At 41.7% G+C, this 115343-nt stretch carries 106 protein-coding genes, 3 tRNA genes and 2 pseudogenes (2 of these 111 cut by a window edge); 72 read left to right on the forward strand and 39 right to left on the reverse strand.

The genetic code is table 11. The annotated features are described in order from the left end of the window. The 4 genes from V6259_RS08120 to V6259_RS08135 all read right to left on the reverse strand — a co-directional run. Window positions 1-454, reverse strand: partial view of an MOSC domain-containing protein gene (locus tag V6259_RS08120; RefSeq protein ID WP_341584135.1) — the 5' portion only. The gene continues 401 nt to the left of window position 1, outside the view; only the first 454 of its 855 coding nucleotides appear in the window; the start codon lies at window positions 452-454; its stop codon lies beyond the left edge, outside the window. Window positions 455-618: 164 nt separating this feature from the next. Next, complete coding sequence (locus V6259_RS08125) at window positions 619-1785, reverse strand: type III PLP-dependent enzyme (RefSeq protein ID WP_341584136.1); 1167 nt, start codon at window positions 1783-1785, stop codon at window positions 619-621. A gap of 266 nt (window positions 1786-2051) precedes the next feature. Then, window positions 2052-2459 (reverse strand): DUF6691 family protein, encoded by a 408-nt coding sequence (locus V6259_RS08130; RefSeq protein ID WP_341584137.1) that lies wholly within the window; start codon window positions 2457-2459, stop codon window positions 2052-2054. A gap of 10 nt (window positions 2460-2469) precedes the next feature. Continuing rightward, window positions 2470-2868, reverse strand: coding sequence for a YeeE/YedE family protein (locus tag V6259_RS08135; protein WP_341584138.1), 399 nt, complete (start codon window positions 2866-2868; stop codon window positions 2470-2472). A gap of 238 nt (window positions 2869-3106) precedes the next feature. On the opposite strand from V6259_RS08135, the gene V6259_RS08140 reads away from it, so the two are divergent. After that, entirely contained in the window at window positions 3107-3613 is a 507-nt protein-coding gene (locus tag V6259_RS08140) for a DUF6942 family protein (protein WP_341584139.1), read from the forward strand. After that, window positions 3598-4041 (forward strand): tellurite resistance TerB family protein, encoded by a 444-nt coding sequence (locus V6259_RS08145; protein ID WP_133012464.1) that lies wholly within the window; start codon window positions 3598-3600, stop codon window positions 4039-4041. Before V6259_RS08140 ends, V6259_RS08145 begins: the two co-directional genes overlap by 16 nt. A gap of 62 nt (window positions 4042-4103) precedes the next feature. Here V6259_RS08145 and V6259_RS08150 read toward each other — a convergent pair whose 3' ends face one another. Further along, the gene (locus V6259_RS08150) at window positions 4104-4688 is read right to left on the reverse strand and encodes a superoxide dismutase (protein WP_341584140.1); all 585 of its coding nucleotides are present in this window, start codon (window positions 4686-4688) and stop codon (window positions 4104-4106) included. Between the two features lie 156 nt (window positions 4689-4844). On the opposite strand from V6259_RS08150, the gene V6259_RS08155 reads away from it, so the two are divergent. From V6259_RS08155 to cysN, 4 genes are all read left to right on the forward strand, one after another. Then, on the forward strand, window positions 4845-5774 hold the full coding sequence (locus V6259_RS08155) for a hypothetical protein (RefSeq protein ID WP_341584141.1): 930 nt from the start codon (window positions 4845-4847) through the stop codon (window positions 5772-5774). 116 nt (window positions 5775-5890) lie between these two features. Next, window positions 5891-7237, forward strand: a complete 1347-nt coding sequence (trhP, locus tag V6259_RS08160; RefSeq protein ID WP_341584244.1) for a prephenate-dependent tRNA uridine(34) hydroxylase TrhP — start codon at window positions 5891-5893, stop codon at window positions 7235-7237. 164 nt (window positions 7238-7401) lie between these two features. After that, the gene (gene cysD, locus V6259_RS08165) at window positions 7402-8307 is read left to right on the forward strand and encodes a sulfate adenylyltransferase subunit CysD (protein WP_341584142.1); all 906 of its coding nucleotides are present in this window, start codon (window positions 7402-7404) and stop codon (window positions 8305-8307) included. 25 nt (window positions 8308-8332) lie between these two features. Then, window positions 8333-9946 (forward strand): sulfate adenylyltransferase subunit CysN, encoded by a 1614-nt coding sequence (gene cysN / locus V6259_RS08170; RefSeq protein WP_341584143.1) that lies wholly within the window; start codon window positions 8333-8335, stop codon window positions 9944-9946. A gap of 126 nt (window positions 9947-10072) precedes the next feature. Here cysN and V6259_RS08175 read toward each other — a convergent pair whose 3' ends face one another. Further along, window positions 10073-10807 (reverse strand): siderophore-interacting protein, encoded by a 735-nt coding sequence (locus V6259_RS08175; protein ID WP_341584144.1) that lies wholly within the window; start codon window positions 10805-10807, stop codon window positions 10073-10075. 23 nt (window positions 10808-10830) lie between these two features. Next, window positions 10831-11253 (reverse strand): MarR family winged helix-turn-helix transcriptional regulator, encoded by a 423-nt coding sequence (locus V6259_RS08180; RefSeq protein ID WP_341584145.1) that lies wholly within the window; start codon window positions 11251-11253, stop codon window positions 10831-10833. 184 nt (window positions 11254-11437) lie between these two features. Here V6259_RS08180 and V6259_RS08185 point away from each other — a divergent pair, with 184 nt between their 5' ends. The 22 genes and pseudogenes from V6259_RS08185 (at window position 11438) to V6259_RS08290 (ending at window position 32614) form a co-directional block, all read left to right on the forward strand. Next, window positions 11438-11932, forward strand: coding sequence for a transcription elongation factor GreAB (locus tag V6259_RS08185; RefSeq protein ID WP_341584146.1), 495 nt, complete (start codon window positions 11438-11440; stop codon window positions 11930-11932). Window positions 11933-12130: 198 nt separating this feature from the next. Further along, the gene (gene aspS / locus V6259_RS08190) at window positions 12131-13900 is read left to right on the forward strand and encodes an aspartate--tRNA ligase (protein ID WP_341584147.1); all 1770 of its coding nucleotides are present in this window, start codon (window positions 12131-12133) and stop codon (window positions 13898-13900) included. A 164-nt stretch (window positions 13901-14064) separates the two neighbouring features. Beyond that, complete coding sequence (gene ruvC, locus V6259_RS08195; RefSeq protein ID WP_133012455.1) at window positions 14065-14622, forward strand: crossover junction endodeoxyribonuclease RuvC; 558 nt, start codon at window positions 14065-14067, stop codon at window positions 14620-14622. Continuing rightward, complete coding sequence (gene ruvA / locus V6259_RS08200; protein ID WP_341584148.1) at window positions 14619-15221, forward strand: Holliday junction branch migration protein RuvA; 603 nt, start codon at window positions 14619-14621, stop codon at window positions 15219-15221. The genes ruvC and ruvA overlap by 4 nt, the downstream gene beginning before the upstream one ends. A gap of 3 nt (window positions 15222-15224) precedes the next feature. Then, window positions 15225-16238: a Holliday junction branch migration DNA helicase RuvB gene (gene ruvB, locus V6259_RS08205; protein WP_133012453.1), complete on the forward strand. Its 1014-nt coding sequence runs from the start codon at window positions 15225-15227 to the stop codon at window positions 16236-16238. A gap of 9 nt (window positions 16239-16247) precedes the next feature. After that, window positions 16248-16928 carry a protein TolQ gene (tolQ, locus tag V6259_RS08210; protein ID WP_133012452.1) on the forward strand — a complete coding sequence of 227 codons (681 nt, stop codon included), beginning with the start codon at window positions 16248-16250 and terminating at the stop codon, window positions 16926-16928. Further along, entirely contained in the window at window positions 16928-17356 is a 429-nt protein-coding gene (tolR, locus tag V6259_RS08215; protein ID WP_133012451.1) for a protein TolR, read from the forward strand. The genes tolQ and tolR overlap by 1 nt, the downstream gene beginning before the upstream one ends. Next, window positions 17356-18306: a cell envelope integrity protein TolA gene (gene tolA, locus V6259_RS08220; protein ID WP_341584149.1), complete on the forward strand. Its 951-nt coding sequence runs from the start codon at window positions 17356-17358 to the stop codon at window positions 18304-18306. Before tolR ends, tolA begins: the two co-directional genes overlap by 1 nt. A gap of 2 nt (window positions 18307-18308) precedes the next feature. Further along, window positions 18309-19604: a Tol-Pal system beta propeller repeat protein TolB gene (gene tolB, locus V6259_RS08225; RefSeq protein WP_133012516.1), complete on the forward strand. Its 1296-nt coding sequence runs from the start codon at window positions 18309-18311 to the stop codon at window positions 19602-19604. 19 nt (window positions 19605-19623) lie between these two features. Further along, entirely contained in the window at window positions 19624-20211 is a 588-nt protein-coding gene (pal, locus tag V6259_RS08230; RefSeq protein WP_341584150.1) for a peptidoglycan-associated lipoprotein Pal, read from the forward strand. Between the two features lie 2 nt (window positions 20212-20213). After that, window positions 20214-20996, forward strand: coding sequence for a tol-pal system protein YbgF (gene ybgF / locus V6259_RS08235; RefSeq protein WP_240537089.1), 783 nt, complete (start codon window positions 20214-20216; stop codon window positions 20994-20996). 41 nt (window positions 20997-21037) lie between these two features. After that, window positions 21038-21113 (forward strand) — tRNA-Lys (locus tag V6259_RS08240). Window positions 21114-21139: 26 nt separating this feature from the next. Further along, window positions 21140-21215: transfer RNA gene (locus V6259_RS08245), tRNA-Lys, on the forward strand. Between the two features lie 38 nt (window positions 21216-21253). Then, window positions 21254-22300, forward strand: coding sequence for a quinolinate synthase NadA (nadA, locus tag V6259_RS08250; RefSeq protein WP_341584151.1), 1047 nt, complete (start codon window positions 21254-21256; stop codon window positions 22298-22300). 204 nt (window positions 22301-22504) lie between these two features. Continuing rightward, window positions 22505-23071 (forward strand): nitroreductase family protein, encoded by a 567-nt coding sequence (locus V6259_RS08255; protein WP_341584152.1) that lies wholly within the window; start codon window positions 22505-22507, stop codon window positions 23069-23071. 94 nt (window positions 23072-23165) lie between these two features. After that, a tRNA-Ser gene (locus tag V6259_RS08260) sits at window positions 23166-23253 on the forward strand. A gap of 509 nt (window positions 23254-23762) precedes the next feature. After that, window positions 23763-26237: an EcoAI/FtnUII family type I restriction enzme subunit R gene (hsdR, locus tag V6259_RS08265; RefSeq protein ID WP_341584153.1), complete on the forward strand. Its 2475-nt coding sequence runs from the start codon at window positions 23763-23765 to the stop codon at window positions 26235-26237. Between the two features lie 105 nt (window positions 26238-26342). After that, window positions 26343-27815 (forward strand): N-6 DNA methylase, encoded by a 1473-nt coding sequence (locus V6259_RS08270; protein ID WP_341584154.1) that lies wholly within the window; start codon window positions 26343-26345, stop codon window positions 27813-27815. 2 nt (window positions 27816-27817) lie between these two features. Next, a complete protein-coding gene (locus tag V6259_RS08275; protein ID WP_341584155.1) occupies window positions 27818-29596 on the forward strand; it encodes a restriction endonuclease subunit S in 1779 nt (592 codons plus the stop codon). Window positions 29597-29684: 88 nt separating this feature from the next. Beyond that, window positions 29685-30556 (forward strand): annotated as a pseudogene (locus tag V6259_RS08280) (Abi family protein). A gap of 663 nt (window positions 30557-31219) precedes the next feature. Then, window positions 31220-32326, forward strand: coding sequence for a Fic family protein (locus V6259_RS08285; protein WP_341584245.1), 1107 nt, complete (start codon window positions 31220-31222; stop codon window positions 32324-32326). Between the two features lie 132 nt (window positions 32327-32458). Beyond that, window positions 32459-32614: a Fic family protein gene (locus V6259_RS08290; protein WP_341584156.1), complete on the forward strand. Its 156-nt coding sequence runs from the start codon at window positions 32459-32461 to the stop codon at window positions 32612-32614. A 290-nt stretch (window positions 32615-32904) separates the two neighbouring features. Here V6259_RS08290 and gcvA read toward each other — a convergent pair whose 3' ends face one another. Continuing rightward, a complete protein-coding gene (gene gcvA / locus V6259_RS08295) occupies window positions 32905-33828 on the reverse strand; it encodes a transcriptional regulator GcvA (protein ID WP_341584157.1) in 924 nt (307 codons plus the stop codon). Between the two features lie 142 nt (window positions 33829-33970). Here gcvA and V6259_RS08300 point away from each other — a divergent pair, with 142 nt between their 5' ends. After that, window positions 33971-34651, forward strand: coding sequence for a cupin domain-containing protein (locus tag V6259_RS08300; RefSeq protein WP_341584158.1), 681 nt, complete (start codon window positions 33971-33973; stop codon window positions 34649-34651). Further along, complete coding sequence (locus V6259_RS08305) at window positions 34648-35778, forward strand: flavin monoamine oxidase family protein (protein ID WP_341584159.1); 1131 nt, start codon at window positions 34648-34650, stop codon at window positions 35776-35778. The genes V6259_RS08300 and V6259_RS08305 overlap by 4 nt, the downstream gene beginning before the upstream one ends. A 100-nt stretch (window positions 35779-35878) precedes the next feature. Here V6259_RS08305 and V6259_RS08310 read toward each other — a convergent pair whose 3' ends face one another. Then, on the reverse strand, window positions 35879-36829 hold the full coding sequence (locus V6259_RS08310) for a LysR family transcriptional regulator (protein ID WP_341584160.1): 951 nt from the start codon (window positions 36827-36829) through the stop codon (window positions 35879-35881). A 287-nt stretch (window positions 36830-37116) separates the two neighbouring features. Here V6259_RS08310 and V6259_RS08315 point away from each other — a divergent pair, with 287 nt between their 5' ends. Next, window positions 37117-37272, forward strand: a complete 156-nt coding sequence (locus V6259_RS08315) for a hypothetical protein (RefSeq protein WP_341584161.1) — start codon at window positions 37117-37119, stop codon at window positions 37270-37272. Window positions 37273-37443: 171 nt separating this feature from the next. Here the strand turns inward: V6259_RS08315 and V6259_RS08320 are convergent, their stop codons facing one another. Then, on the reverse strand, window positions 37444-38340 hold the full coding sequence (locus tag V6259_RS08320) for a LysR family transcriptional regulator (RefSeq protein ID WP_341584162.1): 897 nt from the start codon (window positions 38338-38340) through the stop codon (window positions 37444-37446). A 235-nt stretch (window positions 38341-38575) separates the two neighbouring features. On the opposite strand from V6259_RS08320, the gene V6259_RS08325 reads away from it, so the two are divergent. Beyond that, the gene (locus V6259_RS08325; protein WP_341584163.1) at window positions 38576-39922 is read left to right on the forward strand and encodes an MATE family efflux transporter; all 1347 of its coding nucleotides are present in this window, start codon (window positions 38576-38578) and stop codon (window positions 39920-39922) included. A gap of 622 nt (window positions 39923-40544) precedes the next feature. Here V6259_RS08325 and V6259_RS08330 read toward each other — a convergent pair. Further along, window positions 40545-41456, reverse strand: coding sequence for a 2OG-Fe(II) oxygenase (locus tag V6259_RS08330; RefSeq protein WP_341584164.1), 912 nt, complete (start codon window positions 41454-41456; stop codon window positions 40545-40547). A 383-nt stretch (window positions 41457-41839) separates the two neighbouring features. Here V6259_RS08330 and V6259_RS08335 point away from each other — a divergent pair, with 383 nt between their 5' ends. Further along, a complete protein-coding gene (locus V6259_RS08335) occupies window positions 41840-42670 on the forward strand; it encodes a DUF4437 domain-containing protein (protein ID WP_341584165.1) in 831 nt (276 codons plus the stop codon). Window positions 42671-42768: 98 nt separating this feature from the next. Here V6259_RS08335 and V6259_RS08340 read toward each other — a convergent pair whose 3' ends face one another. Further along, window positions 42769-43566 carry a substrate-binding periplasmic protein gene (locus V6259_RS08340; RefSeq protein WP_341584166.1) on the reverse strand — a complete coding sequence of 266 codons (798 nt, stop codon included), beginning with the start codon at window positions 43564-43566 and terminating at the stop codon, window positions 42769-42771. A gap of 180 nt (window positions 43567-43746) precedes the next feature. Between V6259_RS08340 and V6259_RS08345 the strand changes: the two genes are divergently transcribed. Then, window positions 43747-46671 (forward strand): HD domain-containing phosphohydrolase, encoded by a 2925-nt coding sequence (locus tag V6259_RS08345; RefSeq protein WP_341584167.1) that lies wholly within the window; start codon window positions 43747-43749, stop codon window positions 46669-46671. Window positions 46672-47133: 462 nt separating this feature from the next. Next, window positions 47134-52416, forward strand: a complete 5283-nt coding sequence (locus tag V6259_RS08350; protein WP_341584168.1) for a DUF4011 domain-containing protein — start codon at window positions 47134-47136, stop codon at window positions 52414-52416. Between the two features lie 768 nt (window positions 52417-53184). Here the strand turns inward: V6259_RS08350 and V6259_RS08355 are convergent. The 4 genes from V6259_RS08355 to V6259_RS08370 all read right to left on the reverse strand — a co-directional run bounded on the left by V6259_RS08355 (window position 53185) and on the right by V6259_RS08370 (window position 57229). Beyond that, on the reverse strand, window positions 53185-54174 hold the full coding sequence (locus V6259_RS08355; protein ID WP_341584169.1) for a zinc-dependent alcohol dehydrogenase family protein: 990 nt from the start codon (window positions 54172-54174) through the stop codon (window positions 53185-53187). Window positions 54175-54595: 421 nt separating this feature from the next. Then, window positions 54596-54931 carry a YdcH family protein gene (locus V6259_RS08360; protein ID WP_341584170.1) on the reverse strand — a complete coding sequence of 112 codons (336 nt, stop codon included), beginning with the start codon at window positions 54929-54931 and terminating at the stop codon, window positions 54596-54598. Between the two features lie 32 nt (window positions 54932-54963). Further along, complete coding sequence (locus tag V6259_RS08365) at window positions 54964-55764, reverse strand: SDR family NAD(P)-dependent oxidoreductase (protein ID WP_341584171.1); 801 nt, start codon at window positions 55762-55764, stop codon at window positions 54964-54966. Window positions 55765-56068: 304 nt separating this feature from the next. Further along, window positions 56069-57229, reverse strand: coding sequence for an iron-containing alcohol dehydrogenase (locus V6259_RS08370; protein ID WP_341584172.1), 1161 nt, complete (start codon window positions 57227-57229; stop codon window positions 56069-56071). A gap of 223 nt (window positions 57230-57452) precedes the next feature. On the opposite strand from V6259_RS08370, the gene V6259_RS08375 reads away from it, so the two are divergent. Together V6259_RS08375 and V6259_RS08380 are read left to right on the forward strand one after the other, a co-directional pair. Beyond that, complete coding sequence (locus V6259_RS08375; RefSeq protein ID WP_341584173.1) at window positions 57453-58346, forward strand: AraC family transcriptional regulator; 894 nt, start codon at window positions 57453-57455, stop codon at window positions 58344-58346. Window positions 58347-58480: 134 nt separating this feature from the next. Continuing rightward, a complete protein-coding gene (locus V6259_RS08380) occupies window positions 58481-59584 on the forward strand; it encodes a transposase (protein ID WP_341584174.1) in 1104 nt (367 codons plus the stop codon). A 382-nt stretch (window positions 59585-59966) separates the two neighbouring features. On the opposite strand, the gene V6259_RS08385 is transcribed toward V6259_RS08380, so the two are convergent. From V6259_RS08385 to V6259_RS08405, 5 genes are all read right to left on the reverse strand, one after another. Next, window positions 59967-60566 (reverse strand): hypothetical protein, encoded by a 600-nt coding sequence (locus V6259_RS08385; protein ID WP_341584175.1) that lies wholly within the window; start codon window positions 60564-60566, stop codon window positions 59967-59969. A 233-nt stretch (window positions 60567-60799) separates the two neighbouring features. Continuing rightward, window positions 60800-62011, reverse strand: coding sequence for a hypothetical protein (locus V6259_RS08390; protein ID WP_341584176.1), 1212 nt, complete (start codon window positions 62009-62011; stop codon window positions 60800-60802). After that, window positions 61998-62948, reverse strand: coding sequence for a hypothetical protein (locus tag V6259_RS08395; protein WP_341584177.1), 951 nt, complete (start codon window positions 62946-62948; stop codon window positions 61998-62000). Before V6259_RS08395 ends, V6259_RS08390 begins: the two co-directional genes overlap by 14 nt. After that, window positions 62938-63216 (reverse strand): hypothetical protein, encoded by a 279-nt coding sequence (locus V6259_RS08400; RefSeq protein ID WP_341584178.1) that lies wholly within the window; start codon window positions 63214-63216, stop codon window positions 62938-62940. Before V6259_RS08400 ends, V6259_RS08395 begins: the two co-directional genes overlap by 11 nt. 17 nt (window positions 63217-63233) lie before the next feature. Next, the gene (locus V6259_RS08405; protein ID WP_341584179.1) at window positions 63234-64415 is read right to left on the reverse strand and encodes a class I adenylate-forming enzyme family protein; all 1182 of its coding nucleotides are present in this window, start codon (window positions 64413-64415) and stop codon (window positions 63234-63236) included. 180 nt (window positions 64416-64595) lie between these two features. On the opposite strand from V6259_RS08405, the gene V6259_RS08410 reads away from it, so the two are divergent. From V6259_RS08410 to V6259_RS08420, 3 genes and pseudogenes are all read left to right on the forward strand, one after another. Further along, entirely contained in the window at window positions 64596-64982 is a 387-nt protein-coding gene (locus V6259_RS08410) for an ectoine synthase (protein ID WP_341584180.1), read from the forward strand. Window positions 64983-64999: 17 nt separating this feature from the next. Further along, a complete protein-coding gene (locus tag V6259_RS08415) occupies window positions 65000-66205 on the forward strand; it encodes an MFS transporter (protein ID WP_341584181.1) in 1206 nt (401 codons plus the stop codon). Window positions 66206-66354: 149 nt separating this feature from the next. Beyond that, window positions 66355-66501: pseudogene (locus tag V6259_RS08420) on the forward strand (MYG1 family protein); the annotation flags it as partial. Window positions 66502-66654: 153 nt separating this feature from the next. Here V6259_RS08420 and V6259_RS08425 read toward each other — a convergent pair. After that, a complete protein-coding gene (locus tag V6259_RS08425; protein ID WP_341584182.1) occupies window positions 66655-67677 on the reverse strand; it encodes a sodium:calcium antiporter in 1023 nt (340 codons plus the stop codon). A gap of 423 nt (window positions 67678-68100) precedes the next feature. Here V6259_RS08425 and gloA point away from each other — a divergent pair, with 423 nt between their 5' ends. After that, window positions 68101-68625 (forward strand): lactoylglutathione lyase, encoded by a 525-nt coding sequence (gene gloA, locus V6259_RS08430; protein WP_341584183.1) that lies wholly within the window; start codon window positions 68101-68103, stop codon window positions 68623-68625. Between the two features lie 122 nt (window positions 68626-68747). Here gloA and V6259_RS08435 read toward each other — a convergent pair whose 3' ends face one another. After that, window positions 68748-68900, reverse strand: coding sequence for a hypothetical protein (locus tag V6259_RS08435; RefSeq protein ID WP_341584184.1), 153 nt, complete (start codon window positions 68898-68900; stop codon window positions 68748-68750). Between the two features lie 881 nt (window positions 68901-69781). On the opposite strand from V6259_RS08435, the gene ltrA reads away from it, so the two are divergent. After that, window positions 69782-71131: a group II intron reverse transcriptase/maturase gene (gene ltrA, locus V6259_RS08440; RefSeq protein ID WP_341584185.1), complete on the forward strand. Its 1350-nt coding sequence runs from the start codon at window positions 69782-69784 to the stop codon at window positions 71129-71131. 46 nt (window positions 71132-71177) lie between these two features. Here the strand turns inward: ltrA and V6259_RS08445 are convergent, their stop codons facing one another. Continuing rightward, window positions 71178-71822, reverse strand: coding sequence for a hypothetical protein (locus V6259_RS08445; RefSeq protein ID WP_341584186.1), 645 nt, complete (start codon window positions 71820-71822; stop codon window positions 71178-71180). Between the two features lie 22 nt (window positions 71823-71844). Between V6259_RS08445 and V6259_RS08450 the strand changes: the two genes are divergently transcribed. The 7 genes from V6259_RS08450 to umuD all read left to right on the forward strand — a co-directional run bounded on the left by V6259_RS08450 (window position 71845) and on the right by umuD (window position 79175). Beyond that, window positions 71845-72948 carry a transposase gene (locus V6259_RS08450; protein ID WP_341584187.1) on the forward strand — a complete coding sequence of 368 codons (1104 nt, stop codon included), beginning with the start codon at window positions 71845-71847 and terminating at the stop codon, window positions 72946-72948. A gap of 821 nt (window positions 72949-73769) precedes the next feature. Further along, complete coding sequence (locus V6259_RS08455; RefSeq protein ID WP_341584188.1) at window positions 73770-74498, forward strand: IclR family transcriptional regulator; 729 nt, start codon at window positions 73770-73772, stop codon at window positions 74496-74498. 78 nt (window positions 74499-74576) lie between these two features. Beyond that, entirely contained in the window at window positions 74577-75464 is an 888-nt protein-coding gene (locus V6259_RS08460; RefSeq protein ID WP_341584189.1) for a 2-dehydro-3-deoxygalactonokinase, read from the forward strand. 133 nt (window positions 75465-75597) lie between these two features. Continuing rightward, window positions 75598-76545 (forward strand): Bug family tripartite tricarboxylate transporter substrate binding protein, encoded by a 948-nt coding sequence (locus V6259_RS08465; RefSeq protein WP_341584190.1) that lies wholly within the window; start codon window positions 75598-75600, stop codon window positions 76543-76545. 52 nt (window positions 76546-76597) lie between these two features. Then, window positions 76598-77050, forward strand: coding sequence for a tripartite tricarboxylate transporter TctB family protein (locus V6259_RS08470; protein WP_341584191.1), 453 nt, complete (start codon window positions 76598-76600; stop codon window positions 77048-77050). Window positions 77051-77058: 8 nt separating this feature from the next. Further along, entirely contained in the window at window positions 77059-78525 is a 1467-nt protein-coding gene (locus V6259_RS08475; RefSeq protein WP_341584192.1) for a tripartite tricarboxylate transporter permease, read from the forward strand. 200 nt (window positions 78526-78725) lie between these two features. Beyond that, the gene (umuD, locus tag V6259_RS08480) at window positions 78726-79175 is read left to right on the forward strand and encodes a translesion error-prone DNA polymerase V autoproteolytic subunit (protein WP_341584193.1); all 450 of its coding nucleotides are present in this window, start codon (window positions 78726-78728) and stop codon (window positions 79173-79175) included. Window positions 79176-79395: 220 nt separating this feature from the next. On the opposite strand, the gene V6259_RS08485 is transcribed toward umuD, so the two are convergent. From V6259_RS08485 to yciH, 4 genes are all read right to left on the reverse strand, one after another. Then, window positions 79396-80397: an ABC transporter substrate-binding protein gene (locus V6259_RS08485; RefSeq protein WP_341584194.1), complete on the reverse strand. Its 1002-nt coding sequence runs from the start codon at window positions 80395-80397 to the stop codon at window positions 79396-79398. A gap of 263 nt (window positions 80398-80660) precedes the next feature. Continuing rightward, the gene (locus V6259_RS08490; RefSeq protein ID WP_341584195.1) at window positions 80661-81062 is read right to left on the reverse strand and encodes an acyl-CoA thioesterase; all 402 of its coding nucleotides are present in this window, start codon (window positions 81060-81062) and stop codon (window positions 80661-80663) included. Window positions 81063-81079: 17 nt separating this feature from the next. Continuing rightward, on the reverse strand, window positions 81080-82087 hold the full coding sequence (locus V6259_RS08495) for a GGDEF domain-containing protein (RefSeq protein ID WP_341584196.1): 1008 nt from the start codon (window positions 82085-82087) through the stop codon (window positions 81080-81082). Window positions 82088-82280: 193 nt separating this feature from the next. Further along, the gene (gene yciH / locus V6259_RS08500) at window positions 82281-82631 is read right to left on the reverse strand and encodes a stress response translation initiation inhibitor YciH (protein ID WP_133012959.1); all 351 of its coding nucleotides are present in this window, start codon (window positions 82629-82631) and stop codon (window positions 82281-82283) included. Between the two features lie 132 nt (window positions 82632-82763). Between yciH and V6259_RS08505 the strand changes: the two genes are divergently transcribed. Beyond that, window positions 82764-83294 (forward strand): GNAT family N-acetyltransferase, encoded by a 531-nt coding sequence (locus V6259_RS08505; RefSeq protein ID WP_341584197.1) that lies wholly within the window; start codon window positions 82764-82766, stop codon window positions 83292-83294. Here V6259_RS08505 and V6259_RS08510 read toward each other — a convergent pair. From V6259_RS08510 to V6259_RS08520, 3 genes are read right to left on the reverse strand one after another with little or no spacing between them, the layout of a single operon-like run. After that, window positions 83287-84015, reverse strand: a complete 729-nt coding sequence (locus V6259_RS08510; RefSeq protein ID WP_341584198.1) for a pseudouridine synthase — start codon at window positions 84013-84015, stop codon at window positions 83287-83289. The two genes, V6259_RS08505 and V6259_RS08510, sit on opposite strands and share 8 nt — an antisense overlap. Further along, the gene (locus V6259_RS08515; RefSeq protein ID WP_341584199.1) at window positions 84012-84950 is read right to left on the reverse strand and encodes a D-2-hydroxyacid dehydrogenase; all 939 of its coding nucleotides are present in this window, start codon (window positions 84948-84950) and stop codon (window positions 84012-84014) included. The genes V6259_RS08510 and V6259_RS08515 overlap by 4 nt, the downstream gene beginning before the upstream one ends. Next, window positions 84947-85585, reverse strand: a complete 639-nt coding sequence (locus tag V6259_RS08520; protein WP_341584200.1) for an arylesterase — start codon at window positions 85583-85585, stop codon at window positions 84947-84949. Before V6259_RS08520 ends, V6259_RS08515 begins: the two co-directional genes overlap by 4 nt. 28 nt (window positions 85586-85613) lie before the next feature. On the opposite strand from V6259_RS08520, the gene V6259_RS08525 reads away from it, so the two are divergent. The 3 genes from V6259_RS08525 (at window position 85614) to V6259_RS08535 (ending at window position 91189) form a co-directional block, all read left to right on the forward strand. Beyond that, window positions 85614-86297 (forward strand): ABC transporter ATP-binding protein, encoded by a 684-nt coding sequence (locus V6259_RS08525; RefSeq protein ID WP_133012954.1) that lies wholly within the window; start codon window positions 85614-85616, stop codon window positions 86295-86297. Beyond that, a complete protein-coding gene (locus V6259_RS08530; protein ID WP_341584201.1) occupies window positions 86294-88753 on the forward strand; it encodes an ABC transporter permease in 2460 nt (819 codons plus the stop codon). Before V6259_RS08525 ends, V6259_RS08530 begins: the two co-directional genes overlap by 4 nt. A gap of 72 nt (window positions 88754-88825) precedes the next feature. Continuing rightward, window positions 88826-91189 (forward strand): DNA polymerase II, encoded by a 2364-nt coding sequence (locus tag V6259_RS08535; RefSeq protein WP_341584202.1) that lies wholly within the window; start codon window positions 88826-88828, stop codon window positions 91187-91189. A 79-nt stretch (window positions 91190-91268) separates the two neighbouring features. Here the strand turns inward: V6259_RS08535 and V6259_RS08540 are convergent, their stop codons facing one another. Both V6259_RS08540 and V6259_RS08545 read right to left on the reverse strand, forming a co-directional pair. Then, window positions 91269-92039 (reverse strand): TatD family hydrolase, encoded by a 771-nt coding sequence (locus V6259_RS08540; RefSeq protein WP_341584203.1) that lies wholly within the window; start codon window positions 92037-92039, stop codon window positions 91269-91271. Further along, window positions 92039-93229, reverse strand: a complete 1191-nt coding sequence (locus V6259_RS08545; protein WP_341584204.1) for an EAL and HDOD domain-containing protein — start codon at window positions 93227-93229, stop codon at window positions 92039-92041. Before V6259_RS08545 ends, V6259_RS08540 begins: the two co-directional genes overlap by 1 nt. Window positions 93230-93345: 116 nt before the next feature. Here V6259_RS08545 and V6259_RS08550 point away from each other — a divergent pair, with 116 nt between their 5' ends. The 6 genes from V6259_RS08550 to V6259_RS08575 all read left to right on the forward strand — a co-directional run bounded on the left by V6259_RS08550 (window position 93346) and on the right by V6259_RS08575 (window position 97935). Next, window positions 93346-94278 (forward strand): chemotaxis protein CheV, encoded by a 933-nt coding sequence (locus tag V6259_RS08550; RefSeq protein ID WP_133012949.1) that lies wholly within the window; start codon window positions 93346-93348, stop codon window positions 94276-94278. An 82-nt stretch (window positions 94279-94360) separates the two neighbouring features. Beyond that, window positions 94361-95185 (forward strand): sulfite exporter TauE/SafE family protein, encoded by an 825-nt coding sequence (locus tag V6259_RS08555; protein WP_341584205.1) that lies wholly within the window; start codon window positions 94361-94363, stop codon window positions 95183-95185. A gap of 149 nt (window positions 95186-95334) precedes the next feature. Beyond that, window positions 95335-96330, forward strand: a complete 996-nt coding sequence (gene hemH / locus V6259_RS08560; protein WP_341584206.1) for a ferrochelatase — start codon at window positions 95335-95337, stop codon at window positions 96328-96330. Between the two features lie 4 nt (window positions 96331-96334). Further along, window positions 96335-97051 (forward strand): HAD family hydrolase, encoded by a 717-nt coding sequence (locus V6259_RS08565; RefSeq protein WP_341584207.1) that lies wholly within the window; start codon window positions 96335-96337, stop codon window positions 97049-97051. An 11-nt stretch (window positions 97052-97062) separates the two neighbouring features. Next, window positions 97063-97377 carry a hypothetical protein gene (locus V6259_RS08570; protein WP_341584208.1) on the forward strand — a complete coding sequence of 105 codons (315 nt, stop codon included), beginning with the start codon at window positions 97063-97065 and terminating at the stop codon, window positions 97375-97377. A gap of 48 nt (window positions 97378-97425) precedes the next feature. Then, window positions 97426-97935, forward strand: a complete 510-nt coding sequence (locus tag V6259_RS08575; RefSeq protein ID WP_341584209.1) for a DNA topoisomerase family protein — start codon at window positions 97426-97428, stop codon at window positions 97933-97935. Between the two features lies 1 nt (window position 97936). On the opposite strand, the gene V6259_RS08580 is transcribed toward V6259_RS08575, so the two are convergent. Then, window positions 97937-98827 (reverse strand): TIGR01777 family oxidoreductase, encoded by an 891-nt coding sequence (locus V6259_RS08580; RefSeq protein ID WP_341584210.1) that lies wholly within the window; start codon window positions 98825-98827, stop codon window positions 97937-97939. A 196-nt stretch (window positions 98828-99023) separates the two neighbouring features. Here V6259_RS08580 and V6259_RS08585 point away from each other — a divergent pair, with 196 nt between their 5' ends. From V6259_RS08585 to V6259_RS08615, 7 genes are read left to right on the forward strand one after another with little or no spacing between them, the layout of a single operon-like run. Then, the gene (locus V6259_RS08585) at window positions 99024-99404 is read left to right on the forward strand and encodes a sirohydrochlorin chelatase (RefSeq protein ID WP_133012942.1); all 381 of its coding nucleotides are present in this window, start codon (window positions 99024-99026) and stop codon (window positions 99402-99404) included. 36 nt (window positions 99405-99440) lie between these two features. Continuing rightward, window positions 99441-100832: a Wadjet anti-phage system protein JetA family protein gene (locus V6259_RS08590; RefSeq protein WP_133012941.1), complete on the forward strand. Its 1392-nt coding sequence runs from the start codon at window positions 99441-99443 to the stop codon at window positions 100830-100832. Then, window positions 100832-101470, forward strand: coding sequence for a DUF4194 domain-containing protein (locus V6259_RS08595; RefSeq protein WP_133012940.1), 639 nt, complete (start codon window positions 100832-100834; stop codon window positions 101468-101470). The genes V6259_RS08590 and V6259_RS08595 overlap by 1 nt, the downstream gene beginning before the upstream one ends. Window positions 101471-101481: 11 nt before the next feature. Continuing rightward, window positions 101482-104901 carry an SbcC/MukB-like Walker B domain-containing protein gene (locus V6259_RS08600; RefSeq protein ID WP_341584211.1) on the forward strand — a complete coding sequence of 1140 codons (3420 nt, stop codon included), beginning with the start codon at window positions 101482-101484 and terminating at the stop codon, window positions 104899-104901. Window positions 104902-104911: 10 nt separating this feature from the next. Continuing rightward, a complete protein-coding gene (locus tag V6259_RS08605; protein ID WP_133012938.1) occupies window positions 104912-105220 on the forward strand; it encodes a BolA/IbaG family iron-sulfur metabolism protein in 309 nt (102 codons plus the stop codon). Window positions 105221-105251: 31 nt separating this feature from the next. Next, on the forward strand, window positions 105252-105554 hold the full coding sequence (locus V6259_RS08610) for an STAS domain-containing protein (protein ID WP_133012937.1): 303 nt from the start codon (window positions 105252-105254) through the stop codon (window positions 105552-105554). 10 nt (window positions 105555-105564) lie between these two features. Further along, on the forward strand, window positions 105565-106710 hold the full coding sequence (locus V6259_RS08615; RefSeq protein ID WP_341584212.1) for a PP2C family protein-serine/threonine phosphatase: 1146 nt from the start codon (window positions 105565-105567) through the stop codon (window positions 106708-106710). A gap of 101 nt (window positions 106711-106811) precedes the next feature. Here the strand turns inward: V6259_RS08615 and V6259_RS08620 are convergent, their stop codons facing one another. Beyond that, window positions 106812-107459, reverse strand: a complete 648-nt coding sequence (locus tag V6259_RS08620; protein WP_133012935.1) for a YecA/YgfB family protein — start codon at window positions 107457-107459, stop codon at window positions 106812-106814. A 94-nt stretch (window positions 107460-107553) separates the two neighbouring features. Between V6259_RS08620 and V6259_RS08625 the strand changes: the two genes are divergently transcribed. From V6259_RS08625 to V6259_RS08640, 4 genes are all read left to right on the forward strand, one after another. Further along, the gene (locus tag V6259_RS08625; RefSeq protein ID WP_341584213.1) at window positions 107554-109320 is read left to right on the forward strand and encodes a RecQ family ATP-dependent DNA helicase; all 1767 of its coding nucleotides are present in this window, start codon (window positions 107554-107556) and stop codon (window positions 109318-109320) included. Next, on the forward strand, window positions 109310-109837 hold the full coding sequence (locus V6259_RS08630; protein ID WP_240537148.1) for a SprT family zinc-dependent metalloprotease: 528 nt from the start codon (window positions 109310-109312) through the stop codon (window positions 109835-109837). Before V6259_RS08625 ends, V6259_RS08630 begins: the two co-directional genes overlap by 11 nt. 93 nt (window positions 109838-109930) lie before the next feature. Next, entirely contained in the window at window positions 109931-110767 is an 837-nt protein-coding gene (gene ttcA / locus V6259_RS08635) for a tRNA 2-thiocytidine(32) synthetase TtcA (RefSeq protein ID WP_341584214.1), read from the forward strand. An 11-nt stretch (window positions 110768-110778) separates the two neighbouring features. Continuing rightward, entirely contained in the window at window positions 110779-111345 is a 567-nt protein-coding gene (locus V6259_RS08640) for a YfaZ family outer membrane protein (RefSeq protein ID WP_133012932.1), read from the forward strand. A gap of 86 nt (window positions 111346-111431) precedes the next feature. Here V6259_RS08640 and V6259_RS08645 read toward each other — a convergent pair whose 3' ends face one another. From V6259_RS08645 to hemN, 3 genes are read right to left on the reverse strand one after another with little or no spacing between them, the layout of a single operon-like run. Further along, complete coding sequence (locus tag V6259_RS08645; RefSeq protein ID WP_133012931.1) at window positions 111432-111974, reverse strand: adenine phosphoribosyltransferase; 543 nt, start codon at window positions 111972-111974, stop codon at window positions 111432-111434. Between the two features lie 19 nt (window positions 111975-111993). Next, entirely contained in the window at window positions 111994-112761 is a 768-nt protein-coding gene (fnr, locus tag V6259_RS08650) for a fumarate/nitrate reduction transcriptional regulator Fnr (protein ID WP_341584215.1), read from the reverse strand. 24 nt (window positions 112762-112785) lie between these two features. Next, entirely contained in the window at window positions 112786-114156 is a 1371-nt protein-coding gene (hemN, locus tag V6259_RS08655) for an oxygen-independent coproporphyrinogen III oxidase (protein WP_341584216.1), read from the reverse strand. Window positions 114157-114369: 213 nt separating this feature from the next. Here hemN and V6259_RS08660 point away from each other — a divergent pair, with 213 nt between their 5' ends. Both V6259_RS08660 and tusA read left to right on the forward strand, forming a co-directional pair. Then, window positions 114370-114981 (forward strand): alpha/beta family hydrolase, encoded by a 612-nt coding sequence (locus V6259_RS08660; RefSeq protein WP_341584217.1) that lies wholly within the window; start codon window positions 114370-114372, stop codon window positions 114979-114981. 51 nt (window positions 114982-115032) lie between these two features. Further along, complete coding sequence (tusA, locus tag V6259_RS08665) at window positions 115033-115260, forward strand: sulfurtransferase TusA (RefSeq protein ID WP_341584218.1); 228 nt, start codon at window positions 115033-115035, stop codon at window positions 115258-115260. Window positions 115261-115342: 82 nt separating this feature from the next. Here the strand turns inward: tusA and V6259_RS08670 are convergent, their stop codons facing one another. Further along, window position 115343: a 1-nt sliver of a CBS domain-containing protein gene (locus tag V6259_RS08670; RefSeq protein WP_341584219.1), read on the reverse strand. The gene runs 593 nt beyond the window's last position; just 1 of its 594 coding nucleotides falls inside the window; its start codon lies beyond the right edge, outside the window; only part of the stop codon is in view: it crosses the right edge, with 1 base visible at window position 115343.

Below are 115343 nucleotides of genomic sequence, written 5' to 3' on the forward strand. Positions count from 1 at the left end.
GTAAAAATGGGTAACCATCCGCAAAGGCGACAGGTATGTCAGGTCGACGGCTAGTAACACGGTCGGATTGATGACCAAAGTACACCAGTTTTACATCCTCGTTTAGAATCTCGCTTAACCACTGGTCTGCTTCTTTAGAGCAATATTGTGCTGCTACAGGGTTTTCCCAAATGACAACGTTTTGGTAGTCTTTGCTGAAGGTCTCTGGGTTGAGTGTTAAAGGTGATGAGGCCGCTGGGTGTGTCAATTGCCAGCGCTCTTCTCGTAACAGTGACGCTACCAGTAAAGTGAGAGTGGGATATTCTCTGCCGGTGATAAAATCGCCGTTTGGTTTAGTAATCATGTAACGACGATCTCCCCACAGACCATCTAAATTGACTGGGCTAGATGGTAGAGAAATGCCTTTAATAGACTTGATCGGGTAAATGCAGATATCACACACTGAGTAAGACAAACCATTCTCCTTATATTGATGTGAGCAATTATCCTTAACTCTGCCGTTACTGCAACACTCTTAATGCGTCTATTATTTATGTGCACTTGGCTCAAATAAAAAAAGCCCTACAGAGTGTTATCTATAGGGCTCTTCATAGTATCAATTTACATTAAGCAGCTTACTTACAGGTAGTAGGACGCCAATGGTGGGAATCCATTAAACTCAACCGCGCTGTAAGTCGTTGTGTAAGCGCCGGTCGATAACCAATACATGCGATCACCAATGGCCAAGTTTAGTGGCAAGCCGTATTTGTAATTTTCGTACATGATATCCGCACTATCACAGGTCGGTCCTGCGATAATAACTTCTTCTAGCTCGCCTTTCTTATCAACATAAATAGGGTATTTGATGGATTCGTCTAGGGTTTCAATAAGCCCTGAAAATTTACCCACATCAGTGTATACCCAGCGATTTAGAGCCGTGTTAGATTTTCTTGAAATCAACACGACTTCACTAACCAAAACGCCAGCGTTAGAAATCAAAGATCGACCTGGTTCTAAGATGATTCGTGGTAATTCAGTACCAAAATCTTCTTCTAAGAAACGCGAAATTTCTTCTGCGTAGGTCGATAGCTCATTGGTGCGAGCGATGTAATTGGCTGGAAAGCCGCCACCCATGTTAATCATTTGAAGCTCAATATCGTCTTCTTCTTTCAAACGCTCAAAAATTACCTTAACACTGGCAATGGCCGCATCCCAAGCACCAATATCACGCTGCTGAGAGCCCACGTGAAAAGAGATGCCGTAAGGAACAAGCCCAAGTTCTTTTGCTAACACTAACAAATCCATCGCCATATCAGGTCGGCAGCCAAATTTACGAGATAATGGCCAGTCGGCAGTGACGGTGCCTTCCGTCAAAATACGAACATAAATTCGTGAGCCTGGGGCTGCTTTTGCAATGTTGCGCAAATCAGCTTCAGCATCTGTCGCAAACATACGAACGCCTTTTTCATAGAAATAGCGAACGTCTTGCGCTTTTTTAATGGTATTGCCGTAACTCACTCGTTCTGGTGATATTCCACCAATGGCGAATAATTTATCCAGCTCATAACGTGAGGCCACATCAAAATTTGAGCCGCGATCACGCAACAAAGTCAGCACTTCTGGCGCAGGATTGGCCTTAATCGCGTAAAAAATATCAGCAACTGGAAAGCCTGTTGTGATTTCAGTATAGGCTTCATCAATAATGCTAGTATCGATAACAACAAATGGGGTTTCTTTGGTTTCTGCAAATTCTTTAAAGCGAGCGAAACGTTCTGGAGAGTAAAAAGAGTGGACGTCAATCGTCATGGTGTAGAGTTCCTTTTGGCTAAACATAAACCGAGTTAAAGTACGAGCGTCTTTACCTCCCCCCCATCCTACTTGTGGCTGTTACTTATCCGGCTATAGAGCCTTAAGCGACTAGCGCAGCAGTTTAAGCGGTACGGATTATGTTCAGCAATGACGCGGGCGCAATTTAAAACCCTAAAGCGTCAGCGTCAAGTTTTTTTTGTATTTTTACAACAAAAAAAAGGCCACTCAAAATATCTTAATTTTTAGAGCCACTTAAGTTCTTATTAACGTGTTTGAATATGGTAAATAGCACTGCCCAAAACAAGTGCCAGAACGAAATAAATGCCTTCAGCTGAGTTGTTCGTTAACGATGTTAAACCAGGTCCTGGGCAGTAGCCGCTTAATCCCCAGCCTATCCCAAACAGGGCGCTACCACAGACTAATTTTCTGTCAATAATTCTAGACGTAGGCAATGACCATACTTGGGAGAACAAAGGTTTTATCTGTTTTTTACTGATTAAATAGCCAATCATACTAACGAAAACGGCAGATCCCATGACGATAATGAGTGAAGGGTTCCAATCACCAAAAATATCTAAGAAGCCAATAACAACCGCAGGGTTAGTCATTTCAGACAGTGCTAGGCCGAAGCCAAAAAGTAATCCGCAAATGAGTGTTATAAAAAGAATCACAGTGGTTTCCTTATTTTGTAAAGTAGACGGTTATAATGGCAGTCGCCATAAAAATACCGGTCGCGACAATAGAGCGCGGTGATAAACGAGCAAGTCCGCAAACCCCGTGACCACTAGTGCAGCCGCTTCCTAATCGTGTGCCGTAACCAACAAGTAAGCCTGAAATGATCAATAAAAACGGGCTTCTGACATCAGGGAAAGGAACGGTTTGGTTTGTTAGTGTTCCGTAGGCGCTGCCACCGATGACTAAGCCGACTAGAAAAACCAAAGGGATGAACCTTTTTTGTTGGAACATAGCTTGGGATAGTATTCCGCTTATACCAAGTACTTTTCCGGTTGTGATAAGGTAAATGGCAGCGGCGAGCCCGATTAGGAGTCCGCCAGCCAATGGGTTAAAAATGGAAGTCATTTGTGGTGCCTCATTAATATTAGTTATTTCTAATGCTATTGTTAAATATAAGCTAAATCTAATATAAAAACTATTCCTTGTTACAATATATTCTAGAGATGATCGCCTTAGTGCACAGTCTTGACCAAAGTAACTCGGATATCCTAAATCTGGTAGACTACTTAGATTAAAATGTTCTTCAATGCAGTAATTAAGTTAACGCTCTTTTAATGATGTGGCACAGAGGTTTTGTAAGTTAATGAGTACAGAGCAAGATCCAGTTAAAAATATCGGAGTGCCATTAGGAGAAGCCGATTATGTATTTCTTTTACCAAACAAGCCTATATTGCCATTAAAGAGTATGGAAAAAGGGCTGGTAGCGGAATATGTGTCTGAGCTCATTAATCTAAATGGCAATCATTGGCGAAAAATTTTAACCATAATGTCAAAGTTAACGGTGCCAAAGCTTGAGAACTGGCGACAATGGCGTAATGAAATGTTGTCGGATAATGTCACTATCATCTTCGATGCTGAACAGCTTAAGCTGATAACAGGAACCACGTTTATCGTTGGCAATGGATTTCGAGACGAAATCGTCATTGCAGATGAGGCGATTACGTTAGGGCAGCGACATGTTGCCTTTTTGACGCCGAATTATATTTGGTGCCCATACTTAGATTATCGTCAATTTCCTAATGTATTAATCGACGAGTTGCGCCATTCAATTAATAATAATATCCCGGAGAATGCATGTTTCAAGCCTTAAAAGTTTTATTTCAAATTTCTGTAGAGCCAGAAAAACGCATTAGTTATCAAGAGGCGATCGCCGCGTTGCTGCTGGAAGTTATGATGGCGGACGATGAAATAAACGACCGTGAAGTTGAGCAGGTCAAACGTTTTTTACGTGAAGAAACGGATTTAGAAGACGAAATTGATACTTTGTATGAAGAGGCAAAAGCAGGCGTTTCAAACGCTAATGACCTTTATCAATTTACTAAAGTCATTAATGAAAGTGCATCGGTAGAGCAAAAAGTCGAGCTTGTAAAAGGCTTATGGCGAGTCGCTTTTGCAGATGGTGTTGTGGACGCTTATGAAGACCATCGCATACGTCGTATTAGTGAGTTGCTCTTTATGCCGCATTCAGAATTTATTCAGGCAAAATTGTCGGTACAAGCGGAAATAGAAGCTGAGTAGTTTTTGAGCAATAAAAAAAACGCGGCATAAGCCGCGTTTTGACTGCATATCGTAAATGTGACTTAAGCTGAGAAGTTTGCTGCTGCAAATTCCCAGTTAGCCAATGCCCAGAAACCTTTAAGGTAGTCAGGACGTACATTGCGGTAATCAATGTAGTAAGCGTGTTCCCACAAATCAACTGTGATAATTGCTGTTAGGCCATCAGTCATTGGAGTACCAGCGTTGCTAGTATTAACAATGTCTAAAGATCCGTCTGCAGTTTTCACTAGCCAAGTCCAGCTAGAACCGAAGTTGTTCACTGCTTTGTCATTGAATGCTTCTTGGAATTTAGCGAAAGAACCCCATTTTGCATTGATGGCATCAGCCAGTGCGCCAGTTGGTTCGCCGCCGCCATTAGGGCTTAAGCTATTCCAGAAGAAAGTGTGGTTCCAGATTTGAGCAGCGTTGTTAAAAACGCCACCAGCTGGTGCTGAAGTGATAATCTCTTCTAGAGATTTGTTTTCGTATTCAGTACCAGGAACCAAGCCGTTAAGTTTTACTACGTAAGTATTGTGATGTTTACCGTAGTGGTACTCAAGTGTCTCTACAGACATGTGCGGCTCTAGTGCATCTTTGGCAAAAGGAAGAGCGGGTAATTCAAAAGCCATTTCTATTCTCCTTGCTTTATATTAACGAAAAATGCTTGTTATCAAGCAGTTAATGGTGCTTATATAGTAGCATCGAACTTTGGAAGATAATATTCATTAAGTTTGTATGGTTATTAATTCCATAATTTTTATTAATAGCGAAGACATAAGATTTCCATGCCTAGAGACGAAGACGTAGATATTCCAAGCCTTAAGCTAGACCAAGATGAAGTTAGCGACAGAAGGCCATCATCAAGTACACCTAAGCGCCGGCTTAACCCTCCACCTGCAAGAGCGTCAGTACCTACGGGTAATGTCGTCTATAGAAAGCCAAAATTAACAGGCCTCTATATACTGCTCATTTTGATTTTAGCCGCTGCCGCTGGAGCGGGCTACTGGCTTTGGCAACAAAACCTGCAGCTGCGTGAGGAGTTATCGGGTACCAAAGGGAAGATTGAAAACCTTGATCATCAATTATTAGCAGCAGACGTGTCAGCCAACAAACAAGGCGAAACCGTTGAACAAACGTTAAAGAATCACGACAGTGAGATTCGTAAGCTTTGGGCCATTGCTTATGATACAAATCGCAAAACGCTTTCGGATCACTCCGATGCTATTACGGCGATGCAGAAAAAGCTGTCTATTATGAACGATGCGGTTTCAACTCAAACACAAAGAATCGCGATTCAGGGTGATGCCTTTAATGAATTAGAGGCAAATTACAATAAGTTAATCACCTCCGTTGCCGAGATTGATAAAACGGTCAAACCATTAACGAAACAGTTAGCGGCGGCATTAGATAAGCAAGCAAGCTTAGAGAAAGAGGTGGCTTTACAAAAAGGTAATGACGAGGCGCAAGCATTAAGTCTTGATCAAGCGTCGCAAGATATTGATTCATTACAGAAGAAGGTTAAGTCGCTTGCGAACAATTCTGCTGGCCTGAGTGCCGCAGAGCTGTCAAACATTAAGCAAACGCTTAAAAAGTATCAAGATGCGATAGACTCAAATGATGCCTTCCGGTCACAAATGAATGCACAAATGCTTCGCTTGAATAAACAGATTAACCAGCTATTACTGCAGCAGCAGTTGAATACAGAATCAAATTAGATTGATTTGAATCATTGAAAGGCCGACTTGTTCGGCCTTTTTTATTGCCTCAAATAGCGTCACAGAAGAGTTTGGGTAGAATGCGCGCATTCATTCCAATCAAGATTAGTGACATTATGACCGAACTACTTTCTCCTGCCGGTACGCTTAAAAACATGCGCTATGCGTTCGCCTATGGCTCCGATGCGGTTTACGCCGGACAGCCGCGCTATAGTTTGCGAGTGCGCAACAATGACTTTGATATGGCGAACTTAGCGGTTGGCATCGAAGAAGCTCATCAGCAAGGTAAACAGCTGTATGTGGCCAGCAACATTGCGCCACACAATGCCAAAATCAAAACCTACCTTAAAGACATCGAACCCGTTATTGAAATGGGGCCAGACGCACTCATTATGTCGGATCCTGGCATGATGATGCTGGTCAAAGAAAAATTTCCTGAGATGCCGATTCATTTGTCCGTACAGGCCAATGCCGTGAACTGGGCGACAGTGAAATTTTGGCGTGACTATGGCTTGAGTCGCGTGATTCTTTCGCGGGAGCTGTCATTAGAAGAAATTGGTGAAATCCGTACCATGGTGCCAGACATGGAAATAGAAACCTTTGTGCATGGCTCCTTGTGCATTGCCTATTCTGGGCGTTGTTTGTTGTCTGGTTATTTCAATCGCCGCGATCCAAACCAAGGTTCGTGTACTAATTCTTGCCGCTGGCAATACGATGTAAAAGCCGCGAGAGAAGACATCAGTGGTGACATAGTACCCGCCGATAATAGTCATTTAGGCGCTCAACTTTTTGACCCTAAAGACCAAACAACGCTGGGAATGGGCAAGCCGTTTGATGAGGTGGTGTTGTTACGAGAGCAAGGGCGTGAAGGAGAGTTCATGCCGGCTTTTGAGGATGAACACGGCACCTACATCATGAACAGTCGAGATTTACGGGCCATCCAACACGTTGAAAAGTTGATAGAAATGGGCGTGCATTCGTTAAAAATCGAAGGTCGCACAAAATCACATTTCTACGCAGCTCGTACCGCTCAGCTCTATCGTCAAGCCATTGATGATGCAACCTATGGCAAAGCGTTTGATATGGGCTTAATGGATAAATTAGAGGGGTTGGCGCATCGGGGTTACACGGAAGGTTTTTATCGTCGGCATGTGCATGACAAGTATCAGAATTATCAACATGGGAATTCCCTATCAACACAGCAACAGTTTGTTGGAGAAATGTCAGATTGGCATAACGGCTGGCTGACCGTAGAGGTAAAAAACCGTTTCCAAGTGGGTGATAGTTTAGAGCTGATGACGCCATCGGGGAGTCAATTGATCGAATTGAAGGTAATAGAAAATAGAAAAGGGGAGCGCGTGAATGTGGCTCCAGGATCTGGTCATGTGGTTCGTATCCCAGTGCCTGTAAGACCTGAAGGGATTGAATATGGTTTGATAATGAGAAATTTACCGAACGTTTAAGAGTCCTAAATTTGGTTGTATGTTGGTTTTCTATAAAGGCTCAGCTTATGAGCCTTTTTAAATATCAATATATCAATTCGGTCTAGTTGTATTGGTTTTTATAACGTAAATGCATGTTATAGTGAAAAAATAAATGCTCAGCCATACAACAGAGATGGGAAATTATGACAGAGGCAAGACTGACTCACCTAAAACAGCTAGAAGCTGAAAGCATTCACATTATTCGTGAAGTTGCTGCTGAATTTGACAATCCAGTAATGCTTTATTCCATTGGTAAAGACTCAGCGGTAATGCTGCACCTTGCCATGAAAGCATTCTATCCTGGTAAACCTCCGTTTCCACTAATGCATGTGGACACAGGTTGGAAATTCAAAGAAATGATTACCTTCCGTGACGAATTGGTCGCGAGATTAGGGTTAGAACTGATTGTTCATCAAAACCAAGAAGGGATTGAACAAGGCATTGGGCCATTCACTCACGGTAGCGCAACACACACCGATGTAATGAAGACTCAAGGTCTAAAGCAAGCATTAGACAAATATGGTTTTGATGCGGCCTTTGGTGGCGCACGCCGTGACGAAGAGAAATCTCGTGCCAAAGAGCGTGTCTATTCTTTCCGTGATAAGAAACACCGTTGGGATCCAAAAAACCAACGTCCAGAGTTGTGGAATATCTATAACGGCAAAGTCAATAAAGGCGAGAGCATTCGTGTTTTCCCATTATCTAACTGGACTGAACTGGATATCTGGCAATACATCTATTTAGAGAGTATTCCGATTGTTCCTCTTTACTTCTCTGCTAAGCGTCCGGTTGTTGAGCGTGATGGTACCTTGATCATGGTAGACGATGAACGCATGCCTTTGAATGGTGAAGTACCTGAAATGAAGTCAGTACGCTTTCGAACGCTAGGCTGTTACCCATTGACGGGTGCGGTTGAGTCAGAAGCGGATTCATTACCTGAAATTATTCAGGAAATGCTGCTAACGACCAGTTCAGAGCGCCAAGGCAGAATGATCGACCATGACTCAGCAGGGTCTATGGAAGAGAAGAAAAAGCAGGGCTACTTTTAAGTTTGAAGTAAGTTTGGAGTGAAGAATGTCTCACCAGTCAGAATTGATCAGCCAAGACATACTTGGTTATTTGAAACAACATGAAGAAAAAGACCTACTGCGCCTACTGACTTGTGGCAACGTAGATGATGGTAAAAGTACCCTTATTGGCCGCTTGCTGCATGACTCTAAATTGATTTATGAAGATCATTTAGATGCCGTAAAACGCGATAGTAAAAAATCTGGTACGCAAGGCGAAGAAATCGATTTGGCACTCTTGGTAGATGGCTTGCAAGCGGAACGCGAGCAGGGCATTACCATTGATGTGGCGTACCGTTATTTCTCAACTGAAAAACGCAAGTTCATCATCGCAGACACACCAGGGCACGAGCAATACACTCGCAACATGGCCACTGGCGCGTCGACTTGTGACTTGGCTATTATTTTGATTGATGCACGTTATGGCGTGCAAACGCAAACGCGTCGTCACTCTTATATTGCGGCGTTGTTGGGCATTAAGCACGTTGTCGTTGCCATAAATAAAATGGATCTAGTGGATTTCTCAGAGCAGAAATACAAGGAAATCCAAGCCGATTATTTGACGTTTGTTGAGCAATTAGGTGACCGTAAACCACAAGATATTCAATTTGTGCCGCTGTCGGCATTGCGTGGCGACAACGTGGTAAACGTCTCTGAGAGCACACCTTGGTACCAAGGTAAGCCGTTGATGGCTATCTTGGAAACCGTGCAAATCAATCGTGATGTGAAACGCGACGCATTCCGTCTGCCTGTGCAGTATGTTAACCGTCCAAATCTGGATTTTCGAGGCTTCTCCGGCACCATAGCCGCAGGTGTTGTGAAACCAGGGGATGAGATCGTTGCATTGCCGTCAGGCAAAAAATCCAAAGTAGCAGAAATTGTTACTTATGATGGCAACCTTGAGTCTGCGAAAGCCGGTCAAGCCGTAACCATCACGCTAGAAGACGAAATCGACATCAGCCGTGGCGACATGCTGTCTCATCTAGATCAAGAGCCGCTTATCTCTTCAGCGTTAAGAGCATCGGTTGTTTGGATGGCGGATCAGCCATTAGTGCCGGGTAAGTTGTATGACTTTAAACTGGGTACACAAACGGTACCGGGTAAAGTGCATCACTTTAATCATCGCGTCGATGTGAATACGTTGGAAACCAGTGCCATCGAATCGCTTGAGTTAAATGGTATTGGCGATTGTGTGATTCAATTTGACGCGCCAGTCGCGTTTGATGAATACACCAATAGTCGTTTTACCGGCGCTCTAATTGTGATCGATCGCCTTACCAACGTCACTGTTGGTGCCGGTATGGTTGAAGAATCGATTGCGGATTTAGACGAAGACAGGATTGTGAGTGCGGAAGACCGTGCCGCTCGTCTTGGTCAGAAGCCTGCGGTTATTGCTTTGACTGCTGGTGCGTTAGCACAAGTGGAATCCATCGAGCGACTATTGCTTCGTCAAGGTGTGGTGGCATTAGCGAAAGCCGATGCGAGCGCAACTGAAGCCGCTTTGATTCGTGAAACCGGTGTGACTTTATTGGTGTCTGACACTAATATTGCCGACATTGAAATCGCTGAAAGCAAAGTAGACGATGTGATTGAGTTGATTATTGAGCAAGTGCGTTTATAACGCTTTATGCTAAACAGTTTAGTCTGAGCGTTTCAGGCTAAACGTTTTAATCTAATAAAAAACCAGCATCATGAGCCTATCTCATGGTGCTGGTTTTTTTTTGCGTTGTTTTTTTTGCGTAGCGGATTAAGCGGCTTCGCTGTCGGCGCGTTTTACCGCTTTGTGCTGATCTTCGTTGCTGCCTTGTTTCCAGTAGCTGGAAATGTACAGATTTGTTTTTTCGACTTTCTTCTCGTCTTTAAAGAAGCGACGTAATGCTTTCATGCTGCCAAATTCACAGGCGGCCCACACGGAAACATCGTCTGATAACCACTCTAACGCTTGAACTTGTTCTAGTAACGCAAGGTCATTACTGCCAGGGTGGGTATTAACAACCCATTTAAGTTCGATTCCAGCTGGGTGTTTGAGTGGTTGAATGTCTTCTTCAGACACCACTTCGATTACCGCATAGCCTTTTGCGTCTGCCGGTAGGGTTTCAAGGTTGACGCTGATCGCTGGTAGGGCAGTCATGTCGCCAATCAGTAATTGCCATTGGGCCGATTCTTCAATCATTTTTTTAGGGCCCGGTCCGCCGACCAAAATACGGTCACCCGGTTTGGCATTTTTTGCCCATGAAGAGGCTGGGCCTGAGTCATCGTGCAACATGAAGTCAATGTCGATGGCATCGGTGCGTTGTTTACGTATGGTGTAAGTGCGCATTAAACGACTGCTTTCGCTAGGGAAAATAAGTTTCACATAGGCGCTTTCTTGGTTTTCCGGCATGGTGCTAATATTCTCACCGCCTAACGTGACTCTTAACATGTGCGGTGTCACCAAGGTCGTGCTGATGACAGTAAGTTCTCTTGGTTGTGGTCTGCTCATAAGTTTCTCCTGGATATATTGTATTATTCGCATAAATTCTTAGTGATGATTTCTGCATAATGTTTGAAATCATTTATCTGTTGTTCGGTCAGTCCTCGTGCCATTTTTTCTGATGTGGCTTCGTCAAGTGTCATCATGGTATTTAGGATGTGTTTTCCTGACTCTGTTAGCACTAGTCGTTGGCTTCTGTGATTATCAGGATTAGGGCGTTTCTCTATGTGTCCTTTGCCATGAAGTTCTTTTACCATTCTTGTCACTTGTGATTTATCAAGCCCCATTTTTTGCGAAATGCTTTGTGCATGGCAGTTTGGGATTCTTTGAACGCATTTTAATGCTCTAATATGACCAACATGGAGCGCCATATCAGAATTGTTGATGGCGCCTTTGATCTCAGACTTATAGCTATGAATGAGTCGGTGTAGTGATTCGCTTAACGTGACTGTCATAATGTCGCTCACCAGAAATGATAATGATTATCAAATATAATACCCTCAGTTGACTTTGTCAATTCAGGTTTTTGTTTTATTCGCGTTTCCTTATATTTTGCTCACTCTAATGGCAATACAAGTAACGAGACGAAACGTTGTTCTTCATAGATAAAGCTTAATTCAATAATTGTTGTGAGAGTAAATGAACAAAGTAGTGATTTATAAACTCATCGTAGAGGCACTAAAAAAGCGCTTTGACACCGCGAAATGGGCGGCAAATCAAGCCTACGAGGCGGCAACAAGCGAAGAAAGTGTGGCGGAGAATAAATACGATACTTTTGGTTTAGAAGCATCGTATCTTGCTCATGGTCAATCGCAACGTGTACTGGAGTGTGAAAAAGATTATTTAAGCTTTTTGAATCATGACGCTATGATTTTTGCTGAAGATGACGAGGTAAAAACAGGAGCATTGGTGTCGGTAGTTGAACTCAATGCGACAGTCGGTGACGTTAAGTGGTTTTACCTTTCTGCTTGCGCTGGTGGCTTGAGTGTTGACATCACTGGTGGCAAAAGTGTCTTTTTGGTAACGCCTTCTAGCCCTGTGGGGCTAACGCTGATAGGCAAAGCGGAAGGAGATGAGGTAGTTTTAAAGCAATCAGGGCGTGAAATTGCTTACGAAATAGTCAGTGTGTTATGAAGAAGGGGGCTGTTATAGACAAATTTCCCTCTTGCTCTAGAGAGTATGACGTGGTTCGCATATAATGCTTTGCCTTAAAATATTTTGGCTTTTTGTTTTAGCTGTCATATAGAAAATTTACTGTTTGTTTTCTGACCTAACAAAAAGCGATCAAAGAACACTTCACTCTCTTACTAAGACAGTAATAGGATAGAAATTATGCGCAGCCATTATTGCGGCGAATTAAATGCTTCTAATATTTCACAAGAAATCACGTTATGCGGTTGGGTTCATCGTCGTCGCGACCACGGCGGGGTTATTTTCTTAGACGTGCGTGACCGTGAAGGTATTACGCAAGTTGTTTTTGATCCAGATCGTGCAGAAAGTTTTGCAATTGCGGACAGTGTTCGTAACGAATTCGTTGTTAAGCTAAAAGGCTTGGTTCGAGCTCGTCCAGAAGGAACGGTTAACCCTAATATGAACACGGGTGAAATCGAAGTGTTGGGTTTGGATATTGAAATCCTTAATGCTGCAAAAACACCTCCTTTCCAACTTGATGAACATCAATCTGTTGGTGAAGACGTACGTTTAAAAAATCGCTTTATTGATTTACGTCGTCCTGAAATTCAACAAAAAATGCGTTTCCGTTCAAAAGTAACATCGGTATTACGTAGCTACCTAGACGATAACGGCTTCTTAGACATCGAAACACCAATTCTAACGCGTGCAACACCAGAAGGTGCGCGTGATTACTTGGTACCAAGCCGTACACAACAAGGCAGTTTCTTCGCGCTTCCACAATCACCTCAGTTGTTTAAGCAACTGTTGATGGTGTCTGGATTCGACCGTTACTACCAAATTGCAAAATGTTTCCGTGACGAAGATTTACGTGCCGATCGTCAACCTGAGTTTACTCAAGTAGACATCGAAACGTCCTTCATGAGCGAAGAACAAATCATGGGCATGACAGAAGAGATGATCACTAGCTTGTTTAAAGAGCTAATGAGCGTTGATTTGGGTACATTCCCTCGTATGCCTTACTCTGAAGCAATGGAAACTTACGGCAGCGACAAGCCTGATCTACGTATTCCATTGACGATTGTCACTGTGTCTGACTTGATGGCTGATGTGGACTTTAAAGTCTTCTCTGGCCCAGCAAAAGATCCTAAAGGTCGTGTTGCTGCCTTGAAAGTACCGGGCGGTAATTCACTGACTCGTAAGCAAATCGACGAATACACTAAATTTGTTGGTATTTACGGCGCCAAAGGCTTGGCATACATCAAGGTAAACGACAAATCTAACCTTGAAGAAGGCCTACAGTCTCCAATCGTTAAGTTCTTGCCGATGGAAGTGCGCCAAGAGTTGATGACTCGTCTTGATGCACAAGATGGCGACTTGATCTTCTTTGGCTCTGACTCTGCGAAAATAGTTAACGAAGCGTTGGGCGCATTGCGCTGCAAATTGGGTGAAGACCTTGATTTGTACACTTGCGAGTGGGCACCTTTATGGGTAGTTGACTTCCCAATGTTTGAAGAAACATCGGACGGCGGCATTACTGCCATTCACCATCCTTTCACCGCGCCTTCTTGCTCTGCAGAAGACCTAAAAGCAGATCCGCTTAATGCCTTGTCTCAAGCGTATGACATGGTTCTAAACGGCACTGAATTGGGTGGTGGTTCGATCCGTATTCACCAGTCTTCTATGCAAGAAACCGTGTTTGAATTGCTTAATATCAGCGAAGAAGAACAAGAAGAGAAATTCGGCTTCTTGTTAGACGCATTGAAATTCGGTGCGCCACCACATGGTGGTTTAGCATTTGGTCTGGATCGTCTTGTTATGTTGATGACGGGCTCGGCTTCTATCCGTGACGTAATTGCCTTCCCTAAAACGCAAAGTGCAACTTGTTTGTTGACTCAAGCGCCAGGTGAAGTAAGCGAAAAGCAGTTGAAAGAGCTGCACATCCGCGTTAGAAAGCCTGTTACAGAATAGTAACATTTGACCTTTAAACTTATTTTAAAACAGTAAGTTGTGTTAAAGGATTGCAAGAAAAATGTAAAAGGCCGCTTATTTGCGGCCTTTTTTATACATTTACATTGCATACTTATGAAAGGACTGTTGGAATATACAGTAATGATAAAGAATACGGGAACTCAATGACTGTCACGAGAATATTAGCGATTGATCCAGGCTCTCGAATTACAGGTTTTGGAATCATTGATGTTTCAAATGGCAAATCCATTTATGTCAATAGTGGTTGCATTAGATTACCGGATGAAGCGCTGTCGGTAAGGCTAAAACATATCTTTAATAATGTGTCGTCTTTGCTGGAAGAATATAATCCCCAGGAATTCGCCATCGAAGAAGTGTTTTTAGCTAAAAATGCGAACTCAGCATTGAAGCTTGGGCAAGCACGAGGTGCGGCCATTGTTGCCGCTTCATTGCGAGAACTGTTTGTGCATGAGTATGCGGCTCGACGAGTGAAACAGTCCGTCGTGGGCAACGGCAATGCAGACAAAGAACAAGTTCAGCTCATGGTTCAGTTACTTCTGAAATTATCCGCGAAGCCTCAGGCAGATGCGGCAGATGCGCTCGCGATTGCTTTGTGTCATGCTAACACTCGCACCTCTGGCGGCTTGGAATATGGCGTCGGTAAACGAGCAGGGCGCACTTCTAAACGTTGGACTGAACAAGATGTAAGGAAAGCACTTTGATCGGACGAATTGTCGGTACCTTGGTAGAAAAAACACCACCAGAGCTTTTGGTTGATGTGAACGGCATAGGCTATGAAATCAGTGCCTCTATGACGACTATTTATGACCTGCCGCAAGTGGGTGACATGGTGACTTTATATACTCACTTTCTAGTAAAAGAAGACGCCCAAACACTTTATGGGTTTATTGATAAAAATGAGCGTGCCTTGTTTCGTGTGCTGATTAAAGTCAACGGCATTGGTCCTAAAATGGCCTTGGCTGTCTTATCAAGCATGTCTGCGGAAGAGTTGGTTTCGAATGTACAAGAGTCAGATGTATCTGCCTTAACAAAAATCCCTGGTGTTGGTAAGAAAACGGCAGAACGACTTATTATCGAATTACGAGATAAGCTCGGACAGGCGGCGAAAACCGACTTGTTTTCTACGCCAGCCGTATTGCGTCAAGTCCAGACAGATCCTAGGCAGGAAGCTGAGGCAGCGCTTATTTCTCTTGGCTATAAGCCTCAAGAAGCCGCTCGTGCTATTGCTGGTGTTCCTATGGACGCCGCTAGCAGTGAAGATGTCATTAGAGCCGCACTTAAAGGTATGCTAAGGAATTAATGTATGATTGAGCAGGATCGAATTATAACGGCTGAGATAAAAGGCAGCGACAGGCAAGTAGATCGTGCTATTCGCCCTCAAGCATTAGCAGAATATATAGGGCAGCCGGTTGTCAGAGAGCAAATGGAAATATTCATCCAAGCTGCTAGACAACGAAATGAACCGCTTGATCATACTCTGATATTTGGGCCGCCAGGTTTGGGTAAAACCACATTGGCTCATATTATTGGCAATGAAATGGAGGCGGACGTAAAAACAACGTCGGGGCCGGTACTTGAAAGAGCGGGAGACTTAGCGGCATTATTAACCAATCTAAACGAAGGGGATGTGCTTTTTATTGATGAAATTCATCGATTAAGCCCAGCCATTGAGGAAATCCTGTATCCAGCCATGGAAGATTATCAGCTGGATATTATGATTGGTGAAGGGCCGGCGGCGCGTTCGATTAAAATTGAACTCCCTCCTTTTACACTTGTCGGAGCAACAACTCGAGCGGGTTTGTTAACATCACCGCTTAGAGATCGCTTTGGTATCGTGCAGCGTTTAGAGTTTTATGATGTTGAATCGTTAACGACGATTGTCGCGCGTTCAGCAGGAAAGATGGGGATGGAACTTGATCAATCTGGCAGCTTTGAAGTGGCCAGGCGATCCCGAGGAACCCCCAGAATAGCGAACAGATTATTACGCCGAGTGCGTGATGTAGCGCAGGTAAGTGGTGAAGCACTGGTAACCCAAAAGATTGCTCAACGAGCGTTGGATATGTTGAGTGTGGATAGCCAAGGTTTTGACCACCTAGACAGGCGCATGTTATTAACTATGATAGAAAAGTTTGATGGAAGACCGGTCGGACTTGATAGTGTGTCTGCCGCTCTTGGTGAAGATAAAGATACAATCGAAGATGTTATTGAACCTTTCTTAATACAACAAGGTTTTGTTATACGAACGCCTCGAGGTCGGCAAGTTACTAAGCGAGCCTACGAGCATTTTAATTACCAGTTACCTACAGATTTTAAATAGAGGTTAAAAATGTCAATTTTGGGTTTAATCGCCAGCGCCAGTTTTGTTGTGCAAATTGTTATGTTGATACTGTTGGCAGCATCCATCTTCTCTTGGGTAATTATTTTTCAGAGAATACGTGTTCTAAAACAAGCCAAGAAAATAAGATCTGAATTTGAAGACGAATTTTGGTCAGGCATAGACCTTAGTAAGCTTTATAAAAAGCTAACTCAAGAGGGTCGAAAAATTGAAGGTATTGAACATATTTTCACGGCAGGTATTAAAGAATTCACACGGTTACGTCAGAGTCATAATATAGAACCTGATGCGGTCATGGAAGGCGTGCAGAGAACAATGCGAGTGGCCTTGTATCGTGAAGAAGAGAAACTGGATAAGCATTTGGCTTTCTTAGCTACGGTTGGTTCAACAAGTCCTTATATTGGCTTGTTTGGTACTGTTTGGGGGATTATGCATTCTTTTATCGGATTGGCTGATGTTCAACAAGCCACCTTAGCAACGGTTGCACCTGGTATTGCCGAGGCGCTTATTGCTACGGCGATTGGTTTGGCCGCGGCGATCCCGGCTGTTATAGCTTACAACCGTTTTTCTACGACTGTGGAATCTTTAAGTTCTGGTTACGAAAACTTTTCTGATGAATTTACCAGTATCCTGCATCGTAAGGTCTATGTGAAAGAGGGAGGCGTCGCCTAGTGTCTCGCTCTAGAAGAAGACAAAAACGTCGTCCTATGGCAGAGATCAATGTAGTTCCCTATATTGATGTTATGCTTGTGTTGCTAGTAATATTTATGATTACAGCGCCGATGATGACGCAAGGTGTCGATGTAAAATTACCGAACGCAAGCGCTGCGCCAATTCAAGAGACTGAAACGGATGTCATGATTGCTTCAGTTGATAGCAAAGGTGAGTTTTATTTGGATTTTGGTGGTAAACAAGAGCCGATTACACTCGACGCTTTACAAGCAAGAGTTCGTAAGGTCTTGAAGCAAAATCCAAAAATACCTGTCCTTGTTAGAGGCGACAAAGATGTATCTTATGGTGCCGTAGTCGGTCTGATGGTGGCATTACAAGGGGCGGGCGTGCCGAACGTTGGTTTGGTAACGGAGCCGAGCAAAAATTAATGAAGTGGCTAAATAAAGAAAGTTACGGAGTACCGGCTTTATTAGCAGTGGGTCTTCATTTGGTTATTTTGGGGGGCTGTTTTGTCGCTGTTGATTTCAGTGATAAAGATGCGCCTGCGCCAAAGAGGACGCCAGTTGTGCAGGCGACCGTGGTTGATATTTCGCAAACTATAATTGGTAAGCGTGAAGAACAGGCCAAGAAGCTTATTCAGCAACAAGCGATAGAAAAAAAGAACAAAGAAAAAGAAGCACAACAAAAAGCTAAAAATTTAGAACGTAGAAAAGCCTTAGAAGCTCAGAAAAAAGAATTAGCTCAAGCTAAAAAGGCAAAAGACAAAGCAATTCGTCAAGCTGCTGCCGCAAAAAAGGCCGCCGCAGATAAAAAGAAAGCCGCTGATGACGCGAAGAAAAAAGCGCAGCAAGAAGCGTTGGTCGCAAAACAAAATGCAGAAAAACAAAAGCGCTTAGAGCAAGATAAAGCGGAAGAAGAGAAAAAACGCAAAGCAGAGGCCGCAAAACAGCTTGCAGAAAAAGAGAAACAACGCCAACTTGCGGCAGATAGGGAAGCAGAAAAAGAACGGTTAGCAAAAGAAGCGGCCGATGCGGCCGCGGCGAAAAAAGCCGAAGATGAAAAAAGAGCAGCCGATGAGGCGCAAGCGGTACAATCTATCAGTAGTTTGATTAATGATAGAATCACGGCGGCTTGGAATCGACCTGCTAGTGCTCGAAATGGCATGAAAACAGAACTACAGATCTCTTTTCTACCGTCGGGCGAAGTGCTTGCAGTGAACTTAATTAAGAGTAGCGGTGATGCATTGTTTGATCAGCGTGCGGTAAATGCAGCAAGAAGTATTAGAGTAGAGGAATTGTCGAAAATCGATCCCTATGTATTTGATCGAAACTTTCGTAAAGTCGTTATCATATTTAACCCACAGGACTTAAGAAACTGATGATGTTACGTAAATGGTTCTTAGTATTTTTCACCTGTATGGTGTTTATTAGTACGGCGAGAGCTCAGCTTGTTATTGAAGTAACCAGTGGTGCTGATCAGTTATTGCCGATTGCTGTTGTACCGTTTGGTTACGATGGCACTGCGCCGTTACCTGAAGACATCGCACAAATTGTTCAAGATGATCTAGTGCGAAGTGGCCTGTTTCATGCGATTCCACGATCCAGCATGTTGAGTCAGCCTTCAAAAGAAGCGGACGTTTTTTATCGGGACTGGCGCTTACTCAAAAGTGACTATGTGGTTATTGGTTCGGTTAAAAAAATCGCCACAAATCGTTACCGCATCGGGTTTGAATTATTAAACGTATTGACCCAAAAGCCAGTAGAAAAACATGCGTCCATTGATGTTAGTGGCTCAAACTTTAGAGACGCGGCGCATTACATCAGCGATAAGGTTTATAAATTATTAACAGGAATTCCTGGTGCTTTTAGCACGCGCATTCTTTATGTTACGGCAGAAGGCGATAAGCGTGCTCCAACATTTAAATTGCAAGTTGCTGACGCAGACGGTCATCGACCTCAAGTCATTGTAGAGTCGAAGGAGCCTATCCTATCTCCTGCGTGGAGTAGTAATGGTAAAAACATTGCTTATGTGATGTTTAGAAACCGTAGACCAAATATTTTTATACAAGAATTAGCGACGGGTAAAAGACAGCAAATCGCTCACTTTAGAGGCTTGAATGGTGCGCCTGCTTGGTCACCAGATGGTAAGAAGTTAGCGCTAGTACTTTCTAAAGATGGTAATCCTGAGATATATACGTTAGATATAGCAACTCAAAAGCTTGATCGCATGACAAATCATTATGCTATCGATACTGAACCAAGTTGGGAGCCAGATGGGAAAGGTATTATCTTTACCTCAGACCGAGGCGGGAACCCACAAATATATCGCTTAGACGTTAAGACAAAGCGCGTCGAGCGTGTTACTTTTGAAGGTGACTCAAATACAAAAGGTGAGATGACGCCTGATGGTCGTTATCTTGTTACCGTGCAAAAAGATGATGGTAATTACCACATTGCTTTGCAAGATATGAAAACAGGTCGAGTAAAAATACTGACTCGTACCTATTTAGATGAATCGCCGACTATTGCGCCAAATGGCAGCATGGTTATGTATGCTACTACCGAAAATGGTAAGGGTATTCTGGCAGTGGTATCTGTTGATGGGCTTGTGAAATATAAGTTGCCGTCAACTGATGGAGATGTACGTGAACCAGCCTGGTCTCCGTACTTCAAATAAAGTTATTAAGGAGTGAATAATGAGTGTAAATAAACTAGGTAAGATTGCTGTAATTGGTCTATCTGCTGCTTGGATTGCCGGCTGTAGCACAACGTCAACGGATACTGATTCTGCTACGACAGCAGAAAATGCAGCAACCACTGAACAAGCTACAGATGCAAATGGCACATCAGATCAATCTTATGGTGCTAATCAAGATAACGCTGTAAGCAGTGTTATTGTTGATGATGGTCAAGCTAAAGCGAATGACAAAAACAGCATGAGTATGCTTGACGGCGTTCAAACTGTTTTCTACTTCGACTTTGATAAGTCTGTTGTTCGTCCAGCTGCTCGCGAAGCGCTAGCTAAACACGCTCAATACCTTATCGCTAACCCAGAAGCACATGTTGTTCTTGAAGGTCACACTGATGAACGTGGTACTCGTGAATACAACATGGCACTAGGTGAGCGTCGTGCTAAAGCAGTTGCTCGTTACTTGACTATTCAAGGCGTTGCGGCTTCTCAAATCGAAACAGTTAGTTTTGGCGAAGAAGTTCCAGTTGCCTTCGGTCATGATGCTGCTTCTTGGCAATTAAATCGTCGAGTAGAAGTTCGTTACGAAAAATGATCGTGAATAAGCTTATTTCTCGCTCCTTTGCAGTGGTGCTGTTTTTTACAGCACCACTAGCAATGGCTGCCAATCAGCAGACCGGTGCTTTGTCATCGAATGCGGCAGCAGAATTACTCTCGCAATTGGATACATTGCAATCCGATGTGAGAAACCTTAGAGGTCAATTAGAAGAGCAAGGGCATGAGTTGTCTCAAATGAAAGCGCAGCAGCGTGATCGTTATATTGATTTAGACAAACGTATCTCTCTTTTAATGTCAGCTTCGGCAGCAAAACAAAATGATAATACTTCCCAAGTAAGTTCAGATGTTGCTCCAGCCTCTACCGAAGCGCCAATTGCGCTAGGTGTAAATGGCGATTCATCGGATACTTCAGTTCAAACTGCTCCCATAGCCCTCGCACCAGCATCACCAGAAGCCAAAAGTGCTTACAATGATGCTTATGCCTTGATTCGCAAGAAGCAATTTGAAACAGCTGAGGTCGCTTTTACAGAGTTTGTTAAGGATTACCCTAATAACAAACTTACTGGTAATGGCTACTATTGGCTTGGCGAGTTAAAACTCGTTCTGGGTAAACCTAAAGAAGCGTTGCAAGAATTCAATACTGTCATTAAGAAATTCCCTGGTCATAACAAAGAGCCTGATGCGTTATATAAACTAGGAATTGTCAATGATCAGTTAGGTAATACTGACGCATCTAAGTCTTATTTACGGGATGTCATTAGTCGTTTTCCTAATAGCAAAACTGCAAAGTTGGCAACAAGTTATCTAAGTAATGTTAAATAACTTGTAATTCTCAGCGGGCTCTGTACTATACGCAACCCGTTGGGTCGTTAGCTCAGTTGGTAGAGCAGTTGACTTTTAATCAATTGGTCACTGGTTCGAATCCAGTACGACCCACCAACTTTTTTTATCTTTCTGTGATTTTTGGGTCGTTAGCTCAGTTGGTAGAGCAGTTGACTTTTAATCAATTGGTCACTGGTTCGAATCCAGTACGACCCACCAAATATCACCTCGCTTCAAGTACCTAAAGAGGTAGCGATATGTCTGAGATTTTTGATAAAGTGGCATTGCGTGCGACGGTTCAAAAACACTTATCCGCAGCTGAAAAATCCCTAGAAAATCCCCCCTTAGATAATGACTCGCTTCGCGAAGAGATCAAGTCACTACTTAAGCAAAAAAATGCCGTTCTAGTTGCTCATTACTACACCGATGATGCTATTCAAGAATTGGCTGAAGAAACCGGCGGTGTCATTGCCGACTCTCTCGAAATGGCTCGATTTGGTGCCAACCATGATGCAACAACTCTCGTGGTTGCTGGCGTTAAATTCATGGGCGAAACCTCTAAAATATTAAGCCCAGAAAAAACCATTTTAATGCCAACGTTAGAAGCAACCTGTTCGTTAGACATTGGTTGTCCTGCTGATGAATTTTCTGCATTTTGTGACCAATATCCAGATCGTACTGTTGTTGTTTATGCGAATACTTCAGCGGCGGTAAAGGCGCGGGCAGATTGGGTTGTCACCTCGAGCATTGCTCTGGATGTCGTTACTTATCTTTCTGATAGGGGTGAAAAAATTATTTGGGCACCAGATCAACATCTTGGTGGTTATATTCAGCGTGAGACTGGTGCTGATATGATTCTTTGGGATGGTGCTTGTATCGTTCATGAAGAGTTTAAAGCAAAAGGTATTCTTGACCTAAAAACGGTTTATCCGAATGCCGCTGTTTTGGTGCATCCTGAATCGCCTGAATCTGTTGTTGACGTCGCTGATGTTGTTGGTTCTACCTCTCAACTGCTCAAAGCATCTAAAGAAATGAGCAACGATACCTTCATAGTGGCAACAGATAGAGGTATTTTTTATAAAATGAAGCAGGCTTCTCCTAGCAAGCGTTTCGTAGAGGCGCCTACTGGTGGATCTGGTGCGACTTGTAGAAGTTGTGCTCATTGCCCTTGGATGGCGCTGAATTCGTTAGAGCTACTTCGTAACGCCCTGAGAGATGGTACTGGCGAAATATTTGTAGACGAAGAAACAAGAGTTAGCGCTCTAATTCCCTTACAGCGTATGCTGGACTTTCAAATCAGTTAATATTAGCAGGATGGTTGCTCAAATCATCCTGCTTTCTCTTCCAAATTATTCAGGTACCGCAATTAACACCTGAACCTAAGTCTTCATTTTTTCTTTGTATTTACTATAAAAAACTAGACCACAAAAAACCTTATATGATATTAATTATCATTACTGGTATCTCCAATCTAATCTTTACGTATGTCGAAAGGAAAATAGCGCTTTATGAGTAATGACTTTATAAAATTTATGCGGAATCGAGTCTCACAACCAGCACTAGCATCCCCAGGTCCAAGTAAAGAAGAATGGTTGGAAGTGTTAGATGCAGCCAGCCGAGCAGCAGATCATCGTAACCTAAAGCCGTGGCGCTTCCGAGTTTATGAAGGGGAAGGACGCAATAGAATAGGGCAGATTTATTGGCAGCAGGCATTAAGTGAATTAGATGATCTCGATCCTTCAAAAGAGGCTTCGTTTGTTAAAAAAGCATTTCGAGCGCCGACCATTTTATTGGTATACGCCCATATACAAGAGCATTCGGCCGTACCGGATATTGAACAGATTATGGCAACAGCCGCCGCCGCTCAACAAGCGATGCTTGGCTTAAATGCACTTGGGTACGGAACAATATGGCGCAGTGGTTCGGCTTGTTTTACATCCAAAACGAAAGAACTATTAGAGCTTGATGCAGAGGACCAAATTGTTGGCTTAATTTATGTCGGTACACCAACGGCAAAACCAACAGTACCAGAAGACACAGGTATTAAAGAACGAATTGAATGGATTAGCTGCTAATAACGAGATTCTTTATTTAAAAATTGGTTGCAATTCAATGACTTCATAATTATTATACGCCCACAAATTACGCAGAGCGTGATTGGCCGGTATTGGTGAGCTGTCCGAGTGGCCGAAGGAGCACGCCTGGAAAGCGTGTATGTCGAAAGGCATCAAGAGTTCGAATCTCTTGCTCACCGCCATTATTTCTTGGTACTGAATTCATTCAGAATCAAATAAAAAAAGCCCTTAGTATTCATTTACTAAGGGCTTTTTTGCGTTTGACTAAAATATTTTTCCGCACTCTACTAAGTCGATCAATTAGTCCCAACCACATGCATCTTCCCTTGCTTATCACTTTGAACCTAACAGCAAAGAATTAGAGCCCCTGCGTCATAGGAAATAGCCAGTGCAGAGAAAAGGGCTTTAGAAGTGCTCGTATATGCCATAAGGCTTTCTTTGGTTGCGTTTGTCTGGTTATTGTCAGGGTTTATCCTTTATTCGCTCATAAAAAAAGTGCTATGTTACGGACTGTAATGTCAGAGGTGACATTTAACTCATTAATTTAGGTACAAATTGGATAAGGATTTACTTTGAAAAAGACGCTGGTAGCTAGATTGCCCATTATTAGCGCCTAACTCACAGATAAAATTATTCTAGTAACGCTTTTTGATTATTGAGTACCTAAACCGATTTGTAACGGATATACAGCATGGCTTCTGAGATTAATAAGGCAAGGTTAACCGAAACGGACATCATTACGAAGTTCATTCTACCGGCGGTAAAAAGCGTTGGTTGGGATGATATGACGCAAATTCGCCAAGAGGTAAAGTTGCGTGATGGTAAGGTGATTGTGCGTGGGCAAATGGCCGCTCGCCGAAAAGTGAAGTCGGCAGACATAGTGCTTTACCATAAACCCAGTATGCCGCTTGCTGTTATTGAAGCCAAAGCCAATAAACATGAAATTGGCAAAGGCATGCAACAAGCTTTAGATTATGCCAATTTGTTGGATGTGCCTTTCGTATTTGCTTCCAATGGTGATGGTTTTATCTTTCATGATAAAACCAATTTAACCGCCTTAGAAACCGAAATTCGCCTTGAAGATTTCCCCTCGCCAGAAACATTATGGCATAAGTTCTGTGTATGGAAAGGCTACAAAACCGAGCAATTGCCCGTTATTACGCAAAGTTACCATGACGATGGTACTGGCAAGGCGCCACGGTATTACCAACTTCAAGCGATTAATAAAACGGTAGAAGCGGTAGCGGCAGGTCAAGATCGAATTCTATTAGTAATGGCCACCGGCACTGGCAAAACCTACACCGCCTTTCAGATTATTTGGCGCTTATGGAAAGCCCGCGCGAAGAAACGCATCTTGTTTTTAGCCGATCGTAATATATTAGTAGACCAAACTCGTATCAATGATTTTCAGCCCTTTGGCACCGCCATGACGAAAATCACTGGTCGTACGGTAGATCCAGCGTTTGAAATTCATCTGGCCTTATATCAAGCCTTAACCGGTCCAGAAGAAGAGCAAAAAGCCTACAAACAGGTCGATCCTGATTTCTTTGATTTAATCGTCATCGACGAGTGCCATCGTGGCAGTGCATCAGAAGAAAGTGCGTGGCGCGAGATATTAGATTACTTCCATAGTGCGACCCAAGTGGGGTTAACCGCCACCCCAAAAGAAACCGAAGATGTATCGAACATCGAATACTTTGGCGACCCTATTTACAGTTATTCGTTAAAGCAGGGCATCGAAGATGGTTTCTTAGCGCCTTACAAAGTTGTCCGAGTCGATATAGACATCGATGTGCAAGGTTGGCGTCCAACTAAAGATCAAATCGATAAAAACGGCGAATTAATAGAAGATCGCATCTATAACCAAAAAGATTTTGACCGAACCATTGTCATTGATGAACGCACTCAACTGGTCGCGCAAACGGTAACCAACTATTTAAAGCGCATCGGTCCAATGTCGAAAACCATTGTTTTCTGTAACGACATCGACCATGCCGAGCGCATGCGTCGTGCTATAGCGAACCTTAATCCAGAGCAAATGGCGAAAAATGACAAATACGTCATGAAGATCACCGGCGATGATGATCTCGGCAAAGGCCAGCTAGACAACTTTATTAACCCGAAACGAGCCTACCCTGTCATTGCCACCACCTCGGAGCTGATGACCACAGGTGTGGATGCGAAAACCTGTAAGCTGGTAGTGTTGGATCAAGGCATTCAATCGATGACCAAGTTTAAGCAGGTAATTGGTCGTGGCACCCGCATAGACGATAAATACGGCAAGCTGTGGTTCACCATAATGGACTTTAAAAAAGCCACCGAGCTGTTTGCCGACGAGCGCTTTGATGGTGAGCCAGAGCAAGTGAAAGAAACCACACCAAAAGACTTTGAGAGCGACGAAGGCTTAGACGACATTATCGAAGGAGAAGGTGAGCTAGACGCCAGCAAGGCATTCGAAGATGAAGACATTGACCCAGCGACCATCCAAGAACCCGAAAAAACCTATGAGTTCGATAATGGCACAAGTGGCAATGAATATGTCGATAACACAGAGGGCAGTGATGACTGGAACGACGAGCAAAAAGTCCGCAAATTTCATGTAAAAGGTGTGAGCGTCAAAGCCTTGGCTGAGCGCGTTCAGTATTACGATAGCGATGGCAAATTGGTCACCGAATCCTTTAAAGATTACACCCGCAAAACCATGGCGGGCTTGTTTAGCTCGTTAGACGAATTTACCCAGAAATGGCAAGGCACAGACCGCAAACAAGCGATCATCGATGAGCTGGCAGAGCAGGGGATTATTTGGGAAGCCCTAGAGGAAGAAGTAGGAAAAGGGCTAGATCCATTCGATCTCATTTGCCATGTGGTTTATGATACGCCCCCGCTAACGCGTCGCGAGCGTGCCGACAATGTGAAGAAACGCAATTACTTCACCAAATATGGCGAAACCGCTCAACAAGTGTTGAATCAATTATTGGATAAATACGCCGATGTAGGCGTACAAGAAATCGAAAGCATCAATGTGCTCAAGGTCACGCCATTTGACCAATACGGCCGTCCTGCGGAAATTGTTAAAAAAGGCTTTGGTGGCAAACCGCAATACGACGCGGCCATCAAGGAACTGGAGTTTGAAATATACCAGCCGGATACGCCTAAAACAGCCTAACCACAAGCGGCTGGGCTTAGCTCCAGTCGCCATTACAACGGCAAACACTCTTCATTAAAAACGTGAACTAAAGCGTTATTAGTAGTAAATAATCAGAGAAAAATTATGTCTATCAGTTCTGCAATCAAATCCATCCAAGATATTATGCGCAAAGACGCCGGTGTAGATGGCGACGCTCAGCGCCTTGGCCAAATGTCATGGTTATTGTTTCTAAAAGTATTTGATGCCCAAGAAGAAGAGCTAGAGCTGGAACAAGACGATTACCGCGAGCCAATCCCCAAGGCGTTTTTATGGCGCGAATGGGCCGCTGATAATCAAGGCATGACAGGGGATGAGTTACTAGAGTTTATCAATGATGACTTATTTCCAGGGCTCAAAAACCTCATTGCCCCGATTGATAAAAACCCGCGCGGTTTCGTGGTAAAAGAAGCCTTTAGCGATGCTTTTAACTACATGAAAAACGGCACTCTGTTGCGCCAAGTGATCAACAAGTTAAACGAGATCGACTTTACCAATTCCCAAGAGCGTCATTTATTTGGCGACCTGTATGAGCAAATCTTAAAAGACTTACAAAGTGCCGGTAACGCAGGGGAGTTCTACACGCCTCGTGCCATTACCAAGTTCATTGTCGCGGTGACAGACCCAAAACTGGGTGAATCTATCATGGACCCTGCTTGTGGTACAGGTGGCTTTTTGACCTGTGCCTTTGACCATGTAAAAACGCATTATGTGAAATCGTCTGGGGATCACCAAACTCTACAAAAGCAAATTTACGGTGTAGAAAAGAAACAGCTGCCACATTTACTCTGTACCACCAATATGATGCTCCACGGTATCGAAGTGCCCGTGCAAATCAAACACGGCAATACTCTTAATAAGCCGCTTTCTAGCTGGGATGAGCAGGTAGACGTGATTATCACCAACCCTCCATTTGGTGGTACGGAAGAAGACGGCATCGAGAAAAACTTCCCTAGTGAAATGCAAACTCGCGAAACCGCCGACTTGTTTTTACAGCTGATCATTGAAGTGCTCAGCAAAACAGGCCGCGCCGCTGTGGTTTTGCCAGATGGCACCTTGTTTGGTGAAGGCGTCAAAACCAAAATCAAAAAAATGCTCACCGAAGAATGTAACCTGCACACCATAGTGCGTTTGCCCAATGGCGTGTTTAACCCGTACACAGGCATTAAAACCAATATTCTGTTTTTCACTAAAGGTCAGCCAACGCAAGAAGTGTGGTTTTACGAGCACCCCTACCCAGCAGGGGTAAAAAACTACAACAAAACCAAACCAATGAAATTTGAAGAGTTTGCAACCGAACTGAATTGGTGGGGAAAAGAAGAAGACGGTTTTGCCACGCGAGTGGAAACCGAGCAAGCGTGGAAAGTCTCCATCGACGACATTATTGCCCGTAACTTCAATCTAGACATTAAAAACCCGCACGTTGACGACGTGATCAACCACGATCCAGAAGAACTATTAGCCGAATACAATCAGCAACAAGCCGAGATTCAAGCTTTGCGTGATCAGTTAAAAGGTATTTTATCTGCGGCGCTGTCTTCTAGTGAAGAGGGTAAATAATCATGCCTTTGAACCCCAGCCCAAAGCAATTAATTACCGATAACCTAGACATCTGGACCGCCGCCATAGAGCAAAAGTCTACCGCAGGTCGTGGCAGCTCCAAGAAATATTCCCTGCATGGCATCAAGAAACTGCGCGAGCTCATTTTAGAACTCGCCGTACGCGGCAAACTCGTTCCACAAGACCCAAACGATGAACCAGCTTTTATATTACTGGATCGCATAGCCACTGAAAAAGCCCAGCTGATCAAAGACAAGAAAATCAAAAAACAGAAACCACTGCCTGAAATCAGAGAAGACGAAAAACCGTTTGAACTGCCGAATGGTTGGGAATGGTGCCGTTTAGGAGAATCTACAGATTATGGTGTTTGTGATAAAGCAGAGTCTTCAGATGTAACTTCAGAAACTTGGGTTTTAGAGTTGGAGGATGTCGAAAAAGCCACCTCCAAATTACTTAAAAAAATTCGTTATAAAGATCGAGAATTTAAAAGTTCAAAAAATCGTTTTAATGAAGGTGATGTGATTTATGGAAAACTTCGTCCATATTTAGACAAAGTTTTGATTGCTGACGAAGCTGGCGTTTGTACAACTGAGATGATTCCTATCAAGAGTTATGGTGATCTTATAGCGGAGTATTTGCGCTTAATCATGAAATCACCTTATTTTATAGTATATGCAAATGAATCTACTCACGGCATGAATCTACCTCGCATGGGAACCGATAAAGCTCGAATGGCTTTGTTGGCACTTGCTCCACTCCAAGAACAACACCGAATCGTGGCGAAAGTCGATGAGTTAATGAGCTTGTGTGACGCCTTAGAAGCACAAACCGAAAGCAGCATCAGCGCTCACCAAACCTTAGTCACCACCTTGCTGGATGCTTTGTTGTTACCAACAGGCGACAGCTCTTCTACTGGTGGTGACTTCCAAGATAACTGGCAACGCATCAGTGAGCATTTCGATACCTTATTTACCACCACTGCGAGCATAGACGCACTGAAACAAACCATCCTACAACTGGCGGTTATGGGCAAGCTTGTACCTCAAGACCCGAACGACGAGCTCGCCAGCAAACTGCTCGAGCGCATCGCCGCTGAAAAAGCCCAACTGATCAAAGATAAGAAAATCAAAAAACAGAAACCACTGCTAGAAATCACCGAAGACGAAAAACCGTTTGAACTGCCAGAAGGGTGGGAGTGGGTAAGGTTTGGCATTTTATTTAAGTCTTTTTCAAATGGTTTGTATAAACCTGCGAAATTTTATACAGATGCTGGTGTGATTTCTTTGAGAATGTATAACATCCAAAATGGATGTATAGATTTTAACGCGGCGAAGAGAGTTGAGGTAGTATCCAAAGAATTAGAGCAATTTACACTAGAAGCTGGTGACCTTTTGATTAATAGAGTGAATAGTAAGGAGCTTGTAGGTAAGACAGCGATAATCCCTAAAACAGAGGAGCCATTAGTATATGAAAGTATGAATATGCGAGCTAAACCGTTTAAAAGATTTTTATCTTCTGAATACTTGAATTTATTTATGATGACAGGAATAGCGCAGGAATCTATTTCAGCATTTGCTAAAGAGGCAATTGGGCAGGCGTCAATAAATCAAGGTCAAGTAAATTCAATTAAAACGCCTCTTCCTCCGCTTGAAGAACAACATCGCATCGTGTCGAAAATCGATGAATTAATGGCGCTCTGCGACAGTTTAAAAGCCCGCTTAACCGACGCTCAAACCACGCAGCAGCACCTAGCGGATGCGTTAGTCAAAGAGGCGTTGTAAACAACATAACCAAGGATGGTAAATTATGGCCTATGATCGCCCATGGAAGTCGCTTAATGAGCAGCTCGCCTTGCTCAAAATGCGGGGTATGTCTGTCACTGATGACGAAGCCGCTATAAACTATTTAGAGCGTGTTGGCTATTATCGACTCAGTGGCTATTGGTATCCTTTTCGACGCTTCTCCATTTATCAGGACCCGAAAACCCAAGCCTTGCAGACTAATGTCAGCGATCAGTTTCATTTGAATACGCACTTTTCTGATGCGGTTGAACTGTATTTATTTGATAAGAAACTGCGCTTGCTGGTATTGGATGCCTTAGAAAGAGTGGAGGTGGCATTGCGTGTTGATATTGCTTACCTATTGGGAAAGCGAAACACATTTGCTTACCTATTGGGAAAGCGAAACACATTTGCTTATCTAGATCGAAGCCAATTTCACCCAGGGTTTTCAAACAAAAAATTCAGAGGTGTGCCTGCATTTGAAGGGTGGCAACAAAAATATTTGGGGTTGGTTAATCGCTCAAAAAAGAAAGAAGAGTTTGTAAAACATTACCTCAGTACGCATGGCGAAAATTTACCTATTTGGGTGGCCGTAGAAGTATGGTATTTGCCAGCTGGCTGCGTTCATTAAACCATTTACGTAATATAGCGGCACATCACAGTCGTTTATGGAATCGTAATATCGTTGATCAACCAAAGTTACCCGAAGTGGGTGAGATAAGGTGGTGTGATGGCTTTATCGGTAAATCAGACTTAATTGCCAAGCCTTTTCTTCTGTTTGCTATATTGCGTCATATTGTACGAGAAATTTGTCCAAATACTCAGTGGCATCATCGATTGGCCTTTCTTTTAGATGATTTTCCAATAATACAGTCAGACAATAAGCGAACCATTGCCGACATAGGTGTTGTTGAGGGGTGGAGTGCTTGGTGGTCTGATGGGGAGGAAAGCAAGCAATAAAAACCCCCCCGCGTAATCTCAAAGAGACAAGAGGCAGGGGCCGTATTGCTAGTAATATTAAATTTGGCGACGGTAACTAGTCAAGCGATAATTTTCTTTAACATGAATCTGACAGATCTATTTATCATTGGATCTGGGATGATGTTTTCAATACCGACTGAAATGCCAATGAGGTCGCGACTTACGCCAGCTTTGTCGAGTTCGTCATCGTGCAGAAATTAAGCGCTTCTGATGCATTGATAGATAATTGTGAATGGTTCTAAAAGAAAGGAATGGTCGCCTATTGTGGACCGGACGATACGGTCACCTCTTTCTACGCAATGGTAGGTGAGCGAGTAAATGATGACGATTTATAGGGGATATATCAACTGGTTTCTTGATGAATTTCGGAATGTAAAAGCGAAAAAATTCATCGTTTCTTTCATTTTAAGAATAAGCCCTCTTTGGATCTTGGAGCGCATTTTATGTTGAGTTAAGTCTTTACGATCCATGCGCTTGAGAACGGCGGTAAGTGTTATATCTGACTTTGCTTATTCGATTTTGAGTGATGCGAAAGTTTGTCTTATTCGAATCACTGATTGATGTGATTAGGTGTTATATTCACATCAATCAGTGATTCGATTTGAATATGCGGTTGTTTAAATCAAAGGCGATAATACGTAGATCTGGGAGCAAGAGAATTGGCCTAACTTTGTTTGGGATAAAAACGTCATTGAACCTAAGTTACGTGACATTCGTTTTCGTCAAGGAATCTTGTTGGGCAAGATGTCGGGCCAGCCTAAAGACCAAAAGCAAAGTATGTTAGACACGCTATTGGCGAATATTATCCATTCGAGTGCAATTGAGGGTGAAAAACTGAATGCTTTTTCTGTTCGTTCGTCGTTGGCTAATAAGCTTGGTGTTTCTGAAGAAAAGTCCTTTCCAACCAGTGAACGCACAGATGGCCTAGCAGAAATGATGCTAGACGCAGTGGAGAATTTAGACGCGCCACTCACACTTGAAAGAATATTGAATTGGCATAAAAGACTGTTTCCTGAAGGTTATACCTTGTTCAATCCTGTGATGGGAGGACAGTTGCGCGGGGATGAGCCTATGCTGGTCGTGTCAGGTAGGATTGACAAACCAAGGGTACATTTTGAAGCGCCGAGCAGGGATGTACTTGAGACCGAACTAAAGGTGTTTATCCGCTGGTTTAATGATTCTCGTGAGGACCCAGCTTTAGACCCTTTGCTTAGAGCTGCGATAACACACCTTTGGTTTGTGACTCTTCACCCTTTGGATGATGGCAATGGTAGGAACACCAGGTTACTCACTGATTTAGCGCTGGTACAGGCCGAGCGTCAATCTGTCCGTTTTTATGCGATGTCAGTGGCGATACTAGCGAATCGTAACCGCTATTACGAAATATTAGAGCAATCACAGAAAGGTGATCTTGATATTACCGCCTGGCTTATGTGGTTTTTAAATACCTTAGGTGAAACCTTTACGAATGTGCTTGAAGGAATAGCCCCAACAATTTTAAAAACCAGCTTTTGGCTAAATGTCGATCAAACTCAATTGTCTTTAGAACAAGTAAAAGTGCTCAATCGAATGCTTGATGGGGATTTTGACCAAGGTATTAATACTTCGCAATATCATAAAGTAGCAAAAGTGAGTAAGCCAACAGCTTCTCGCCATTTGGCAACTTTAGTTGCGCTAGGTTGCTTGGTAAAAAGTGACGCTGGAGGGCGGAGTACGAGGTATAAACTGGCGCACTTTAAGCCAAAATAAGAGTATTGTGGGAATACACTAATATGGATTATGCAGGACTCTATCTGTGACTTCTCATTCTAGGCTGGGGCCAGAGTTGACAGGTTGCTCTAACTGAGTTTTGCCTCAAAACGCTATGATTCAGCTAATGGATTGGTTGAAAAAACGGATGCACATCCTCTTATCGCCTCCGCAGCATTTCACTATGAATTTATTCATCCGTGTAGTGATGGAAATGGTCGCACAGGCCGTTTCTGGCAAACACTGGTATTAAAGAGCTGGCACCCTTTACTGGCTTTTTACCGGTAGAAACCGTCATCAAAGCGTGACAAGAAGAATACTATCAAGTGCTTAGAGAAGCTGATTCTAAATCTGATTGCAGTGTTTTTATTGAGTTTCTACTGTCTGCTATTAACGAATCTCTTACTGAAGCGATTCAGTCAGAAGAAATGCGGGTATAAATGAAGGATAAAACGCGGGTATAAATGACGGTAGAAGTCTTAGGTCAAATTTTAGAAGTGTCAGTTACGATCTAAATAGCACCGATGGTTATTAAAAATCATGAATCAAATCCTCTGTCATCATAGAATAGAAAAACTTTATAGCTCGCCACTTTTTTCTATCTCACTAAAGAGCCAGTGTTTAAAAGCTTTCATTTTACTCAGTTCCGTTAGCTCTGGCCGGTATACGACGTAATAAGCCAATGGCGAGTTGAATTGTATGTTGGGGAAGAGTCGAATCAAGCGTCCTGCCGTAAGGTCATCACGCACCATAACGCTGCGAGCAAGTGCGATGCCTCTACCATCCATTGTGGACTGTAACACGGCGGCTGAGTTGTTAATCTGAATGCTGTGTGCGGTGGGTTTTTGCGTCACTCCGGCTCGGTGCAGCCATTCCCTCCAAGTGGGGAAGCCGGTAAAAGTGTCCAGTGATAGGTCGTGTATAAAGGTTTCGTGGAGCAAGTCATTAGGGTGATTAAAACCATTGTGTTGCTGTAAAAAAGCAGGAGAGCAGACCGGATAGACTTCTTCCTCCATCAGCTTTTCTGAGGTCAGTCCAGGCCAATCTCCGCGCCCATAGCGAACGCCTACATCGATCCCTTGAACAGCGAAATCGACAGGTTTAAGACTGGTGTCTAATCTAACATCGGTGTCAGGGCAACGCTCTTGAAACCGGTTCAAACGGGGCAGCAGCCATTTGGCTGCAAAAGCTGGGCTCACCGCGACCGTTAAGATGCCACTTACCGTGCTTTCTTTTAATCGCTCCAGCCCGAACGCGAGCCGGTCAAATCCCGCCTGTATGTCAGGCAGCCCTTTTTCAGCGGCTTCGGTTAGGATCAGTCGCACCTTACCACTTTTCATACGGTGGAATAGAGGCGTATCCAGCCATTCTTCTAGTGTTCGAACGAGCTGTCCGACTGCTGCGGGGGTAACATTAAGCTCTTCTGCCGCGGCCGAAAAACTCTGGTGTCTGGCGCTCGCTTCAAAGGCTCTTAATGCATTGAGATGGATAGGGTGCTTCATATCGATAAATTTTTTCTTTAGTGGGTATTTAGATTATCTAGTTTGCGATAGAAAGTAAAACAGTGAAAAATGTCGCTAACCTAAAGAGCAATGAGACAAACGATCTCATCATCGCCTTTCCCATATTGATCAGGACAAACCAATGCAAATCAATTCAGATTTCTCAGCGGTAGCCACCGTAGCTGCGAAAGATTACCACTGGGTGCCATCGACTCAATTCGGCGTCGACAGAATGATGTTAGACAGGTTAGGAGAAGAAAAGGCACGAGCCACCAGCGTTGTGCGTTATGCCCCTGAGTCCGTGTTTCCCAATCATGCCCATCCAGGTGGTGAAGAAATATTCGTATTATCAGGTACCTTTTCCGATCAATCAGGAGACTACCCTCAAGGCTGGTACTTAAGAAATCCGATTGGTACTCAACACGCGCCTTTTAGTCATCAAGGCGCGACTATTTTTGTCAAACTATGGCAAATGAATAAAGCCGATCAAAGTACGGTTCGAATCAATACTTATGACCCCGAATCTTGGGGCATAGAAAATGGTCGAGCCGTGTGTGCGCTCTTTGAAGATCAATACGAGACAACAAGTTTGCAAAAATTAACGCCCTCTGAAGCCTTGTTTCAAACCCTTCCTATGGCTGCGCCTGCTGAATTATTAGTGTTATCAGGCGACTTATTGTTTGATGGTGTGGAGTATGCCGAAGGCAGTTGGTTACGCTTGCCACTTGGAAATAATGTGTCTGTTTTAGCGGGAGAATCTGGCGCTACTGTGTATTTAAAGCAGGGTGAATTTCAAAACGTACACCACAAGGCCACCGTATGACACGCAAAAAAATTGCCATTATCGGTGGTGGTGTTAGTGGGCTCTACGCTGCGTATTTATTAGAACAAAAAGGCATCACTGACTATGTTTTGCTAGAAGCAAGAGACGATTTAGGTGGGCGGATTATGGACTATTCTATTGAGCCTAGTTCTAATCAGTCTAGTTCTAATCAGTCCACTTCGGGTAGCGCGCATTTTGACTTAGGCCCAACATGGTTCTGGCCAGATTTTCAGTTACAGCTTAATGAAGTCATGACCACTTTCGGTGTACAAAGCTTTGCGCAATACGAGCAAGGCAGCATGGTGGTTGAACGTTCGGCGACGGCCGCCCCGAGTATTATGCAAGGGTATGTGAATTCCCCAACCTCCATGCGTCTTCATGGCGGAATGGGCGCACTTGTTCGAGCCATGGCTTCTAAATTAACGAGTAAATCCATTAAGCTTGGGTCACAAGTCCAATCGCTGCGTATTAATGGGGGTGAGATTGATGTCGTTTATCGTGATCAGAAGTCTGAACACTCGCTAACGGTCGATCATGTCTTTTTTGCATTGCCGCCACGTCTTTTGATGGCTTCCATACAATTTATTCCGGCGTTACCAGAGCTATTGGTAAAGCAATGGCAAAGCACAGCCACTTGGATGGCCTCTCACGCTAAATATATTGCCGTGTACGATACGCCATTTTGGCGCGAAAAAGGCCTTTCTGGCAGTGCAAGAAGTGCCCTTGGTCCCATGGTAGAAATCCATGATGCATCTATTCCTGAGGGACAGGCGGCGTTATTTGGCTTTTTAGGAGTGCCTGCACAGCAAAGAAAAACTATCAGCGAAAATGAGATGAAAGCATACTGTAGAGCACAAATGGCACGACTTTTTGGCACAGAGGCGGCGACGCCTAGCTCAGACATCCTCAAAGATTGGTCGCAAGACCCATTGACCGCAACAGAGCTTGATCTGAGTTCGCCCAGCGATCATGGGCCAACGCCAGATGCGATTGTCAAAACAGGGCCTTGGCAGCAGCGCGTGACTGGCATTGGCAGTGAATGGTCAAGGCAATTCCCGGGCTATATTGCTGGTGCGATTGAAGCGGCTAACGAAGGCGTTGAAGCTTATTCTCGTAGTAATCCCTAGTTATTTACATGGCTTAGAGAAAGGGCATCTTTAGAGCTGGGAAGTATTAGCGCTTCTGTTGTTAGGCTTCTGTTCATTCTGCTAATGATGAGCGCAGTCACTATAGGTCTGTCCACTCTTCTTTCGTCACTAGCTGCGCAGCAATGAGCCTTTCTCTAAGGGATTGGATTTTGGCTTTAAGCGCATCACGAATTAGCCGTATGGCTGGTGAAATCATCTGTCGGCTTGGCAATACTAACCACATTTCTGTCACTGGTATTTGGTAGTTCGTCATGACTCTTTGCAGTCGCCCCGCAAGTAAGTCTTCAGCAACATCAATGAGAGATTTTTTTGCTATGCCAGTACCATCCACACACCAGCGGCGAACAATGTCTCCATCATTGACCACTCGATTACTCATAACTTTGACTTTAACTTTGTCGTTGCCTTGATAAAGCTCCCAACTGCCGTGCATTACTTCATACAGTTTATACAAAAGAGCGTTGTGTTGAGACAGTTGCTCCGGGGTTTCAGGGGCTCCATGCTCGGCAATATAGCTAGGAGAAGCGCATAAAAAATGAGGAATATTACAAATCTGAAAACCGTATAAGTTCGAGTCTTGCACGGCACTCTTGGTCATCGCTCGCAATGCGACATCAACCCCATCTCGGTAGAAATCCACACGGCTATCGCTGACATGCAAACGTAGCGTAACGGCTTTATGCTCGTCCATCACTTGATTTAATAAGACGCGCATTAGGTTGCGGCCCATTTCCGATGACACCGCCATTTTGACTTCGCCATTGATGCTTTTTTGTTCTTCATTTACCACCATCTGCCCTTGTTGCAATAGCTCTAATGCTTGCTGACATATTGGCAAATAGCGTTCCCCCTCCGGGGTCAATCGGATGCTGCGCGTAGTACGGACAAACAGCTGGGTTCCTAGTGCTTGCTCTATGCGCTTTAACGCCATACTGGCACTGGCGGAGCTCATGTCCAACTGATTGGCAGCGGCGGTAATAGACTGCAGTTCTGCAATCTTAATAAGTACTTGTAAATCAGCAATTTTCATAACGTCCTCAAATCGCAGTGTTAGGCAAGATCAGATGGGTCTCAATCAATGATTCTTGAGCTGAGGTACTAACAGCAGAGAAATGTATGAATGCTTGTATTCTATTGTTTGTGAGCATAGGAGTGTGTTTAGGCATAAGAGTAATCATAGGCGCATCTAGGAAAAACTATTATTAATAATAACTTAAAACACTATGTTCAATTCGACCAATAATAAAAAAAATCAAAAAAATTCTTTGTGAATAGTACGATTCCCCACCTTCCATTGTTAAAGAATAGTTTTATCTCGTGTTAGAGCATGATTGGGCTTATGGCTCTAAAGGCTACGCGCTAAAAGGTAAGTTTTTTCAGGTGATCAGTTCTGGTGGCGATGGAGCTAGCTATCAAAAAGAGGGCTTTAACGAGTTTTCCTTAAAAGAACTGACTGCGCCTTTCCTTGTATAAAAAGCATCACGCGCAATTGGAAGACTTAATGAAACTTGGCAATAACGAAAGTATTGAGGCAGCAAATAAAGCCTGGGCGGGAAGGAATCCAGATCATTAAGTGCCATTAAAACCAGAGGCAAGCCAGATGAAAATAAGGCCGAACGAACAATCAATCGGCCTTATTAAGGGTTATTTGCTTTCCCAATAAGGGTTGTCACCAAAACGTGTTACAAAGAAATCAATAAAGGCTCGCACTTTTGGGGCGATCAGTCGTGAGCTTGGATAAACCGCCCAGATCGCTGAATTATTAATCAACTGGTAGTCTGTTAATATTTGCACTAATTTGCCTTCTCGCAACTCTTTATCACAGCACCAAATGGAGGAAATGGTAATTCCTGCGCCGTCGACACAGGCGTCACGAGTAGACTCCCCGTTGTCTATCCTAATCGCGCTATTAGGCTTAATTCTCTGAATGCCTTCTTTACTTTCAAAATCCCAATGATCAATGCCAATCAGGTTGATGCAACTATGTTGCTGAAGTTCTTGAGGGGTCTTAGGTTCGCCAAATTTGGCTATATAGTCAGGGGAAGCGCATATAATACGGGTGTCTGAAGCTAACTTTCGAGCCACTAAACTGGAGTCATTGAGTGCCGCATTTCGGATCGCAATATCAAAGCCGCCTTCTACCATGTCGACAATGTTATCACTCTGTCTTAGGTCGACTTTTAACTGCGGGTATTCGTTAATGAAATCTTTCAAGGCAGGCACTATATGCATGCGTCCAAATGAAGAGGGCGCAGTAACGCGAATAGTGCCACGAGGGGTAAAACTGCCCGCGCCAACCGATGCTTTGGCTCTGTCTACGGCGCTGAGTACTTCCTCTGCATGGGGTAAGAACTCACGACCTTCCTCAGTTAGAGACACTTTACGTGTCGTTCGATGAATAAGCTTCACCCCGAGAGATTCCTCCAGCTTATTCAGGTGCATACTGGCAACTGGCGGCGATAAGCCCAATTCACTGCCCGCTAGGCTGATGTTCTGGGTTGAGGCTACGCGTACAAAAAGCTGTAGATGGTCGTTATTCATTGTTTAGAAATTCTTAAAACTGAATGTGCTGATTATTGTATTATCAAAAAAAAGCTTTGTAAACATACTCCCTATATCAGGAATCATGGGTACTAAAGAGCTACGACTAACACGGATTGTTAATTCCTCCTTCATTTTACTCGTCTCTCGCGTGCCTTACTCATTGTGCTGTATAGCGAGTGAGTTGGGTTCATATCCAGTTTTATAAATTATTGACTTCATAAAGGCCTAAATAATGGCGTATACAACTTCCTCTCCACTTAAATCGCTTTACCGCCAAACCTTGCCAATGTTGGTCGGCTTGTTTGCGATCATGGGAAGTCAGTTTATAGACAGTGTTTTTATTGCCCAATTAGGTCCACAGCCCCTCGCTGCACTTGGTTTCTCTGTGCCCATTTATCAACTTATTGTCGGTATTCAAGTGGGTATTGGCATCGCCGCTACTGCCTGCATATCAATTGCTATTGGCGAAAGAAGACATAGCTATGCCAAGTACTTGAGTACGATCGTGCTAGGGCTTGGCTGTCTTGTGGTTAGTTTGCTGATTTTCTTACTCTGGCTTTATCAACAAGGCATCTTCTCTGCATTAGGCGCTGAGCCGAATGTTATTCGCTTATTGCCTCAATTTTGGGCACCTTGGTTATTAAGTTGTTGGCTAGGTGCTTTTTTGTATTTTGGCTACAGTATTTGTCGTGCTTTTGGGCAAACTCTTGTTCCTGGAAAGGTCATGATACTGACGAGTGTGATCAACGTGGTACTCGATCCAGTGTTTATTTTCACTTTTAAAATGGGGCTTGCTGGTGCCGCTTGGGCGACCTGTATTGCGTTGTTTATTGGCTTGGTGGTCATTTTCAAATCCATTTTTAAGCAAGGTTATATAGCCTTACCGAAAAATACTGAGGTGGTAAGAGCGGGGGCCAGTGCCATTGCAACATTCACCGCGCCCGCGTTATTAAGCCAATTTATCCCGCCGCTTTCCGCCTTCTTTGTAACCATCATTGTTGCTTCTTATGGCATTTTAGCCGTTGGTGTATGGGGCATGGTGAGCCGAATTGAATACGTTTTGATTGTCTTGGTGTTAGCCGTCACCATGGCATTGCCGCCCATGATAGGAAAACTTAAAGGCGAGAAAAGCTACACAGATATTTTAAAACTGATCAAAACGGCTATTTTTAGCATTATTGCTTTTCAATTGGCTTTGGCCATTTTAATGATGATATTTGTCAGTCCAATCACAAGTCTGCTAAGTGGCGAGGAAGAAGTTAAAAGCTTATTAATGCAATACTTTCTTCTGATTCCAATCAGTTATGCAGGCCTTGGTGTTTGTATGATTAGTGTGTCTGCCTGTAATGCAATTGGGGCACCTAGTGCGGCATTGCATGCCTCTTTGTTGCGGTTATTTGTTTGCTACTTACCACTGGTATGGCTGGGCTCTGAAATGCATGGGCTAATGGGCTTATTTATTGGCGCATCATTGGGGAATATTCTATCAGGTGTGGTGGGTTGGAAAATGTTCATCGGACAATACAACAAACTCATAAACCCTAGGGTCTATTGCACAAGCACAAATCAAGCAAACTAGCGATAGGTGATGAATCGATAAACAATGCTTTTTCAACGCCAAAAGACATTCCTGACTAAGAACAAATGGCCAAAAAAAATAACCAAAGGCGAACCATCAAAGATAAACCCACAACAATAAACGTCATCAATTCATCGCTGGTGGCATTCTCCACAGCAAGTTATGTTTTAACTGAGCTTGCTCATTTTAGTGCTAATTTTACTGTGCTTAGTCCAAAGGCTCAGCGTCTCAATTGTTTCTTTTGTTATTCTCATGTACAGCCTTACTGGTTTTATAGTGCAGTGATGTATGGACTTCCCAGGCTTTGCTCGAACGCACCATTAGCATGGGGGTCTTGTTAAGCAATGCGTGCTAAAGCCCACGTTATGACTGACTTTTTAGGGTGGGTGTCTTGTTAAGCTGGCTTAGAAAGCAGCGAAACGGCAGGCTTCTTAACATGGGTGTCTTGTTAAACTAGCTTATCGTGTGTGATGAAAAAGGGTGTGTTTTCAGGTAAAAAAAGAGGCCGTACTAACAAGGTTAGAACGACCTTTTGTGACTGAGATTTGTACAGAAGACAGCGTAACGGCGGGCTTCTTAACATGGGTGTCTTGTTAAGTTGTTAAGCTCTTGCGATGACGTCTTAGAAAGGCGCCATGCTGTCAGGGGTTTGGTCTGGTGTTGTCCAGCGTAAGTGTGCGTCGGTCAATTGTTGTGGGGCATGATGTGATGGTGTTTGACCATGTTTACCATAAAGCCACAAAACAAAGTTTGTACGCTTACCTGAGGTGATAGGGTGCGCAGCATGTGCCACATTACCACGGTGGATAACCGCTACACCTGGTGCGAATACATAGCGATTCATTTTGCCTGTCATGGAGTCATAAAAGTCCACTTCAGAGCCAGTAAATGCTTCCCCTGGTAGATTAAGGTTTACATTTAATGTGACGGTTGAAGCATCCGTGTGCAAACGCAATGAGGTGTCGGTATCGGCACGATATTGAATCGAGAAGCCAAACGTTTGCCCGTCGTAGCCCATGGTTTCAGGGAACAATAAGCGTGCGATTGGGCGCATGTATGTATCAAGCAATTCTTGATACAAATCTTGAAATTTTGGTGCCGCCAGATAGCCTTCAGAACGGGCATCTAGCATTGCTCCACCACGATTTAAGACAATGCCATAGGGTGGTCGTAGTGGGATCTCTGCGTCCGCTACTGCGTCAAGATAATGGCGCAAGCCTGCAAGGCGTTCTGGGTCAAATAATTGAAACTGAAACACATCAGGTGCAATTTCATGCATCAAGTTAGCAACTTTTGTTTCTTGCAATGGGTCTTTCCAAGACTCAGTGATCGCATCTCGCAGTGCACTATCAATAAGAGAGTCATCAATCGGCAAAAGGCGATCTTGCTCGCTTGTTTCCCATTCTTGCCAAGCTTGTTTAAGTAATTGTCTATTTTTATCCCAAAACATTTGTGCAGAGGGTGAGCGCTGCAACATGGCTTCTCGAGAAGGGAGTTTTAAGCCCCGTGCTTGTTGTAATGAATTTAAAGACATCTTGTAACACTCCTCTAATGAAATGTGGGTTACCGTCGTAATAGGGGTAATTTATTCCATTTCATATGTTTAATAAACGAGGCTGTTAGCAAAACAGTTTTAATTTTAGAGATATAATCTCTTCCCTTGGTGCCCTTGTTAAAAATATCAAAAGAGCAGGAATGAATAGCTAATAGGGCGTGCGTCTGTAGCGCCATAAACAAGTCTGACCAACTGTTTCATTCAAGAAGCGAATTGGCTATTAGGTAGATGCCTCTGTTTGAAAAGTTCCCAGCGTATTATCAAAAAACGCTTAACAATCTTTCTCTGTTTGCCGTCTTTTTCAAACTAATCAAAACGCTAAGATGGCCGTGTTTAAATTACTTAACAGAGAGTTACCCTTTATGAAATTAGTCAAAGCCACATTAACCCTTGCTCTAATGGGCGTTTTTTCTTCCGCCTACGCTGAAGATGTACAATCACACTCTCAAGTGGTTACTGCCAATGAGGTTAATTGGGGCTATTTAAACCCATTACGTGGTGATCAAAGCCCAGGCGCGACCGACCTTTGGGGAGACCGTACCAAAGATATGGAAACTGGCATGTTAGTGAAGTTTAAAAAAGGCTTCACCTCACCACCGCACATTCATAACATTACTTACCGTGCGATTGTTATTGAGGGCTTGATGCATAACGATGACCCTACAGCTGAAGAAATGTGGATGCCAGCAGGGTCATTTTGGACTCAGCCAGCTGGTGAAACACATGTTACAGCGGCCGAAGGCCAAGATAACATGATCTATTTAGAGATCGACAGTGGTCCTTACCTCGTACAGCCTGCTGATGAGCATTTCGATAATGGTGAAAAACCATTGAACCTAGCGGAATCAAACATTGTTTGGCTGGATAAATCTGACGTTAAATCAATCCACGGTAAAAATGCAGAAATCAGCTCATTGTGGGGCAGCAATAAAGTCGGCAAGCTAGGTGGCTCTATGGTGAAATTACCCGCAGGTTATCAAGGTAACATTGACGTTAATGCCAAAGAGTTTCGTGCGGTTGTGATCAAGGGTGACGTGAGCTACCAATCGGCAGAAACAAAGCAAGAAAAAGAACTGACACCAGGCAGTTACTTCGGTTCAACAGGGAAATTTGAACATGGACTTTCAGTTTCAAGCACAGGCGCGACTATCTATATCCGCACCAATGGCAAATACGACATTACGTCAAAATAACAAAGGTGCCGATCGTTTTACTGCGCCTAAATATAAAGTCGACTTAAAGACAAATGGAACCGAGTGGTTCCATTTTTTTTGGGGAGGAAAGGTTTATTTTAGTGTGAGCCTGCTCCTAGCATCGCGGCGGCCTCATCGCTAGACACGTAATTCTCCATAATACTCTGCAGTCTTCCGTCCAAACGCAAGTTTTCAATCACACGGAGCCAGTTAGCCACTTGGGGGCTTGAGAATCGGCGCTTGCCTAACATTAACGAAACAGTTGTCGGTGTCGCTGGAGAGACATCCATAATGTTTATTGGGAAAGGTTCTTTTCCTTCTGCAAAGAAGAAGCGGTAAACTTGAGGTACGCTTAATATAGCATCTACTTCTTTGTTTAATAACGCTTTAACTGTCTCTCCATAATCCGCATAACGCCTAACCATGCCCAGTGATGCCATCTCAGACAAATGGTAATTAAAATAAGTGCCGTACCCACTTCCTTGCGCTTTTGCGATGCTCGCACCTTGGGTCTTTTTTAATTGTTCTAGATTCTCTACTAAGGGCAGTCTATTTGCATTGGTCAATAGTAAAAATTTGATCTCATAATAGGGAATAAACCAGGCAAAGGACTCACGAAGAGGCTCACGAGTAACGCTAGGAACAAGATCAATTTCGCCTCGCTCTACGAGCTTAAAGGCATCCACTCGAGAAATCGGAATTAACTGAAACTCACAATGCGTTATCTTGCTTAGCAGTGTTAGTAAATCTGGGTCTATGCCATGTCCGTCATGATACATAACCCCTGATTGAGTAACGCCAACAGAAATAACGCCACTATCACATCCAAATTGATCAGCTGATGCGGGTGATATAAATACCCAAAATAACAAGAAAATTAGAATTTTTGAACGCATGGAAAAACCTTGAAAAATGCAAGCAATAATCAATGGTAATGCACATTGTTGACGAGTTGTCAGAAATATTTAGTTTTTTTGTGCATTTCAAGTAAAAAAATGACTTAATACTAAAACTTATCTATTGCATGTGCCTTGAATACGAAAATTGCGCACGAAAATCAAAGGAATTGCTTTCTCATGCCACATCGTAAACAAAAAAAGTTTCTTGTTTCCGTACAAACCTTGCTTATTGCCGCAAGCTTGACGCTTGCGATTGCCATTACGAGTACTGTTTCAGTGCTTGGATATAAAGGCGTCAATAACGCGTTAACGGCGGCGCTCGCAGAGCAGTTTGATACTATTGGGGTGATGGTCCGTGAGCGAATTCGAAGATTAACCGAACCTGTACAATCGCAACTCAGTATATTGATCCATGATCAAATGACGGTTGCTTCCGATCTAAGTACTCGCCTGTCTAGACTGCCTGTGTTGGCTGAAGCGCTTAAAAGTAACCCTACGATTCGCAATATATACGTCGGCTACACGAATGGTGAGTTTTTTCTAGTTAGAAAAATAGATAACGATGTACTGCGCGCGTCATTTGATTTAAGTGATAGTACGAGATACCTAGTTCAAACAATTACGCTAGATGTTAATGGTAACCGGGTTGGGGAGTATCGATTGTACGATGCAAATCTCCATTTGCAGGCAGTGCAACCAAAGCCCGACTATATTTATGACCCCCGTGAACGGCCATGGTTTCAGTCTAGTGAAGATGGAAAAAACTCAGTTACCAGTGGTCCATATACCTTTTTTACCACAGGAGAAATTGGTGTCACCATCTCTCAGCGATCTGTCAGTGCTTCTTCTGTTGTCGGATTTGATGCGACTGTCGACCAGCTTGCATCCGAGGTGCAAAGCCTGCGATTGACGCCAGATTCTGAAATAGCCATAACAGAAAGTGATGGCACCTTGATCGCTTATTCTGATCTTTCTCAATTAATCGAGAAAGATTCTGCGGGAACAATAGTTCGCAAAAATATATCAAATTTAACCTCCTCCACCTTAAGTACTGCTGCTCATGAGATAGGCCTATCTGGCCCATACAGCCATGGCATAGTGAAATCAGAGGGAAGAGAGTGGGTTGTTTCCAGTAGGTCGTTAGATTTTGGGACAGGAACTGAAGTGCGCCTATTGCTTGCGGTGCCAGCAGACAACTTATTTGCCACTACACGTAAGATCATTCGAGACCAAGGTATTGTGATCTTAATAATTACTGGTCTGTTTATACCTTTTGGTATTGTGATAATCCGCCAAATTACCAAACCATTAAGCCAGTTATCGAAAGAAGTTCAAAAATTGGCTTCTTTCGATTTCACTCATCCTATTACCGTGAGCTCTAGAGTAAAAGAGGCGTCAGAATTAGCTGACACGGTTGATCGATTAAGGGTCACTGTTTCTCGCTTTCTTGATATCAATAGAACCGTTGCTGCAGAAGATGATTTCAATGCTCTTCTGGTAAAATTATTAAATGAGATCATCGCCACCACAGAAACTCAGGCAGGGGTACTTTACTTAACCGATAGCGAAGATGAGACTTTGGTGCCATTCGCATCACGTATTGCCAGCAAACAACAATTCGATATCAATATCCCAGTAGCGCAACTTTCATTAAACAACGGGTTAATCGCAAGCGCTGTCGAAAATAGAGCTGCTGAGAATATTAAGGTCACCTATGAAGAACTTGAACAAATGGGGCTTGCTGAGCTCAGTCGGGCTTTAGAGATTCCTCCATCGTACTTATTGGCCACGCCGTTATTTAACAGAACAAATGAGCTTATCGGTGTCATACTTCTTTTCGAACAGGAGAGCATAGATCCGGCTTTAATGCGCTTCACAGAGGCTTTGTCTGGTTCAGCGGCGGTGTCGGTGGAAGCACGAAGGCTGATTTCTGCTCAGCGAGACCTCTTTGAGAGTTTTATTCAGCTTATAGCGGGGGCAATCGACGCGAAAAGCCCATACACTGGTGGGCATTGCGCACGTGTCCCCGAGCTAACAAAGTTATTGGCAAAAGCCGCAAATGAGTCAGAAGAAGGGCCATTCAAACACTTCAGTTTATCTCGTGATAACTGGGAAGCGATTCACGTCGCGGCTTGGTTACATGATTGTGGCAAGATTACCACGCCTGAATTTGTGATCGATAAAGCCACAAAACTCGAAACCATTTACGATCGAATTCACGAGATTCGCATGCGTGTAGAAGTGATTAAGCGGGAGACCGAGATTCAATTTTTGCGTAACGCACTGGATCAGAATAGGGTCTTGGTTGACGACACAGCGTTGCGTGAAACGCTGGCTCAGTTGGATGATGACTTTGCATTTGTTGCCAAGTTGAATCAAGGCGGTGAATATTTAGATGAAAGTAAACAAGAGCGCATGGACAGCATTGCGCAAAAAACCTGGACTCGAACTCTAGACGATCGTATTGGCATTTCTCATGAAGAGCTAGAACGGAAGAATAGAACAGTAGCCCCCACCTTGCCGATCAAAGAACCATTACTTGCTGACCGACCGGAACACCTTTTCGAACGCCCAGATTCGGAGAAATTACCAGATGGCAATCAATGGGGATTCAAAATGGATGTGCCTGAATTTCTTTACAACCGTGGTGAACTGCACAATCTCTCAATACAGCGAGGCACGCTGACGGCAGAAGATCGTTACAAAATCAACGAACATATTGTTCAAACCATAAAAATGCTGGATAAGCTACCTTTTCCAAAACACTTAAAGTCTGTACCTGAGCTTGCTGGTGGCCATCATGAAAAAATGGATGGAACTGGATATCCGAAACGCTTAACTCGAGATGAGATGTCGCCGGTGTCCCGAATGATGGCTGTAGCTGATATATTTGAAGCACTGACGGCGGTAGATAGACCCTATAAAAAAGGAAAAAAACTGTCTGAAGCCATTAAAATTATGTCTTTTATGGTAGAAAATCAGCATATCGACCCGGATATCTTTCGTTTGTTTTTAGAATCAAAGGTCTATCTGGTTTACGCTCAAGAATACATGAATCCGGATCAGATTGATGAGGTTTCGATTACTGACTACTTGTCATAATGCAGTTAACTGCATTAAGAATGGCGCCGTTTTTATTGGATTTATAACACCGACGTATGGTACACATCAAAAGGTCTTAACTCTCAAAGAAAAACGTGAAAACAGCCTAGCTAATTACGTTTTTTATCAAAAAAATAGTGAGGTAGCAAAGGTAGCAGGAAAGCTATCTTTTTTTGTCAGTATTTATCCTTTATTCACTCACAAAAAAAGTGCTATGTTACTAAGTGTAACCTAATAGAAATCGATTAACTTATTAATTTAGGTGTAAATTGAAGAAGGATTTCCTTTGAAAATACACTAATAAGGTGTATCGGCTAACATTAGTTAGATGTCCTTAAAAATGACACTCTCATGGGCCTATGGTTAACCTAGGTACAAGTGACACCTTCTCAACAGTCTACGCGAAGCAATTTACTTAAAAATACCCCACTAACTAGAATGAAAATCATGTAAAGGATGATCATGACACTAGAACATGCTAACCAAAATCTCTGCCAACTATCCGTTCAGCTGGTAAACAAAATTAACTTTGCTTGTCACCAAAGTGCTTTTCCCCTGTTACGTGAATTATGTGTTGAGAATTTATCTGGCGACGTTATAGAGAATTTACAAATTCATTTGTCGTCTTCTCCAAGCTTTTTGAAGGGTAAAGTTTGGACAATTGATCGCTTATCGGCTGGTGGTATTTTACCTGTAAGAGATCGTGACATCGAATTGGATGGCGGTTTTCTAATGGGGTTAACCGAATCCCTATCCGGGAGTATTACGATCAAAGTGTCCCAGGATGATGATGTTCTGGTTGAAAGCGAGCATAAGATGGAGTTACTAGCCCATAATGAATGGGGTGGCGCTGAGTATATGCCGGAACTTTTAGCTGCATTTTGTACACCCAATAATGTTGCCGTAGATGGAGTGTTAAAAGAAGCCAGTCGAGTATTAAGAAAAGCTGGAAAACCAGATCAGATTGATGGGTATGTTTCTAAAAGTAGGGAACGAGTCTGGTCAATTGCTTCATCAATTTATACAGCTATCGCAAACTTACAATTAAGTTATGCACTTCCACCGTCCAGTTTTGAACGAAATGGTCAAAAGATTCGCTTCCCAGATCAAATTATAGCGTCGGGTTTAGCAACTTGTTTAGACTCGACAATGTTATTTTCTGCTGCTTTTGAACAAGCAGGTTTAAATCCCCTTGTAGTGTTAAAAGAAGGCCATGCATTCGTTGGTGTATGGCTTCAGCCTGATGAACTGTCGGCGATTACGACTGATGAGGCTGAAGTTTTGCGTAAGCGTTTACCTGACAATGAATTGATTCTTATCGAAACTACTCTAGTTACTAGCCACCCAGTTGTTTCTTTTTCTAAAGCTATTGAAAAAGGGGCCCAAGCAGTATCACTTGAAGAAGATGATAACTTCGAGTTGGCAATTGATATTCGCCGCGCACGCGCTCATAAAATTCGCCCATTAGGCTTTATACGGCAATCTTCTATTTCTTCTTCTAGCGAAGAAATAATTGAAGATGTATACGAAACGTCATTAGAAGAAGCGCCTAGCTTGCCAGATTTCACAGAACAATTGAGTTTTGAAGATGTGGCAACAACTTCGACTGGCAGGCTTGATCGTTGGCAGCGTAAACTATTGGAGCTTTCTGCTCGTAACCCATTACTTAATCACAAAGATGGCAAAGCAAGTTTATCATTCGTAGCCACGGATGCAGGGCGCCTAGAAGACTTATTGGCCGATGGCGCTAGAATTTCAGTATCGCCTTTTCCAAAACTATCTTCTACTAGTCAAGACTCTAGTATTCATGAGCAACGTACTGGTGAAAATATTGAGAAAGAGTACGCACGAGATGCACTTGAAAAAAAGCAATTATTGGTACATTTGACTGAAGATGAATTAAATAAACGCGCAGTAGAGATTTATCGAAAAGCCCAAACATCCTTGCAAGAAGGAGGTTCAAATACTCTTTATCTTGCAATTGGTTTTTTATATTGGAAACAAAATAAAAAAGACGGAAAACGCTACCGAGCGCCACTTATTTTACTTCCCGTTGCATTAGAACGTAAGTCAGTACGAAGTGGAATTAAAATCATTGCAGGTGACGATGAACCCACTTTTAATACAACGTTGCTAGAAATGTTAAAACGGGATTTTGATATTGATTTAAGTCGTTTAGCCTCTGAATTGCCAAAAGATGATTCAGGATTAGATGTAGCTAAAATCTTTAGTTGGGTTCGTGCAGCAGTAAAAGAGGCTACAGGCTTTGAATTAGTGGATCACGTTGCGTTAGGTCACTTCTCATTTGCTAAGTATCTGATGTGGAAGGATTTGGTTGATCGTGCAGATCAGTTAAAGCAGAATGCAGTGGTTAAGCATTTACTTGAAACACCAAGAGATCCTTATAAATCTACTGTTCCTTTTGTTGAGCCTGAGCAACTTGATTATCAATTTAATCCATCCGATCTTCTTACTCCTTTACCGGCAGATTCTTCACAAATGGCTGCTGTTGCTACTGCGGACCGTGGTAAGGATTTCGTAATTATAGGGCCGCCAGGTACTGGTAAGAGCCAGACAATCAGCAACCTTATTGCTCATATGTTGGGCAAAGGCAAGAAGGTATTGTTTGTATCAGAAAAAACGGCGGCACTCGAAGTGGTACATCGTCGCTTAAAAGATATCGGTCTAGGATCTTTTTGCCTTGAACTACATTCAAATAAAGCGAAAAAAGCCGATGTTTTAGCTCAGTTGAAAGACTCATGGGGGCAAAGCTCAAGTCAAACCTCAGAAGCGTGGCGAGAGAAATCAGAGCAACTAAAAAACTCTAGAGATCAGCTTAATGCATTGGTTAGTGCTCTTCATCAACAGCGTAATAATGGTCTGACGGCTCATTATGCGATGGGAGTCAAAGTACGTGATGCCCATTTGACAAATAAACTTTCGCTATCATGGCCTCATGCTGATTATCATAGTAGAGAGGATTTGAAACTAATACGAAACGTCGTTCAAAATTTAGCAGTTCAAGCTAATGCAATTGAATCCGTTAGTCAGCATCCACTGTTGTCTATTCAGGCAGACAATTGGGGCCCTGTTTGGCAAGATAGTATTGTGAATAGTGCTCAAACACTTAAAAGTACAGCAAGTGAAGCGCAATCCGCTGTAGAAAAGTTTATTGATTCATTAGGGTTCGAGTTCGGTACTGTGACGTTAAGTCAGCTGCCGATGCTCGAAGAGCTAGGGCAATTTTTGCTTGATTCATATAGAAAGCAATCAGATTTTGCCTTACAAGCGGATGGGCAAGATCTAATTGATGCCTTAGAGCAAGCGGTTACTCTATTGAAAAGTTATATCGACTTGCAAGACGAGTTAAGTTGTCATTACGAGCCATTAGCTTGGAAAGAAATTGATCCTGAATTATTAAGGGCTGACTGGTTGTCTGCTAATAATACTTGGTGGCTAAAACGTTTTTTTGCCATAAGAAAACTAATCAAATTCGTAAAAACGAAAGGTGCTCAGGGAGAGCCTGATCTTGAGAAAGACATTGCTGTTCTAGCGGAACTCAAGGAAAAAGGGGAAGCTATTTCTGAACTTGATAAACAACTCTCAAGCATTAAAGCGTGGCGAAGTCACGATACAGCTCCAGAGACAGCGACTGATTTGCAAGTTATTGGAGCTCGAGCTAGAAAAGCAGTAAGCCAATTAGCTTCAGATGCAGAGACATTAATGGCTCTACGGGGGAAAATTCGTACGCTACTACATGATGGCAACGACTTGTTAGCACCTGATGCAATAATAGGGTTAGCCATTTCTCGGATGATAGAGAAAATTTCCAAGTTTGATATCGCGCTTAAAGAGTTCCAGGCGGTATCGGCGAGCAATGCTGTAGATACATTAGTACATTTTGATGATGTCAAAATATTGGCAGAAATTATCTTAGCAAAACAAGTTGAACTTAAATCTTGGTGTACTTGGAATAAGCGTAAACATGAAGCCCAAGATGTTCAATTAGGACCATTAGTCAGTGCGCTTGAGGCAGGTACAATTTCAGCAGAGGAAGTTGAAGATGCTTTTGAGGCTGCCTATTGTGCTTGGTGGAGCAAAGCGCTGATAAATGAAGATAATGTTTTAAGAGCTTTCTCATCTCCAGAACATGAAAAAACAATTCAAAATTTTCAAACATTAGATCAGGAATTTTGCCAACTTACTGCTCAGTATATTGCTGCAAAACTGGCAGGGGAAATCCCGAGTACTGACACTGGAACCCGAGCAAGTTCTTGGGGGATGTTACGTCATGAGATGCAGAAAAAAACACGGCATAAGCCCGTTCGTAAATTGCTTGAAGAGGCTCCAGATGCAGTAATGACATTGGCGCCTTGTATGATGATGTCACCGTTATCAATTGCTCAGTTTCTAGGGACGGAGCAAGCATTATTTGATGTTGTGATTTTTGATGAGGCATCTCAGATAACTGTCTGGGATGCGGTAGGAGCTTTGGCTCGCGGCAAACAAGTGATTGTGGCTGGAGATCCAAAGCAAATGCCACCTTCAAATTTCTTTGGGCGAGCAGATAGTGATCCTGATGGAGATATAGATGGTGAAGGAGATTTAGAAAGCATTCTAGACGAGCTGTTAGGGGCGTCTATTCCACAGCGGTTATTGAACTTACACTACCGTTCACGCCGAGAAAGTCTCATCGCATTTTCTAATAGCCATTATTATGACAGTTCATTAGTCACTTTCCCTGCACCAGTTCACCCAGATAATGGTGTTAGTCTGGTGAGGCCTGATGGGTTTTATGCTCGCGGAAAAGCACGTCATAATCAAGGGGAAGCAAAATCAGTTGTGGCTGAAATTGTCCGCCGCTTAACTAGTGATGATAACAGCATAAGAAATCAATCTATTGGTGTTGTTACGTTCAATACTGAACAGCAGTCACTTATTCAAGATTTACTTGATGATGCACGAAGTAAGGATCCTAGTATTGAATGGGCATTCTCCGATGATATTTTAGAGCCTGTTTTCGTTAAAAATCTAGAGACGGTACAAGGAGATGAGCGTGATGTGATTCTATTTAGTATCACGTATGGACCTGATGAGTCTGGCCACATTGCTATGAATTTTGGACCATTGAATCGGACAGGGGGAGAGCGTCGGCTCAACGTAGCTATGACGCGTGCGCGCTCGGAAATGGTTGTTTTCTCAACGTTGAGTCCTGATCATATTGACCTTTCTCGAACTCAATCACGAGCGGTTGCGGATTTAAAGCATTTCTTGGAATATGCAGAGCGTGGCCCCGTTGTATTAGGAACACAGGATCGAGGTTCTCAAGGAGATTTCGAATCACCTTTTGAAGTAGCTGTTGCTCGTGAATTACAAGCCAAGGGATGGCAATTACACCCCCAAATAGGAGTATCAGCCTATCGTATAGATATGGGGATTATTCACCCTGATTTACCTGGACGTTACCTAGCGGGATTAGAATGTGATGGCGCTATGTATCATAGTTCGGCTTATGCTCGTGAACGAGATAAGATTCGACAAACGGTTTTAGAAAGTCTTGGTTGGACCATTGTGAGAGTTTGGTCAACAGATTGGTGGGTGAATAAGACCGCTTCTCTTGAATTGCTACATGATCGTTTAAATCAACTCTTGAGTGAAAGCCGAGCTGAAATAGCGTTAGAGAAAGCTAAAAAAGAGAAAGAAAATACGCGGCTTAAAGAAGTTGCCTCATCTGCTAAAGAATAAAATAGCTATACTAGAAAATACATTTCTCATTTCCTATAAGTCAAAGTAGAGCCCTTGTATGCAAGAGCTCTACTGACTTTTACTAATAAACTTCTCTGGTTTTCCTTAGGCATCCACAAAGATCACTTCGCCAGCAATAAAACCGTCCACTGAGCGCTCAAACGCTTTGCCAACTAATTTTCTGGTACTGGTTCAAAACCTGGCATCATTTCTCCATAGACGTCCCACGCCTCCGCTAGTACCGTTGGGTTAATGACATTTATACGTGTGTTATATGGCTGTAAGTATACTGATATCTCTAATAAGTCCGAGCACTTTCATACCAATAAAAGTACTGCAGCAAAGATCTTCGCAATGATTTGTTGGCTAAATTTGATACTAGGTAGGGTGCTTTTAGGGATGTACTTTTGAGATTGCCTAACACCATAGCCATTAGGATACAGATCACCAATGAGCTGATTTAATAGTGCTTCACAGCACCTAAACTGGCAATTTGGAAAGACGCGACGCTCAAAATGAGCATGACGATTAAATTATTTAAATACTTCATATCAACTCCTTTTAATAGGTTGTGTGTTGATATTGAAGAGAATGGTTATATGTAAATATCTTGTACTTATTAACAGGTGTTTGGTTTTTTTAACGTCAAAGGTGAGCGTTCATTGTTTGACTTTGCTCAATCAAGATAAACAAAAGGCCGAAATCACCGTTTTGGCCTTTTGTTGTCGGCAACATAGCGCTGCTTGGATCTTGATTTTAAGGAGACTGTTAGACGTCAATCACAACTTTGCCAATCACTTTTCGGCTAGCAAGGCGATCGTGGGCTTTACTAACGTCTTCTAAAGCAAAGGTTTCAGTATCAAGAATAGGCTTAAGTTTGCCTTCGTCTACGATGTTCGCCAGCTGAGTCAAAATGTGTTGATGTTGCTCGCGTTTATGGTTGTGCAGCATTGGAATCAACATAAAGACAACGTGTAGCGACAAGCCTTTAAAGTGCGCTGCTGTTAAATCAAGGTTAAGCAAAGATACGGTTGTTGCGATATTGGCATTCAGAGCCGCCGCTTCAAAAGAAGCGTTAAGGTTTTCGCCACCAACTGAGTCAAACACCAGTTCAAAACCTGCACCACCAGTGTGTTTTGCAACATAGTCAGCCACGCTTTCTTGCTTATAATTGATCGCTGTACCGCCCATTTTTTCAATGACTGAAGCTTGTTCATCGTCACTAATGGTGGCGAACACATTGCCACCGAAATAATTAGCAAGTTGTACCGCAATATGACCAACGCCGCCGGCACCACCATGTACAAGTACATTTTGACCAGGTTGAATACCCGCTCTGATCAGACCTTCATAGGCTGTAATACCGACCAGTGGTAAAGCCGCTGCTTCACGCATAGAAATGCTTTTTGGCTTGTGAGCCACAAGTTTTGCATCAGCCAATATATATTCTGCAAGGGCGCCTTGTAACTCGCCAAGTCCACCGGCACAGCCAAAAACGTCATCGCCCACTGCAAAACCCGTCACATCGGCGCCAACGACTTCCACAGTACCAGCAAAGTCCATTCCTAATACACCAGGTAATTGAGGTGCTAATGGGCCAAGGTCAGTCCCCATCTGGCGAATCATCATATCTACAGTATTTACGCTGGTAGCAACAACCTTGATCACTAGGTGACCTTTTGTTGCTTCTGGTTTTGCTAGCTCTGCTGCCTGAAAAACGCTGCTATCGCCAAATTCCTTGATTGTCATTGCTTTCATCGTAAACACCTCTTGTTAATTTATGATTAAAGTATATTTACTGAAATCATTCTTGATAATATGCTATTTCATACAATCACTTTTTAGATTCCATTGATAATGAACGTAGACCACTTAAAATTATTTGTTCGTATTTCAGCCACTCACAATACAAGAGGGTCGTTTAGTACAAATATTAAAAGATTATCCAATACTTCCAGAGGCGAATATCTGGGCGGCTTACCCCAGCTCTCGCTTATTTGCACCTAAAGTCAGGGCGTTTATTGATTATTTCACAGAGTATTTCGGCGATGTACCCTATTGGGAAAACGATCCTAAATAGTAATATTTAACCCCATCAGAAATAGAAAAAGAGCAAACATAACGTCGTCATGCTTGCTCTTTTTTATGGTTACTTTTAAGGGATCTTTTTAGAAATTAATTACGCTTGCAGACGCTGATATATTTCGTCTTTAAGAACCGCTCTATCATGTTTTAATTGATGCATGGCTTCGTCATCGATAGGCGCATTATCCAGTTCAAGAGTACGTATTTCTTGATCCAGTGCGTGGTAGCGACGAGCACTTTCAGCAAATGCAGAATCTATTTTATTAAGCTCGGATATTTTTTCTTTGTGTTCTGGAAACTCGATGACAATAGCGTGATCTTCACCTAACATAATTTTCTCCTTTTTATATTTACTGCTAGCAACACGAATCACTTTTACCATAGCTTGTGACTCATGGAATTGCGAATTACCTCCTATCAGAATCAGCAAGTTTGTGACCCTGATGGGTTAGGCGGTGCCGTTTATGCGACTTTTTTGTCTGCTAAGATTTGATCAATCGCTAGGCTAATTTCAGCATTCTTTTGAGTATCTAGTGCGTCTGGGTGTGGATCACTAAATTGGCCAATATCATTATCAAAGTAAAGGCCTGATGCGTTAGCGAACTCGTCTGATAGTGCCGCTTTTACCAGAATGTCGGCACCATCTTGTAGATTGCCTCCACTAACACCATAAGCCTCTTTCACCATTTTGCTACCTAAAAATGATTTAGGGTTTACGGCAACAATAATAGGGCCTTTTTCCCCTAGCGTGGTGGCCAAATGGCGAGACCACATGGTCAACGCCAATTTACTTTTAGCGTATACCATGCCATCAACTAGCTGACTGGATGCCGATAATTCAGCGGCCATTACAGGTACTTGTGCAGCAGATGATAAATTCACCACACGACTGCTTGGCGTTAATAAAGACAATAATTCTTTGGTTAGTAAATAAGGGGCAATGGTATTGACCATGTAGCGAACATCTAAACCGTCTTCGGATATGTCTACCGGTACCATATAAACACCTGCGTTATTAATAATCACATCAAGCTTTGTGTGCTTTTGACGGATCTGTGAAGCCAGTGAATACACATCTTCTAAGCGTGATAAATCCGCTTGATAAGTTTCTAGGTTTGGATCTGATAAATGCGCTTTGGCTGAGTCAAGCTTGCCAGCGCTGCGACCATGAAGCAGAACTGTATGGCCTTGTGCTAATAAGGATTTAGCCGTAGCAAAGCCAATTCCATCGGTAGAGCCCGTAATCAATATGGTTTTCTTCATGGTAATACTCCAAACATAAAAGTGATCTAGCGATGCAAAGTTTGAGGAGGTGATAACAGTAAGCCTTAGCTTGCCTGTTGCTCAACTGTGCCTTCAATACACATTATAGTAATAGCATGAGCGGCTTTTGATAATAGCAGTTAAAACGAAAGCTGTTTTTAGTTTTTCTTTATAATAATTCGATTTTTTATTTCAGCTTTGTCTATTGATTAATAAAAGAAATGCGGGGCTCTGGAAGAAAACAAAAAAGGTCAGCATCAGCTGACCTTTAGTTTCAGTAAGTGTGCGCTTGGATTGTGCTAAATTATTTAGCCGCTACCAAAATTTTGCGAACGATATCCAGCGTCAAATCACCGCTTTCAGACAATGCTGTCATGCCAACATTCTCAAGGTTTGCAATCACTTTATCGATTCCTGCGTCATCGATGCCGTAGTGCGTTAGGTTGGTTACTATGTCTAATGAATTGAAGAAGGCTTCTGTTTTATTAATCGCCGCTTCAATTTTTTCGTCATCAGTGCCTTCAGTAATATCCCAAACTCGTTCTGCAAATTGAACTAGTTTCGCGTGTTTCTTCTCTTTGCGCTCACGCAATAGGGATGGCAAAACAATCGTTAGGGTTCGACCGTGAGCGATACCAAACAATGCCGTTAATTCGTGGCCAATCATGTGCGTTGACCAGTCTTGTGGAACACCCGCACCAATCGCACCATTTAACGCGTTAGTTGCCGACCAGATGAAGTTTTTACGTGCGTCTAGGTCGTCATTGTCGCGGTAGGTTACTGGACCGACTTCGATCAAGGTTTTCAAGATGCCTTCACTAGTGCGATCTTGGATTCGAGCGTCGACAGGTACCGTTAGGTACTGTTCTAAAACGTGAATAAACGCATCAACCACACCATTGGCAATTTGCTCTTTTGGCAAGGTTTTCGTCAAATCAGGATCAAGCAAAGAGAAAGTAGGGAACGCCAACGTGGACATAAAAGGACGTTTTTGACCTTCTAGTGTGATTACGCCACCCATGTTCATTTCTGAACCCGTTGCAGGCAATGTAGCCACACAGCCAAGTGGTAAAATTTCCGTGACTGGAATGATAGCAAAACCGTGAGACAACAAGCCTGCGTAGTCTTCAGGTGCGGCTTTGGCAGCCAAACCGATGAATTTTGTGCCGTCCATAACAGAGCCGCCACCGACCGCAAGAAGAAAATCAACATTTCCTTGTTTTGCGATATTCGCAGCTTTAATCAAGGTGTCGAACTGTGGGTTAGCTTCGATGCCACCAAATTCAATAATGTCACGAGAACCCAAGGCCGCACGAACAGCATCGATCGTGCCGTATTTTTTAGCGCTTTGTCCGCCAAAGGTAATCATGACTTTGGCGTTTGCTGGAATTAGGTTGTCTAGTTCAGCAATACGGTTTTGTCCAAAGACGATGCGAGTTGGGTTGTAATAATCAAAATCAAGCATTAGGTTTCCTTGTATGCGGTATGTCTATTAAATTTGTCATGCACTATAATGTCATTTTAAAAATATTCATATCCACAAAACACCAAAAAACATGCATAATCGTTCATTATTTTGTGTTTTTATTATGAAATGCTTTTGTTTCTTAAATGCTCCTTGAAGTCTGCAATTTACTTGCATAATAGGAGCCTGTATTTCTGCCAATACTCACTTAGGTAGCGGAACAATGATGAAGATCTCACGATCTAATAAAATGGACAGGTTTAATCATTTGATTGAACAAAACGTTCATCAAGAAGGATTTACGCCGTTGCACTTAGAAGGTGTAGGCGTAGTGCAATGGCATAACGCACAAGAAATGTCTCCTTTTTTATATGAGCCTATTATTTGTATGATGGGTCAAGGTGAGAAAATCTGCCGTGTGGGGGATGCGTCTTTTTTGTATCAGAGCGGGGATTTTTTCATTAATTTCTTGCCGATCCCTGTATACGCTGAAGTGACAGTGGCATCGTTTGAGGCACCATTCCAGTCTGCGGTTATGAATATTAATTTAATAAAATTGGCTGATATGATCATGCGTATTGAGCACCAAGAAAAAACCGTGCGAAAAACCACGTCCGATTCATCGTCCTGTGTGGTTGTCGGGCAAGCAAATGACGATCTCATTGAGTTGTTTTCGCGTTTGCTAAGTGTCGCGTCAGACCCGTTGGAATCTGCGATTTTAGGGGAGTCGATTATTGACGAAATTTACTATCGTTTACTCACTGGCGAACATGGTCACGCATTGCGTCAGTTGTTGCATGAATATGGCAATATACAACCTGTGTCCCGAGCGGTGACTCACATTCACAACAATGTGAATAAAGTCATTAAGGTAGATGAGTTAGCGTCTATCGCTAATATGAGTAAAACATCGTTTTTTAATACCTTTAAAAAACTGATGCACGTGTCGCCCATGCAATACATTAAATCGATTAAATTACAGAAAGCTCAAACGCTGTTAATTCAAGGGATACAGGCAAACGAAGCGAGCTATCAAGTAGGTTACAATAGCTTTTCACAGTTTAGTCGGGAATATAAACGATTTTTTGGTTTCCCACCGTCACAGACAGGTCATTAAAGCTGCTATGCGAGGTAATTGCAAAACTGTCGTTATGATCGACATTTTATCGTAAAAAACGAAAAAAAGAGGAGACGTGGGCTGCCGTTTCCGGCGACGATAGAGTTACCACACAACATCGACATACCCACTTTATGAATGCTACGACGCTCCAACAAATTATGCAACGCTGGCAAATCGTTCAAGGCCAATTGATTCCTACCTTACATCAAGAAATCGGGTCGCTGACCCCAAAACTTGAAAAACTGATTCCTATCTTGGAATGGTCTCGTATCGAAGAGTTTGTGACACGTTTCTCGTATCGGACGGGCCGTCCACCCCATGAACTGGCTTGGTTAGCCAACGCCTTTGTTGCCAAGGTAGTGCTTGGGCTCACGACCACGGTGCATCTAATAGAACGCTTGAGCATAGACAAAGCATTGCGGCGAATCTGTGGATTTCCGCTTCATAAAAAACGGTCATCAGCGTCGACTTTTTCTCGTGCTTTTGAGACGTTTGCCAAAGACAAGCTGGCCGAACGTGCCCATGAGGTACTGATCAAAACGCACTTTGGAGATCGTCTTATTGGCCATATCAGCCGAGACGGGACGGCTATTGAAGTGAGAGAACGCCCACAAAAAATCGACAAAGAGGAGGCGGATAAATCCAAGCCTAAGGAGCGCCCCCGCAAGGACGAAGGCGAAGAGCGCCCGATCAAATTCACTGTGGCACGGCAACGTACTCAATGCTTGGAAGAGATACTCGAAGAGATCCCGACAGATTGCCGTCGTGGCACAAAATGCAATGCTCAAGGCTATAAAAACAGTTGGAACGGCTACAAACTTCATCTGGACATTGCAGACTGTGGCGTTCCTATCACGGCTTTATTATCCTCAGCGTCCATGCATGACAGTCGAGCTGCGATCCCGCTATCACATATCAGCGCGACGCGGGTGACCAACCTTTATGATCTGATGGACGCCGCCTACTGCAGTATTGACCTGCATGAACACAGTCGAGAGTTAGGGCATGTGCCCTTGATAGATCACAACCCCAGAGGGGGTGAGAAAGAAGAGTTTGAACCGGCCGATGCGGTGCGTTATCGGGAACGTTCGGGGGCAGAACGAGCTAATGGCCGCCTCAAAGATGAGTTCGGAGGTCGACACATCTGGGTACGTGGTGCGGTAAAAGTCATGAGTCACCTGATGTTTGGCATTTTAGTACTGAGCGTTGATCAGCTGCTTCGACTGCGGCAATAAATCGCTGAGAGAAAAAGACATATATCGAGGGTATTATGCTTCTGGAGTGGTCTCAGAACGAGCCACTATGATCAAAAAAGAGAGAAAAACCATGATGACCTAGCCAAAATAGGCAATGTGTAGAAAAACATGCTTAACGGAGCAAAAAAGAGCCTCTAATGGGGGGCGATAAGTTATCCACAAACGATCAGTTGAGAGTTTTGCAAGATGCTCAGTTCTTAGTTCAATCTTTCTGAAGATGCCGTATGATTTCCTGAAAAGGCTTAACTCAGTATTAAGGTGTGAGCAACGATACCACTTAACCTCAAGTATTATGTCATAAACATTAAAATTTACTAGAAGTGAGAGCACCAATCATTAGGAATGACTCTTATATACTTTGTTAGCCGAAGTTTGACGCTATACCTTCAGACCTTAGCACTTCGTTTATCAAATTAAACCGAAAGTTTCGAACACTATTTACCTCCCGTAAACCTTCGATCATTTCTTGTAGCGTTCGCCCGCCATAACCGATAATGGTGTTCACAGATTTTAGCTTTGATGGATATGGGGTTGAATAAGGATATTGGATTAACTGAGATTGAATGCTTGCCAAGGGGCCTCCAGGAACAATATCCCAGCAAAAGACCAACATATTAATTGCATTGTTTAACTGTTTAGCCAAAGGATCCCATTTATTAGAAGGAGGGCCACCAGATCCACCATCTCCCGTTCGACTGGTAACTAAAGGATTAAATAACGGTAAAGGGGCTAGGTTAGCAAGTGATAGAAAGTCATTAGCGGCATGAGATCCACAATAGAATGTACCTTTATCACTACAGTCAGTTCGAGATACATAATCAAAACAGTAATAACTATCTGTTAGGGTGTCACTCGTACAACTCAATTTTTCTTGCCCATTTAACAGCTTCACATGAGCTATTGGATGGATTACATAACCAGCAACAATTCGTTGACGACTCTCTGTTCTACGACATTTCATTAGATACCAACCACTTAATGTAACATACTAAAGAAGATACAATTACCAACACAACAACGTTAAAAACATAATCAACTAACATGGAGAATGTATGTTTTCGCATAGTAGCGTATCCTCATATCCTTTTGGTTGATGACGACTCGAATAAAACCACTACTTTAAACAAGATTCTCAAGGCAATTGACAACTAGTTAATAATATATGAACAGTTTATTTTCAAAAAAATACTATAGTCAATAACCCTCCGGAATAACAAGAGATTGGATATCTTTATTTTTAGATAAATGTTCGAAATCAGATAATGCCCTCTCCCATTTGACATCCATATGTGTAGACATAGCTTGCATATCGTTCCAAAAAACTCGAAAATTATTTAGCATCGAATTGCCATTCGAACCTATAGTTTGTATTATAGGGCTCATAGAATCAAGCGCCAACTTTGAAAAAAAAGACTTTTTACTTAGCATATTAAACTTATCTTCAAGACTAAAAATAGATCCATTAATTATTGATTTTTCCACACTAGAAATCAAGTCAACATATAAAATCCTCATCAAATTTAATTGTTCTTTTGCATTAAGCAACGTATGAAGGTAGTGAAACTTAGTGGAATTATTTGATTTTTTGACCAGTGACTCAATTTCACATATAGCGCTCTTGAGCCCACCCTCGAAACATCCTAGAATTGGTCCCAATATTAAAGAGGTAGTTACAGGTAAAACTTCTTTACTTTCAAATACATCATATCCTGAAAACTCATTATTATTAAAGTAGTCTGGTCTAAAAAACACTTTATCATATGAAACCTCTAAGTTATTGAATACAATACTTTTAGACCCCGTACCAGATAATCCAGATACATTCCAGTCATCCAATACTTCGAATTGGTTTTTTTTGATCAATACGAGATATTTATTCTCCCCTAAAAAATCATCATGAAATTCTAGCTTAGAAGTGACAATAACATAATCAGCATAATCAACACCCGAGCAATAGTGCCAAGTTCCGTTTAATACATAACCTTCGTGATTTTTCCTATATAATTTACCATCTCTAGTGTTAGTAACTGTAGCTACGAGCACGTTATTAGAGCCCGAGTAAATTATATCTTCTATAATTTGGAGTGGCAGACGCATTAGCATTCCAGCATGACCACTTAACAAAGATAACAACCAACCACTACTGGGACAAAAGCTTGAAGCAATCCTCCCAGCCTCCACAACCTCTTTCCAAGACAGCCCTATACCTCCTAATTCACAAGGAATTAAAGCGTTAAAAAAACCCAAATCCTTTAATTGATTAACTCTTTTAAACATTACCTCATTTGTACCTCTTAGGAATATTTCATGACTTTCCCATGTTGAAGTAACTTCAGCTATACCTTTAAGATAAAGTTTTGCTCTTAGCAAATGATCCTGATTCGATAGAGTTTCATTTGTATACATTAGCACCTCTCTTTATTAAAACTGGCATATAAAATTGAAACACTGTCTCAATATATGGATCACCTATTTCACACAAAAAACGATCGAATTTTTCAGTATCATTTGTAGCTAAGTACTCGTAGAAGTTTGTTGAATTCCAAATAAGAGCAACATTTTCAAAAAGACTACATAAAGTAATTTCAAATTCGTTTTTAGTTAATAGGCCTTTGTGCATATCTTCCAGCATGAATTTTCTTTTCCAAATTATTTCTTCTTCTGAGAAAAATCTTTTTTTGTATATCCAATCTTTTGTATCTTCTTGAAGAATAAATTCATTTTCATCAGAATTCATTAGCTTTTCTAAAAAAATTGCTATACCTCTTTTAGCCAGCCTTTTTTTCACCAAGGATACATGCTCATATCTATCCCTTCCATAGAATTGAAATGCAGCCATTTCATAAATAAAATCGAAAAACTGTTTTTTTTGAAACATCAAATCATATATCTCAAAAAAAGTCCCAAACTCAAAATAATTTTTTCCTGAAGAGTTATAGTTTATAAAATATTTTTTATTTGAAAAATTTGGAGAATTTGTTAAAATATTTATCTCTGTTTTTAATATCTTATTCAAAGCTCTCCCATTTGTCCCATCAAATGCTTCAATCTCCCAATAACTACATAAAAAATCATCAGATTCATTTAATTTTTTTAATGAAATTGAAATTCTAGATAATTCTTCCAGTATATTTGGTATACTTGCTAAGAAATGCTTAAACAAAGGCCCAGAGTCATTTATTAAGAGATCTTGATAAAGTGATAAAACTTTATCATCAATACAATTTTTAATTCGGCTATTTAATTTTCCTTTTGGTATTTGTATATTACCCTCAGCTAAATCTTTGAAATTTTCTTTCAATTTTATCATTGCAGATAAGTCATTATTTATTTCAGCTTCCATTTGATAACCTTCTTGACATAAATTCAACTTTCTTATAATCATATTTTCCAGATGGAGTTTTTGGAATATCATCAAAAAATAAAATTTCATTAACCTTTAAAAAACCAGGAATTTTTTTATTCACTTCTATTTTTAAAAAACAATGATCTTTTGGATATTCCAAAGATACTGCTATATTTAAAATCTTTTCTTCACCACTTTCTCCAAGAACAACAACACTTTCACGAACTCCATCTATTCTAGAGATATCACCCTCTAAAGAAGTCAAATCTAAATCTATGCCATTTATAGATATAACTCTAGATTTTCTTGATACGAAATAATAAAACCCATCATCATCCTTGTAAAAAAATCTCCAGTAAACAATGCTATTTCATTTGAAAACTTAAGCTTTTTTATAATTTTTTTTGTATCAAAATCATTATAAAAATAACCGCAAGTCACTTGATCACTAACTAAGCATAACTCACCTTGAGTATTTGTTTTTCTTACTTGATCTCTTTGATTATCAACTAAATAGGCTTTCACCCCAAAAATTGGTTTACCAACGGAATCAGGCTTTTCTGAAATGAATTTTGGATGAAGAGATAATGCTCTTTTACATTCTGTTAGGCCGTAACCTAAATGCAATTCACAACTAGGACTATGATTAAGTATTTTTTCTATTGTACTTTTTTTCATTCTCTGACCGCTACTACAAATATAATCCATACAAGGAAAAACATTTTTTTCAACAGCCTTTCCTTCGTATATTTTTTCAAGCAAAGGAGGAAAAGCATGAATGACATTGATTTTATAATATATAATTTTTAAAAAAATCAAATTAATAGAAGTGGATTGATCTATATATACGGCACTTGATCCTACGCAAAGAGGTAAGATAATATTATAAAAACCAAAATCACTATAAATAGAAGAGAAGGAGGCAACAACGTTACTTTCATTTATCGGAAGGTAATCTAATAACGAAAGAACAGTTGAACTAATATTTCTTTTTGTTAACTGAACGCCTTTAGATTTTCCTGAAGTGCCAGAAGTGTAAAACACTACTGAAGGCCATCTTTTTTTAAGAAGAGCTATTTTCTTATACCTAGTAAAATTTTCCGTGGGATTGAAACCAGTGTGTATTATTGTTTCTTTTTTTGGGTCAACAATGAATTCGGCAAGTGAGTTATTAATTCTCTCATCCAGATCAGTTGAATTTATTTCTGCACCTAAAAAGCAAGCTGTTGCCCCCAAACTTTGCAACGCAAGAAAAACAGATATAGTTGAATTACATAAATCTCCTACTATTGCCACAAGAGAAAATTCTATAACACCAGACTGTATAAACTCAATTTTAAATAGGTCTGTACTTGTCACTAATCTTTGAAAATCCCACCACCCATCTTCATTGATACACAAGGCATTTTTTAATGGAAACTCTTCTGCTATCGAAAAAATCTTATCACTAATCGAATCTGTCATACAGGCTCTTACCCCATGATCTATCTATCAAACTGAAAGTAGTAAAATTTCACTATTGTAGTAAAATAACAACCTTTTTCTTTTTTTTTGACGCATGTTTACAATTAAAAGAATGATTAAGCAAATTATTTAGTAATATTATTACATTTCTCAACGCCTCTTTACTTAAGGGAAAAGTCGATGTTTATAAGAACACTAAAAGATATTGAAACTACGCCAAATTTTGTCGAATGGGGATCAGGTACTAGTCATAGGCTTTTGACACAAGAAGACAACATTGGATTTACTATTTGCCACACTGTTGTCTGGCCTAAAACTGAGTCAATGCTAGAGTATAGAAACCATTTGGAAGCCTGTTACTGTATTGAAGGAGAAGGAGAGATAGAAGATTTCGAAGGAAATCGTCATACAATAAAGCCTGGGACCGTTTACGTACTGAATGAGCACGATAAGCATATTCTTAGGAACAAAGGAGATATGCCTTGTATTCTTGTTAGCGTCTTCACCCCCCCATTAGTAGGTAACGAGAAGCATAGTATTAATCAAGATGTAGCATCATCTTACTAATAGGGAGTTTAGCTTGTATGAAGCGTGGTGACCTTTTCTTTTTTAATTCTTTATTTTTATCACGCCTATCTGATCAACTTTTGTTATTTTTAGTTCCATTAGTAGTATATAAAGTTACAGGTAGTGCTAGTATTTCTGGATTAGCATTTTTTCTTGAAACATTACCACGCTTCATTTCATTTCCTATATCCGGAATACTGTGCGACTTTTTCTCTCCTCTAAAATTAATTAGATACAGCCAAAGGTTTAGGTTTATTATTATTATTGTAGGGTTATTAGGCTACCAATTCGAGAATAGTATATATTGGCTTGTAGCTATTTCATCATTTACAGGTATTGCAACTAGCTTTGGCATGATGTCAAGAGAACTCATCTTACCTCAAGTTTTCAATACTAATATTGGTAAATATGAAAAAACCCTTTCATATACATCTCTATCTGATCAAGCAGGAATGGTTTTTGGGCCATTACTTGCTTCCTACTTAATTTCAATGTTTAGTTGGCAAATATCAATATTATTCTCTGCAGCGCTATTTTTAATATCTGATTTATCTATTTACATTTGGAAAATCAGTCTTGAAATTAAAATCATCCCTAAAAACAAAGGTAAGATTAATTTTCTTAACGCTAGTAAAGTATCATTTCTTAACATCTTCAAATTACCTGGACTTTTTCCATCGATAATATTAGCAATTTGTATAAATTTTATATTAGGAACCACTTTAGCTACAATGGCTCCAATTTTTATCGGTCATTTTAACCAAACCAACTACGCATACGGTTTACTTCAGTCTCTCGGAGCAGTATCTACAATTGTCGTTTTACTATTAGTTGTTAAAAAAAGCATACCACTTATCCTATTAGGAATATTGGGGTTCTCCTTTATGTCATTAGGAGCACTACTGACTTCTTTCTCTCAAGAGTACATAATCTATAGCATTGGATTTTTATTAATTTTGGGGTTTGATAAGATGTTCAATGTATTTTTGAGATCTCTAAGAGCAAGAGTCATACCAATAAAGGATTTAGGAAAGACAACTGGTTTTATTATCTTATTAAATAATATAGCTCAGCCACTTTCTGGTCTTTTAGTAGCGGTATACTCTACTCAAACATCTCCTCAAAATATAGTTTTTATCGTTAGCATTCTATGCATAACGATAGGTTTATCTGTTTTATTTTATCTTTTCTTTAAAAATGGTAGGCAGCTTATTTCATTATAAAATGTAACTTAAATTGACTATTAAAATTAACTCAAAAGTTTTTTTAGACTACAAAAATCGATATATAGAAGAGTGTAGGATATTTTTTCGAATGTGAAATAGTTATATAACCAAGCCACCTTATCTAGGGATAGTATCCCGCGCCATGGGCTGGATTGTCTGATAAAGAACTACAAGACGTCACCGGTTTAGACGATGCCATGTTCTGTCATAACGGCTTGTTTATCGCCGGCTGTGCGTCATTTGAAAATACGATGAAAATGGCAAAAATGGCAAAAATGGCGTTAGATTATTAGAGATTCGAAATAAAAAAGACCGATGTGATTTTCATATCGGTCTTTTTTTGTTTGTTATAGCAACATTACGCACATCCCCTGTGGCACATTTTATCTGTACACCCAAAGTATCAAGCGATACTTATGACTCGCTACCTCAAGCATTAGGCACTTTCACGTCGTGACAACATAAATAGCCAATGCGTAGAGCATCAGTACCATAATGCCTTCAAAACCAATGTTGCCGATACCATTGCGCTTTCTGCGCAGCAAACCCAGTAATAAAACGCTACTCATCAGTATATTAATGGCCAATATGAACCCGGTGTCTCTTGTTGTCGCGTGGTAGATAGAACCGTCGCGATAAGCAAAGTCGGATAAAGCCAAGAAGAGCACGTCAAAGCTATTACCGCCGATAATATCACCAACAGCCAGAGCCAGTGCGCCCATCCGCACCGCAAACAAAACGGTAACCAATTCAGGCAGTGAGGTCGCGACCGAGGTAAGCAAGGTGCCAACCACTGTTTCCGACATGCCTGTAATACGAGCAATCGCGATACCGGTTTCACCAATGCCATAGCCAGCAATAGCAATGGCCGCAGCAAAGCCTGCGAATTTAAGCCAAAGAGTGGATAATTTACCGTCCGGCGTAGGAAGCTCACTCTCGGGCTTGGTGTCCTTTGTTTTAGAGGCAAACCAAAGCGGTTGATTCTGAGTATCGGAAATCAACCGCAAGCCAAAGCCGTATGCCAATAACAGCACAATAGAGACAGGATGAACGGCAAAAATACTGAACTCTGGTCCGGTCAGCCCCAGCAATGCGAGCGATAGCAGAGCAATCAGCAGCGTGCACTGCACCAAGTTCTCAAGCGAGGCAGCCGCATGTTCCAGGTTGGCACGTCGATAGATCATATCTGCAAATATAAGAAAAGTGGTTTGTACGGCGATACCTCCCACGGCATTACTGACAGCAAGGTCGGCGTAACCCTGCCAAGCCGTACTCACAGACGTGATAATTCCGGGCAATGATGTTGTACCACCTAACAGTGCGGCGCCAAATAGCGCCGAACCGATGCCGGTACGTTTGCCCAAAGCGTCGGCCAACCGAGTAATACGCACGCCTGCAAATAGAATAATGCCTGTACAGATGGCAAAGGTTATATAGGTCACTAATGGGGACACAAATAAGCCAGTCATATCTCCTCATCTACAAATACCACATGACGAAAGTGGTGTTGTTGTTCAACGTGGCTCCCAAAAAGCCAATGAATAGCATCAGCCTAGTCACAAACAGCGCCACTTGCTAATAAGTCAACGTTAGCTTACCAAGAAATTCTCATTAAAAGCAGATCATCTTCATACAAAACCACCTTCTCCAGGGATAGCCGTTCTGTTAGGAGGATAGCCTGATAAAGAACAACAAAACGTCACCGGGTTAGACGATGCTACTCTCTGTCATAACCGCTTATTTATCGTAGGCTTAGTCTCGTTTGGAAATATACTGAAAATGGCAGAAATGGCGCTGGAGTACTAATCAATTAACATCATAAAGGGGTTGGAATTTTGCAGCTAGCCCCCAGTTCTCAAGGTATACATTGGTTACAACAAGGGAGTACAAATATGAGTCGTCATTTTGAACAAGCCGAAGGCTTGTGTGAAGAAAAAGACCCAGCAACGAACGGGTTTGTATTCAACCAAACCATGTTGCGCATTGCCGATCCTGTGCGCACTCTCGATTTTTATACCCGAGTGATGGGTATGACGCTATTAAAGAAACTCGATTTTCCAGACATGAAATTCAGTTTGTATTTTCTGACTCACGGTGAAGATTTTTCCGATATGAGTAATGATGATTCGGAACGAACCGCGCAAACCTTTGGTCGCCCTGCCATGTTAGAGCTTACCCATAACTGGGACGATACCCCAGACAATACGCAATATCACAACGGTAACAGTGATCCTCGTGGTTTTGGTCACATTGGCTTTCATGTGCCCGATCTAGAAGGCGCGTGTCAGCGTTTTGAGGCCTTAGGTGTGCCATTCCAGAAGAAACTAAGCGATGGCAAGATGAATAACATTGCTTTTATTAAAGATCCTGACGGTTATTGGATTGAAATATTCAATGCTAGCCGTATGGCAAGTTAAGTAAGCAAAAGGCCCCTTTGCAACATGACAAAGGGGCCTTTTTCTGCTGTGTCATATCGCCAAAAATGTACTAAGACACAACGTCGAAACCGCGTTTTTACAAAGTGTTATATGCCGTATTGCTAGCCCTTGTTTGCGCCGCCTTTATTTGATCTTTCATTTCTCTTCTGTTTCTTACGGTTATTTTTCTCAGTGACAATTTTGATGGCTTCGTCTTTGGTTAAATGGGGATGCTTAGCAATCAGCTCTTCCACTTTTGTATCAAATGCGGTCATTTATAAATCTCATGTATTAAAGTACGAATAAGGTCGGTATTTTAGCTCAGGAAATGTTTAGAAGATAACATTTCTTAGCAGCGGCTGAGTTGCGCCCTAGGACACAACAACAGCGAACACAACGACAGCAAAACACAACTGACTGGCATTGTTAGCGAAACCTTTTACAACAGGTATAAGCTAAGTGCCTAACATTTTGCGCATCGCACCCTAACAGAGTCATTGTGTTAGAACAATACACGCCTTGGAAAACTACCGTGCATCCGTACAAAACAGGACAATAGCGCATACAAGGCGAGGTAGTTGAAACCTTAACGCCACAAACAGCGCAGAGCGTAGCGAATCCGCTGCTTTGTTTTGTGTACGCCCAGCATGGGCATGAACTTATGAGGTGAAAGTCCTCTGTAGGAAGGTCACCGTCTCTAATCTATTTCAGATTAGTAAACGATAACTACTAGTGAATGGCAAGGGCATAATCGCGAGATTTTGTCTGAAGGAAGCCGGACGCAAAACTGCGAGCTGATGAACAAGAACATCATATGAGGCGTAGGCTGAAGGCGAGTTGGCACAAGACGACGAAGCCATGTGATCTAACGGCCACCGTAAATGATGCAGCAGTGCAGTGAAAGTACATGCTCTTATCTGGGGAGATCTGCTTAACCAGCGATCAATGAAATGCCAGTGAGGCTCTGGCTAAGAAATGCCTTGGTTCCTGAGAGTTCATCGCCTTAGGAAAGCAAACAGATGAAACATTGATAGCGCTAAGAGGAGTAACCCTCAAGGTGATTAAGCAGAAGTCAGCAGACGGCATAGTAGCCAAATGCCCATCGTAATGGTTGGGACACGGTAAAGGCCTGAACATTTAGAACAAAGGAGGAGCCTTGTCAGACTTGAATACACGAATACCGTCCGGTAGCGACGTGACTCAGCGTACCGATAAGCAGCCAGCCTTTAGCGCAGATCTACTCGAACTCACCCTAAAGCCTTCTAATATATTGGAAGCGTGGAAACGAGTTCGAGCCAATAAAGGGGCTGCTGGCATCGATGGTATGACCATTGATGACTTCCCCGCTTGGGCAAAGGGTGGAAATTGGAAACGTATTACGTCTGAGCTTCGCTCAGGTCAATACCAACCTAAACCTGTTCGACGAGTGGAAATTGATAAACCCGATGGCGGTAAACGTCAGCTGGGTATACCAACCATAGTTGATCGTGTGATCCAACAAGCCATTGCTCAAGTCCTTACGCCGATTTTCGACACAACCTTCTCAGACAATAGTTTTGGGTTTAGGCCAAATCGGAATGGGCAACAAGCGGTGAAACAGGTGCAAAGCATCATTAAAACGGGTCGCCGTTTTACAGTCAATGTTGATCTGTCTAAGTTCTTTGACCGCGTTAATCATGATTTACTCATGACGCACCTTGGCTATAAAGTGAAGGATAAGCGATTGCTTAAATTGATTAAACGTTACTTGCGAGCTGGAATTCTCTGCAAAACCAAAGGGGATAACCCGCTTTACAGTGAGAGTCGAGAAGGTGTACCACAAGGTGGGCCATTGTCACCTTTGCTGGCGAACATCATGCTCGACCCTTTGGACAAAGAACTTGAGAAGCGAGGCCATCAGTTTGCTCGCTACGCGGATGACTTCACCATACTGGTGAAGAGTGCTCGTGCGGGTGAACGTGTGCTGAGTAGTATCAGCAAATTCCTGAATAACCGTTTGAAACTGATCGTTAACACGGTCAAAAGCCACGTCGTTAAAACCAGTGAAAGTAAATTCCTTGGATTCACCTTCAAGGCAGGTCGCATTCAATGGCACCCAAAGGCATTACTGAAATTTAAGCAGCAAGTCAAAAGGTTAACGAACCGTAACTGGGGCGTGTCCATGCGTTATCAACTCTTTAAAATCAGCCAATATTTACGTGGCTGGATAAACTACTTTGGTATCGCCAATTGCTATCAGCTTTGTGTCGATCTGGATCATTGGATCAGGCGTAGAGTACGAATGGCCTATTGGCGACAGTGGCGAAAGCCGCGCACTAAAGTAAGAAGTTTAATGAGATTAGGTGTGCATGTTCAGGCCGCAGTTGCGTGTGGTATCACCAGTAAAGGGCCGTGGCGCAGCGCTAAAACTCCGGGGATCAATCAAGCTTTATCGCTTGCTTACTTAAAATCCGAAGGGCTTTATTCGCTGCGTGATGGTTGGATCGCGCTTCACTATCCTAAGTGAAACGCCCTGTGCGGAGCCGCATGCAGGGTGTTGTGGGGGCTGGAGGTTAGAGACCTCCGGCTACCCGATTAGGTGTTTTAGCGCGCTCAAGGTAGGACACATGCACTTTACCATCCTGCTCACCCGACATAACTACCGCAAAGAATGAATCGTTCGTGATATCAGTCCAATGGTGATTTAGCAAAGCCACTAGTTGATTAATAGCATTCACACCCCGTTGAAGAATCTTCAATTTGGCCTCTTCTCCGCCGTACTGATAGTCTCTCTGAGAATGCAGATAATTTCCAGCCATACCATAAGCCTTAAAAATTTCTTCCGCAGTCATAAAAGGCCTCTCTTCGTAAGGGAGGTCTTTTACTTTTCTAAGACCATCTGAATCTTGTCCGTCTTCTGCTTTGGGGGTTGGAAAGAACTTCAAGTTAAACCTTTGCAGCTCGGATTTTATTTTCTGTATTTCATACCCCTTGCGAAGAGTTTTATTTAGAGTTAAACCAGCTGATTTGTTGGCAACAATACATGCAAACATAACAAGCTCAATAACTTTCCTTAACTGAAGATAGACAGTATCTATATCTGTTTCGATATAGCCTGAGGTAATTGCAAAACTGTCGTTATGATCGACTTTTTTTCGTAAAAAACGAAAAAAAGAGGAGACGTGGGCTGCCGTTTCCGGCGACGATAGAGTTACCACACAACATCGACATACCCACTCTATGAATGCTACGACGCCCCAACAAATTATGCAACGCTGGCAAATCGTTCAAGGCCAATTGATTCCTACCTTACATCAAGAAATCGGGTCGCTGACCCCAAAACTTGAAAAACTGATTCCTATCTTGGAATGGTCTCGTATCGAAGAGTTTGTGACACGTTTCTCGTATCGGACGGGCCGTCCACCCCATGAACTGGCTTGGTTAGCCAACGCCTTTGTTGCCAAGGTGGTGCTTGGGCTCACGACCACGGTGCATCTAATAGAACGCTTGAGCATAGACAAAGCATTGCGGCGAATCTGTGGATTTCCGCTTCATAAAAAACGGCCATCAGCGTCCACTTTTTCTCGTGCTTTTGAGACGTTTGCCAAAGACAAGCTGGCCGAACGTGCCCACGAGGCACTGATCAAAACGCACTTTGGAGATCGTCTTATTGGACATATCAGCCGAGACGGGACGGCTATTGAGGTGAGAGAGCGTCCACAAAAAAACGACAAAAAGGAGACGGATAAACCCAAACCTAAAGGGCGACCCCGCAAGGACGAAGGCGAAGAGCGCCCGATCAAATTCACTGTGGCACGGCAACGTACTCAATGCTTGGAAGAGATACTTGAAGAGATCCCGACAGATTGCCGTCGTGGCACAAAATGCAATGCTCAAGGCTATAAAAACAGCTGGAACGGCTACAAACTTCATCTGGACATTGCAGACTGTGGCGTTCCTATCGCGGCTTTATTATCCTCAGCGTCCATGCATGACAGTCGAGCTGCGATCCCGCTATCACATATCAGCGCGACGCGGGTGACCAACCTTTATGATCTGATGGACGCCGCCTACTGCAGTATTGACCTGCATGAACACAGTCGAGAGTTAGGGCATGTGCCCTTGATAGATCACAACCCCAGAGGGGGCGAGAAAGAAGAGTTTGAACCGGCCGATGCGGTGCGTTATCGGGAACGTTCGGGGGCAGAACGAGCCAATGGCCGCCTCAAAGATGAGTTCACAGGTCGACACATCTGGGTACGTGGTGCGGTAAAAGTCATGAGTCACCTGATGTTTGGCATTTTAGTACTGAGCGTTGATCAGCTGCTTCGACTGCGGCAATAAATCGCTGAGAGAAAAAGGCATATATCGAGGGTATTATGCTTCTGGAGTGGTCTCAGAACGAGCCACTATGATCAAAAAAGAGAGAAAAACCATGATGACCTAGCCAAAGTAGGCAATGTGTAGAAAAACATGCTTAACGGAGCAAAAAAGAGCCTTTAAGGGGGCGATAAGTTATCCACAAACGATCAGTTGAGAGTTTTGCAAGATGCTCATGCGTTACATTTTAACTGACAGTAAATCAATTAGATAAAATCCGATATTCCTAAATTAAGATAATGTTTCGCGGCTGTCTAGAATAACTTTTTCAAAATCTTTATAAATGGGATCGTAAATTGGTTGTTTTTGGCAACATATTTTAGAGCGGTCATTAAGCCAATTAAAATACCTATAAGACGCTTGTGGAATAGCTATTTTTAGTGCTTTTTTACTTTTCAGATTTCTTTCAGAAAAACTTAATTAATGCCTTTATAGAGCACGTTACTACTGTGAAATTCAGCGATCCATTACACAGAAAAATGGTTGTATCGTCCATATATGGGCTTATCCTCACAATTCCAGGGTTCAATTATCGTTTTTTCTAGCTCTAGAAAAGCAAATAAACGAATTGGATTAGAGTCTCACCAGTGTGTCCAATCTTGTTTGTAAGTTCCACTATATGGGAAAAGCTCTAGAGTTTTTAGATTTCTATAGATATCATTTCTTGGCTAGTGCAGTATCCTTTTAATGTTCATTATTTAAATAATCAAGCAAAACACATTCGACTTGATTACAAAAATTATACATTTATATTTTCCTTTATTAGGGAAATCTCCAGGTGATTTATGAACGAAGATAATAATAAAAATAGATCTTTGCAAAAAGCCTTCCATGTTATTGATGCCGTTGCGGAAGGCGATAGACAACTTAAAGATATTTGTCAACGACTTGATTTGCCTAAATCAACGGTACATAGAATTCTTCAAGGGCTTATTGCATCTCGTTATATTCGAGAAGTAAGAGGAATAGGCTTAGTGCTGGGTACAAAAGTTATTCAGCTAGGAATAAAAGCCCAAAAAGATATGCCTCTAAAAGAGCTAGCTAGACCATTTTTACGAGAGTTGTCTGCGATTACAAAAGACGCTGTTCACCTTGGAATCAAAGACGAAGATAAAATATTCTATTTGGATAAATTTCCGGGCAAAAGAGCCGTTCAGCTCCGCTCTCAGGTGGGTGACAGGTTGCCACTAGCGTCCACAGGTGTCGGTAAGTCTTTAATGCTTGATATGCCAAAAATGGAATGGATGAGGCTATTTAAAGAACAAGTCCCCGATAAAGTTGACATCATGATGGATAGAATGAACGACTATTCAGAAAACGATTACAGCTTTGATCTAGAAGATAATGATGAATTGGTTAGGTGTGTCGCCGTACCTGTAAGAAATAAGTATGGAAATATAATCGCGGCAATTTCTATTACAAGTATTAAAGAGTATATGCCTCTTGAAAGAATGAATGAGTTAATACCGATTTTAAAAAAATTCAGTGACAATATTTCAAAAAGTATTAACTAAATTGCAGATTGAATTCTTCTTATTAAATGGAATGCATATGTGTATGAAGACATGCTCGATCAATTCAGGATTAATTAAATGAAACAAGCTAGCTGGTTAATTGTTGATTGGGGCACGACTAATTTTCGTGCTTTTGCTATTGATGAACTTGGTAATGTTGTAGCTAAAATCGAAAAGCCTATGGGCTTGTTGCAAGTAAAAAATGGAGAATTTGCATCTGCCTTAGAAGCTGTTTTAAAGGTCTGGATCAGCCATTATCAAACATTGCCTATCTTTATGGCAGGCATGGTTGGGTCTGCTCAAGGTTGGGTGCCAGTACCTTATGAATATGTACCGGTTAACTTGAATGCGATAGCGAGTAAAGGCATTCAGTTTACTTTGCCGTGGGGGGCTCAAGCCACTATCGTGCCTGGTTTATGTGAGGCATTAAGTAATGGTTCTTTCGATGTGATGAGAGGAGAAGAAGTTCAGCTTTTCGGTCTTCAGAGCTTAGTCACAGAGCCAGACTTTACCGCTGTTTTACCAGGTACACACAGTAAGCATGTCAACGTAAAGAAACGAAAAATTGAGTCTTTTAAGACCTATATGACCGGTGAATTCTTTTCTATTTTGTCTAAACATTCAATCATTGGAATGGCTTTGCCTAATCAGGAATACTCACAGGCTTCATTCATCAAAGGGGTATCGAGTGATCTTGGCCCAGAATTGATGAATACCGTATTTTCAGCTAGAACCTTAAGATTATTCGACAAAATAAAAGAAACAGAAGTATTAGAGTATTTATCCGGGCTTCTTATTGGCAATGAACTTAGCAGCCTTGGTTCTGAGAAAATATATATTGTCGGCAATGCTTTGCTTTCTGATAGGTACCAATCTGCATGTCATGCTTTAAATTTGAAGTGTGAGGTTGTAGATGGTGAATTGGCCTTTTTAGAAGGTATGAAGAAAATAAAGGAGCACTTTTAAAAGGGCAGTTATGGTTTCGTATTAAGTGGAACCATATTCACCTCTGGTTATCACTAATGGGAACTAGAGGCCGAGTTAAGAAAATTGTTAAAGCGTACCAAGAACCTAAATATAAAAAACAAAGGTATTAAAAATGAAAAATAAAATAAAAACGTTGATCGTTTCTTCTTTAATTGCTGCGGGGATGTCTTCGCTAGCACACAGCGCTGAAAATTATCCTGATAGCCCGGTACGCATTATTGTGCCTTATTCTGCCGGTGGTGGTTCGGACAGCGTCAGTCGAGCTCTTGCTGAAGCGTTAAAACCTGAATTTCCAAAAGGCATTGCGGTAGAAAATAGAACCGGTGGGGCAGGTTCCGTTGGTATGTCTTACGGTATGCACGCTAAGCCAAATGGTGAAACCATCACTATGGTGGCACCAGAGCTTGTTATGCTTCCACATTCAGGTAATGGCGGTGACATTGATTATAAGAAATTCACTCCTTTAGCGATTGTAAACTCAGGTTATGCTGCGATTACCGTTCCAGCAGATTCTCCTTATAAAACACTCGACGATTTGATTAAGGCGGCGAAAAGTAAAAACCTATTATTTGGTAACTCTGGTACCGGCTCCATTTGGCATCTAGCGGGTGTGGGTATGGAAAAAGCTGCAGGCGTTCAATTTACTCATATTCCATTTAAAGGTTCTTCAGCAGCCATTACGTCATTACTTGGTAATCATTTAGACGCTGTTTCGGTTTCTTATGCCGAGGTAGCTGCACAAGTGAAAGCTGGGTTGTTGAGAACGCTTGTCGTATTAGCACCAAAAAGATTGGCGGACGCACCTAATATTCCTACAGCCAAAGAACTTGGTTTCGATGTAGCGATTGGTACGTGGCGCGGGTATTGTGTTCCGGTTGGAACACCTGCCTACATTGTCAACTACTTGACCGATGCTATTCTAAAAGCAGCAAACTCTGCAGAGTTTAAGTCATTTATGGCCGTGTCTAATAACGATGTTGATATTATTGGGCCAAAAGAGTTCCAAGAAAAACTTGATCGCGAAAATAAATTCTACAAAGAATTAATTTCTACCCTTTAACATAAACCGCACTGGTTATTAATGAATAATCAGTGCGCTTTAAGGAGATGTAATGAAGAAGGGTGATGTTTATTTAGCTTTGATGTTTGCCATTTTAGCTTTGGTTTTTGGCAAGTTAAGCCTTGATTTGTATAGTGGTGGTCATTCAGGTGTCGGAGCAAGTCAATGGCCCCTTATGATTTGTATCGTTATCCTGATTGGTTCAATTTTGGTTTTTATTAATTATTTCCGAAGTGGACAGGCTAGCGTTAAAGCGAAAGCTGTTTTAAGCCGTGATGAGAAGCGAGTGGCTATTTCGATTCTTACTCTTATTCTGTATTTTTTCAGCGTGATGTATGTTGGTTTCTTTGTTTCAAGTTTGGCTATGTTGTTTGTGCTTATAACTTATTACGGAAACTTTAAATGGTATATCAGTCTTATCTGCGCATTATTGATAGCAAGCACTGTCTATTTTGTTTTTAGCTATCTCCTTAATGTGTCATTCAAATTTGGCGTTTTGTTCTAGGTGTCCTTATGATTATTGACGCATTACTTTTGGCTCTACAACCCTCGGTTTTATTGTATATGTTCCTTGGCGTTGCCGGGGGCATTTTTATAGGCTGTCTTCCTGGGCTAACCACCACTATGGGGGTTGCGCTTGTTCTTCCACTTACATTCGGGATGGATGCAACGCACAGTATACTTTTGCTTATCGGCGTGTATGTTGGGGCAGTTTATGGCGGCTCGATCTCTGCTGTTCTGCTTAATACCCCCGGAACACCTGCTTCTGCAGCAACCGCGATAGATGGTCATGCCATGGCTGCTCGTGGCGAGGCTGGAAGGGCATTAGGGATTTCAACCATCAGTTCTTTTCTAGGTGGTATAATTAGTTGTTTTTTCCTTATCCTGATTTCGCCTTATCTGGCAAAGTTCGCCCTTAAATTCAGTGCCCCTGAGTTTTTCATGTTGGCGGTTTTCGGCTTATGCATTATTTCTAGTATATCGGGGCGGTCGGTTTTAATTGGTTTGTTATGTGGTGCTTTTGGGGTGCTCATTGCGACCATAGGCATTGATGATATTTCAGGTGTGGCGCGATTCACCTTTGGCAATATGAATTTATTCAGCGGAGTGAACTTCATTCCGGTGATGATTGGTTTGTTTGCTATGAGCCAAGCTTTTGTCTCTGTTGAAGATATGATGAAAAAACAATCTGATGCAAAAAAAATCACTCAAGCTTTGCCCCATAAGGAAGATTGGCGGGTTATTTTTAAAAACAGCGCAATTTTTGGATCCTTAGGTACTTTTATAGGCAGTGTTCCTGGTGTTGGTGCCGATATCGCTTCGTTTATTGCGTATGGCCAGTCAAAGGGACTTTCAAAAAATGGCGATAAGTATGGTACTGGTGTGCCTGAGGCGATCTCTGCACCAGAAGCTGCTAATAATGGTGTAACGGGTGGGGCGCTTATACCCATGTTGACTCTCGGTGTACCGGGAGACGCTGTTGCTGCAATTATGATAGGTGCATTAACGGTTCAGGGGTTACAGCCAGGGCCACTATTGTTTCAAAATAATACCGCTATAGTGTACGCCATCTTTATTGGTTTTTTTGTCGCTAATATCTTCATGGTTTGTATTGGTTTAAGCAGTGTTCGCTTGTTTACACGCGTGTTAAGTGTGCCTAAAGCGGTATTAACTCCCATCATTTTCTTATTGTGTTTTGTGGGTTCGTATTCATTAGCCAATAATTTCTTCGATGTGATCGTGATGTTTGTTTTTGGTGTGTTTGGGTATTTTTTGAAAAAAATAGGCGTATCTCCTTCACCCATAATTTTAGGCTTAATTTTAGGCCCAATGGCAGAGAGCAATTTCAGAAGGGCGTTACTTATGTCACGAGGAGAATATGATACTTTTTTCTCGACAGGCATCAGCTGGTTCTTCTTTGTGCTTATTGTGGCATCCCTTTTATTTCCCGTGTTTAAGAAGCTCACTAAAAAGAAATAGACTTATGCCGTAGTCAGTATAGTTACTGGCTACGGCAGGTCACTTCATCGTTAAAGTTGGCGTTGCCGGTGCACTTTTGAGTGAAAGATAGGAAGCAATGAATAAATATATACACCTCTTAACGTAAAGCAAAAATACCCATAGCCTTTCTTTTTTCCTAGCCCTATACTGTGAAAATATACAGTATAGGGCTAGGTGTTATGCGAGTTTCTTATCTTGGTGTGACTGAATCTGCAGCGTTTATTGCTGCAAACAGTGTCTGCATTCCTCTTTATAATCAATCTGTTGCCGTTGGGCTTCCATCATCAGCTCAAGACCTTGTTGAGCGAACCTTAGCCGTGAATGAATTTTGTACTGCTCACTCAGCGTCTACTTATTTTGTCCGTGCTCAAGACGATTCGATGATTGAAGCGGGGATATATTTTGGTGACGTATTGCTGGTGGATAAATCCCTAATTGCTCGTCACGGTGATATTGTTATTGCCTGTATTTTGGGTGAGATGACGGTCAAAATATTGGAACTTAAGCCTGATGTGCTGTTGAGGCCAAAGAATAAGGCATATCCTGCAATTGCGGCTTCAGAAGGCACTGAATTAGAAATGTTTGGCGTTGTGACGAGCGTTATTAAGAAAGGTGAGCGCAGTCAGTGAGGTTTTTTCTTAAGCTTTAATATCCATCGCCTATGTTTTTTCTAATCATGACGGCAATCATAAAACAGCTTGCACGTGTTATTTCTCAGCAAAATGAGGATGAGACTTACACCCAATAGATTTTGGATTGTATGCTTGAGAGTCTAAAAAAGCCCAAATCACTGGCCTATCAAAAGCAGTAATTTGGGCTTATCCGATTTACTTGGTCGCAATAGATTATTTAGGATTCAAGCGCTTTTTCTACTTTAGAGGCGGCGTCTTTAGATATCCATTTTTGCCAAATTTCTGGGTATGTGTTTAAAAAGTAATACATTGCTGTTTCTTCGTCTGCTTGATTCTCTTCCATCCAAGCAAGTATCTTGCTCATATCATGATTGGTAAAACCACGATGTTGGAAATATTGATAAGCTAGCGGCTCTTTCTTGGCAAAAGATTCTGTGGTGACGGTGTACACAGGAGCAGCCGGATACATGGTGACTTTTGGTGTCAGACAATCAGGCTGAGTTGTGCAGTTGCGATATTCTTTCTCATCGACACCACTCCCAAAGTCGACTTTAACCATATCGTATTTACCAAGCACAGGCGTTGGTGACCAGTAGTAACCAAACCAAGGCTGTTTACGGTCGTAAGCTTTAGCAAGCGTCCCAGCAAGTCCTGCACCAGAACCTGGATCAATCATTTCAAAACCATGTTGACCTAGCTTAAGCGCGTTGAAAAGATGCTCTGAAGTGATTTGGCACGTCCAACCAGCGGGGCAGCCATAAAAAGCGTATTTAGTTTCACTCTCTGGATCTACAAATAAACTAGCGTGCTTGATAACGCCTTGTATTGTCGCCATTTCAGGGTATTTTTTAACTAAATAAGCGGGAACCCAAAAGCCTTCCTCGCCACCATCTACCAAAGATTTTCCTGCATAACGTAGGCGTTTTTCAGCAACGCCTTTATCCAGTGCTTCTTTTATTCCGTTTGTCCAAAGTTCTGGGGCAATATCCGGTTGACCTTTTTCAATCATGGAGATGCCTGTTGGAACGCTATCGCCAGGGATTAACTCTGCATCACAATTGTACCCATTATTCAAAATAAATTGATCCACATGGGCCATGAGGCTTGCGGAATTCCAGTTCATATCCGCTATGGTGAATGAACCACAACTAGCTGCACTGGCATTAGCTGAGAAAGCTGATACCAATAAAACTGGTAACATTGAAGGCAATATCTTCATGAGACTGGATTCCTTAGTGATTGTCAGAATCTCTAATTATATACATAAGGAAGAATAAGAATAAATGCGCTTAATAAAATCATATTGAAAATATTCACTTAGTCGTTAATTCGTAATTTACACATGCAGATCAACGTGCTTTCACTATGGAAGGTGTAGAGAATTATCATAAATTAAGAGAATAAGTACGATATTATTTTAGATGGGGAGGTCAGCGCTAAGGCTGACCTGTTGGTGCTTGTATTTTGTGGGTTACAACAATGTTAGAGCAGGGCATTGGCTTGTTCAAAAATAATGGGCTTTCCAGCGGCGGTAATAGACGCAATAGTCATTTTGGCAGACAAGAATTTATTACGATCTGAGTCTAAGATAGTTTGGTGAAATACAAATTTAAAGCGTGAAATCCTTTCTACAAAGGTTTCAATAAAAAAATCATCGCCGCTTTTCAGTGAGCGCTTATATTCTAGCTCTGCTTTCATTAGTACTAGATGTATTCCACTTTGCGTTATTTCTGCGAAATCCAGACCTCTAGATTTTATAAAAGAGTGACGAGCGTGTTCTAAATAGTTTTGATAAACAGAATTATTGACGATCCCTTGCATGTCACATTCGTAATCTCTAACGCTAAAAAAACTAGTATGAAACAGAGTGGTGCTGTTGGGCATAACATGTCCTTAATATTTTAACGGTCTGATGTGCGGTTTTTACCTGACTGTTTTGCATGTTGTAGATTATCACGGGCTCTTTCTAGTAAATCATTAGGGCCTTCTTGCCCTAAGATTGTTGCTATTCCAAGAGAAACGGTTACTTGAGGCATGTGGATTTTACTTTGTTTATAACGAATCTTTTGTTCCGATACCTTTTGACGAAGTAGTTCTGCAAAGCTGTGTGTGAAATCTAACGGGGCTTCATTGAGAAGAATGGCAAAGGTGCCGCCTTCAAATCTTGCCATAATGGCTTTTTCTAACTTAAATGATTTTATTAATTGAGCAATATAGCGAATCAGCCCGGTTCCAGCGCGCTTTCCAAATTGATCGTTAATTAGTCCTAGATCATCAATATCCAACAAGATAATACTCACGTCATCTTCTGCGTCAGGTAGCCATTTATAAAGATAGCGTTCCAAGCCTTTTTTGTTATGTAGTTGAGTGAGTTCGTCAATTTCTATGTGTTTCTTAATGTCTTCAAATTCAACTTTTAATTGAGCCAGCTCTTCTTGAACTTGAGACAGGGATTGATTGAATTGATTAGCTTTCTGGCTAGCCGATAGTGCACCTTGTTCAAGATAGTGGATTACTTTCTCAAGATGCTCATTTTTATCGGCACGTTTTAGTATTTTTTGACTTTTAGTCAAAACAGCCGACAGTTCGTCAAGCCCATTACTCATGTTTTTTGAAGAAGACTCAACATGAGTAACGATGGATTTCAGTTTGTTTTTCTGAGTGTATCCTTCTTGGAACTCATCAGGCAGCAAAAACTCATGAAATAACTCACGCGATAAATAGCCGGGTAGATTACCCAGTTTTCGCAAGGTGCCATCCATAATTTGATTTAGTTTTTGGTTTCTATTAGAGACGTATTCGTACCATATGCCATAGTTATATGGAGTCGGCGCTATGTCTAACTTAAGCATCATAGGGACTGCTTTTTGCATTAATTCTGTGGCTTTCGTAGGGTTTTCGTTCTGCATCAGGACCTCTATACAGAGAAAAACTTACCAAGAAATCCATTCCATAGGGTAAGAACATGAGCACGATAATGGTCAAATAATCGTGTTTCTATTTATAATTTTATTAACTATATCGTTCTAAAGAAAAATCACCAATTAGAGTCTATAATGATATCGGATAAAATTTAGAATACGTTAATTATTTCTATGCGAATTATGGTTGTCCACCTGAAAACTTACTTTTTATCCCTTCTTTCTCTAGAAGTTCTTTTAGCTTCAGCCTGCTATCGCCTTGTATTTCAATTTGGCCATCTTTTACTGCGCCTCCAGTACCGCACTGAGCTTTTAGCTTTTTACCGAGTATCTTTAGTTCATCTGATGACATTGCAAGGCCAGAAATAATAGTCACACCTTTGCCTTTACGGCCTTTGGTTTCCAGCGTGATTTTGACGTTGCCATCGCCGATCACTTCTGTGTTTTTGCATGTACAATGGTCAACGGGCTCTTCACAATGGGGGCATACACGACCTTGATCGGTTGAATACACTAGGTTTCTTTTTTTCATTTGTGTTCCGCTCTATGTATTTGATACAGGTAGCATTTTATCAGTTATAAAATAGGAGATCACATAAGAATTCAACATAAATGTCGTAATATAACCTAAACTAAATAAGTTGATGCCATAGTGTACTAAGTTATGAAAAGTGTAATAAAGAAGTCATTGATAATTAGACGGGCGACTGAAGCTGACATTGATGAGATTCTCTTGTTTGAGGCTCGCAATCAGTTATGGTTTGCTCAATTTTTGCCTCAAAAAGCGTTAGAGAAGCTGGATAGGCATTACTTCAAAAAACAGTTTTCTGTTTCGAGTCAAACATGGCATTACCTTATTTACTCAGGAAATAAGCAGTTGATTGGTCGCTTTTGCGCTCAACTTTTGGATGCTGGCGAGAAGACGATTGAAATAAGTTATCGCCTTGAGCAAAAATATACCAAACAAGGCATTGCTCAATATGTGTTGAAAAGACTGCTGCTAATATTCTCATGTTATGAGGTGAGTACAGTCTATGCCTATGTCGGAGAAGCGAATGAATCATCCATTCGTTTGCTTCTTTCTTGTGGTTTTGTTCATTCCACGACTGAGGTGCAATCGATCAAATTGTCCACCGGAATACAAGATGGATTAAGCTTCAAATGGGAAAGTAGTCCGTATCAAGTGCTTAATTAATCTTATACTGCTCCAATTTCGCTAGCACGGTTAACAATTTATGATCGAGCTGGGCATCGAATGTCATTGTGCGATGTGTATCAGGATGGAAAAATGTTAGCGAGGATGCATGTAACATAAGGCGCTGTTCGTCTGGCCAAGCTGCTCGAATAACTTTATTTACATGACGACAGCCATAACAGCTATCACCCACTAAAGGGTGAAATTGATGTTTAAAATGACGCCTAATTTGGTGCTTTCGGCCTTGCTTTGGCGTCACTTTAACCCAGCTTAAACGCATAGAATCATAGCGGCTTACTGGGAAAGGAAGCTCATAATGTTGCAAACAAGAAAACGCTGTTTGAGCCTCTTTCTCAGTCCCTTCTATTTTAAAACGAGACTTGCCTTTTTGCTCATTGAGTTTTGCTAATGGATAATCAACAACGCCATTTTCAGGACACAACCCTCTTACCAAACAGTGATAGGTTTTAGCCGTGGCTGCATTAGCAAATTGATCAGATAAATACCTCGCGGTCTGAGGCGAAAAGGCCATCACCAGAACGCCAGATGTACCACGATCTAAGCGATGAACAGGGAAAACCCATTGTCCTGTTTGGTCTCTTAATCGCTGCACGACGGCATCTTCTTCCGCTTTATCAAGCTCGGTTCGGTGAACCAATAAACCTGCCGGCTTATTGATTACGACCAAATACTCATCTTGAAATAAAATCTCTAGATTCATATGGTTTCTTCAGAAAAACGTTTTATTTTCGCCATTCCAATATCCACTAAAGATTGCATTGCTTCAGCGCTAGCCCAGGCAACATGGGGCGTGAGTAAGAAGTTTGGTAGCTTCGTCAGCTTCTGTAGAGGGTGATCTATTGGCATAGGTTCTTGTGTAGCAACATCGAAGCCAGCCGCGGCGATTTTTTTATTGGTGAGTGCATCCGTTAATGCTATTTCATCGACTAAGCCGCCACGGCCTGTATTTATTAAGACGCAGTTCGATTTCATTATCTCAAATTCGTCATAAGATATAATGTTTTTAGTTTTATCGGTTAGTGGGCAATGCAAAGTAACAACATCGGCGATTTTTAATGCTTGCTCAAAGTCGGTATAACCGGGGCGCACGAGTGGCGCATTTTTATGTTCTATAAAGATAACTTTCATAGAAAAGGCATCGGCAATTTTCGCTACTTTTTGCCCTAGGTTGCCATTACCCATGATAGCTAAAGTGGTATTGGCTAGGTCTTGAATGGGGTGGTCTAAAAAGCAAAAGAACTCTGCTTCTGCCCAGCGCCCTTTTTTAACATCTTCAAGATAGGAAGTAAGATTACGACGCAAGGCTAAAAGAAGTGAAAAAGTATGCTCTGGAACACTGATGCCAGAATAGCCATCAACATTTTGCACGCTGACATGATTTTCTTCGCAAGCCACCTTATCTACATTATTGGTCCCCGTTGCCATCACTTGCACCAGCTTTAATGTAGAGCTGGATTCAATAGCCGCTCTGTTAACCTCGACTTTATTGGTCAAAACGAAGTCTGCCGCTTCGATTCTCTCAATCACCTCATTTGGATGGGTGTTATCAAATTCTGTTATATGGGTAACACAATCAGGGTAGACAATATTGATTGATTTAGGAAAAGATCCACGGTCTAGGAATACTGCTTTCATTGTTTTTTCTCTTTATCTAACAATTGAATAAGGTAGGGTAGGACATTCTTTAGCACTACTTTTTGGCCTTCTGCCGTAGGGTGTAGTCCATCTTGTTGCATTAATGTTTTATTTAACGCGACATTCTTGAGCATAAAGGGCATGTAATTTACATCATATTGATCTGCAAGCGTTTTATAAAGCCCAAAAAACATGTCTGTATAGCGTTTTCCATAGTTTTGAGGAATACGATTACCAATCAACAGGACGGTGGAATTAGCGAGTTGAGCTTGCTCAATCATTTTACCTAGATTTAACGTGGTTTGGTCCAATGGGTAACCTCGTAATGCATCATTGGCACCAAGCTCAATAACTACCCATTTTGGGGCGTATTGTTTAAGCAATGCTGGAAAGCGTGATAGTCCACCTTGGGATGTTTCACCACTGACACTGGCGTTTTCGATGACAACATTGGGATAAGAATGTGCAAGTGGCTTTTTTAACAAACTTACCCAGCCTTCTTGTTGTCGTAAATTATGAGCAGCACTCAAACTGTCACCCATAATGAGCAGCGTAGAAGCAGCATGTGCCGCATTAATATTAAGTGTTAACATCACAACGATTGAGCTGAGCAGAAGCCGTATTTTGAATGGCATAAGAAACCTTAAGTGAGACTACTTTTCTATGGATAATATTACCGCACTTCAAACACACAACTTAACGCATACGGTAACGTCGAAAACTGGCGATTTAACCATATTGAAAGGAATCGACTTAGAAATCAAGGAGGGTGAGTCTGTTGCCATCGTTGGTTCTTCAGGTTCTGGCAAGTCTACACTGCTTGGTTTACTTGCGGGGTTAGACCGAAATACGTCAGGCGATATTACGCTTTATAACCATTCCTTGACGTCGTTAAGTGAAGAAAAACGTGCGTTACTACGTGGTGAGTACGTTGGGTTTATTTTTCAGTCTTTTCATCTTTTACCAAGCTTAGAAGCCATTGAAAATGTAATGTTGCCTGCAGAGTTAAAAGGCGACAAACAGGCTCGTCAAAAAGCAGAGCGACTACTAGAGCAGGTTGGCTTATCTCATCGTTTAACGCATTACCCTCGGCAACTGTCTGGTGGTGAGCAACAAAGAGTGGCCATTGCGCGCGCTTTTGCCTCTGAACCTAAAATACTGTTTGCTGATGAACCCACGGGGAATCTTGATGAAGAAAACGGAAAAACGATTATCAATTTATTGTTTGACCTAAATCGGTCTCAAGGCACCACGCTTATCATGGTAACCCATGATAATAAACTCGCCAGTATGTGTGATCGCCAACTTATTATGTCAGCGGGACAGCTCAAGGAAGGTTCTCTATGAATTTTGCCCTGCGCTTTATTTTCAGAGAAATGAGAAGCAGCGAGGTCATTACGTTAATCGTAGCGCTCATTATTTCTGTTGGTACCGTGACGTCAATTAGTTTGTTTGTAGATAGACTGCAATTGTCTTTCGAACAAGAGTCCGCCAATTTATTAGCCGCTGATCGCTTAGTCCGTTCAGATGAACCGATACTGACAGAGTGGCGACAACAAGCTACTGATTTAGGCTTGGAGCAAGCTTCTCGTGCTTCGTTTGCGACCATGATTTTTGCTAACAACAAATTACAGCTTTCTCAAATTAGCGCCGTGAGCAATACCTATCCTTTGAAGGGCACCTTTCTGGTAGACACTCAAATATTTGCCAAAGGGTTTGCTTCTAGTCAGTCACCTCAGCAAGGTCAAATATGGCTATCATCTCGATTAGCCAGTTTGTTAAACGTTAACATTGGCCAAGAAGTTGAGGTAGGTGATAAAAAACTTACTGTATCGAAATATCTTGTCCTTGACCCTGGTTCTAGTACTTCTGCGTTTGCGATATCGCCTCGTGCAGTTATGAATGTGGCTGATGTGGCGGCAACGAATGTGATCATTCCTGGTAGCCGAGTTCGCTATTCTTTGATGCTAGCCGGCAACAGGGACAAACTTAATCAGTATGAAACTTGGATTCAACCGCAACTAAAAGACGGCCAACGTTGGCAAACACCGAAACAAAAAGGTCAACGCATCGGCCAGACAATTGATAAAGCAGAGTCATTTCTACTATTAGCCGGAACCTTGGCGGTTGTGTTATCGGGTGTCGCCATGGCGTTGGCTTCATCACGATTTGTGAAGCGTCACCTAATGCAGGTAGCCGTGTTAAAAACCCTCGGGGCAACACCGCGAGCACTGGCTAAATTGTTTTTGTTACAACTGCTGTTTCTTTTTGTGATTGGGGCTTTGGGGGGAATAGTCGGTGGTTGGTTAATACAGGAAGGCATTTCCTCACTGCTTTCCAGTTTGATGACTACCACTTTGCCAGAGCCGTCAGTGAGTAAACTTTGGCTGGGAATTGCCACCGGTTTTATTTCTTTAATTGCTTTTTGTTTACCACTTATTATTAGACTTATTCAGATATCGCCGCTTTCTGTTTTACAACCTGCGGCTCGTGTGGAAAAAAATGCATTAGCAATTTACGTTGTTGGTTTTATTGGGTTATACGGGCTAATGTGCCTTTATACCCAAGGTTTTATGTTGCCTAGCATTATGACACTGGCAATCGGCGGTGTTGGATTGGTCGTCTCCATTCTTGGTTGGGTCATGTTCAAGCTAGGGCGATTAGCCACTTCTGGCGCCACTAGTGGTTGGCAAATTGGTTTGGCGTCTCTTTACCGCCGATTAACGCCCAATTTATTTCAGTTATTGGTGTTTACGCTGATCATTATGTTAGGACTTATCTTGGTGGGCATAAAAACCAGTCTGGTATCTGATTGGCAAGCTCAACTCCCTAAAGATGCACCTAACCACTATTTGTTTAATGTTCAAGCCAATCAAGTGGAAGGTATTAATGACATCTCCCAACAATTAGGTCTTACGTCTTCTAGTTGGTTTCCTATGGTGAGAGGCCGCATTACTAAGGTGAATAATGACCGTATCGAAAAGCTTTATCCTGAAGGAAAATCTGAGCCAGAACTTTTTGAACGAGAAATGAACCTCACTTGGGCTGACCAAGTAGGAGAGGGAAATAAAGTCGTCGCGGGAGATTTTCATGCAAACGGCATTTCTTTAGAGCAAGAAAGGGCAAAAGAAGCCGGCATCACAATAGGAGATAAACTGACGCTTAATATTGGCGGTATTAGTTATACCTTGCCAGTAACCTCGATCCGAACGGTTGATTGGGGGAGTATGCGTCCTAACTTCTATGTCATTGTACCCAAGCAAATACTGTCGCATTACCCAGCAAACTTTGTCAGTAGTTTTTTTATCAAAGCGGGTCAAGAGCAGGCGTTTTATAAAGCCATGTCTGGTTATCCGACGGTATCTATTTTGAACGTTGGTGATTTAGTCAAACAAATTCAAACTATCATTGGGCAGCTTTCCCAAGCCATTCAATTGGTTTTACTTTGCATTCTAGCGGCTGGGGCTTTGGTTCTGATTGCTAGTATTGGTTCTACGCTTGAAGAGCGTCGCGAAGAAGGCGCCTTACTGAGAGTGCTTGGTGCAAGAGCATCATTGGTTAGACAAGCCTTAATAGTAGAATTTGGCTTTCTAGGGTTGTTCTCAGGCATCATCGCTGCGATAGGTGCTGAAGCTTCTTTATATGGTGTGCAAACGTTTGTATTTAAGACGGAAGCGAGCTGGCACCCTTTGCTTTGGGCGCTAGGGCCTATTATTGGGGTGCTGCTGATAACAAGCATAGGTGTATTCGCCAGTCGAACTGTGTTAAAAGTGCCGCCAATGCTTCTATTGCGGGATTTTTAACGGCAATTTAACCAGACAGCTCACACAGATAACTTATACAAAATAACTTACACAAGACAATTTGGTTTATTAATGTTTGTAGAAAAAAATGGCTATATCATTAGTCGTCATACCAAAGAGGTGAATGGGCAGCTTGAAATGAGCCTGTTTGTCAAAACACCGGAAGGCACTGTTCAGGTGTTGCCTGACCGACAGTTCAGTACTTTTTTTAGTGATGCGCCGCAACATTATTTTCCGAATAATTTATCGGGCGTGCGCATTACTGAGCCAAGTTTTCGGGCCTTTAATGACCAGTATGTCACCGCTATTCAGAGCAAAAGCTTGGTGCTCCACCAGCAAATGGTTGCCTTAGCCAAAAAAGGGGGTTATGGCGTCTATGAAGAAGATATAAAAGCCCATAATCGTTACTTGATGGAACGTAATGTTCGAGGAAGCATTCGTTTTATTGGTATTCCAGACAGCAGTGGTCAACGCTATACCCAGGCTAAAGTCATTCCCGGCGAATGGCAGCCAGATTGGAAAGTTTGGTCATTAGACATTGAAACGTCGGTTACCAATAATTGCTTGTTGTCTATTGGCATAACATCTAAGAATAAGGCGACTTCTAGTAATCAAAGAATTGCCTTTGTTGTAACGGATCAATTGGTGAATTCCGATATTATTAGAGCCTATCCTAATGAAAAAGAATTGCTTCTCGACTTCATTCGTTTCGTAAAAAAATATTCTCCAGATATATTTATTGGTTGGAACTTAATTGGCTTCGATCTTAACTTCATTAACCAGCGTTGTGAGTGTTTAGGCATTAAGCCGTCTTTTGGTGTGAATGGCGAAACATGGCGCATTCATTCTTCTGATAATCAAGGCAAGTATTTTGCCACTATTCCTGGGCGTGTTGCGCTGGATGGTATCACTCTGCTGAAAGTGGGTGGTTATCATTTTGAGTCTTATAGCTTAAACAATGTGAGTAAAGAGATTCTGCAGGACCAAAAGCTGCTTCATGGTGATGGTCGTTGGCAGGAAATAGAGCGATTGCATCAAGAAGACCTGCAAGGTTTTGTCGATTACAATTTACAAGATTGTGATCTGGTTATGAAAATTTTTGAAAAGTTAAAGCTTATTGAATTGCAACAAACTCGGGTAGATTTAACCGGCATTCCTTTTGAACAAACCGGTGGTTCTGTTGCCGCGTTTGAGAACTTATATTTACCACGGTTGCATAAGGCCGGCTGGGTTGCGCCTGCTTGGCGAGACGATGTCTTTGTGTCGAGTCCCGGTGGTTTTGTGATGTCATCGATACCCGGTTTGTACAAAAACGTACTCGTGTTCGATTTTAAAAGCCTATACCCAAGCATCATAAGAACCTTTTACATAGACCCATTGGCTCGAATTACCGCAGGGCAAAACAAGAATTCAACGTTGTTAACTCAAGAAGAAGATTTAGTACCTGGCTATTTAGGTGCAAGCTTTAACCGTAAAGAAGCCATTTTGCCGGAGCTGGTTACTGAGCTTGCTCAAGCAAGAGAAAAAGCGAAGCGGGAGGGCAACGATATACTGAGTTATGCCATTAAGATTATTATGAATTCGTTCTACGGCGTACTTGGGTCGAATGTTTGTCGTTTTTATCACGCAGAGTTAGCGAGTTCGATCACAATGCGTGGACATGAGTTACTTGGGCGCACTCAACAATGGATGGAAGAGCGGGGCGCTAAAGTTATTTATGGTGACACAGACTCTCTTTTTGTCACATTACATGATCAAAAGACGGATCCCAAAATATTAGGTCAGCGCTTGTGTGAGGATATGAACGCGTTTCTAACTGAGTGGTGTCAAGAATACGCGCACTTGGACTCTTATTTGGAACTTGAATTTGAACGTGTTTATGACCGCTTCTTTATGCCGACGATACGTGGTCAAGAAGAGGGCAGTAAAAAGCGTTATGCCGGGCTTTCTAATGGTGAACTTGTTTTTAAAGGTCTAGAGGCCGCCAGAACGGATTGGACGAAATTAGCTCGTGAATTTCAGCGAGAACTGTTCAAGAAAATATTCAACGATGAAAACCCCATCGATTATATAAAAGACATTGTTGAGAAACTCAAAGCCGGAGAGTTCGATGAACAGCTGGTGTATAGCAAGCAACTAAGCCGGCCGTTAGCGTCCTATAAAAAGAATATCCCGCCCCATGTTAGAGCCGCGGCTATGATCGACGCAAAAAGAGCGGAGCTAGGTCAGCCATTAGAATATGACAAAGGTCGTAAGAGGGTGAGCTATATTTATCAGCACCGGGGTGTCGTGCCGTTTGAAAGTTCAGCAGATTTAGTGGATTTGGATTATGAACATTACATTAGTAAGCAGATAGAGCCGATTGCGGACAGCATATTGACGTATTACAAGTCCAGTATGGAAGCCATTCTGAGTAAGCAAATATCGCTTATCTAGTGACTATTCATCCAGTAAGGGTCATACCACTTCGCGGCAGTTTTTAAAGGCTTGTCGCGAAGTGAGGCTACTATTGTTATTAAATAGAAAAAAGGCGTTTGGTGTTGTTCGTCGTCTGTATTATCAATTCATTGATAGGAATGTCTTTAAGTTTTGCCACTTCTTCTGCTACCCAAGGAAGGTATTTTGGGTGATTCTTTTTAGGTCTTGGTCGAATCGTTCTTGGTAGAAGATAAGGCGCATCAGTTTCAAGCAGTAATCGATCAAGCGGAATATGAGGCACGGCTTGTTGCAATGATAATCCCCGTCGCTCATCGCATACCCAGCCCGTTACGCCAATATAAAGTCCCAGCTTTAAATAATTTTCTAGCTGCTCGATACTGCCAGTAAAACAATGAATCACACCTTGAATGTGCTCTTTACCTGCTGCTCGTAGCATACTGAGCATGTCTTCATGGGCATCCCGTTCATGAAGGTAAAGAGGCAAATTGTGGTCCAGTGAAATCTGTATTTGTTCTTCAAAGGCATAACGTTGTTCAGTGGGTGTTGAGTAGTTACGATTAAAGTCTAATCCTGTTTCACCAATGGCAATAGGGCGATTTACCTTAATCAATTCATTGAGCGTACTGACACTTTGTGAATTCCAAGTATTGGCATGATGAGGATGGCAACCAGAAGTAAACCACAATGAAGGCTGATCTAAACAAAGAGTCTGTAAGAACTGGCTTTCTTTCAAATCAGAGGAAATGCAGACCATGCCTTCAACGCCAGCGAGTTTACTTTGCGAAATGGTTTCTTCTAAATTGTTAAGAAAAAAGTCATGTTGAATGTTTACGCCGATATCTATCATTATATTTGGTAAATCTCTTTTGCGGCTTTTAAGCTTTCAATATAAAGCTTGCGTAGCGAATTACTCGATAAATTAATGTCTGCTAACGCTTCTAGATCTATTTCATCCCAGCGTCCCGCTTCATAATCCTTAGCCAGTAAGAGAATCTCTCCTAGATCCCCTTGATGTTTAGTTAGTGCTAAGACGAGGCTTTCGTCTAATGGCAAATCTTTGAGAATGTCTTCAATGGATGACCCAAAAAAGTTGGGTAAGTATGAAAAAAGACCAACTAAAAAAGCACCTTCAACATTGGAGTAGGCATTTTTTGCAATGCTGTCACAAAAGCACGCTCTGTTGACGGCCATTGAGAATAAACAATTGGGTTGCCCATCAACGCTGCTAAGCATCGCTAACGTCACCCATTTAATAAGGTCTTTGATACCAATAATTTCAATGGCTCTTTGTACATTATGCACATTGAATTGACGATGATACATAACGCTCTTTGTTAGCTTTAATACACGATAGGCGAGAGTGGCATCTCGTTCGATACAAGCGGATATATCGCGTATGGATGATCGTCCATTTTGGAGGTGTGACAGTAAATCGATTAAAATAAGTCGATAGCCTGGAATGTTACTCCCTTTAACAGGAATACTCTCCGCCAAGAAGTCGCCGCTAAACCAGCGAACATGAGTGTTATCGTCTAGTTTTTGAAACGCCTCGCGGCTTTGAATGTGACTAACCCAAATTTCTTTATGGATTAACCCTTGATGCCTATCCACATTCAATACGCTATTCAATTCGTATTTTTCGAGGCTTAGTTCTATGTACGTGAAAAGATCAAAGAAAGGCGTCCCGAAAAATCTTAATGAAAAGTTTGTTAACCCGAGCTCATAACCATCTAATTGTAAGCCAGACAATATTTCGTTGTCTCTGTCTGGTACTAAAGTTGTTGTGTCGAAAAAAAGCACAAAGCGTAAAGAAGAAGTCGGCGCTGGTAAATTCGCTACATCATGAATAGCAACTTGAATAAATATAGGCTGATGTTTGATCGCATCGACAACGCTTAGGTCTGTGAATAGTAAACTTAAAAAAGAATGCTTTTCTTCCTCTTCCATACTGTTGATATGAAACAAGTTATTCGCTTTTATCGAGGTCTTGTTATCTACCACGGCCTGGCGACTAAAAAGAAAATCTTTACTGATCATTAAATTGTCTCTGTAAGCGCAGTTAATAATAAAAAAATACTGTAACGTAAAGCTGAATACAATATCATGGTTACAATCAAATAGAATCCATATAAGCAAACCATCTGGAGTAGTATATGGCCGGAATGTTAGATGCCGTAGATCAGAGAACAAAACTAGTAGGTGAAAACCGATTAGAGCTGCTTATGTTTCGTTTAAGCGGAATGCAGACCTTTGCTATCAATGTTTTTAAAGTTCAAGAAGTCGTTAAACTTCCTCGACTGAATTTAATGCCTCATCGTCATCCATCTGTTGCCGGTGTGACTCATTTTCGAGGCCGTACTATCCCAGTTATTGATCTATCAGAGTCCATTGGCATGAGGCCAATGGATCGCACTCAGCCATGTAACTTAATTGTTACAGAATACAATAATACCGTGCAAGGTTTTATGGTTGGAGAAGTGGATAGAATCATAAATATGAATTGGACTGAAGTGCTTCCGCCACCTGATGGTGCAGGAAGACAGCATTATTTAACCGCGATTACTCGTGTTAATGAGCGCTTGGTTGAAATTATTGATGTAGAAAAAGTGTTGGCAGTAATCTCTCCATATGACACTTCTATTAGCGCTGATGTGATTGATAAAAGTTTAATGAATTTAGCAAACGACTTAGAGGTACTGGTTGTTGATGATTCATCTGTGGGCTTGTCTCAATGTCAGTCAACTCTCGATCATCTTGGTATTAAGGTCCACGTTGCGACTGATGGCAAAAAAGGCTTAGAAAAATTAAAAGCTTGGGCGGACAGCGGAGAAAACGTCCCAGACAAGTTGTTAATGATGATTACTGATGCCGAAATGCCGGAGATGGATGGCTATCGATTGACTCGTGAAGTGCGTGAGGATCCACGGCTTAAAGACTTGTATATTGTGCTTCATACTTCGTTAAGCGGAAGTTTCAATAAAGCCATGGTACAAAAAGTGGGCTGCGATGATTTCTTGTCAAAATTTCAGCCAGACAAATTAGCGACAGTGATTCAGGATCGCATTCGTAGTGTCATGGAGAAATAGCTTTTCTGCTGGTGGTCTAAAAACAGGCTGAGTGCCTGTTTTTTTGTTTCTAGATTCGATATTAGGGTTGGGTGATCATTAAGTGGAAATACAATTTCTTGTTTTGTTGTTTATTATTGGTGGCGTGGCAGGTTCTTTATACGCAACCACAAAGATACCAGCGCCTCTGTTTGTGATTCCGGTGACTCTTTTGTTTTTTCCAGCCGTTGGTTTTACACAAACAGGCGCCCTGTTGCCGATCATTGCCACTGCCATTACGTCTTTTATCCCGCTATTGTTAATGCAATGGGTCAGGGACATGAAGGCTCAAAAAGTAGACTATCAGGCTTTGATTGCTCTATCGCCAGGGGCATCAATGGGTGGCGTGATAGGTGCTCAAATTGTTTCTTTTATGACGCCTTTGTTGTTTAAATTCTCACTGAGCTTTGTTGTACTTACCTTGATGATATCGGTATTTTTGAATAGTAAGCAACTAGATAAGAGTGCAATAAAAAAGCCGTTAATGAATCTTAATAATCATTATTTGCGTATTCCTATTGGATTGTTTATTGGCATTGTTAGCGTTGTGGCTGGTGGAACGGGGAAAAGCTTAGGTTCTGCCATGTTGACTGGCACACCGGTAAATGAAAGGCACAGAGATTCGACGGCGGTAGGGCTGGCATTGTTTGTTTCTATTGCCGCTATGGTTGGCTTTTCATTTCCTGCTAAGCCATTTGATTACAGTTATCATGACGGGTTTATTGGCGCCATTCAGTTGTTGTCATGCCTTATCTTGGCAGTGAGTCAGTTGTTTTTTTATCTCTTATGTAGAAATAAAGGGAATAGCCTCGATAAAATGGTCTTAACCATAGGTCTGCTACTTTTTCTTGTGATTGCTGTGTCAAGAGTTTGGTTTATGCCGCTTTAACTTTATCGGAAGTTGTTACTAGGTAGCTTTGATTCAGGCTAGATAAATAATCAATGACGATTTATGTCACTGAAAATGATACACAAATACGATTTCTCTTACTATTTTTAGCGATATAATAATCGTTCAAAAGGATTAAAAGGTTTGTTATGAACAAGTCACCAAAATACGGTGTATTAATGATAAATTTGGGTACCCCTGATGCTCCCAAAACACCAGAAGTGCGGAGATTTCTTCGTGAGTTTTTATCCGATAAGCGAGTAGTCGATCTTAATCCTCTTATCTGGAAGCCTATTCTCAATCTCATTATATTGACGATCCGACCGCCCAAAGTGGCCAAAGTATATCAGCAGGTATGGATGGACGAAGGTTCACCCTTGTTGGTTTTGGGTAATCGATTAAAAGATCGGATTAAGTCTTCATTAGCATCGCAAAGTGGGGGCGCTGTTCCTGTTGAAATGGCGATGACATATGGTAACCCGAGCATGGAAGTTGCGGCCAATAAACTGCGTGCGGCTGGAGTGGATAAAATAGTGGTTATTCCTATGTACCCTCAATTTTCAGCGACAACCACTGCCGCGGGATACGACAGGTTAATGGCCTCTTTGAAACAATGTCCGCATTGGCCTGCGTTGCAGTTGATACAAGATTATGCAGATCATCCTTTGTACATTAAAGCACTTGCTAACTCGGTACGTTCTCAATGGAAGAAACAAGGTGAGAGACGTCATTTAGTACTTTCTTATCATGGTATTCCCAAACGTTATGTTACAAATGGGGACCCTTATTCTAAGCGTTGCGAAGCGACCAGTGAATTAGTAGCAGAAGAACTTGGTTTAGGCGATAGTGAATGGACGCATGTTTATCAATCTAGGTTTGGCCGTGAAGAATGGCTAAAGCCTTACGCTGATGCCACGTTAAAAGCGATGCCAGAAATGGGTATTAATAAAATCAATGTTATTAGTCCTGCCTTCTCGATTGATTGTATTGAAACGCTTGAAGAGGTCACTCTAGAGCTCGGTGATGAATTTAAGCACAATGGCGGCCTAGCTTTTGATTATATTCCAGCTCTAAATGACAGTGATGATCAGGTCGCCTTGTATTTAAGCCTAATTGAACAAAATACAAAACAATGGGAACAATAAAGTAATGACTAAAAGACACACCAAATTCCCCATTATCGCGTTTGATGCTGACGATACTTTGTGGCGTAATGAGGACATTTTTATGTCCGCTCAAAGTGAATTTATTGATTTACTGTCGCCATACCATGATGAAGAATTCATACGTTCTCACCTTGGCAGTGTGCAGATCAGAAACTTAACGCATTTCGGTTATGGTATTAAAGGATTTACGTTATCCATGATCGAAACTGCAATAGAGCTGACAGAAGGCCGAGTGACAGGCACTGAAGTACATAGCATAATTGAGTTGGCTAGGAGAATGCTTGATGCACCAATAGCCTTGATTCCTGGTGTTAAAGAGGTTCTGAAAAAGCTTCAACGTGATCATAAATTAATGATCATTACGAAAGGTGATTTATTAGACCAAGAAAGTAAAGTGGCTCGTTCTGGTTTAGCCGATTTTTTTGATGTTATCGAAGTGGTGAGTGATAAAACAACGGCCACTTATCAAAAAATACTTGAGCGGCAAAATATAGCAATTACTGACTTTTTGATGATTGGAAACTCTCTTAAATCTGATGTATTGCCTTTGCTTGATATCGGAGCAACGGCCATCCATGTTCCATACCATACGACATGGGCGCATGAAGAGGTCACCGATGCCGAACTGTTAGAGTATTCAAAGTTGGTTACGCTGGAGCGTATTTCGCTATTACCTGATTGGTTGTCAAACAATAAGTAAGGGGTCTACCTATGCGTTTATTACCATTGTTATTATCTATTTTGTTACTGACTGCGCCGTTTGCTCAAGCGCAAGATAAAGCGTCAGACAGTCAGTTTGATAATGCTAAAGTGAAAGCAACAGAAATTTGGGATAAAACCAAAGATAAAACACTAGAAATTGCTCATAAAACCTCTGAGAAAGCATCTGAATACGGCGGTATTGCTGCTGATAAGACGAAAGAAACAAGCGTCACTGTTTGGGGAAAAATGAAAGAGTTAGGGTCTGCTGCCGCTGATGAGACTAAAAAAGGTGTGAAAAAAATACGTGAAGCCGCAGGTCAATAGACTAAAGAGACTGATGATAGTGACCAAGTTAAATGGGCAAGAATTCCTATGAGTCTCAAAGATGATAAAGCCAGCATTCCTTCAAGTTATTGGGAGCAGGAGTTTATATCACAAGATGATTCACAATTGGTTACGCCGAGTGTGCGATATCGCTGCCCAAAATGTGAAAGCCTACTTATTCAGAAAGAAGGTAAGAACGGCTTATTTTGGGGGTGCGAAGCTTACCCAGTCTGTGACTACACGGCCAATGATGAAAATGGCAAGCCTGTACGAGCTAAGCGTTTTTTATGCCCTGCTTGCCAATCACCGCTAAGACGGAAAACCTTCAAGGAAAATGCATTTTGGGGTTGCAGTCGTTATCCTGAATGCAAGATTACTGTTGAAGATGACAATGGCGTACCTTCTGGCAGTAAAAAATACCCTTGTCGTGAATGTGGGCATTATTTAGTTCGTAAAAAAAGTAAAAATGGTTACTTTTGGGGTTGTATCGAATACCCAAAATGCAATAACACACTAAACGATGAAAAAGGATTGCCCGTTCTAAGGCGTAAACGTTGATTTAAGAAGGGCGATTATTCTCAATGTCTATCAATGCCTCTTTTAAATCACTATGTTCGAAGTGAAATCCTTGGTGAATTAATCGCTTAGGGATGATTTTTGCCCCATTAGTAAGCAATGAAGCCATTTCGCCAAAGATTGCACGCAACACAAAGACAGGGATTGTAAAAAAAGCAGGCCGTTTAAGTGATCTCGCATAGTGCTGAGCAAATACTTTTTGTTTAACACAATGAGGCGAAGTAAGGTTATAAACGCCTTCATAGCGCTCATCGGATAGCGACTCTGTTATGGCTTTTAAAACATCCGCTAAATGAACCCAAGACAACCATTGTTCGCCGCTGCCTATTTTTCCACCTAATCCCAGTTTATAAGATGGTCTCATTTTATTTAAAGCCCCTCCATTTGCACCCAGTACGATACCTAAGCGGAATATGACGGTTCTACAGCCTATGTCAGCAAATTCAGTGGCTGCGGATTCCCATGCGGCACATAATTCATGAGAAAAATCATTCTCAGAATCGCTATATTCATCAAAAACAGCATTGGTATGACTGCCATAATAACCAATAGCCGACATGGAAATCATCGATTTAGGTGGTCTTTTCAATATGTGCTTAATTTTTTGCGTTAATGTTGTGCGGCTTGCTATAAGAGCCTCTTTTCGCTTCTCGGACCATGGTTTATCAGCAATGCCTTCACCGGCTAAATTGATAAACACATCAATGTCTTCATCAAGTTTAGTGAGAGAATCTAGAGTATATTGAGCGACAGTTTGGTCTAACCGATTGTCTACTTGTCTCACTACCGCCGTAATACGATGGCCTTTGCTTTGCAAAAGTGGGACAAGGGAGGTTCCAATAAAACCTGTCGCTCCAGAAATTAGAATATTCATCTCAGCCTCATTGATTTTAAGAGTTACTCTTACTAATACGATAAGAATATGAATTGGGATCAATAACTTCTGATTTCTAAATGAAAAATTGCATTTTCGACACAATATTTAAAAGCTGGGTAAGCTTTTTGTTTTAACGGCTTCTTTTTCTAAGGTAGGATGGCTAAAATGGAGAGCTGAAACATTAGGTATCAAAATGCTACACAATGAATACGATCACATCATACTTCTTGCGCATGGCAGTCCAGATCCATTATGGAAACAGCCTTTTGAAGCCTTGTATGAAAAAACGATAGAAGAATACGGTAAAGAACATTCTAGTTTGGCCTATATGGAACTGACTACTCCAACTTTGGAAGAGGTTGTTGGGCAATTAGATAAGAGCATTAGAAAAGTGGCCGTTTTGCCCTTATTTTTTGCGGTTGGCCGACACTTGAGACAAGATGTACCCGCTCAAATTAAAGCGTTACAACACGAGCATTTACAAATTGATCTTTTAGCGCCAATAGGTGAAGACACACTCGTTAAACAAGCAATGCATCATGCTATTGCTCGCCATTTGGGAAAAGAAGAATAATGTCATTTTTTAATGCTGATCTTTGGAGCACGATGAATGCTGTTTAAACACTTACCTGATGAGATATTTCAGGCGCTTTCAGGTTCTAATAGAGCATTGATCGAAGCCGTTTTATACGATCTTGCCGATGTTTTTTACGATCACGCAGAAGATCCAATTAAAGATAAATCGACCATCATAGAATCGATTGAAGATACTCTGCATAAGCTTGAAACCTTAGCTTGGCATGATGATCAAAAAGAAGCATTCGATTCTCCAAAAACGATTCATGATTACGCATTAAGAATTTATCATCGGCTGGTTAACACGGGTTGGTTAGTTGAAGAACAAGAGCTTTATCGGATTAGTGTCTTAATGACGCCGCAAATATCCATGCTATTACGCTCTCTTGTTGAAATTAGCCGACACGGTAAGCGTAATTACGGCGCTACCGTTCTGAGTATTTTGAGTAACTTAGAGTCGGTTGCAAAGCACCCAAAAGAGCGGGGGGTTACTTTAAGCCAATCAGCGGAAGCTTCTCGTGATTTCTCTGCGCATTTAAATCAGATTCTACTGGGTATTCGAAGCCTGCAACGTGAGCTGTTTGCGAGTCGTGACCCTAAAGCGATTGTCGCGGGTTTTTTTGACTTGTTTGTAGAAGGTATTTTGATAGCCGACTATAAGACCATTAAAACCAGTAACAATCCATTTCGATTTCGTCGTCAAATATTAGAGCACGCTCAAGAGTTTCTCGCTAACCCAGAACTGCTTCAAGATGTTTCTCAATGCTATGCTGATCAGCAACTTATTAGCATAGCGAAGGCTAAAATTCTTGTAGAGAAAGATTGTCGCGATATTATTCTTACGTTTAGCAACATTGAACAGCGTCTCGATAGAATCGATGAATACCGTTATAGACTTGAAAAGCGTGCTGCAGATACCGCTAGATACATGGACAGCTCTCGTCCAGGTATGGCAAATAAAATTGCGGGGGTGATATCCGATGTGGCGAAGTATGAGCACTTACCGATACTGAAAAATGTCGTCAGTGCCAAGTTTGTTGGTATGGAGTCGGCCGCGCAACCTATGCGACGACGCGATCCGCCACCACCAAGAGTCATGACTCCTGCTGAAGTCTCTGCTAGTGCTATTCAATTGCGGGATAAACAACGCCGTTTTCATGAGACGCGACAAGTTACGGTTGCCAAGCTGCAATCTTATTTAGAGCGACAAATGGAAGACCAAACCAATAAACATATTTTAGACTTTTCAATCCAGTCTGTTGAGGATTTTGTTTGTTTTGATCATTTAAGGTATGTCGGCTCTTTAGGGGTTACTGCTAAGAAAATCGAGAAAGCGTTTGAAATACGTTTTACTGAGCAGTTTTTAGATGTGCATAATTTTGTTGAATGTAGAGAATTTAATGTGGTCCGTAGGAGCGAAGCGTAATGCTTAGAGAATTAAAAAAAGTCGTCGAAGAGTCAGGGAAAGACGCTCAAGAGTTTCAGCAAACGGCTAACTTCGTTCTTGCTAACCAATTTGCCAGTGCCTTCAAGCATGGTCAGCGCAAACACTATTTATTATTAGAATCGTATCAAGATTATTTTGCCAAAATTTTTGATGCACTTGGTATGAAACTTTATATAAATGAAAATGAACGTTTGGCTGGTGTTCTTCCTGTTCAGCGAGAAGCGTTTGTACGTTTAAAAACAGACGAAACCTTATTTCTTCTTGTACTTCGTCAAATATACGAAGAAAAAATTGAAAATTTTGAAGTAGATAACGGCTTTGTTGCCACCAATACACACACGATTCTAGATCGCTATGTGCAGCTTGTGAAACGTGAAATTCCTAATGAAACACGTTTTAAAGACATTCTGGCATTGCTGAGTCGTCATGGCGTTATTATTCGCGGTAAGTCTTACGAAGAAGACAGTAAGAATTTCATTATTAATATAACGCCTGTTGTTCGGCTCATTGTGACTGAGGCTTATTTAAGACAGTTAGAATCTTTTAATGGTGCGGATCCAGACGAAGACGACATTGATGAAGAAGAACAAAACCCACAAGTAGAAAACCAGGAATAAAAGGCCAAAACATGAAAAAGCTCAATAGAATTGTATTGGTTAACTGGTACCTGCTGGGTGCAGAAGAGATCAATATCCGTGGAAATACAGCGATTATTGGACCAACAGGGTCGGGTAAATCGTCTATTTTGGATGCCATTCAAACCGTATTGACGGGTGCTAGTAAACGTCACTTGAACTACAACGCTAGTGCTAACGATGGTAAAGCGAGTGGTCGTAGTATTAGATCCTATATTCTTGGGATGATAGATGCAGGACAAGCTACCAGTGGTAAATCATTTGGCACTCAGCCAAGACAAGACGCCACCAGTTATTTAGGATTGGTATTCGAAGACAGCATTACGGGAAAAGAGTCCTCCGTAGGTTTGAGTTTAAGTGCATCGCTGGCATCACCAGAAGAAGATATTTTAGGTCGCTTTGTGCTACCTAACTATGGCATACGACGTGAAGATTTTATCGATGCGATGGAAAGGAAAAGTTATAAAGCGAAACCATGGATTGAAGTTCGCGAAACCATGAAAAAAATCTGCTTTGATCCGTATATCAAATCAGGCAGTGCGTCTGCGACACAATACATCAATCGTTATCTAGAAGAATTAAGCCCTAGTTCGGATCATTTAATCACGCTAGACAGCTTTTTAAAGAATTTTAAAAATGCGCTTAAATTTGTTCCGATAGCATCGCCAACACGTTTTGTTCAAGATTTCGTATTGGCTGAAGCGCCTTTGCAGGTGGGAGCCTATCAAAAGTCGTTGCATGAATATCGCCAGCTTGAAAGTAAAACACTCGAAGTTGCTAAACGCATAGATGATCTAAAACTCATCCAACAAGACTGTGAGAAGAAGCTGCAACAAGAGCAATCTGCTGTGAATTATCACTGGATAGCAACGGAAGCACGATTTGACGAGTTGGGTACTAAGCAGGATGACATTCAAGATCAGTATGAGTTACAAAAAGAACGTGAAGAAGAAATAGAAGAGCAGCTTACGACACAAAGTAGCCTTCTTAAACAGTTGCAAGGTCAGCTTATTCGATTGGAACAGCAGTACGAGCATTCCGATGTTGGCTTGAAACTGCAGCAATTAGAGCAAAATAAAAAGTTCTTAGCTCTGCAAAGCCAACAAGACCAAAAGGCCATTGATCAAGCTCGTCAAATTGCATTGCTGTTATCATCTCTGAAGAGCTTTGAAAGTTTCCTCTCAGAAGAAACCAATAAAATAGTGGCCAATGTTGACCAATTTACAGGCCTTATTAGTGCGGATGGTAAAATTGAAGGCAGTCTTAAACCACTTACTCAATTATTGAGCTCGCTCAATGAGACATTAGACAGCGAAAAATCATTAGTATTTAAGCAACGCTCAGAACTGAATCGTACTATTTTGAACTTAAAGGACGAGTGTAAACAGTTAGAGTCAGACGTCTCTTCCTTAAAGGGCGGAGTCAGTCCTTTGTCGCAAAATACCAGACGCCTTATTGCTTTGTTGGCGGACGCTAATATTACCGCTACGCCATTAAGCCACTTGGCAGAAGTCACTGATCGAAAATGGCAAGATGCGATTGAAGGTTATTTAGGCGCGCAACGTGAAGCATTAATTGTTGAACCTGAAGAGGCGGAAGAAGCAATACGTATTTTTCGTGCTCACCGTCGTCAGCTTATGGGGTGTCGCGTTGTTGATACCTCACAAACGCGATTATGGCTAAGTCGAGGCAATCACAAATCAGCACTTAAGTTTATTCGTTGTAATAATGATCATGCACAAGCGTATTTAAACCGTCGTTTGGGCGGCATTATGCCCGTTGAAACGGAACGCGAGTTGCTACGTGAAGACAGCGCAATGACGGCTGATGGTATGTTAAAACTGTCGGGGACTATTTCTACCATTCGTTTTACGCCTCATATGATGGTCGGTATCAATACTGAAGGCATGCGCGAATCTCGAGAGCAGCAACTAGCCACGTTAAGTGGTGAATTAATGAACCACCTAAATGTCGATCAGCGCTTAGAGCAAGTGGATAATTTGCTAGGCCGGGTCATGGCTAATAACCAATTTGATGCCGAGACTTTAAATACCGCAAGTCACACCATTACTCGTATTGCTCAAGAGTTAAGTCATGTTGATGCAGAGATAAACCAGTTGCAACAGCATGATGACAAAGACCTTCAAGAGAAAATTGAAGCGCTAAAAGAACGTGTAGTCGCTGTTGAGCTGGATCAGAAAAAATTAGATCGTGAGCGTCAACAAATTGCAGAGCAGTACGGTGCGTTAAATACGCAAAAGAACCAGTTAAGTTCGGCCTTATCCGCTCTTGACGAAGAGCGTAATAGACTGACATCTAATGCACTTTATAATGCAGAGTTTGCTAGTGAACGCTATTCATTATTAGAAAATAGCATGGTGAATGGGGCCGCTATCTATAAAGAAGCTATTAGCCGTGCAGAAAAAGCCGAAGATAAAGTACGTAGCTTCGACCAAAAGGTTCGTAAAGAGGTCGCCGATCATTACGCTAAGTACCATCAGGCTAATTTAGATAATGACGTTCAGTTGGATTATTTAGAATCGAAGTTTGAAGAATTTCAGCATTATGTGTCATATCAAATAAATGTTTTGAGTGAAACTGAGTTAGCCAAATATGCGAAACGTGCTGAGCTTGCTCGTCGTGAAGCAGAAGAAACGTTCCGCTCAGATTATGTTTCTAAGCTAAAAGATTCTTTGGATCAAGTGGCTCATATTATTCGCGAGTTGAATCATAGTCTTAAGCGTCGTCCATTTAATCATGAGACCTATCAATTCCGTTATTACCCAAATGGTGACATGAAAGACATTTTAGACTTGGTTGAGCGTTTCAGTGCGCAGGACCAAGCGAATGTAGGTGGATTGTTCGATCCTGAAGCCACTGGTGATCCAGATCATATTCGCGCGATTACCGCTATCCAGGAATTAATTACGGATGAAGAAAAGCAGCAAGACCTTGCTGATTATCGTAAATTCTATAATTTCGAAGTTGATATTTTAGACGAAGAAGGCAATAAGAAAACAACGTTAAGCCAACGCATTCAAACAGGCTCTGGTGGCGAGCATCAGATTCCATTTTACCTTGCTATCGCGGCAGCGTTATCAACCACTTATCGCTTACGTGAAACCATAGATGGTGAAATTGAAGGTGGTTTCTCATTGGCCATGTTTGATGAAGCCTTCAATAAAATTGATATGGTGAAAACCTCTACTTGTATGGGCTTTATGAAAGACATTGGCCTTCAAGTAATTGCGGCGGCACCTGATGACAAACGAGCGGTAATGGCCGCTAATATGGACACCGTTATTAGTGTTTGGCGTGAAGGTGGCGCCGTGTCTATTGATGTGGCATACCCTAAAGAAAAAGGGCAAACATTGTTAAACGGTAATTCTGAACCTGAATTTAGCCAAGCATAAAGAGATAAATATGAAAATTCAAAATGAGATAGAAGAAGTGATTAGAGCGTCGTTTGATTGCTCATTCCTATCTCTTGAAAATGAAAGTTATATGCACAATGTGCCTGAGGGCAGTGAATCCCATTTTAAATTGGTATTGGCAAGTGATGCTTTTTTGGGTAAAAGGCCGGTGCAGCGACACCAGCTTGTGTATGGCGCACTAAAAGAGCAGATGATGAAGATACATGCTTTGGCGCTACACCTTTATACGATAGAGGAATGGGCTGAACGCACTAACACCGCTCCTTTGTCACCTAAGTGTCATGGAGGCGAGAACTAATAATGTATTTTTATAGCAACTCGATCGCAATATGAGCCTTTCAATTAAGGTAAACAGCGACACTGGTGTGGTTTGCATTTCAATTCTTGGCAGTTTTGATTTTTCATTATTTCATGAGTTTCGCGAAGCGTATGCGGAATTTATTGGAAAGAAAGATCGTTTTACAATTGATCTTAGTGGCGTTGAATATTTGGACAGTGCTGCATTAGGGATGTTACTGAGTATGAAAAGTGCATTGGGTGAAAATAGCGTTATTGAACTAAAAGGTGCGAATGATTTCATCAAAAACATTTTGATGATTTCGCGCTTTGATAAACGCTTCGAGATACGATAAGAGCTGATTTATGAAGCTTTTATGCGTGGACAGCGAACCTATTTATCAAGAGATTATCTCTTTATGCGCTGAAAATGATGGCATGCAAGTGAAAATAGCGGCGTCCTTTGACGATGCTATTTTTCTATATGAGGAATGGAGACCAGACATTGTTACACTAGAAGTGGTTCTTCAAGGTGGCAGTGGTCCAGAGCTTGCAAAAAGGCTAAAAGCCTTAGAAGCTGAGCGCTTTGTTCCTATTGTGTTTTTGACTTCGCATATTTCTGACTTTGTTATGAATCAGTGTTTCAAGGCGGGTGCGGATGACTTTATCCCTAAGCCTTTCAATGAAATGCTTTTTCGGACTCGTATTAGTACGCACAAAAGGCAAATTCAGCTTATTCAAGAAATGTACCGTAAGAATCGTGAATTGACCTACTATCAAACGATGATAGAGCAGGAACATAAGATGGCTCATCAAGTCCTTGATCATATTATGACGAGGAGTGAGCATCAAAGTCAGAATCTAGCCATGACGCGGTTGTCTGCGACTAATTTCAACGGAGATTTGGCCTTAGCGAGTACGCGTTCAGATGGCTCAAGGATGATTTTCGTTGGCGACTTTACCGGCCATGGTTTATCCGCCTCTATTGGTGCTCTTCCGGTTACTCAGGCGTTTTTCGATGCCATTGACAGTAATATGCCATTGCCGGATTTTGCAATTCAGATTAATAAAATGCTGCTCACAATTTTACCTGATTACATGTTTTGCGCCGCTTATATTGTTTTGATAGAACCAACGGGGAAATTGCAATATTGGGGAGGAGGAATGCCGAATGCATATATTCGTCGTGCCGATAAATCAATTGTTCATATAACCTCCACGCACATGTCTCTGGGTATTCTAAGTGCTGCCGAATTTGAGTCTACCGTAAGTACACGTTATATATATGATCGAGATACGTTGGTAATCGCTTCAGATGGGATTTTAGAGCTTAAAAATACGGAGCAGGTCATGTTAGGAGCAAGTGCATTGGAATCACTTATTGTCTCTTGTTATGATGATCATGACTTGCTGCGGGCTCATTATGAAATGGAGGCTCATCTGTCCCGTTTTCAGGGTGAATCAGAGCAATTGGATGACATTACTTTAGTGGCTGTTAGAAATACTATTTAAGCAGAGCTGTCTCTAGGTGAAGAAGTTTAAAAAAGGCGTCTCAAAAATGGGCCGCCTTTTTTAATTGAGTGCTGTTTGGACTTTTCTGTATATTATTCGTCTTAGCGTTTTTTCTTGTTCTTGTTTTTATTGGTATTCTGCTTGTTGCCAGCATGCTTTGATTTTGCTGGAGCGCGTTTTTCCGGCTCAGTTCGTAGCACAAGAAAAAGATCCGTTATCACGTCAGGAATTTGATCAATGCAAGATTTAGTGAGCTTTTCACTTTGGCGTATCTGAACCACTTCTTCATCATCAAAAAGATCAGACGCTACCATGATAGGCAGTAATAGCTCTGCAATCACTTCTTCTTTTTCAGAATCAAACCAGTGCTTTTCTGTCATGAAAACACCTTCCATGAAGCCCGTTGTCCATTCTTGTAATTCGCTGAGTTCTTCTGCAGAAGAGCCCATTTCGATCTCACAAGGAATAACAAATTCGTCTTCAGACTCAAGCTCTTTTTGGATCTCTAGTGACAGTCGGCTTAACAATTGAAGAATGTGTTTTTCTTCTTTTTCGCTTTCAAATTTTGGCGTGTCTTCAAAAATAACGGGGAGCCATTGCTCTTCGGAGATGGTAATAGGACAAATCGCTAATGCTGTTAAAAAGCCGTGAGCCATAACGAAGTTTTGACATTCTTCATGAACCCGATCTGACTCCAAAAAAGCTTCTAATGTGTCTAACTCAAGATCATCAAGAGGTTGGTTTGCCATTGTTTAATTCCTAATACTAAATAAGTCTGCGATTCTAGCGAAAAGACCGCTAAAAATCGATGCACAATCAACATGGTTAAGAGATAATTCTACCATGACTCAAAAGAAATCTATTTTATCAAAGCTAGGCTATCTCGAATATCTTCCTTTACAGGAAGAAGCCATAGATGCTCTATGCTCCGGCGACGATGTATTGTTGGCTGCCCCAACGGGTGGGGGCAAGTCCCTTGTTTATCAATGTGCTGGCATTATTAGAGAGGGTATTGGTGTTATCGTTAGCCCTTTGATTGCTCTGATGTCTCAACAAGTTGAAGACCTGAGGAAGAAAGGAATTAATGCCTACTTTCTAAATTCCAATTTAAACCCTAATGAACACGAAAATCTCCTTTGGGCTCTTCGCAATAATCATATAGATTTACTTTTTCTGTCTCCTGAAAAATTGGTTCAACCTTCTGTTATTAGTTTTCTACATGGAATGTCTATTTCATTGTTTGCTATTGATGAAGCTCATTGTATTACTCAATGGGGAGGCTCATTTAGGCCAGAATACAGTCAATTAGGTCAGTTAAGAGAAGCCTTTCCAAAGGTTCCAATCATAGCGCTAACAGGCACTGTCGATGAGTTGACGATAAAGACGATTCAATCATCCTTGCAGATGAACGATGCGTTGGTGTTGAAGGGAAGTTTTGATCGGAAAAATATCGAAATTCAGATCGCACAAAAAAGAAAAGCCAAACTACAGATATTGTTTTTTTTGCATAATGAAATGGCTGGCCAAAGTGGGATCATTTATTGTCGCTCACGAAAAAAAACAGAGGAGTTATCCTCTTGGTTAAACACCTTGGGATTACCGAGTCTTGCTTATCATGCGGCCATGAGTGACAGTGATAGACAGACAAATCATAAGCGGTTTTTAACTGAGTCCGGTTTGATTATGGTAGCGACTACCGCTTATGGAATGGGCATAGATATTGCTCACATTCGTTTTGTTATCCATGTTGACTTACCAGACAGCCCCGAGTCCTATTTTCAAGAAATAGGCCGCGCAGGGCGAGATAATCAGCCCGCTAAAGCGCTGCTTTTATATGGCCTTCAAGACATGTTAAAAGCCCAGCAACTTAACGCTTTTCAAAATCAGTCAGGCGATGAAAGAAAACCCAAGTTAAATGCCTTTTTCAAAGTCATTGAAAGTCGTGGCTGTCGTCGTCAGAATTTACTTGCTCACTTTGGGGAAGCCTCAGAAGCCTGTGGAAATTGCGATCGCTGTCTCGCGCCAACATCTGAGCAAAATGTCACGATAGCAAGTCAAAAGTTACTTTCCTTGGTTTACCATACAAAAGGCATTCAGCCATTTTCAGTGCTCATTCAAGTTTTATTGGGCAAGAGAACAAAAAGTGTATTGGCCATGCAAGGCGAGCGACTTGCTTTGTTTGGTAAAGGAAAGGAGCTTAACGAGGCTCAGTGGAAATCTGTCATTCGCCATTTAATTGCCTTTGATTACATTGAACTTAATCAAGCAGTGACATTTTGCATTCATTTAAAAGAAAAGTCTCGTGGCATACTAAAGTCTCAAATACAGGTTTTACTTGCTCAAGAAAGGTATTACCCCACACTTGATAATGAAAGCGCCATCAAGGAGACCGCGACTTGGCACCAACTTATGAGCTGGAAATTGACTCAAAAAAATAGCGTGTTGAGCGATGGACAATTAAGGAAAGTGTATCAACATAAGCCTACCACTATTGCGTCATTAAGCCGTCTAACAGGATTGTCGAAAGAAATTATCGCACCATTTAGCGAATCGCTTATCTCCCTGTTAAGTCGTGTTGAGGAAGTGCAGGAGAAAGATTGTGTCGGCTAACAAATCGTATTCTCTTCAGTCCCATGATTTAGCGTCATCCATTCAACAGGTTCAATCTCAAGTGTCTCATTGTATGAAAAAAGCGACGCTTTTTTTTGGGAAGCACTTTGATCATCCTACTTCGAACTTTAAGCAGAAAGGGAAGGCGGCAGGCACTGCTCACTTACATAAAAATGAATTGAGGTTTAATTATTTTATGTATCAGCAAGATGAGAGCTTGTTTATCGAGACAGTAGTCCCTCATGAAGTTGCCCATATTATTGTGTATCAAATTTACGGTAATAAGGTAAGGCCCCATGGTAAAGAATGGCAGGCCGTTATGAAGAAAATTTATCACCTTGAACCTAATAGAACACACAACTTTGACATCCCTCTGCCTAAGCAATCGTACACCTATCAATGTCAATGTCAGCAGCACGTATTCACCATACGAAGGCACAATAACGCACAAAAGGGCACTCAATATATCTGTAAGCTTTGTCGTTCATCGCTTTCTTTTTTAGCGCAGCATTCTTAATAAGCGAATCGTTAAGAGAGAGTGCTCATTTTTTGATGCGGGTTCGCGGTCAGTATAGTAAGATAGCCGCATTTCGTTTACAGCGTGTGTATCATGGATCTAACTAACAAACCTAAAGAAAAACTGGAGCTTAATAAACTCCACAAACGGTTACGACGACTCACTGGCCAAGCAATTGCCGACTTCAATATGATTGAAGAGGGTGATAAAGTGATGGTGTGTTTATCAGGAGGGAAGGATTCTTATACAATGCTTGAAATCCTTCGTAACCTGCAAGCTAGCGCTCCAATTAGTTTTGAAATTGTAGCGGTTAATTTAGATCAGAAACAACCCGGATTTCCTGAACATATATTGCCTGCGTATTTAGAAGAGCAGGGTGTCGATTTTCATATTTTAGAACGTGATACTTACAGTATTGTTAAAGAAATCGTTCCAGAAGGGAAAACCACGTGTGGCTTATGTTCACGTTTAAGAAGGGGCTCTCTTTATGGTTTCGCAGAAGAAATTGGAGCTACCAAAATAGCACTTGGTCACCATAGAGATGACATATTAGAAACGCTTTTTTTAAACATGTTTTTTGGTGGTAAGTTGAAGTCTATGCCACCTAAGCTATTAAGCGATGATGGCAAGCATGTCGTTATTCGCCCTCTAGCTTACTGCAAAGAGAAAGATATTGAGGCGTTTTCTATCGCTAAATCGTATCCGATTATTCCTTGTAACTTATGTGGTTCCCAAAAGAATCTTCAAAGACAAGTAGTAAAGGATATGCTTCAGCAGTGGGATAGAGATTATCCAGGTAGGACGGATATTATGTTTACTGCTATGCAGAATGTCGTTCCTTCGCATCTTGCTGATAACGAATTATTTAATTTTAAAGATTTAAAGCAATCTGAAGATGCTTTTAACAAGTTAAACATTGTATCAATATAGGATTAGTGCAAATGAATCTAACAAATAAAGCCTTACTGCTTACCGCAGGTATTTTGAGTTCATCCATGGTTTTTGCTTCTACTGCGGGTGTAAGTTTGACTAATGATTTAGTGAAAGCGGACGTTGCTATTGATGCCGGCCCTTTTTCTATTAGTGGTGGTGGTACTCATGATGCTGATAATGAAACTTCTTCAGCTTATGTTGGTATCAATATTCAAGATTCAGACACGAGTGGCCCTTTGCAAATTGGGTTGGGTGTTCGCATCTATGCTCTTGATAACAATATGCAAGGGAAAAATGATGAGATTGCCGTTGCTACGGCATTGGGTGGCTGGTACCGCTACACATTCCCTATGGCAAACCGTTTAAGTTTTTACGCTTCTGGTTACTATGCGCCAACGGTGTTGTCTGTATCACGATTGGATCACATGTACACATATGATGTCCGTGGCGAATACATGACCACACAAAATACCCGAGCTTATATTGGTTACGGCAGTACTGTGTCGGTTTATACAAATGGCGAGCGTCGCGAAACAAGTGATGGCCTAAGTATCGGTGCTTCTGTTGCTTTCTAAGTGAGTAGTTTGATATAAAAAAGGTGGCCATCTTGGCCACCTTTTTTATTAACTAAATTTTATCTTGTATAAGGGCTAATTAGCCTTTATTCACCGGAAAAAGCGCATAAGCTAAAAATAGATAGATCGTTATCCTGTAGTTTCTGGCTGCCACCAAGGTCGGGTAAATCAATAATAGCGGCAACTTCTTTAATATTCGCACCTTGACTGGTCAGTAACGCAACCGCTGCAAGCAATGTTCCACCGGTAGCAATTAAGTCATCAAACAATAACACTTGATCACCTGCTTTTACCGAATTTTCTTGAATCTCAAGCTCAGCAGAGCCGTACTCCAAATCATAGGATTGTGAAATGGTCTTGCCAGGCAATTTGCCTTTCTTACGGATCAAGATCAATGGTTTTTGTAATTCATAAGCCAAGACAGCCGCGATTAAAAAGCCACGCGCATCAATGCAGGCAATATGAGTAATATCGCTGCCAATATAACGGTGCACGTAGGCATCAACTACCATCCGCATACCTTTAGGATCACTAAAAATTGGGGTGATGTCGCGAAAGCTGATACCGGCTTTAGGCCAGTCTTCAACGGTACGAATTAATGACTTGACGTAAAAATCATCGTAAAGCATAGGATAAAAGAGCCTTTTTCTATTTGTTCAAATCGGCGAGTCTAGCACAATCATCCGCTATCCCCACTAACTTTTGTATTTCCGCAAGATCAGTAATGGTTATCTCTTTACCATCCACTTCAATCAGCTTGTTCTTTTGAAAGCGGGTTATCACACGGCTAACGGTTTCAACGGCAAGGCCCAAATAATTGCCAACTTCTCCACGGGACATTGCTAAACGAAAAGAAATAGCAGAATAACCGCGTTTTTTGAAACGACTAGAAAGGTTCAAAAGGAATGAAGCGACTTTTTCATCTGCATTCTTTTTACCTAGTAAAACCATCATTTGTTGGTCTTCACTGATTTTTCGGCTCATTATTCTAAAAAGCTGATGCCTTAAAGAGGGGATTTGTGCGGTTAAGTTTTCTAGGTGGCTAAATGGAATTTCACAGACTGTGGTTGTTTCTAACGCTTTGGCGGTAATAGGGTAAGTATCGTTATCAATGCCACTCAAACCAACCAGCTCACTCGGACAATAAAAGCCTGTGATTTGCTCTTCACCTGAAGAGGTAATATTGAATGTTTTGAGCGTTCCTGTTCGAACGGCAAAGACAGAGTCAAAGGTTTGACCTTGATGAAAGAGAATTTCCCCTTTCTTTAATGGACGCTTCCTTTCAATAATTTGATCCAATCTGTTTATATCTTCATCAGCTAATGCGATGGGTAAACACAATGCACTTAAGCTGCAATTCTGGCATTGAGATGTTAGCTTACTGGTGAACCTTGATTGGGCGTGTACGATTGACATAAAGATCTCCCTGACTTCGATTTATTAGATTACCCTAGAGTACTTTACTGCGCTGCCTAGATACTTATCAAATACCATGCAAACACAGCGAATTAGCAAGCGTCCACGCTCTGTTACTCTAATGATAGTATGTTCTTCAATCTGTTCAATTTCAACAATACCATCTTCTTCTAACGCTCTTAATTGCTGTATTTCATCATGAAAATAGTTGTTGAAGTGGATAGCGTGTTTTTGTTCAATGGTTCTACTATCGAGTTCAAATTGGCTAATTAATGCCATAATGGTGTGATGACGAATTAGATCATCTTCATTGCTAATATACCCTTTCATAATGGCCAATTGACCATTTTCGATGCTGTTTTGATAAAGCGATAAATCCGTATGATTTTGGATGTATACACCTTTCAGATGACTAATCGCGGACACGCCAAAGGCGATGAGATCGGTTTCAGCGTGGGTAGTATACCCTTGGAAATTTCTTTGCAATTCACCTTTTTCTTGCGCTATTTTTAAGCTATCAGTAGGTTTTGCAAAATGATCCATTCCAATATATTCATAGCCAGCTTGGGTTAATAATTCTATAGACAGTTTCAATAAATTCAATTTACCTTCTGGTGAAGGGAGATCACTGTCTAATATTCGACGCTGAGCTCTGAAGCGTTCAGGTAAATGTGCGTAGTTGAAAACTGAAATACGATCAGGGTTCAGTTCGATGACTTTTTCTAGCGTACTCTTAAAACCGTAAATAGTTTGTTTAGGAAGTCCATATATAAGGTCAAAGTTAACGGATAAGACCCCTAGGTCTCGAGCGTCATTGAGTAAATCTCGAACCATTTCTACAGGTTGTACTCGGTGTATTGCTTTTTGTACTTCATTGTCGAAGTCTTGCACTCCAATACTGATGCGATTAATGCCATTTTCGACTAGTAGTTTCATTTTGGAATGGCTGATTTCTCTTGGGTCTATTTCAATGCTGTAATCTTGGCTGCCATCTTGAACTAAGTTGAAATGATGGTTTATGGCAGAAAATAAGTGTTTCAACTGTTCGTCGGACAAAAAGGTAGGAGTGCCTCCACCAAAGTGAAGTTGAGTCACTGGACGATTTTTATCAAGCATTAGGCTTCTTAAACGCATTTCTTCTTCAAGTAACTCAACGTACTCGGCGCCTTTATCGTATTGTTTTGTGACGACCTTATTGCAAGCGCAGTAGTAACAAAGATGCGCACAAAACGGAATATGAAAATACAAGCTAATAGGAGCATGGCTTGGTGATAGCATTTTATCAATCAAGGCTATTTTACTAATGTTAGCATCAAACTGTGGGGCGGTTGGATAAGAGGTATAACGAGGCCCAGATAAATTGTATTTGGTAATGAGAGGTTGATCCCAAATCATGATTTCTTCCTATTAAAATTTCTAATACGAAGTTTACTCTGAGACTTACAGCCGCCTCATGATATAAGTCAACGTTTTTGATAGCGTAAGGGATGCTTCTCCCATATATTAAGAATTTCGGCACTGCAATCTCTTTAGTATATTTACTTCTAAGGTCTTGATGATTCTGCTTAAATACCATTCTTTAATTAACCGTTAATGCTAGGTTGTTTTATGACGAGTTCCCTTGTTTCAAAAATACCTATTTATCTTGCACATGGTGCAGGAGCGGGTCATCAGTCGAGTGGTTTTTTAAAGGTTTTCAGTGAAATGACCCTTGATAAGCATGGTAGATCTGTCGTCCCTGTTACCTTTAAATATATGACAGAACAGGAATCTAGTGGTAAAAAACGTCCACCGCCTCGCTTCAAAACGTTAGTACCTGAATTCATTGAAGCCATAAAATTTGAAGAATCCGTCATTGTGGCGGGTAAATCCATGGGGGGAAGAGTCGCGACTCAGCTTTCTCATCAAGAAAATGTTCGTGCAATAATTTGTTTTGGGTTTCCTTTTTACCCATCAGGAAAACCTGAAAAGCATAGGCTGTCCTTTTTGGAAGGCGTTGTGGCTCCCTGTTTGATCATACAAGGCACGAGAGACTCACTGGGAAAGCCTGATTGGGTAAACAATCAAACTCTAAATGAGCACATTGAGGTGCATTGGATTGAGGGTGCGGATCATGATTTTAAAACTTTAAAAAAACAAAATTTAAAGACGGAAGATGTGATTGAAAATATTTCAAATGTAGTGGAAGACTGGCTTCAGCGTCATGGGTTAGCGAGTTAATTCTGATTGATTTATAATGATTATAATTATTCATTCAAAGGTGTTTTAGCCATGAGTCACCAACTAGAGTTAGATACAGCTGGGCTGTTGTGCCCAGAACCTGTCATGATGCTGCATGTGGAAATACGAAAAATGGCATCGAAAGAGGTGCTTAAGGTTATTGCGACAGATCCATCAACGGCAAGAGACATTCCTAAATTTTGCAATTTTTTAGGCCATTCTCTAGTCGATCAGACTCAAGAAAATGGCTTTTTCTATTACTGGATTCAAAAAAAATAAAGTAAAAAAAGCCCCATCTCTCAACATAGAAAGATAGGGCTTTCGTTTTCAGTCAGTAGAGAGCGCCTTATGGCGCAAAAAAC

Source organism: Marinomonas sp. TI.3.20, from assembly GCF_038155025.1.
Classification (GTDB): Bacteria; Pseudomonadota; Gammaproteobacteria; order Pseudomonadales; family Marinomonadaceae; genus Marinomonas; species Marinomonas flavescens.

Bases quoted from the DNA above. Each gene is read 5' to 3' on its own strand.
- V6259_RS08320 (WP_341584162.1), bottom strand. From the start codon at position 38,340: ATGAATAACGACCATCTACAGCTTTTTGTACGCGTAGCCTCAACCCAG.
- V6259_RS08270 (WP_341584154.1), top strand. From the start codon at position 26,343: ATGTCTATCAGTTCTGCAATCAAATCCATCCAAGATATTATGCGCAAA.
- gcvA (WP_341584157.1), bottom strand. From the start codon at position 33,828: ATGAAGCACCCTATCCATCTCAATGCATTAAGAGCCTTTGAAGCGAGC.
- tolQ (WP_133012452.1), top strand. From the start codon at position 16,248: ATGTCAATTTTGGGTTTAATCGCCAGCGCCAGTTTTGTTGTGCAAATT.
- V6259_RS08575 (WP_341584209.1), top strand. From the start codon at position 97,426: ATGAGTCTCAAAGATGATAAAGCCAGCATTCCTTCAAGTTATTGGGAG.
- V6259_RS08415 (WP_341584181.1), top strand. From the start codon at position 65,000: ATGAAGCGTGGTGACCTTTTCTTTTTTAATTCTTTATTTTTATCACGC.
- V6259_RS08385 (WP_341584175.1), bottom strand. From the start codon at position 60,566: ATGAAATGTCGTAGAACAGAGAGTCGTCAACGAATTGTTGCTGGTTAT.
- V6259_RS08660 (WP_341584217.1), top strand. From the start codon at position 114,370: ATGACGAGTTCCCTTGTTTCAAAAATACCTATTTATCTTGCACATGGT.
- pal (WP_341584150.1), top strand. From the start codon at position 19,624: ATGAGTGTAAATAAACTAGGTAAGATTGCTGTAATTGGTCTATCTGCT.
- V6259_RS08340 (WP_341584166.1), bottom strand. From the start codon at position 43,566: ATGCGTTCAAAAATTCTAATTTTCTTGTTATTTTGGGTATTTATATCA.
- hemH (WP_341584206.1), top strand. From the start codon at position 95,335: ATGAACAAGTCACCAAAATACGGTGTATTAATGATAAATTTGGGTACC.
- V6259_RS08300 (WP_341584158.1), top strand. From the start codon at position 33,971: ATGCAAATCAATTCAGATTTCTCAGCGGTAGCCACCGTAGCTGCGAAA.
- V6259_RS08495 (WP_341584196.1), bottom strand. From the start codon at position 82,087: ATGCAGAACGAAAACCCTACGAAAGCCACAGAATTAATGCAAAAAGCA.
- V6259_RS08435 (WP_341584184.1), bottom strand. From the start codon at position 68,900: ATGACCGCATTTGATACAAAAGTGGAAGAGCTGATTGCTAAGCATCCC.
- V6259_RS08535 (WP_341584202.1), top strand. From the start codon at position 88,826: ATGTTTGTAGAAAAAAATGGCTATATCATTAGTCGTCATACCAAAGAG.
- V6259_RS08365 (WP_341584171.1), bottom strand. From the start codon at position 55,764: ATGAAGAAAACCATATTGATTACGGGCTCTACCGATGGAATTGGCTTT.
- V6259_RS08175 (WP_341584144.1), bottom strand. From the start codon at position 10,807: ATGAGCAGACCACAACCAAGAGAACTTACTGTCATCAGCACGACCTTG.
- V6259_RS08525 (WP_133012954.1), top strand. From the start codon at position 85,614: ATGGATAATATTACCGCACTTCAAACACACAACTTAACGCATACGGTA.
- V6259_RS08135 (WP_341584138.1), bottom strand. From the start codon at position 2,868: ATGACTTCCATTTTTAACCCATTGGCTGGCGGACTCCTAATCGGGCTC.
- yciH (WP_133012959.1), bottom strand. From the start codon at position 82,631: ATGAAAAAAAGAAACCTAGTGTATTCAACCGATCAAGGTCGTGTATGC.
- V6259_RS08140 (WP_341584139.1), top strand. From the start codon at position 3,107: ATGAGTACAGAGCAAGATCCAGTTAAAAATATCGGAGTGCCATTAGGA.
- nadA (WP_341584151.1), top strand. From the start codon at position 21,254: ATGTCTGAGATTTTTGATAAAGTGGCATTGCGTGCGACGGTTCAAAAA.
- V6259_RS08520 (WP_341584200.1), bottom strand. From the start codon at position 85,585: ATGCCATTCAAAATACGGCTTCTGCTCAGCTCAATCGTTGTGATGTTA.
- V6259_RS08375 (WP_341584173.1), top strand. From the start codon at position 57,453: ATGATGAAGATCTCACGATCTAATAAAATGGACAGGTTTAATCATTTG.
- trhP (WP_341584244.1), top strand. From the start codon at position 5,891: ATGACCGAACTACTTTCTCCTGCCGGTACGCTTAAAAACATGCGCTAT.
- V6259_RS08565 (WP_341584207.1), top strand. From the start codon at position 96,335: ATGACTAAAAGACACACCAAATTCCCCATTATCGCGTTTGATGCTGAC.
- V6259_RS08645 (WP_133012931.1), bottom strand. From the start codon at position 111,974: ATGCTTTACGATGATTTTTACGTCAAGTCATTAATTCGTACCGTTGAA.
- V6259_RS08330 (WP_341584164.1), bottom strand. From the start codon at position 41,456: ATGTCTTTAAATTCATTACAACAAGCACGGGGCTTAAAACTCCCTTCT.
- V6259_RS08335 (WP_341584165.1), top strand. From the start codon at position 41,840: ATGAAATTAGTCAAAGCCACATTAACCCTTGCTCTAATGGGCGTTTTT.
- V6259_RS08460 (WP_341584189.1), top strand. From the start codon at position 74,577: ATGAAACAAGCTAGCTGGTTAATTGTTGATTGGGGCACGACTAATTTT.
- cysD (WP_341584142.1), top strand. From the start codon at position 7,402: ATGACAGAGGCAAGACTGACTCACCTAAAACAGCTAGAAGCTGAAAGC.
- gloA (WP_341584183.1), top strand. From the start codon at position 68,101: ATGAGTCGTCATTTTGAACAAGCCGAAGGCTTGTGTGAAGAAAAAGAC.
- V6259_RS08425 (WP_341584182.1), bottom strand. From the start codon at position 67,677: ATGACTGGCTTATTTGTGTCCCCATTAGTGACCTATATAACCTTTGCC.
- V6259_RS08470 (WP_341584191.1), top strand. From the start codon at position 76,598: ATGAAGAAGGGTGATGTTTATTTAGCTTTGATGTTTGCCATTTTAGCT.
- V6259_RS08410 (WP_341584180.1), top strand. From the start codon at position 64,596: ATGTTTATAAGAACACTAAAAGATATTGAAACTACGCCAAATTTTGTC.
- fnr (WP_341584215.1), bottom strand. From the start codon at position 112,761: ATGTCAATCGTACACGCCCAATCAAGGTTCACCAGTAAGCTAACATCT.
- V6259_RS08255 (WP_341584152.1), top strand. From the start codon at position 22,505: ATGAGTAATGACTTTATAAAATTTATGCGGAATCGAGTCTCACAACCA.
- V6259_RS08405 (WP_341584179.1), bottom strand. From the start codon at position 64,415: ATGACAGATTCGATTAGTGATAAGATTTTTTCGATAGCAGAAGAGTTT.
- V6259_RS08530 (WP_341584201.1), top strand. From the start codon at position 86,294: ATGAATTTTGCCCTGCGCTTTATTTTCAGAGAAATGAGAAGCAGCGAG.
- V6259_RS08350 (WP_341584168.1), top strand. From the start codon at position 47,134: ATGACACTAGAACATGCTAACCAAAATCTCTGCCAACTATCCGTTCAG.
- cysN (WP_341584143.1), top strand. From the start codon at position 8,333: ATGTCTCACCAGTCAGAATTGATCAGCCAAGACATACTTGGTTATTTG.
- V6259_RS08610 (WP_133012937.1), top strand. From the start codon at position 105,252: ATGAGCCTTTCAATTAAGGTAAACAGCGACACTGGTGTGGTTTGCATT.
- ttcA (WP_341584214.1), top strand. From the start codon at position 109,931: ATGGATCTAACTAACAAACCTAAAGAAAAACTGGAGCTTAATAAACTC.
- V6259_RS08585 (WP_133012942.1), top strand. From the start codon at position 99,024: ATGCTACACAATGAATACGATCACATCATACTTCTTGCGCATGGCAGT.
- V6259_RS08640 (WP_133012932.1), top strand. From the start codon at position 110,779: ATGAATCTAACAAATAAAGCCTTACTGCTTACCGCAGGTATTTTGAGT.
- V6259_RS08185 (WP_341584146.1), top strand. From the start codon at position 11,438: ATGAACAAAGTAGTGATTTATAAACTCATCGTAGAGGCACTAAAAAAG.
- ruvC (WP_133012455.1), top strand. From the start codon at position 14,065: ATGACTGTCACGAGAATATTAGCGATTGATCCAGGCTCTCGAATTACA.
- V6259_RS08370 (WP_341584172.1), bottom strand. From the start codon at position 57,229: ATGCTTGATTTTGATTATTACAACCCAACTCGCATCGTCTTTGGACAA.
- V6259_RS08485 (WP_341584194.1), bottom strand. From the start codon at position 80,397: ATGAAGATATTGCCTTCAATGTTACCAGTTTTATTGGTATCAGCTTTC.
- V6259_RS08125 (WP_341584136.1), bottom strand. From the start codon at position 1,785: ATGACGATTGACGTCCACTCTTTTTACTCTCCAGAACGTTTCGCTCGC.
- V6259_RS08570 (WP_341584208.1), top strand. From the start codon at position 97,063: ATGCGTTTATTACCATTGTTATTATCTATTTTGTTACTGACTGCGCCG.
- V6259_RS08540 (WP_341584203.1), bottom strand. From the start codon at position 92,039: ATGATAGATATCGGCGTAAACATTCAACATGACTTTTTTCTTAACAAT.
- V6259_RS08605 (WP_133012938.1), top strand. From the start codon at position 104,912: ATGAAAATTCAAAATGAGATAGAAGAAGTGATTAGAGCGTCGTTTGAT.
- V6259_RS08180 (WP_341584145.1), bottom strand. From the start codon at position 11,253: ATGACAGTCACGTTAAGCGAATCACTACACCGACTCATTCATAGCTAT.
- V6259_RS08475 (WP_341584192.1), top strand. From the start codon at position 77,059: ATGATTATTGACGCATTACTTTTGGCTCTACAACCCTCGGTTTTATTG.
- tolA (WP_341584149.1), top strand. From the start codon at position 17,356: ATGAAGTGGCTAAATAAAGAAAGTTACGGAGTACCGGCTTTATTAGCA.
- V6259_RS08545 (WP_341584204.1), bottom strand. From the start codon at position 93,229: ATGATCAGTAAAGATTTTCTTTTTAGTCGCCAGGCCGTGGTAGATAAC.
- V6259_RS08505 (WP_341584197.1), top strand. From the start codon at position 82,764: ATGAAAAGTGTAATAAAGAAGTCATTGATAATTAGACGGGCGACTGAA.
- V6259_RS08305 (WP_341584159.1), top strand. From the start codon at position 34,648: ATGACACGCAAAAAAATTGCCATTATCGGTGGTGGTGTTAGTGGGCTC.
- V6259_RS08355 (WP_341584169.1), bottom strand. From the start codon at position 54,174: ATGAAAGCAATGACAATCAAGGAATTTGGCGATAGCAGCGTTTTTCAG.
- tolB (WP_133012516.1), top strand. From the start codon at position 18,309: ATGTTACGTAAATGGTTCTTAGTATTTTTCACCTGTATGGTGTTTATT.
- V6259_RS08310 (WP_341584160.1), bottom strand. From the start codon at position 36,829: ATGAAAATTGCTGATTTACAAGTACTTATTAAGATTGCAGAACTGCAG.
- V6259_RS08590 (WP_133012941.1), top strand. From the start codon at position 99,441: ATGCTGTTTAAACACTTACCTGATGAGATATTTCAGGCGCTTTCAGGT.
- V6259_RS08580 (WP_341584210.1), bottom strand. From the start codon at position 98,827: ATGAATATTCTAATTTCTGGAGCGACAGGTTTTATTGGAACCTCCCTT.
- tusA (WP_341584218.1), top strand. From the start codon at position 115,033: ATGAGTCACCAACTAGAGTTAGATACAGCTGGGCTGTTGTGCCCAGAA.
- V6259_RS08145 (WP_133012464.1), top strand. From the start codon at position 3,598: ATGTTTCAAGCCTTAAAAGTTTTATTTCAAATTTCTGTAGAGCCAGAA.
- V6259_RS08515 (WP_341584199.1), bottom strand. From the start codon at position 84,950: ATGAAAGCAGTATTCCTAGACCGTGGATCTTTTCCTAAATCAATCAAT.
- V6259_RS08625 (WP_341584213.1), top strand. From the start codon at position 107,554: ATGACTCAAAAGAAATCTATTTTATCAAAGCTAGGCTATCTCGAATAT.
- V6259_RS08345 (WP_341584167.1), top strand. From the start codon at position 43,747: ATGCCACATCGTAAACAAAAAAAGTTTCTTGTTTCCGTACAAACCTTG.
- V6259_RS08465 (WP_341584190.1), top strand. From the start codon at position 75,598: ATGAAAAATAAAATAAAAACGTTGATCGTTTCTTCTTTAATTGCTGCG.
- V6259_RS08155 (WP_341584141.1), top strand. From the start codon at position 4,845: ATGCCTAGAGACGAAGACGTAGATATTCCAAGCCTTAAGCTAGACCAA.
- V6259_RS08510 (WP_341584198.1), bottom strand. From the start codon at position 84,015: ATGAATCTAGAGATTTTATTTCAAGATGAGTATTTGGTCGTAATCAAT.
- V6259_RS08390 (WP_341584176.1), bottom strand. From the start codon at position 62,011: ATGTATACAAATGAAACTCTATCGAATCAGGATCATTTGCTAAGAGCA.
- V6259_RS08490 (WP_341584195.1), bottom strand. From the start codon at position 81,062: ATGCCCAACAGCACCACTCTGTTTCATACTAGTTTTTTTAGCGTTAGA.
- V6259_RS08615 (WP_341584212.1), top strand. From the start codon at position 105,565: ATGAAGCTTTTATGCGTGGACAGCGAACCTATTTATCAAGAGATTATC.
- V6259_RS08595 (WP_133012940.1), top strand. From the start codon at position 100,832: ATGCTTAGAGAATTAAAAAAAGTCGTCGAAGAGTCAGGGAAAGACGCT.
- V6259_RS08450 (WP_341584187.1), top strand. From the start codon at position 71,845: ATGAATGCTACGACGCCCCAACAAATTATGCAACGCTGGCAAATCGTT.
- hsdR (WP_341584153.1), top strand. From the start codon at position 23,763: ATGGCTTCTGAGATTAATAAGGCAAGGTTAACCGAAACGGACATCATT.
- V6259_RS08620 (WP_133012935.1), bottom strand. From the start codon at position 107,459: ATGGCAAACCAACCTCTTGATGATCTTGAGTTAGACACATTAGAAGCT.
- V6259_RS08275 (WP_341584155.1), top strand. From the start codon at position 27,818: ATGCCTTTGAACCCCAGCCCAAAGCAATTAATTACCGATAACCTAGAC.
- V6259_RS08550 (WP_133012949.1), top strand. From the start codon at position 93,346: ATGGCCGGAATGTTAGATGCCGTAGATCAGAGAACAAAACTAGTAGGT.
- V6259_RS08150 (WP_341584140.1), bottom strand. From the start codon at position 4,688: ATGGCTTTTGAATTACCCGCTCTTCCTTTTGCCAAAGATGCACTAGAG.
- hemN (WP_341584216.1), bottom strand. From the start codon at position 114,156: ATGATTTGGGATCAACCTCTCATTACCAAATACAATTTATCTGGGCCT.
- V6259_RS08455 (WP_341584188.1), top strand. From the start codon at position 73,770: ATGAACGAAGATAATAATAAAAATAGATCTTTGCAAAAAGCCTTCCAT.
- V6259_RS08380 (WP_341584174.1), top strand. From the start codon at position 58,481: ATGAATGCTACGACGCTCCAACAAATTATGCAACGCTGGCAAATCGTT.
- ruvB (WP_133012453.1), top strand. From the start codon at position 15,225: ATGATTGAGCAGGATCGAATTATAACGGCTGAGATAAAAGGCAGCGAC.
- aspS (WP_341584147.1), top strand. From the start codon at position 12,131: ATGCGCAGCCATTATTGCGGCGAATTAAATGCTTCTAATATTTCACAA.
- umuD (WP_341584193.1), top strand. From the start codon at position 78,726: ATGCGAGTTTCTTATCTTGGTGTGACTGAATCTGCAGCGTTTATTGCT.
- V6259_RS08395 (WP_341584177.1), bottom strand. From the start codon at position 62,948: ATGGAAGCTGAAATAAATAATGACTTATCTGCAATGATAAAATTGAAA.
- V6259_RS08325 (WP_341584163.1), top strand. From the start codon at position 38,576: ATGGCGTATACAACTTCCTCTCCACTTAAATCGCTTTACCGCCAAACC.
- V6259_RS08600 (WP_341584211.1), top strand. From the start codon at position 101,482: ATGAAAAAGCTCAATAGAATTGTATTGGTTAACTGGTACCTGCTGGGT.